This is a genomic window from Serratia sp. LACPHL-BACT-2024-00286 (assembly GCF_043109535.1).
Taxonomy (GTDB): domain Bacteria; phylum Pseudomonadota; class Gammaproteobacteria; order Enterobacterales; family Enterobacteriaceae; genus Serratia; species Serratia sarumanii.
The window spans coordinates 1-110,118 of sequence record NZ_JBICNA010000011.1; the positions used below are offsets into that span (position 1 = coordinate 1).

General features: G+C 58.2%; 102 protein-coding genes, 2 tRNA genes and 2 pseudogenes. 65 read left to right on the forward strand and 41 right to left on the reverse strand.

The window, feature by feature from the left end:
• The first annotated feature begins 32 nt into the window (after positions 1 to 32).
• From ACF8MC_RS23475 to ACF8MC_RS23540, 14 genes are all read left to right on the forward strand, one after another.
• Positions 33 to 359 (forward strand): head-tail connector protein, encoded by a 327-nt coding sequence (locus ACF8MC_RS23475; protein WP_164034066.1) that lies wholly within the window; start codon positions 33 to 35, stop codon positions 357 to 359.
• Positions 356 to 694 carry a phage head closure protein gene (locus ACF8MC_RS23480; RefSeq protein WP_048796895.1) on the forward strand — a complete coding sequence of 113 codons (339 nt, stop codon included), beginning with the start codon at positions 356 to 358 and terminating at the stop codon, positions 692 to 694. Before ACF8MC_RS23475 ends, ACF8MC_RS23480 begins: the two co-directional genes overlap by 4 nt.
• The gene (locus ACF8MC_RS23485; RefSeq protein WP_048796894.1) at positions 681 to 1,070 is read left to right on the forward strand and encodes a hypothetical protein; all 390 of its coding nucleotides are present in this window, start codon (positions 681 to 683) and stop codon (positions 1,068 to 1,070) included. The genes ACF8MC_RS23480 and ACF8MC_RS23485 overlap by 14 nt, the downstream gene beginning before the upstream one ends.
• Positions 1,067 to 1,471 (forward strand): HK97-gp10 family putative phage morphogenesis protein, encoded by a 405-nt coding sequence (locus ACF8MC_RS23490; RefSeq protein ID WP_164034064.1) that lies wholly within the window; start codon positions 1,067 to 1,069, stop codon positions 1,469 to 1,471. The genes ACF8MC_RS23485 and ACF8MC_RS23490 overlap by 4 nt, the downstream gene beginning before the upstream one ends.
• A gap of 34 nt (positions 1,472 to 1,505) precedes the next feature.
• The gene (locus ACF8MC_RS23495) at positions 1,506 to 1,961 is read left to right on the forward strand and encodes a hypothetical protein (protein ID WP_033655098.1); all 456 of its coding nucleotides are present in this window, start codon (positions 1,506 to 1,508) and stop codon (positions 1,959 to 1,961) included.
• Positions 1,962 to 1,966: 5 nt separating this feature from the next.
• Complete coding sequence (locus ACF8MC_RS23500) at positions 1,967 to 2,221, forward strand: immunoglobulin domain-containing protein (protein WP_239510634.1); 255 nt, start codon at positions 1,967 to 1,969, stop codon at positions 2,219 to 2,221.
• Positions 2,222 to 2,230: 9 nt separating this feature from the next.
• A complete protein-coding gene (locus tag ACF8MC_RS23505; RefSeq protein WP_049272273.1) occupies positions 2,231 to 2,590 on the forward strand; it encodes a hypothetical protein in 360 nt (119 codons plus the stop codon).
• Between the two features lie 232 nt (positions 2,591 to 2,822).
• Positions 2,823 to 5,771 (forward strand): phage tail tape measure protein, encoded by a 2,949-nt coding sequence (locus tag ACF8MC_RS23510; protein ID WP_164034061.1) that lies wholly within the window; start codon positions 2,823 to 2,825, stop codon positions 5,769 to 5,771.
• A complete protein-coding gene (locus ACF8MC_RS23515) occupies positions 5,771 to 6,109 on the forward strand; it encodes a phage tail protein (protein WP_106046313.1) in 339 nt (112 codons plus the stop codon). The genes ACF8MC_RS23510 and ACF8MC_RS23515 overlap by 1 nt, the downstream gene beginning before the upstream one ends.
• 9 nt (positions 6,110 to 6,118) lie before the next feature.
• Complete coding sequence (locus ACF8MC_RS23520) at positions 6,119 to 6,871, forward strand: phage minor tail protein L (RefSeq protein WP_171404673.1); 753 nt, start codon at positions 6,119 to 6,121, stop codon at positions 6,869 to 6,871.
• Positions 6,872 to 6,879: 8 nt separating this feature from the next.
• Positions 6,880 to 7,587, forward strand: coding sequence for a C40 family peptidase (locus tag ACF8MC_RS23525; RefSeq protein ID WP_164034059.1), 708 nt, complete (start codon positions 6,880 to 6,882; stop codon positions 7,585 to 7,587).
• 64 nt (positions 7,588 to 7,651) lie between these two features.
• Entirely contained in the window at positions 7,652 to 8,221 is a 570-nt protein-coding gene (locus ACF8MC_RS23530) for a zinc ribbon domain-containing protein (protein WP_164034057.1), read from the forward strand.
• A 58-nt stretch (positions 8,222 to 8,279) separates the two neighbouring features.
• The gene (locus tag ACF8MC_RS23535) at positions 8,280 to 8,894 is read left to right on the forward strand and encodes a tail assembly protein (RefSeq protein WP_164034054.1); all 615 of its coding nucleotides are present in this window, start codon (positions 8,280 to 8,282) and stop codon (positions 8,892 to 8,894) included.
• Positions 8,895 to 8,915: 21 nt separating this feature from the next.
• Positions 8,916 to 9,074, forward strand: a complete 159-nt coding sequence (locus ACF8MC_RS23540; RefSeq protein ID WP_158702818.1) for a hypothetical protein — start codon at positions 8,916 to 8,918, stop codon at positions 9,072 to 9,074.
• Between the two features lie 6 nt (positions 9,075 to 9,080).
• On the opposite strand, the gene ACF8MC_RS23545 is transcribed toward ACF8MC_RS23540, so the two are convergent.
• A complete protein-coding gene (locus ACF8MC_RS23545; protein WP_392424154.1) occupies positions 9,081 to 9,320 on the reverse strand; it encodes a hypothetical protein in 240 nt (79 codons plus the stop codon).
• A 172-nt stretch (positions 9,321 to 9,492) separates the two neighbouring features.
• On the opposite strand from ACF8MC_RS23545, the gene ACF8MC_RS23550 reads away from it, so the two are divergent.
• The 5 genes and pseudogenes from ACF8MC_RS23550 (at position 9,493) to ACF8MC_RS23570 (ending at position 16,034) form a co-directional block, all read left to right on the forward strand.
• On the forward strand, positions 9,493 to 12,699 hold the full coding sequence (locus tag ACF8MC_RS23550; RefSeq protein ID WP_106046309.1) for a host specificity protein J: 3,207 nt from the start codon (positions 9,493 to 9,495) through the stop codon (positions 12,697 to 12,699).
• Position 12,700: 1 nt separating this feature from the next.
• Positions 12,701 to 13,690, forward strand: coding sequence for a DUF6453 family protein (locus ACF8MC_RS23555; protein WP_164034052.1), 990 nt, complete (start codon positions 12,701 to 12,703; stop codon positions 13,688 to 13,690).
• Between the two features lie 49 nt (positions 13,691 to 13,739).
• Positions 13,740 to 14,327 (forward strand): annotated as a pseudogene (locus tag ACF8MC_RS23560) (phage tail protein); the annotation flags it as partial.
• Positions 14,328 to 14,693: 366 nt separating this feature from the next.
• On the forward strand, positions 14,694 to 14,870 hold the full coding sequence (locus tag ACF8MC_RS23565) for a hypothetical protein (protein ID WP_154640823.1): 177 nt from the start codon (positions 14,694 to 14,696) through the stop codon (positions 14,868 to 14,870).
• Between the two features lie 3 nt (positions 14,871 to 14,873).
• Complete coding sequence (locus tag ACF8MC_RS23570; RefSeq protein WP_072271590.1) at positions 14,874 to 16,034, forward strand: prophage tail fiber N-terminal domain-containing protein; 1,161 nt, start codon at positions 14,874 to 14,876, stop codon at positions 16,032 to 16,034.
• Between the two features lie 66 nt (positions 16,035 to 16,100).
• Here the strand turns inward: ACF8MC_RS23570 and ACF8MC_RS23575 are convergent, their stop codons facing one another.
• The 3 genes from ACF8MC_RS23575 to ACF8MC_RS23585 form a co-directional block, all read right to left on the reverse strand.
• Positions 16,101 to 16,340, reverse strand: coding sequence for a hypothetical protein (locus ACF8MC_RS23575; protein ID WP_106046307.1), 240 nt, complete (start codon positions 16,338 to 16,340; stop codon positions 16,101 to 16,103).
• Positions 16,333 to 16,581: a DinI-like family protein gene (locus ACF8MC_RS23580; RefSeq protein WP_106046306.1), complete on the reverse strand. Its 249-nt coding sequence runs from the start codon at positions 16,579 to 16,581 to the stop codon at positions 16,333 to 16,335. Before ACF8MC_RS23580 ends, ACF8MC_RS23575 begins: the two co-directional genes overlap by 8 nt.
• 311 nt (positions 16,582 to 16,892) lie before the next feature.
• A complete protein-coding gene (locus ACF8MC_RS23585) occupies positions 16,893 to 17,081 on the reverse strand; it encodes a DNA polymerase III subunit theta (protein ID WP_033635247.1) in 189 nt (62 codons plus the stop codon).
• A gap of 519 nt (positions 17,082 to 17,600) precedes the next feature.
• Here ACF8MC_RS23585 and ACF8MC_RS23590 point away from each other — a divergent pair.
• Positions 17,601 to 18,710 carry an SDR family oxidoreductase gene (locus ACF8MC_RS23590; RefSeq protein WP_048321809.1) on the forward strand — a complete coding sequence of 370 codons (1,110 nt, stop codon included), beginning with the start codon at positions 17,601 to 17,603 and terminating at the stop codon, positions 18,708 to 18,710.
• A 34-nt stretch (positions 18,711 to 18,744) separates the two neighbouring features.
• Here the strand turns inward: ACF8MC_RS23590 and ACF8MC_RS23595 are convergent, their stop codons facing one another.
• Complete coding sequence (locus ACF8MC_RS23595; RefSeq protein ID WP_004935623.1) at positions 18,745 to 19,491, reverse strand: helix-turn-helix transcriptional regulator; 747 nt, start codon at positions 19,489 to 19,491, stop codon at positions 18,745 to 18,747.
• Between the two features lie 176 nt (positions 19,492 to 19,667).
• Between ACF8MC_RS23595 and ACF8MC_RS23600 the strand changes: the two genes are divergently transcribed.
• The 3 genes from ACF8MC_RS23600 (at position 19,668) to tmaR (ending at position 22,075) form a co-directional block, all read left to right on the forward strand.
• Entirely contained in the window at positions 19,668 to 20,435 is a 768-nt protein-coding gene (locus tag ACF8MC_RS23600; RefSeq protein ID WP_033647986.1) for an N-acetylmuramoyl-L-alanine amidase, read from the forward strand.
• Positions 20,436 to 20,529: 94 nt separating this feature from the next.
• Positions 20,530 to 21,597 carry an FUSC family protein gene (locus ACF8MC_RS23605; RefSeq protein WP_033647985.1) on the forward strand — a complete coding sequence of 356 codons (1,068 nt, stop codon included), beginning with the start codon at positions 20,530 to 20,532 and terminating at the stop codon, positions 21,595 to 21,597.
• A gap of 160 nt (positions 21,598 to 21,757) precedes the next feature.
• A complete protein-coding gene (gene tmaR, locus ACF8MC_RS23610; protein WP_004935612.1) occupies positions 21,758 to 22,075 on the forward strand; it encodes a PTS system regulator TmaR in 318 nt (105 codons plus the stop codon).
• A 158-nt stretch (positions 22,076 to 22,233) separates the two neighbouring features.
• Here the strand turns inward: tmaR and ACF8MC_RS23615 are convergent, their stop codons facing one another.
• Together ACF8MC_RS23615 and ACF8MC_RS23620 are read right to left on the reverse strand one after the other, a co-directional pair.
• Positions 22,234 to 23,022 (reverse strand): ABC transporter substrate-binding protein, encoded by a 789-nt coding sequence (locus ACF8MC_RS23615; protein WP_049195324.1) that lies wholly within the window; start codon positions 23,020 to 23,022, stop codon positions 22,234 to 22,236.
• Between the two features lie 22 nt (positions 23,023 to 23,044).
• Entirely contained in the window at positions 23,045 to 24,226 is a 1,182-nt protein-coding gene (locus ACF8MC_RS23620; RefSeq protein ID WP_164105232.1) for a M20 aminoacylase family protein, read from the reverse strand.
• A gap of 138 nt (positions 24,227 to 24,364) precedes the next feature.
• On the opposite strand from ACF8MC_RS23620, the gene ACF8MC_RS23625 reads away from it, so the two are divergent.
• From ACF8MC_RS23625 to araD, 8 genes are all read left to right on the forward strand, one after another.
• Positions 24,365 to 25,318: a LysR family transcriptional regulator gene (locus ACF8MC_RS23625; RefSeq protein ID WP_164105233.1), complete on the forward strand. Its 954-nt coding sequence runs from the start codon at positions 24,365 to 24,367 to the stop codon at positions 25,316 to 25,318.
• 285 nt (positions 25,319 to 25,603) lie between these two features.
• Positions 25,604 to 26,671, forward strand: coding sequence for a zinc-binding dehydrogenase (locus tag ACF8MC_RS23630; protein WP_033643780.1), 1,068 nt, complete (start codon positions 25,604 to 25,606; stop codon positions 26,669 to 26,671).
• Positions 26,672 to 26,806: 135 nt separating this feature from the next.
• Positions 26,807 to 27,724, forward strand: coding sequence for an ABC transporter substrate-binding protein (locus ACF8MC_RS23635; RefSeq protein ID WP_164096437.1), 918 nt, complete (start codon positions 26,807 to 26,809; stop codon positions 27,722 to 27,724).
• A 54-nt stretch (positions 27,725 to 27,778) separates the two neighbouring features.
• Positions 27,779 to 29,269: a sugar ABC transporter ATP-binding protein gene (locus ACF8MC_RS23640; RefSeq protein WP_164105234.1), complete on the forward strand. Its 1,491-nt coding sequence runs from the start codon at positions 27,779 to 27,781 to the stop codon at positions 29,267 to 29,269.
• The gene (locus tag ACF8MC_RS23645) at positions 29,266 to 30,255 is read left to right on the forward strand and encodes an ABC transporter permease (protein WP_033655114.1); all 990 of its coding nucleotides are present in this window, start codon (positions 29,266 to 29,268) and stop codon (positions 30,253 to 30,255) included. The genes ACF8MC_RS23640 and ACF8MC_RS23645 overlap by 4 nt, the downstream gene beginning before the upstream one ends.
• Before the next feature lie 8 nt (positions 30,256 to 30,263).
• Complete coding sequence (locus ACF8MC_RS23650) at positions 30,264 to 31,751, forward strand: FGGY-family carbohydrate kinase (protein ID WP_164105235.1); 1,488 nt, start codon at positions 30,264 to 30,266, stop codon at positions 31,749 to 31,751.
• A complete protein-coding gene (locus tag ACF8MC_RS23655) occupies positions 31,738 to 32,607 on the forward strand; it encodes an L-ribulose-5-phosphate 3-epimerase (protein WP_060421848.1) in 870 nt (289 codons plus the stop codon). Before ACF8MC_RS23650 ends, ACF8MC_RS23655 begins: the two co-directional genes overlap by 14 nt.
• Entirely contained in the window at positions 32,601 to 33,293 is a 693-nt protein-coding gene (gene araD / locus ACF8MC_RS23660) for an L-ribulose-5-phosphate 4-epimerase (RefSeq protein WP_033632583.1), read from the forward strand. The genes ACF8MC_RS23655 and araD overlap by 7 nt, the downstream gene beginning before the upstream one ends.
• Before the next feature lie 6 nt (positions 33,294 to 33,299).
• Here the strand turns inward: araD and ACF8MC_RS23665 are convergent, their stop codons facing one another.
• Complete coding sequence (locus tag ACF8MC_RS23665) at positions 33,300 to 34,304, reverse strand: LacI family DNA-binding transcriptional regulator (protein WP_060420277.1); 1,005 nt, start codon at positions 34,302 to 34,304, stop codon at positions 33,300 to 33,302.
• Between the two features lie 814 nt (positions 34,305 to 35,118).
• Between ACF8MC_RS23665 and ACF8MC_RS23670 the strand changes: the two genes are divergently transcribed.
• Together ACF8MC_RS23670 and ACF8MC_RS23675 are read left to right on the forward strand one after the other, a co-directional pair.
• A complete protein-coding gene (locus ACF8MC_RS23670; protein ID WP_164104911.1) occupies positions 35,119 to 37,971 on the forward strand; it encodes an archaeal ATPase in 2,853 nt (950 codons plus the stop codon).
• Positions 37,972 to 38,003: 32 nt separating this feature from the next.
• The gene (locus ACF8MC_RS23675; RefSeq protein ID WP_164104910.1) at positions 38,004 to 40,403 is read left to right on the forward strand and encodes an adenosine deaminase; all 2,400 of its coding nucleotides are present in this window, start codon (positions 38,004 to 38,006) and stop codon (positions 40,401 to 40,403) included.
• Between the two features lie 567 nt (positions 40,404 to 40,970).
• Here ACF8MC_RS23675 and ACF8MC_RS23680 read toward each other — a convergent pair.
• Positions 40,971 to 41,864, reverse strand: a complete 894-nt coding sequence (locus ACF8MC_RS23680; RefSeq protein ID WP_164104909.1) for a LysR family transcriptional regulator — start codon at positions 41,862 to 41,864, stop codon at positions 40,971 to 40,973.
• Between the two features lie 107 nt (positions 41,865 to 41,971).
• Between ACF8MC_RS23680 and ACF8MC_RS23685 the strand changes: the two genes are divergently transcribed.
• Positions 41,972 to 43,279: a serine hydrolase gene (locus ACF8MC_RS23685; protein ID WP_164104908.1), complete on the forward strand. Its 1,308-nt coding sequence runs from the start codon at positions 41,972 to 41,974 to the stop codon at positions 43,277 to 43,279.
• Positions 43,280 to 43,428: 149 nt separating this feature from the next.
• On the opposite strand, the gene ACF8MC_RS23690 is transcribed toward ACF8MC_RS23685, so the two are convergent.
• From ACF8MC_RS23690 to ACF8MC_RS23725, 8 genes are all read right to left on the reverse strand, one after another.
• Positions 43,429 to 43,971, reverse strand: coding sequence for a DUF3916 domain-containing protein (locus ACF8MC_RS23690; protein WP_164104907.1), 543 nt, complete (start codon positions 43,969 to 43,971; stop codon positions 43,429 to 43,431).
• 157 nt (positions 43,972 to 44,128) lie between these two features.
• A complete protein-coding gene (lptG, locus tag ACF8MC_RS23695; protein WP_164104906.1) occupies positions 44,129 to 45,208 on the reverse strand; it encodes an LPS export ABC transporter permease LptG in 1,080 nt (359 codons plus the stop codon).
• A complete protein-coding gene (lptF, locus tag ACF8MC_RS23700; RefSeq protein ID WP_033647969.1) occupies positions 45,205 to 46,275 on the reverse strand; it encodes an LPS export ABC transporter permease LptF in 1,071 nt (356 codons plus the stop codon). Before lptF ends, lptG begins: the two co-directional genes overlap by 4 nt.
• 28 nt (positions 46,276 to 46,303) lie before the next feature.
• The gene (locus ACF8MC_RS23705; protein ID WP_164104905.1) at positions 46,304 to 46,870 is read right to left on the reverse strand and encodes a YtfJ family protein; all 567 of its coding nucleotides are present in this window, start codon (positions 46,868 to 46,870) and stop codon (positions 46,304 to 46,306) included.
• Between the two features lie 20 nt (positions 46,871 to 46,890).
• A complete protein-coding gene (locus tag ACF8MC_RS23710; protein WP_164104904.1) occupies positions 46,891 to 47,760 on the reverse strand; it encodes a hypothetical protein in 870 nt (289 codons plus the stop codon).
• A complete protein-coding gene (locus ACF8MC_RS23715; RefSeq protein ID WP_164104903.1) occupies positions 47,757 to 49,094 on the reverse strand; it encodes a lipopolysaccharide biosynthesis protein in 1,338 nt (445 codons plus the stop codon). Before ACF8MC_RS23715 ends, ACF8MC_RS23710 begins: the two co-directional genes overlap by 4 nt.
• 72 nt (positions 49,095 to 49,166) lie before the next feature.
• Positions 49,167 to 49,961, reverse strand: coding sequence for a hypothetical protein (locus tag ACF8MC_RS23720; RefSeq protein ID WP_074025802.1), 795 nt, complete (start codon positions 49,959 to 49,961; stop codon positions 49,167 to 49,169).
• Between the two features lie 30 nt (positions 49,962 to 49,991).
• Positions 49,992 to 50,717 carry a hypothetical protein gene (locus ACF8MC_RS23725; RefSeq protein WP_126191971.1) on the reverse strand — a complete coding sequence of 242 codons (726 nt, stop codon included), beginning with the start codon at positions 50,715 to 50,717 and terminating at the stop codon, positions 49,992 to 49,994.
• A 371-nt stretch (positions 50,718 to 51,088) separates the two neighbouring features.
• On the opposite strand from ACF8MC_RS23725, the gene ACF8MC_RS23730 reads away from it, so the two are divergent.
• Positions 51,089 to 51,820: a thymidylate kinase gene (locus ACF8MC_RS23730; protein ID WP_164104902.1), complete on the forward strand. Its 732-nt coding sequence runs from the start codon at positions 51,089 to 51,091 to the stop codon at positions 51,818 to 51,820.
• A gap of 69 nt (positions 51,821 to 51,889) precedes the next feature.
• Here ACF8MC_RS23730 and ACF8MC_RS23735 read toward each other — a convergent pair whose 3' ends face one another.
• From ACF8MC_RS23735 to ACF8MC_RS23750, 4 genes are read right to left on the reverse strand one after another with little or no spacing between them, the layout of a single operon-like run.
• Positions 51,890 to 53,062: a serine palmitoyltransferase gene (locus ACF8MC_RS23735; protein WP_004935542.1), complete on the reverse strand. Its 1,173-nt coding sequence runs from the start codon at positions 53,060 to 53,062 to the stop codon at positions 51,890 to 51,892.
• Positions 53,049 to 53,309, reverse strand: coding sequence for an acyl carrier protein (locus ACF8MC_RS23740; protein ID WP_015378483.1), 261 nt, complete (start codon positions 53,307 to 53,309; stop codon positions 53,049 to 53,051). Before ACF8MC_RS23740 ends, ACF8MC_RS23735 begins: the two co-directional genes overlap by 14 nt.
• Positions 53,310 to 53,340: 31 nt before the next feature.
• Positions 53,341 to 54,255, reverse strand: coding sequence for an NAD(P)-dependent oxidoreductase (locus tag ACF8MC_RS23745; RefSeq protein WP_164104901.1), 915 nt, complete (start codon positions 54,253 to 54,255; stop codon positions 53,341 to 53,343).
• Positions 54,252 to 55,991, reverse strand: a complete 1,740-nt coding sequence (locus ACF8MC_RS23750; protein ID WP_033655213.1) for a fatty acyl-AMP ligase — start codon at positions 55,989 to 55,991, stop codon at positions 54,252 to 54,254. Before ACF8MC_RS23750 ends, ACF8MC_RS23745 begins: the two co-directional genes overlap by 4 nt.
• 737 nt (positions 55,992 to 56,728) lie before the next feature.
• On the opposite strand from ACF8MC_RS23750, the gene ACF8MC_RS23755 reads away from it, so the two are divergent.
• From ACF8MC_RS23755 to ACF8MC_RS23765, 3 genes are all read left to right on the forward strand, one after another.
• The gene (locus ACF8MC_RS23755) at positions 56,729 to 57,853 is read left to right on the forward strand and encodes a hypothetical protein (protein ID WP_039565146.1); all 1,125 of its coding nucleotides are present in this window, start codon (positions 56,729 to 56,731) and stop codon (positions 57,851 to 57,853) included.
• Positions 57,854 to 58,072: 219 nt separating this feature from the next.
• Positions 58,073 to 58,438 carry a diacylglycerol kinase gene (locus ACF8MC_RS23760; protein ID WP_164104900.1) on the forward strand — a complete coding sequence of 122 codons (366 nt, stop codon included), beginning with the start codon at positions 58,073 to 58,075 and terminating at the stop codon, positions 58,436 to 58,438.
• A gap of 92 nt (positions 58,439 to 58,530) precedes the next feature.
• Positions 58,531 to 59,430 carry a LysR family transcriptional regulator gene (locus tag ACF8MC_RS23765; RefSeq protein WP_060436491.1) on the forward strand — a complete coding sequence of 300 codons (900 nt, stop codon included), beginning with the start codon at positions 58,531 to 58,533 and terminating at the stop codon, positions 59,428 to 59,430.
• On the opposite strand, the gene ACF8MC_RS23770 is transcribed toward ACF8MC_RS23765, so the two are convergent.
• Both ACF8MC_RS23770 and ACF8MC_RS23775 read right to left on the reverse strand, forming a co-directional pair.
• Positions 59,405 to 60,211: a substrate-binding domain-containing protein gene (locus tag ACF8MC_RS23770; RefSeq protein WP_164104899.1), complete on the reverse strand. Its 807-nt coding sequence runs from the start codon at positions 60,209 to 60,211 to the stop codon at positions 59,405 to 59,407. The two genes, ACF8MC_RS23765 and ACF8MC_RS23770, sit on opposite strands and share 26 nt — an antisense overlap.
• 27 nt (positions 60,212 to 60,238) lie before the next feature.
• Complete coding sequence (locus tag ACF8MC_RS23775) at positions 60,239 to 61,534, reverse strand: MFS transporter (RefSeq protein ID WP_103829662.1); 1,296 nt, start codon at positions 61,532 to 61,534, stop codon at positions 60,239 to 60,241.
• Positions 61,535 to 62,029: 495 nt separating this feature from the next.
• On the opposite strand from ACF8MC_RS23775, the gene ACF8MC_RS23780 reads away from it, so the two are divergent.
• Together ACF8MC_RS23780 and ACF8MC_RS23785 are read left to right on the forward strand one after the other, a co-directional pair.
• Positions 62,030 to 62,332 (forward strand): XRE family transcriptional regulator, encoded by a 303-nt coding sequence (locus ACF8MC_RS23780; RefSeq protein WP_033635213.1) that lies wholly within the window; start codon positions 62,030 to 62,032, stop codon positions 62,330 to 62,332.
• A gap of 407 nt (positions 62,333 to 62,739) precedes the next feature.
• Complete coding sequence (locus ACF8MC_RS23785) at positions 62,740 to 63,948, forward strand: aldose 1-epimerase family protein (protein ID WP_164104898.1); 1,209 nt, start codon at positions 62,740 to 62,742, stop codon at positions 63,946 to 63,948.
• A 136-nt stretch (positions 63,949 to 64,084) separates the two neighbouring features.
• On the opposite strand, the gene ACF8MC_RS23790 is transcribed toward ACF8MC_RS23785, so the two are convergent.
• Complete coding sequence (locus ACF8MC_RS23790; protein WP_033655219.1) at positions 64,085 to 64,981, reverse strand: LysR family transcriptional regulator; 897 nt, start codon at positions 64,979 to 64,981, stop codon at positions 64,085 to 64,087.
• Between the two features lie 138 nt (positions 64,982 to 65,119).
• Here ACF8MC_RS23790 and ACF8MC_RS23795 point away from each other — a divergent pair, with 138 nt between their 5' ends.
• The 3 genes from ACF8MC_RS23795 to ACF8MC_RS23805 are packed head-to-tail and all read left to right on the forward strand — an operon-like array spanning position 65,120 to position 67,626.
• Positions 65,120 to 66,040 (forward strand): alpha/beta hydrolase, encoded by a 921-nt coding sequence (locus ACF8MC_RS23795; protein ID WP_164104897.1) that lies wholly within the window; start codon positions 65,120 to 65,122, stop codon positions 66,038 to 66,040.
• A complete protein-coding gene (locus tag ACF8MC_RS23800; RefSeq protein ID WP_164104896.1) occupies positions 66,040 to 66,975 on the forward strand; it encodes an alpha/beta hydrolase in 936 nt (311 codons plus the stop codon). The genes ACF8MC_RS23795 and ACF8MC_RS23800 overlap by 1 nt, the downstream gene beginning before the upstream one ends.
• A gap of 15 nt (positions 66,976 to 66,990) precedes the next feature.
• Positions 66,991 to 67,626: an SDR family oxidoreductase gene (locus ACF8MC_RS23805; RefSeq protein ID WP_033655222.1), complete on the forward strand. Its 636-nt coding sequence runs from the start codon at positions 66,991 to 66,993 to the stop codon at positions 67,624 to 67,626.
• A gap of 122 nt (positions 67,627 to 67,748) precedes the next feature.
• On the opposite strand, the gene ACF8MC_RS23810 is transcribed toward ACF8MC_RS23805, so the two are convergent.
• Positions 67,749 to 67,824: transfer RNA gene (locus ACF8MC_RS23810), tRNA-Asn, on the reverse strand.
• A 455-nt stretch (positions 67,825 to 68,279) separates the two neighbouring features.
• Here ACF8MC_RS23810 and ACF8MC_RS23815 point away from each other — a divergent pair.
• The 5 genes from ACF8MC_RS23815 to ACF8MC_RS23835 all read left to right on the forward strand — a co-directional run bounded on the left by ACF8MC_RS23815 (position 68,280) and on the right by ACF8MC_RS23835 (position 73,320).
• Complete coding sequence (locus tag ACF8MC_RS23815; protein WP_033647954.1) at positions 68,280 to 69,398, forward strand: branched-chain amino acid ABC transporter substrate-binding protein; 1,119 nt, start codon at positions 68,280 to 68,282, stop codon at positions 69,396 to 69,398.
• A gap of 125 nt (positions 69,399 to 69,523) precedes the next feature.
• Positions 69,524 to 70,438: a branched-chain amino acid ABC transporter permease gene (locus ACF8MC_RS23820; protein ID WP_004928592.1), complete on the forward strand. Its 915-nt coding sequence runs from the start codon at positions 69,524 to 69,526 to the stop codon at positions 70,436 to 70,438.
• A gap of 10 nt (positions 70,439 to 70,448) precedes the next feature.
• Positions 70,449 to 71,735 carry a high-affinity branched-chain amino acid ABC transporter permease LivM gene (gene livM / locus ACF8MC_RS23825; protein WP_033635210.1) on the forward strand — a complete coding sequence of 429 codons (1,287 nt, stop codon included), beginning with the start codon at positions 70,449 to 70,451 and terminating at the stop codon, positions 71,733 to 71,735.
• The gene (locus tag ACF8MC_RS23830) at positions 71,732 to 72,607 is read left to right on the forward strand and encodes an ABC transporter ATP-binding protein (RefSeq protein ID WP_033635209.1); all 876 of its coding nucleotides are present in this window, start codon (positions 71,732 to 71,734) and stop codon (positions 72,605 to 72,607) included. Before livM ends, ACF8MC_RS23830 begins: the two co-directional genes overlap by 4 nt.
• Positions 72,604 to 73,320 (forward strand): ABC transporter ATP-binding protein, encoded by a 717-nt coding sequence (locus ACF8MC_RS23835; protein WP_033647952.1) that lies wholly within the window; start codon positions 72,604 to 72,606, stop codon positions 73,318 to 73,320. Before ACF8MC_RS23830 ends, ACF8MC_RS23835 begins: the two co-directional genes overlap by 4 nt.
• Positions 73,321 to 73,350: 30 nt before the next feature.
• Here ACF8MC_RS23835 and ACF8MC_RS23840 read toward each other — a convergent pair whose 3' ends face one another.
• Positions 73,351 to 73,773, reverse strand: coding sequence for a helix-turn-helix domain-containing protein (locus ACF8MC_RS23840; RefSeq protein ID WP_048321785.1), 423 nt, complete (start codon positions 73,771 to 73,773; stop codon positions 73,351 to 73,353).
• Between the two features lie 86 nt (positions 73,774 to 73,859).
• Between ACF8MC_RS23840 and ACF8MC_RS23845 the strand changes: the two genes are divergently transcribed.
• Entirely contained in the window at positions 73,860 to 74,807 is a 948-nt protein-coding gene (locus tag ACF8MC_RS23845) for an aromatic alcohol reductase (protein WP_079656627.1), read from the forward strand.
• A 17-nt stretch (positions 74,808 to 74,824) separates the two neighbouring features.
• On the opposite strand, the gene ACF8MC_RS23850 is transcribed toward ACF8MC_RS23845, so the two are convergent.
• Complete coding sequence (locus tag ACF8MC_RS23850; RefSeq protein ID WP_049195254.1) at positions 74,825 to 75,511, reverse strand: aspartyl/asparaginyl beta-hydroxylase domain-containing protein; 687 nt, start codon at positions 75,509 to 75,511, stop codon at positions 74,825 to 74,827.
• A 268-nt stretch (positions 75,512 to 75,779) separates the two neighbouring features.
• Between ACF8MC_RS23850 and ACF8MC_RS23855 the strand changes: the two genes are divergently transcribed.
• From ACF8MC_RS23855 to ACF8MC_RS23880, 6 genes are all read left to right on the forward strand, one after another.
• Positions 75,780 to 76,970 carry a sugar transporter gene (locus tag ACF8MC_RS23855; RefSeq protein WP_353038201.1) on the forward strand — a complete coding sequence of 397 codons (1,191 nt, stop codon included), beginning with the start codon at positions 75,780 to 75,782 and terminating at the stop codon, positions 76,968 to 76,970.
• A 171-nt stretch (positions 76,971 to 77,141) separates the two neighbouring features.
• Entirely contained in the window at positions 77,142 to 78,539 is a 1,398-nt protein-coding gene (locus ACF8MC_RS23860; RefSeq protein WP_077791429.1) for an MFS transporter, read from the forward strand.
• Positions 78,540 to 78,681: 142 nt separating this feature from the next.
• Complete coding sequence (locus ACF8MC_RS23865; protein ID WP_043147685.1) at positions 78,682 to 79,512, forward strand: alpha/beta fold hydrolase; 831 nt, start codon at positions 78,682 to 78,684, stop codon at positions 79,510 to 79,512.
• Positions 79,513 to 79,521: 9 nt separating this feature from the next.
• The gene (locus tag ACF8MC_RS23870; RefSeq protein ID WP_164104895.1) at positions 79,522 to 79,947 is read left to right on the forward strand and encodes a DoxX family protein; all 426 of its coding nucleotides are present in this window, start codon (positions 79,522 to 79,524) and stop codon (positions 79,945 to 79,947) included.
• Entirely contained in the window at positions 79,940 to 81,550 is a 1,611-nt protein-coding gene (locus ACF8MC_RS23875; RefSeq protein WP_048321783.1) for an MFS transporter, read from the forward strand. Before ACF8MC_RS23870 ends, ACF8MC_RS23875 begins: the two co-directional genes overlap by 8 nt.
• Before the next feature lie 96 nt (positions 81,551 to 81,646).
• Positions 81,647 to 82,699, forward strand: coding sequence for a nitronate monooxygenase family protein (locus ACF8MC_RS23880; RefSeq protein WP_164104894.1), 1,053 nt, complete (start codon positions 81,647 to 81,649; stop codon positions 82,697 to 82,699).
• 167 nt (positions 82,700 to 82,866) lie between these two features.
• Here ACF8MC_RS23880 and ACF8MC_RS23885 read toward each other — a convergent pair whose 3' ends face one another.
• The 8 genes from ACF8MC_RS23885 to ACF8MC_RS23920 form a co-directional block, all read right to left on the reverse strand.
• Positions 82,867 to 83,142 carry a hypothetical protein gene (locus ACF8MC_RS23885; protein ID WP_071796825.1) on the reverse strand — a complete coding sequence of 92 codons (276 nt, stop codon included), beginning with the start codon at positions 83,140 to 83,142 and terminating at the stop codon, positions 82,867 to 82,869.
• 15 nt (positions 83,143 to 83,157) lie between these two features.
• The gene (locus tag ACF8MC_RS23890) at positions 83,158 to 85,242 is read right to left on the reverse strand and encodes an S-type pyocin domain-containing protein (protein WP_239506336.1); all 2,085 of its coding nucleotides are present in this window, start codon (positions 85,240 to 85,242) and stop codon (positions 83,158 to 83,160) included.
• Between the two features lie 242 nt (positions 85,243 to 85,484).
• Positions 85,485 to 86,624 carry a tail fiber domain-containing protein gene (locus ACF8MC_RS23895; RefSeq protein ID WP_060388025.1) on the reverse strand — a complete coding sequence of 380 codons (1,140 nt, stop codon included), beginning with the start codon at positions 86,622 to 86,624 and terminating at the stop codon, positions 85,485 to 85,487.
• Between the two features lie 416 nt (positions 86,625 to 87,040).
• Positions 87,041 to 88,423, reverse strand: a complete 1,383-nt coding sequence (locus ACF8MC_RS23900) for a serralysin family metalloprotease (protein WP_033654938.1) — start codon at positions 88,421 to 88,423, stop codon at positions 87,041 to 87,043.
• 500 nt (positions 88,424 to 88,923) lie between these two features.
• Positions 88,924 to 90,213, reverse strand: coding sequence for an alginate export family protein (locus tag ACF8MC_RS23905; RefSeq protein WP_128884820.1), 1,290 nt, complete (start codon positions 90,211 to 90,213; stop codon positions 88,924 to 88,926).
• A gap of 41 nt (positions 90,214 to 90,254) precedes the next feature.
• On the reverse strand, positions 90,255 to 91,052 hold the full coding sequence (locus ACF8MC_RS23910) for a glyoxalase (protein ID WP_108658206.1): 798 nt from the start codon (positions 91,050 to 91,052) through the stop codon (positions 90,255 to 90,257).
• Between the two features lie 630 nt (positions 91,053 to 91,682).
• Complete coding sequence (katG, locus tag ACF8MC_RS23915) at positions 91,683 to 93,878, reverse strand: catalase/peroxidase HPI (protein ID WP_039565197.1); 2,196 nt, start codon at positions 93,876 to 93,878, stop codon at positions 91,683 to 91,685.
• Between the two features lie 259 nt (positions 93,879 to 94,137).
• The gene (locus tag ACF8MC_RS23920; protein ID WP_164104893.1) at positions 94,138 to 95,541 is read right to left on the reverse strand and encodes a coniferyl aldehyde dehydrogenase; all 1,404 of its coding nucleotides are present in this window, start codon (positions 95,539 to 95,541) and stop codon (positions 94,138 to 94,140) included.
• 220 nt (positions 95,542 to 95,761) lie between these two features.
• On the opposite strand from ACF8MC_RS23920, the gene ACF8MC_RS23925 reads away from it, so the two are divergent.
• Positions 95,762 to 96,592 (forward strand): alpha/beta fold hydrolase, encoded by an 831-nt coding sequence (locus ACF8MC_RS23925; RefSeq protein ID WP_043147674.1) that lies wholly within the window; start codon positions 95,762 to 95,764, stop codon positions 96,590 to 96,592.
• A 67-nt stretch (positions 96,593 to 96,659) separates the two neighbouring features.
• On the opposite strand, the gene ACF8MC_RS23930 is transcribed toward ACF8MC_RS23925, so the two are convergent.
• Both ACF8MC_RS23930 and amiA read right to left on the reverse strand, forming a co-directional pair.
• The gene (locus ACF8MC_RS23930) at positions 96,660 to 97,712 is read right to left on the reverse strand and encodes a porin (protein WP_164037818.1); all 1,053 of its coding nucleotides are present in this window, start codon (positions 97,710 to 97,712) and stop codon (positions 96,660 to 96,662) included.
• A gap of 54 nt (positions 97,713 to 97,766) precedes the next feature.
• Complete coding sequence (amiA, locus tag ACF8MC_RS23935; RefSeq protein ID WP_060430595.1) at positions 97,767 to 98,597, reverse strand: N-acetylmuramoyl-L-alanine amidase AmiA; 831 nt, start codon at positions 98,595 to 98,597, stop codon at positions 97,767 to 97,769.
• 334 nt (positions 98,598 to 98,931) lie between these two features.
• Here amiA and ACF8MC_RS23940 point away from each other — a divergent pair, with 334 nt between their 5' ends.
• The 7 genes from ACF8MC_RS23940 (at position 98,932) to ACF8MC_RS23970 (ending at position 105,349) form a co-directional block, all read left to right on the forward strand.
• The gene (locus tag ACF8MC_RS23940; protein ID WP_033654931.1) at positions 98,932 to 100,302 is read left to right on the forward strand and encodes an MFS transporter; all 1,371 of its coding nucleotides are present in this window, start codon (positions 98,932 to 98,934) and stop codon (positions 100,300 to 100,302) included.
• Positions 100,303 to 100,318: 16 nt separating this feature from the next.
• Positions 100,319 to 100,717, forward strand: a complete 399-nt coding sequence (locus ACF8MC_RS23945) for a hypothetical protein (RefSeq protein ID WP_223182167.1) — start codon at positions 100,319 to 100,321, stop codon at positions 100,715 to 100,717.
• 46 nt (positions 100,718 to 100,763) lie between these two features.
• Positions 100,764 to 101,840, forward strand: coding sequence for an ABC transporter substrate-binding protein (locus ACF8MC_RS23950; RefSeq protein ID WP_202637324.1), 1,077 nt, complete (start codon positions 100,764 to 100,766; stop codon positions 101,838 to 101,840).
• Positions 101,841 to 101,903: 63 nt separating this feature from the next.
• A complete protein-coding gene (locus ACF8MC_RS23955; protein WP_225369036.1) occupies positions 101,904 to 102,893 on the forward strand; it encodes an iron ABC transporter permease in 990 nt (329 codons plus the stop codon).
• A complete protein-coding gene (locus ACF8MC_RS23960; protein WP_101427126.1) occupies positions 102,880 to 103,647 on the forward strand; it encodes an ABC transporter ATP-binding protein in 768 nt (255 codons plus the stop codon). The genes ACF8MC_RS23955 and ACF8MC_RS23960 overlap by 14 nt, the downstream gene beginning before the upstream one ends.
• A 101-nt stretch (positions 103,648 to 103,748) precedes the next feature.
• On the forward strand, positions 103,749 to 104,624 hold the full coding sequence (hchA, locus tag ACF8MC_RS23965; protein ID WP_164104892.1) for a glyoxalase III HchA: 876 nt from the start codon (positions 103,749 to 103,751) through the stop codon (positions 104,622 to 104,624).
• Entirely contained in the window at positions 104,621 to 105,349 is a 729-nt protein-coding gene (locus tag ACF8MC_RS23970) for a PA1136 family autoinducer-binding transcriptional regulator (protein WP_033647935.1), read from the forward strand. The genes hchA and ACF8MC_RS23970 overlap by 4 nt, the downstream gene beginning before the upstream one ends.
• On the opposite strand, the gene ACF8MC_RS23975 is transcribed toward ACF8MC_RS23970, so the two are convergent.
• Positions 105,346 to 106,236 (reverse strand): LysR substrate-binding domain-containing protein, encoded by an 891-nt coding sequence (locus ACF8MC_RS23975; RefSeq protein WP_164104891.1) that lies wholly within the window; start codon positions 106,234 to 106,236, stop codon positions 105,346 to 105,348. The genes ACF8MC_RS23970 and ACF8MC_RS23975 overlap by 4 nt on opposite strands.
• A gap of 129 nt (positions 106,237 to 106,365) precedes the next feature.
• Between ACF8MC_RS23975 and ACF8MC_RS23980 the strand changes: the two genes are divergently transcribed.
• Positions 106,366 to 106,938, forward strand: coding sequence for a hypothetical protein (locus tag ACF8MC_RS23980; RefSeq protein ID WP_041035859.1), 573 nt, complete (start codon positions 106,366 to 106,368; stop codon positions 106,936 to 106,938).
• A 149-nt stretch (positions 106,939 to 107,087) separates the two neighbouring features.
• On the opposite strand, the gene ACF8MC_RS23985 is transcribed toward ACF8MC_RS23980, so the two are convergent.
• Positions 107,088 to 108,008, reverse strand: coding sequence for an AraC family transcriptional regulator (locus ACF8MC_RS23985; RefSeq protein ID WP_041035858.1), 921 nt, complete (start codon positions 108,006 to 108,008; stop codon positions 107,088 to 107,090).
• A gap of 105 nt (positions 108,009 to 108,113) precedes the next feature.
• On the opposite strand from ACF8MC_RS23985, the gene ACF8MC_RS23990 reads away from it, so the two are divergent.
• Positions 108,114 to 108,947, forward strand: coding sequence for an oxidoreductase (locus tag ACF8MC_RS23990; RefSeq protein ID WP_164104914.1), 834 nt, complete (start codon positions 108,114 to 108,116; stop codon positions 108,945 to 108,947).
• A 96-nt stretch (positions 108,948 to 109,043) separates the two neighbouring features.
• Here ACF8MC_RS23990 and ACF8MC_RS23995 read toward each other — a convergent pair.
• Positions 109,044 to 109,119 (reverse strand) — tRNA-Asn (locus ACF8MC_RS23995).
• A gap of 114 nt (positions 109,120 to 109,233) precedes the next feature.
• A pseudogene (gene lacZ / locus ACF8MC_RS24000) lies at positions 109,234 to 110,118 on the reverse strand (beta-galactosidase); the annotation flags it as partial.

A 110,118-nucleotide genomic window follows, 5' to 3' on the forward strand; every position in this document is an offset into this window, starting at 1 on the left:
GCGGCCAAGAAATCCAAAAAGTAAGGTGAGCCATGTTGGAACTGAAATTGGTGAAGGAGCATTGCCGCCTGGAGCCTGATTTCAATGCGGATGACAGCCTGATCGGCGTCTATATCGGTGCCGCGAAAAAGCATGTTGAGATGTATACCCGCCGCACCCTATACGCCAGCGAATCCGACTCCGGATACGCTGCCGATGAAGATCACCTGCTGCTGGATGATGATGTGCGCACGGTAATGCTGCTTTGTATCGGGCATTGGTACGCGAACCGCGAGGCCGCGATTGTTGGCATGTCGGCATCAAAATTGCCGCTGGCTGTTGAGTCTTTACTCCAACCCTATCGGATTTACGGCTTATGAAATCATTACGCGCAGGTTCGCTGGAGTTTCGCATCAAGCTTCTTCGCCCCGTTACGGTTCGTGATGAGCAGACCGGCGCACCGGTCAAATCCTTTGAATTTGTCGCTGAGGTCTGGGCGGATGCGGAGCCGATCTCCAACCGAAAAATTCGCACGGGTGAACAGGGGCAGGTAGTGGAAACCATGCTGTTCACATTGCGGCCACGGGATGAAATTACCGTTGATTGGCAGGTGGTATTTCAGCAGCGAACTTTTACCGTTCGTGCGCCTGACCGTTCACAGCGAGACCGGCTGTTAATTACGGCGGAGGCTGATATTCGTCATGATCGAGTATGAAATCAAAGCGGCACTGGAGGCACTAACGAGCCTGCCAGCGTATCCGCTGCTGTTGCCTGACCCGGAACAGGAAGGCGTGACGTATCAGAAGATCAGCAACCCGAAAGTTGATACCGGGCTAGCCAGCACGGCACTGATTCAGGGGCGTTTTCAGGTCGCGCTTTATGTCATCGACGATTACGCGCGCCTCATTGAACTGGATAAGGCTATCTGCGCCGCCTGGGAGAGCATTCAGCACGGGCATATTGGGCGCTGGCCCGTGCAGACGGTAACACGCGGCACGATGCAACAGGGAGCAACCACCCTCACCAACAACAGCGTTCAGTACCGGCTGGTGCGTGATTACGTCATCTGTTACCCGGAGGATGCCACATGATCAGCATAAACGTTACGGGCCTTGATTCTCTGGAGCGCCAGCTAAAGGCGATGGGGGATGAAGCGGTCAAGGTATTACGAGGTGCCGGGCGAGCGGCGCTGGAGCCGGTGCTGGAAGACATGAAACAGCATGCCGGTTTTGATGAGAGTAGCACCGGGCCGCACATGCGGGACGACATAAAAATCCGCAGTACGAGCCGCATGAACGATCCCCGCTATTTGACGGTAATGACATTCAAGGTCGGCCCGAGCAAGAAGCATCACATGAAGGCGCTGGCGCAGGAGTTCGGCACGGTTAAGCAGGTTGCCGCACCGTTTATCCGCCCGGCGCTGGATTACCACAAAACCCAAGTATTACGCATCCTGGCGGCAGAACTCCGCTACGGCATCGAAAACCGGTAGCGACCGCTGCCACAATCATTAAGTGAGGGAAATTATGGCTGATAAAACGTCGCCAGAGTACGCCATGCTTCCGGCTGGCACGGTTGTTAAGTGGGGCGCTGTCGGCGCAGCACCGACGGCCATGAAGGCGCTGGTTAACTGTAAGGCTGTGGGCGAGATGGGGCAGACCGGCAGTTTTGTCGATTGCACGACCCTTATCGACACCACAAAGCAATTTATCTCCGACCTGCCGGAAGGCGCGGAGAAGTCGATCGGGTTTATTGACGATCCATCCAATACCGATTTTGCGGCGTTCCTGACCGCAGCGGACAACCGTGAAACCGTTCAGTTCTATGTTGAGCTGCCGAACGGCCGCACCTCCACCTCGATCCTCTCGCTGTCCGGCTGGAAGATGAACGAAATCACCGCTCCGGCGAGTGAAGTCATTCAGATCACGGTGCAAGGCAAGCAGAACAGCAACACCTGGGGAGCTGTGGCCCCAAAGGTGTGATCAGCGTGACTACCCAGCCGAAGAGCGCTGATCTGGCAGTCGGGGGTAATTTGTCCCTGACTGTTGCGGCTACCTCCAGTAACGGCAAGCCCGTTAAATACCAATGGCAGAAAAACGGCACTGATATCAGCGGTGCAACCTCTGCCACTTATACCAAAAACTCAGTTGTGGCGGCGGATGCAGGCGTTTATCGCGTGGTGTTGTCTGCCGAGCGGTCAGACACTGTCAACAGCGCAACCGCAACCGTAACTATTAAGTAAGGACATGGCATGACCCAGAAGAAAATCAACCTCAAGACCGCGCTGCTTCAACCCATCAATACGGCGGTGCCGCACACGCTGTTTGGCGTACCGGTACATATTCGCCGCCTAACGGTATGTGAACTGATGGATTACGACGAAGGGCTTGGAAAGGCGCAGGCAGAGAGTGACCAAAAAGCAGCAACACTGCTGGGTGCTCAGTTAATCCTCTCTGCACTGGTTGACGAGCAGGGTAAATCAGTACCTGCGTCTGATTTGCCTTCACCAGCGGAACTGCTGGCCGCTCATGATAACGCGGCGTTGTTTGATGCAATCCGCGCTATCCAGAACCACAGCTACGGCACGCTGGAGGAAGCCGAAAAAAACTGACCCACTCACCGTGGCTATGGCTGATCTATCAGTTGGCCGATCGCTTCGGTGAGCCAGACGTCAGAAAAATTGCAGCCCTCCCGGCCTCCATTATCCAGCACTGGGAGGCATTCTATTCGCTGGTGGATAAGGCAACGTCCGATACTGCTGCCCCGCCCCCTGTCAATCTGTCAGCCCCTGTCGCATCTGATGTTGATGAACAGTGTGCTGCCGTTATGCGAGCGCTCATGTAATGGCCGATGTAGCTACTCTGGCGGTAGCGCTGCACCTGAATTCCGCCAGTTTTAAATCTCAAATTGTCGATTCATTCAGAACGGCAGAAACCGCGTCAAAAAACTTTACCGGCAAGGCGCAGCAGGAAAGCCAGAAAACCACCGAAGCGCTGACCCAGATAGGCAATCAGGCGAAGCGCACCGGTGGTCAGCTTAACTCGTTGAGTGGTGCGCTCAGCGCCAGCCAGGGCGGCTTCGAAGGGCTGCGAAGTGTGATCAGCGGCCTAGCCGGTGGGAGTAACATTGCGGTCAGCACGCTGGCCAATACGTTAATCCCGACGCTCGATCGCACTTTCATCGGCTTTAAGGGACTGACCAGCGGCTGGGAAGCCCAACGCGAAGCGGCGAAGGCTGCTGCCCTTGAGTTTAACAAGGCGGCGCAGGGCCAGATTGAACAGGCGCGATCTGCACGCCAGCAGGCCCAGGCGCAGTTTGACGCGGCTAAGCGTACCCGTGAACAGGCGCAAGCCTCCCGCGAGCAGGCGCAGGAAATGGCGCGCTTCTACGCGGCCAAAAATCAGGAAAACCAGCTCTACGGTCTTTCGGTCAGCTACCAGAAAGAGTATGCCGACATTCACCGCAAGGTGCGCGAGGCTGATCTCGCCGAGGTCAGCGCCAAGGAAAAAATGGCGCAGGCATCGAAAGCGGTACTGGCGGCAGATATTGCCGAAGCCCAGGGCAAAACTAACCTGATTTCTTCCCTGAACCAAATCAGTGTGGCCAACAAGGAAGTTTCCTTTACGGCGCGCGCGGCAGCGGTAAGCACCAACCTGATGAAAAGTGCGTTGGCGCTGCTGGGTGGCCCGGTAGGCTTAAGCATCATGGCGGCGGTTGCCGGTGCTACGGCATTGTATACCGCGTTCCAAAAAGGGGAGGCAGAGACCAAGGCATATACCGCAGCGCTTCAAAAGTCAGGGCTTCAGGCCATTATGACGGTGAATGATCTGCGCATGCTGACGATGACGCTCGGCGGCACAGAGAATGCGGTTAAGGCTGTCACCAGCGCCGCCGGCGCAGGATTCGGTGGCAATATGCTGTCGGACATCGCTGAAACCGGCACCCGGATGAACGAGCTGGGTATGTCATCCGATGATCTTGTTTCGACGCTATCAAGCCTGAGTGGTGAACCTCTAAAGGCAATGGAGGCGTTGACCAATCAGGGCGTTCAGCTCAACACCACGTTTATCGATCATATCGCCACATTGTCCAGGCAGGGCAAAACCAGTGAAGCGACGGCGTTACTTCAGCAGAAATACCTTGATGATGTGAAAGCCAAAGTCACCGAGCAGGAGAACAGCGTCAGCGGCTTGGCGTCTATCTGGAAGTCGCTGAAAAATGAAGTGGCGTCCGCGTTCGATATCATCGGTCAGGCACACATGAAAACCGGCCAGGCGCAGGCACTGGCACAGGGCGTTAAGCTGGATATCAGCAACGATACCGCTATCGAGGTGAAGAAAACCAACGAAGAGCTGTACAAGCGGCGGCAACAGGAACAGGAAGCCGCACGTAAAGAGTTAAAGTTACAGAATGAAGTCTCCGCTGCGATTAAGGCGGGGGCTGATCCTAAAAAGGAACAGGCCCGTCTAACGGGGATTGTAGCGGCTCAGTTTAAGGCCGGAAAGCTGACGGCAGACGAATATGCGCAGGCGTTGAAGGGCATTAACAAGCAATACGGCGAAAAGTCCAAAGGGGCTGCGTATAGCGATAGTGAAGGCGTAAGACGCCTGCAACAGTTGCAGCAACAATCTTCAGTGTTGCGTGCTCAGGTGCAAGATTCCGACAAACTGACAGAATCGCAGAAAAAGCTGGTGGCCTTCGATCAGGAGATTGCAGGGCTTCAGGGTAAGAAGCTGACCGCCGGTCAAAAAAGCCTGTTGTCCATGCAAGACCAGATCAGGGCGCAATTAACCGAGAATGTGGCGCTGGAAAAGGCAAACCGAGAAAGGGAGATTGGCAAAAAACTGTTGGAACAAACCCGTAGCCTGGTGATGGAAACGGCCGCGAAACAGCAGGAGTATGCCAACCGAAATGCTCAGATGACCATGTCCACTGACGCCTACGATCAGATGGTGGCTGAGCAGCAAATCCGGCAGTCGTTCCAGCAACACCGCTTGCAGCTGGACAAGGAAGTGACGGACAAAACGTCCGAGCAGTACATGCAACAGACGGCCATTCTCGCCAGTGAGCAGCAGAGGCAACTTGATATTGTCCGCAATGCTGCGCAGGAAAAAGCAGCTATCGAGGGCGATTACACCGCAGGGCTGAAAAAGGGAATGATGGATTGGTCTGCCAATGCCGGTAACGTTTATGGGCAGGTGAAAGACGCTACCACCCGAACATTTGACGGCATGACCGGTATGTTGGCCAACTTTGTCACCACAGGCAAAGCCAGTTTTAACGACTTCGCCAAGTCTGTCCTGACCGATCTCGCCAGCATGATGATCAAGATGGCGATGTTCAACGCACTGAAAGCCGGAATGAACTTCTTCGCACCCTCCGGCAATGACCCAGGGCAAGTACCGATGTTCGCCAACGCCAAAGGCGGCGTTTATTCGTCGCCGTCACTGAGTGCATACAGCGGGCAGATAGTCAGCAATCCCACCATGTTTGCGTTCGCCAAGGGTGCTGGCCTGATGGGCGAGGCTGGCCCAGAGGCGATCATGCCGCTCAAGCGTGGGGCGGACGGTTCGCTAGGTGTGCGGGCTATTGGTATGCCACAGCAGGCTGCTGCTGTGCCGAACGTCTACATCACCATTGAAGGCGGCGGCAATGTGAATACTCAGGCCGATCAGGGCTGGGAAGAGTTTGGCAAGCAGATGGGCAACATCGCCGCGCAGGAAAGCCAGAAGGTCATCAACCGGAACCTGAAGCCCGGCCAGCCTATCTGGAAAGCAATCAAGGGGATGTAATGGCCATTCAGACATTCAACTATCCGGCGCGCGTCAATGCCGCCGGTGATACCCGGTTTCGTATCAGGAAAGCGCAGTTCGGCGATGGTTATATGCAGGTTTCCGGTGATGGCATCAACCCGATCATTCGCTCATGGGATTTGACCTTTATCGGCAAATACAACTACATCACGCTGATTATCGCCTTTCTTGAAGATCATCAAGGGGTGAAGTCATTCCAATGGACACCTCCGACCAACGTTCCCGGCCTCTATCGCTGCGAGGGCTATAAGCCTGTCGCAATGGGCGGCGATAACTATTCACTGACGGCCACGTTTACCGAGGCCTTCCACGTTTAACCGAGATTAATCATGCTGAATACAGACCTGCAGAAGTTGGAGCCGGGCAACCGCGTTCGCCTTGTTGAAGTGGACGGTACGAAGTTCGGTGCTGATATTCTGCGTTTTCACAGCGACACTCTCCCCTATACGCCGGAGGAACTTGCCGCTGCTGGCGGGGACGAAACGAAACTACCCGCAAAATCGATCTGGTGGCAGGGCAAGGAGTACGGGCCGTGGCCGTTTTCCGTTGAGGGGCTGGAAATATCCTCCGACAGCCAAAGCACGGAGCCGAAATTGACGGTTGCCAATATCAACGGCCTGATCACTGCGCTTTGCCTTCAGTTTGAAGATATGGCACAGGCCAAGGTGCTGATCCACGATACGCTGGTGCATTACCTTGATGCCCGAAATTTTCCAGAAGGGAACCCAACGGCTGACCCGGTGCAGGAAAAGCTACAGGTGTTCTACATCGATCGCAAAGCGACGGAAAGCGATGAAGCGGTGGAGTTCGAACTATCCAGCCCGGCAGACCTGCGGGGATTGCGTATCCCGACCCGCCAAATCCACAGTCTGTGCACCTGGTGTTCGCGTGGATGGTATCGTACCGGCAAGGGCTGCGATTACGCAGGCACGCGATACTTTGACGACAAGGGAAATCCGGTGGATGACCCAAGTAAAGATCGGTGCGGTGGGCTGCTGAGTGATTGCCAAAAACGTTTTGGTGAGACTGAGCCTTTACCGTTCGGCGGCTTCCCAGGCGCAGCGCTGATTAAGCAGTAGGTAGAGTTATGAAAGATAAAACCATAGCGGCCATTATGGCGCATGCCGAGGCTGAGTATCCGCGCGAGTGTTGCGGCCTCGTGGCGCAGAAATCCCGCGTGGAGCGCTATTTCCCGTGCCGCAACCTGGCGGACAACCCCACCGAACAGTTTCACCTGTCGCCAGAGGATTATGTGACCGCTGCCGAGTGGGGGACGATCACAATGATTGTGCACAGCCACCCGGATGCCACCACGCAGCCGAGCGAACTGGACAAGGCGCAGTGTGACGCGATGGAGTTGCCCTGGGTGATTGCAAGCTGGCCTGAGGGTGACTTGCGAACGATCATGCCGCGTGGGGAATTGCCGCTAATTGGTCGGCAGTTCGTGCTGGGGCATACTGACTGCTGGGGGCTGATTATGAGCTATTTCCGGCAGGAGCACGGCATAGCGCTCCAGGATTACCGCGTTGATTATCCGTGGTGGGAGCGGGGCGAAAATCTCTACATGGACAACTGGCACGACTGCGGCTTTCGCGAGTTCGACGGCCCACCGATGCCGGGAGACATGGTGATTATGCAAGTTTCCGCGCCGGTGGCGAACCATGCCGGTATTCTGCTCGAAGACGGTATGCTGTTACACCACATGTACGGCATGCTGAGCCAGCGGGTGCCTTACGGTGGTTATTGGAAAGAAAGAACGATCAAAATTGTTAGGCTCAGGGCGTTAAGGTACTAATTTATTGTTTCTATGGCATCTGCTAACATATCGGTACTTTTTAGTCCGGATAGGTGTTAGTTAAATGAGGAATATTGGTTTCTTAATATTAGCTGTCGGCGTCATATGGGTGCTTGTGGCTTTAAATATTGATACAAGTGTTGCAACCGGATATGGTGGTAGAGTAAATAACATTGGATTGATGGCAAACAAACAAAATCAAATTATTATAGGTGGTATTGTCATAGTTTGTGGTTTGATAATCTCTGTGTTTTGCAAGTCTACCCCTTCATATAAAATAGTCAAATGCCCTTTCTGTGCAGAGGATATTAATCGTGATGCTTTGAAGTGCAAACATTGTGGTAGTGATGTTTCAGAACACTCAAGTAAAAGTGAGTTACCAAAAGCTCATGGGCATAGTGCAAGTGAACTGGTTATTACCAACTCTGATGGAAAGAAGGAGTTGAATCTTTCCGTGGTTTCAGAAATAGCAATGAAAATGCATCTTGAAATGCCAAATAATAAAGCTCTTTCTGTTATGGTAACTAATGCACCAATAATTAGCATGCTCAAGGAAACTATGGATAAGCAGATGGGAATGGATTTTGAATCGCACCTGGAGAGTGAGCTGGTTAGGATAAAGAGTAAAAAATAATATTTTTCTTCTGTTAGAAAAAAAACCTCGTTTTTCGAGGTTTTTTATTGGAGGTAGAATGGGTTTTTTAGAGGTTCCACTAAGAACTATACGATTTCACGGCCCTATGATTAATATGTTCGGTCGCGAATTTAAATATCGGGCGCCAACGGTGCCAAAGGCGATCGATGCGATGAAAAATCTGTTGCCCGGCTTTGAACGCTACATGCTTGAGGCGCATAAGCGTGGCCTGACATTTTCAGTTTTCATCGGTAAGCGCAATGTCGGTCAGGATGAGCTTGAGCTAACCAAAGGTACGGAAGATATTCACCTTGTTCCCGTTGTGATTGGGAGCAAGCGCGCTGGCCTATTCCAAACTATTTTAGGCGTGGCATTAATTGGCGCGGCTATGGCCTTCTCACCCGCTGGCCTTGGTGTTTTTTCGGCAACGGGTGGGTGGGCTTCTATGGCTTATGCAGGTGCAGCAATGGCCATTGGTGGTGTTGTTCAAATGCTCTCCCCGCAAATGGGCGGATTGCGCATGCGCCAAGACCAGGACAACAAACCGAGTTATGCCTTTGGCGGGCCGGTCAACACAACGGCGCAGGGTAATCCTGTTGGTGTGCTATACGGCACACGCGAGATAGGCGGAGCTATTATCTCTGCTGGTATTTACACTGAAGATCAACAGTAAGTCGAGAGGCGGGAGAAAGTTATGGTATTACATCAAAAATCTGAGAAGTTGAAAAAAGAAACTCCTGATGTTAAAAAGGCGGCCCAGGATAAGGCCGCAGGAAAAATCTTCTTTATGCCAATTTCAGGAAGCATCGATAATATTGATGATATTCTCAATAATGTGCTATCGAGCTCCTAATTTTTATTAGCCTTTTGGGAATAAGTTGATGGCTTTTGATTTCGCACTTTCAAGTATATCAATAACTAATGTACTGGGTGATTCTTTTGCGGACTCAAGTTCGATTCTGTGATTGAGATGGTTGATGGCGTGAGTTTTTACGCTCTCAGCCTTTTCTTTTGGTAAAACTGAAATAATACACTCAAGAATAACTATATGGGCGATTAGCTCGGCCTCGTTAGTGCCTTTTCCTTTTTCTAAAGTCATGTGATTCCTTAATCCAGAGTTAATCAGCCATTCCTCTGATTTCAAACGTCCATGCCTCTACATGGGCGGGCTGAGTCACTACAAGATAGTGCCTTAATCTTATCCGTAAATCCTGATATTTGATCAGTGTATTCACTACGCCGCTTATCGCGGCTTTTTTCATTGGTGCAATATGGACAATGTAACGATAAAAGGCCGCAAAGGCGGCGGTGGTGGCGGCCACACGCCGGTAGAATCGCCGGACAGCATTCAGTCGATCGCAAGAGCGAAGATGTTATTTGCCTTGGGTGAGGGCGAGTTTGCCGGTGGGCTGGATGGCACAAACATTTTTGCTGACGGCACCCCTGCACTTAATGCCGATGGCTCTGAAAATTTCCCCGGCTTCCGCTGGGAGTTTCGCCCAGGTACGCAGGCACAGGATTATATTCAGGGTATTCCTGCTGTCGAAAACGAGATCACCGTCGGCACAGAACTGAAAAGCGGCACGCCGTGGGTTCGGTCTGTCTCGAACCTGCAACTTTCCGCTGTGCGTCTGCGCTTTGGCTGGCCGATGCTGCAAAAGCAAGAAGACAACGGCGATGTTAACGGCTACCGCATCGAATACGCCATTGATGTGGCCACCGATGGCGGAAGCTATCAGGAAATGTTAACGGCAGCAATCGACGACAAAACCACCTCGCTGTATGAGCGTTCTCACCGCATCAACTTACCGAAAGCCACTACGGGCTGGCAGGTGCGCGTTCGTCGGTTGACGCCTAACGCCAACAGCGCCCGGATCGCCGATCGTATGAACATCGAGGCGTTGACGGAAATTATCGACGCCAAGTTGCGCTACCCGAACACGGCGCTGCTTTACGTGGAATTCGACTCGAAGCAGTTCCCCAACATCCCGAAGATCAGTTGCGCGCCGCGTGGGCGAGTTATCCGCGTGCCTGACAACTATGACCCGGAGACACGCAGCTATACCGGCGTTTGGACGGGGGGCTTTAAGTGGGCCTACAGCGACAATCCGGCCTGGGTATTCTACGACATTATTCTAGCTGACCGTTTTGGCCTGGGTGATCGCATCGACTCAACCCAGGTATCCGAGTCTGAACTGTACCGCATCGCGCAGTATTGCGATCAACTGGTGCCAGATGGTCGCGGCGGTGATGGCATGGAGCCACGCTTTACCTGCAACGTTTACATTCAATCCCGCGAGGATGCCTGGACGGTGCTGAGCGATCTGGCCGGTATCTTCCGTGGCATGACCTATTGGGGACAAAACCAAATGGTCGCCCTGGCGGATATGCCGCGCGATATGGACTTCACCTATACCCGTGCCAACGTTATCGACGGCAAGTTTACCTATTCGTCTGCCAGCGAGCGCACCCGCTACAGCACCGCAATGGTCAGTTGGTCTGATCCGGCGAACCACTATGCCGATGCGATAGAGGCCGTATTTGATAGCGACCTGGTGCGCCGGTACGACGTGAACCAAACCGAGCTGACGGCGATCGGTTGTACCCGCCAGAGCGAGGCAAACCGCCGGGGCCGCTGGGCATTGCTGACCAACAGCAAAGACCGCACGGTTACTTTCTCTGTTGGCCTCGATGGCATGATCCCCATGCCGGGGCATATCGTCGGCGTGGCCGATCAGATGGTTGCCGGTCGGGTGATCGGTGGGCGTATCAGTGCGGTGGACGGTCGCAAGTTAACACTGGACAGAAAGCCGGGTGCTAAAGTTGGCGACCGCCTGATCGTTAACCTGCCTTCCGGCCGGGCGCAGGCGCGCACCGTGCAGGCGGTGAATGATCGAGTGGTGACCGTTACCACGGCCTATAGCGAGATACCCGTGCCGGAGTCTGCCTGGTCTATCGACGCTGATGATCTGGCTGTTCAGCTCTACCGTGTGGTGGGTATTGCCGATAATGGCGATAACACCTTTACGATTAATGCTACCGAGCATGACCCGAACAAGTACGCCCGCATCGATACCGGCGCGCGCATCGACGATCGCCCGATATCGATTATTCCTCCTGGCGTGCAAGCCCCGCCGAAAAACATCACCATCGACAGCTACTCCTCGGTGAGCCAGGGTATCGCGATTACCACCCTGCGCGCCGCCTGGGGGGCAGTGGATAATGCGATTGCCTATGAGGCGGAATGGCGGAAAGATAATGGTAACTGGGTATCGGTGCCGCGCACATCTGCGTTGGGATTCGAGGTGCCAGGCATTTACGCTGGGCGCTACCTGGTGCGCGTGCGGGCTATCAACGCCAGCGATATATCGTCCGTCTGGGCGACGTCGATGGAAACTTACCTGAAGGGGAAAGAAGGCAAGCCGCCGGTGCCGGTTGGCTTCAAGGCATCGCCTTTGCTCTGGGGTATTCAGCTCGATTGGGGATTCCCTGACGGGGCCGCGGACACGCTGAAAACCGAAATTCAGTATGCAGATAACGCCGCCGGGAATAACGCGATGTTGCTGGCCGATATCCCGTACCCGCTGCACACCCACACCATGACCGGGTTGAAGGCGGGGCAGGAGTTCTGGTTCCGCGCTCGTCTGCAAGACCGAACCGGCAACCAGGGCGACTGGACTGGCTGGATTAAGGGGCAGTCGAACGCTAACGCCGGTGACTACCTGGAGAGCATCGGAGATGGCTTCCTGACCGACAAGGACGGCGACCGCCTCACTGGCGACATTGACACAAACATTGAGGCCATCATCCAGAATGCGTTGGCCAACAACGCGACGGTTGAGCACCAGTGGGCGCAATACGGCACGGTGCGGGCTGATATTCTGGTGGTGAAAACCACAATAGCAGAAGTCGATCGTGCGATGGCCGAACTGTCTACGCAGGTGCAGGCGCAAATTGATGACGTAACAGCGGTACTTGAGGACAAGCTGACGGCAACAGTCGATGCCGACGGCGCAACGGCAATCCACACGCTGAAAGCCGGTGTGAGGGTTAACGGCGTGTTCTACAACGCGGGCATGTCGATCGCCGTGCTGGCAGAAACCGGCAAACCCGTCATCACCCGTATCGGGTTCAACGCCAATCAGTTCGTGTTGATGAGTGGCAGCGGCGACACGCAATACTCGCCGTTTGCTGTGATTAACGGCCAGGTGTTTATAAGCGACGCTTTCATTCAGAACGCCTCTATCACGTCGGCGAAAATTGCGGATGCGGCAATCACAAACGCCAAAATCAGCGGCTTTATTCAGTCCGACAATTTCAGCGCAACCAGAGGCTGGCGGATGGATAAAAGCGGCGCAGGGGCTGGACAAATCCAGATTAACGGCGGCGACGGCAACGGACGCATGGAGATACGCGGCGACCAGATTAATGTTTATGACGCTGGCGGTAATCTGCGGGTGAGAATGGGGAGGTTGTAACGTGGCGTATGGCCTGTGGATGAATGGCAAAGAGCTGGCGGCGGTTAATAGCATTTCACTGTTAGCCAACGATAAAGAACCCTGGGCGGATGGCAATAAACAAAAGATTTATACTCCGCCTGATTACGTCGCTGGGAACCCGGTTTTTCTGGTTGGTCAGACCGGGTATATATTCGGCAGCCAGACAAATCCCCCGTCTTACGGCGGGGTTACTGGATGGCGAACCGATGGGGGTAGGATAATTGTTGATTTTACCAATGCAAATCAGCAGGCGTTCTTTACCGAGTTCAGCATATACCAGGTTCAACCGCCGCAATCAGTTTCCGGCACGTATGGAATAATGATTCAAAACTCGGTGGACTGGATGAGCATTAACAGTTCGTCCAGGCTGGGCTTTGTTGCGTGGAAAGGGGAAGTGACGATTAACGGCAAATGGACATTGCCAGTCGTTCAAAACGATAACACCAAGGTTGTCTTTGCACGGTGCGATGACCCCGGCGTTTCTATTTACCATGCTGTGCAATATAACGAATTAACGGTATCGCGTGATAATGGTTCCGGTGAAGCAGTGTTAACCACAGCCAATGTGAAAGTGGTCATTATGAACAGCGGTTATTACCCACCGACGCCAAGCGGCTACGGAATGGTGATAAAGAACGCTGCCGGTAATAACACATTCACCAGCGATACAGAGCCGTTAGTTTGGGATGGTCGTTCGGTTAATGTCGGCAGGAACCCCGAAGATTTAATCGATACAGGGATAGCCAGGCCAATGATCCCCCTTGCCGTTAATGCGTTTATGCGTGGTGACTCTCAAGGTAGCGGCGGGGTTTATAACTATTACAGCTGCGGCTATCGGTTTAACGGCAGCGCCGTCCAATTCTGGCGCTCTGAATCAGGGAGAAAAATACAGACCCAGTGGAATACGTCAAACCGATGGTACTCGTCACAGATGCCGCTCATGGTGATTAACGCAGACCATTATTTCTAACAACCGGCCACTGAGCCGGTTTTTTTATGCAACGATTTAGGAGAGCATCATGCCCGCAGGCACTCTTACCCTAACGAACAACTCCGCCGTAGTGAAAGGTACGGGGACGGCATTCAATACCGAGCTGAAAGCCGGTGATTTCATCGTGAGCGTTGTCGGCGGCGTCACCTATACGTTACCGGTGAAAACTGTTGATAGCGCCACACAGGCGACGCTGATTAAAACCTATGACGGCCCAACGCAGGCGGGCGCAGCATGGTATGCCGTACCGCGCGACGCGATGAACACCATCACCGCTCAGTTGGCCGCAGAGACGGCGAAAGCCCTGCGCGGACTGAATCTCGATAAAAACAACTGGCAGCAGGTATTCAGCGGCACCGGAAACATTACTGTGACGTTACCTGACGGCAGCACGTTTACCGGCCCTGCATGGAACAGCTTCATATCTGAATTGAATTTGAAGGCGGATAAAACAGAAGTTGATAAAAAAGCAGATAAAACCGCGCTAGATAACAAGGCAGCAAATGGTGACAATAGTGATATTACATCCATCAAAGGACTTAAAACGCCCTTGAGTCTGAGTCAGGGCGGGACGGGTGCTAAAACTCAACTGGATGCCTGTAATAATCTCGGTGTTAAAATAACAAGAATTGGCGATGCCATATTAACGTCGATCGGCGGAAGTATTGTAAAGCAGGAAGGCATTATCGGTGCGCAACAACCGGTTGGCGCATATAACTCGCAGAACATAGGCGGCGTTACCTGGTACACGCATTTCTATTCGTTTAGCCTGCCCGCAGCTTTTCCAAATGCCGTCGTGTCATGTGTTGCAACTCTGGTATCTCCGCGCGGCGACCAACAAGCAGCGGGAACACCGGCATTTATTGCATGCACACGGGATAAGAACGGGGGCGGTGCCTCAAGAGATGCAATAACAGTTTCAATCACAACACCTGTTACGGGGTGGTATCCCTATTTTAATTTTTCAGCGGAGGGATATTAAATGAAATTCTTCTATCAGCCATCGACGAGAGCGCTATTCATTGACGAACTCGGTGATGTTCCAAGTGATACATACCAAATAAGCAAGGAAGATTATTTAAAGATAATTGGCACAGCGATTAGCATTTCAGGTGATAGCGAGCCTGAGTGGTATATTCCTAAACCTATGGAGAAATAAATAATGGTATTAATCAGCGGCGTACTAAAGGGACCTTACGGCGATTCTCGTTCTGGCGTAACGATTACTATGCGATCGATGAAAACTTCTTCCACGGTGTTGAATTTAGCGAAGTCGCAATCTGTCACCGATGATACGGGTCGGTATTTGCTAAATGTTGAGCCAGGAGCCTATGAAGTCATTGTGTCGGTTTATGGTGCACAGCCGGAGCGAGTAGGAACGATAGATGTTTATGTTGATTCACTGCCCGGCACGCTCAATGATTTCCTGCGCCGCCCTGGTGAAGATGACATTACGCCTGAGATTGTGCAAACCGTCGATCGCCTGCGTGCAGAGGCAGCTTTGTCCGCCGACAAATCAGCAGCATCAGCAGCAGCGGCAAAAGTCAGCGAGCAGAGTGCAGCCGAAAATAGCAAAGCCGTTATCGCAGCAGGTTTTGCATCAGCCCCGATTCATACAGCTGATATTTTTTCTACAGATAACAAGTCATGCATTCGTCGGTATACCACTGCGACAGCTAACAGGCCTGGCGGCGCGGCTGGCGGCGTAATGGTTTTACCCGTTGATGGTGGGCCGTCGAGCACTTATTTTGCCGTGTCAGTGACAAACCAAGCGTGGGTTGGTAATTCTACAATAGCAGCCCCATCAAAAGTTGTTTGGTCGTCATTGTGGACTTCAAGCAATACGACCGTTGATGCTAACGGGTTCATCAAAAAGGCTTCCCCGATCGCAAGACTTTGCGGTGAGCCTGAAAAAATGGCGGATGACTATCTAGACGGTTTCATGTTGTCCGGACACGTAGCCGTGAATGGCGAGGCTGTTGGGGTATCAGCTGAGCGCGTTTCAGTCGGCGTTTACAAAGTTACTGGCGCATTAGGTTTTGCGGAGGAGGGCTGGAATATCGAAGTGCCGCAGGACGTGAACGGCAACCGCCTATGCTTTGTCTCAGCTAACACCGGCAAGGATGGCACAATCTATGTGAAGGTCAGCAAGCGCCGCTTTGACATCGACACAGCCGCTATTGTGGCTGGTGAACCGATGGATATCCCGGAAGGACGCTGGATCGATCTTCGCCTGGAAATGCCTGTGAGCGAGGCTGAAGAAGCACCGGAAGCACTCGAGGAAACTGCCGCCCTTGAAAATGTGAACGTTGACCCTATCTAAAATCTGCTGCCCCGTTGCTGGCCTCGTATTGTTCGGACGGTTGAACATCGGCAGGGGCAGCACCTATCACTTGTAAAACACATCAAAATTAAAAGCTATGGCCGCATCAACGGCTTTACCTTGAGTCTGAAACGGCACATCTGATACAAGCGGCCAGCCTCCCTTATGTAAAACATAAAGCCAGTGCTGGCCCTCTTCATCTTCACGGATTGCGAAAAAAGGCGGGCTGTTTTGCTGTGGCTCTGGGTATCTGTCATTCTCATTGAGAACGAAAATCTGTCGCCCGGCGAGTGTAATGCTACCCATAGGTGTCACTTATCAGCCATTGTTCTGACTCTTCAAACATATCTTCAAGAAGCCGATTTAACTTTTCTCTGTCGCTTTTGTTAGCGTCGCTAATGAGTCCGTTCGTTTGCATCGGCTTTACTTTCACCTCTGCATCAGGGAACACCCGATGTACCCGCCTTCTCAGTTCTGCTTTGATTATCTCTGCCGCGTCAGGCAAACCTTTAACATTACGTTGGTCAAAAATCAGCTCTACGAACATCCGCACCTCTGAATAACTGTATGTATATACAGTTATATTGTTCGATGAACTCGTGTACGTCAAGCAATAACCGGTTTCGTGAGGTGAATTGAAGAAAATGGTGTGTACAAAATTGCGTACCAAATGGAATTTATTAAAATAAAAAATCAATAAAATCAATTCATTGATTTGGTTGTTTTGTAATCGTGAATATAAAATGTGGCCGTTGCCTTGCTGCTCAAAATCGCGTCTCTTCAGTGGCGGATACAATATGTTCCTATTGTAACGGCGTAGGGAGCGATGCCAAGCGACGGTTAGCGAAATGCGCGCAATTACGCACGGCGATAGTAATCCAGCCGTTGATGAAAGTAGGGGAGCAGGTGGTCGGGGATCTGTCGTTCCGTTTCCGCCTGGGTCGAGGCGATGCCGTAGCGCTCATTGTAGATCACGCTGATGGCCAGCAAATCGGTTTCTATTTTTTCGCGTTGTGCCTGCGGTAAGCTATCCAGCTTTCGAGCCATCGTTATCTCCCTGTTAACCTTAGGGCATAATAGGATCGTTAGCGGGTCTTGTCCCTACCCATTCCGGGGGGCGCTTGATGCCTGTGAGCTGGGTTGCGTGCAAGGGGGCTGGCTGTGGCGAGCGGCGAGCTCGCTCTCAGGGTGGTGAGCCTGGAAGCGATCCGCCCGGTTATACAGCGAACAGGCGCCGCTTATCACCGCCCCCCAAAACAGGGCGCACAGCAGCAAAACCCCCAACCAGATTTTTTGGTTATAGGTCATAAGTCCTCCACGGACGATAAGAGAAATAACATTGACCGCTAAATTAAATCAGGCGCTACATCAATGGTATTTAAACGGCAGAGATTAATCATAAAATAGATGAGATTCTTTTGTTACTAAATCCACGTTGGATGTATCAAAAGATTCCTTAAGATAATATTAAGAGAAGTGATTTCTGGCGCCGTAATTCTATTTAATATTTGTTTAAATACCCGCAGATACAATCTCCCATATTCAATACCAATGTGGATGACAATTATGAAAACGCTACTGTTGACCGGCGCTACCGGCTTTTTGGGTGGTGCGGTTCTCGAGAAATTATTGATTGAAAATCAGTCTGTTAATTATCTTTTGCTGGTGCGCGCCGACGATGCACAACAAGGGCTGGCCCGTATTCGCGCGAATATGGAAAAGTTTAATATCGACGCGAACCTGCTGTCTAAAATTACGATAGAAAATATATTGTTGGGCGACCTTTCCGAGCCGGCCGACTTTTTAACTGACGCACGTATTAACAAAGTCACGCACGTTATTAACTGCGCGGCCGTTGCTTCATTTGGTAATAACCCGCTCATTTGGAAGGTAAACGTAGAAGGCACTCTGGCCTTTGCCGAAAGAATGGCGCAGGTGCCGGGATTAAAACGTTTCCTGCACGTCGGTACCGCCATGTCCTGTTCGCCGGAGCCGGGTTCGCTGGTGGCGGAGAGCGGCGAGTTTGAGGAAGACGCCGAGCATCTGGTGGAATACACCCGTTCCAAATCCACCATCGAACAGCTGATGCGCCAGCGCTGCCCGCAACTGCCGCTGACCATCGCTCGTCCGTCGATCGTGGTGGGCCACACCCGCCTGGGCTGCCAGCCTTCCAGCAGTATTTTCTGGGTGTTCGGCATGGCGCTGATGCTGCGCAAATTCATGTGCTCGCTGCAGGACAATATCGATGTGATCCCGGCGGACTACTGCGCGGATGCGCTGGTGATGCTGATGAACAGCGAAACGCTGGAGAACGACGTTTATCACATCTCCGCCGGTGAGGAGAGCAGCGTCAGCTTTGCCGAAATCGACCGCGCCATGGCGGCGGCGCTGGAAAAGGCGCCGGTGGGCGATGAGTATGCGCAGGTGACGTATGACGCGCTGGTGAAAATGCGCCGCCAGCTGAAAGACATTTTCGGCCCGTGCAACGAACGGCTGATGCTGAAAGCGATGCGCCTGTACGGATCGTTCGCCATGCTCAACGTGCGTTTCAGCAACGAGAAGATCCTCAAGCTGGGCATGCCGAAACCGCCGCGCTTCACCGACTACATCGCCGGCTGCGTGCAGTCGACCCGCGGGCTGTCTATCCAGCAGCAGATGGTGGTGGACTTCAAATAACCGCCGGGCGCAACGGGCGCCCGAGGTTGCTCCGCTACCAGGACGAAGAGGACCAGAAGACGCGGCCGAGCACCACCAGTTGCTCCTTGCGCTGCTGGTAGCTGAGATGCTCGTCCTGGTACTCTTCCCGGTTGAGGGAGCGGATGACGACGCCGCCGTCCGGCTGCTCGATCAGCACCTTCACCCGCAGCAAATTGCCGTGGCGGATGGCGTAGGTCTTGCCTTCGCGGATGCGCGTATCGTCGGTGTTGATGCCGACCACGTCGCCGTCCTGCAGACGCGGTTCCATGCTGGAGCCGGAGATGCGGATAATGCGCGCGGCGTTGACCGCCACCCCCATCTTGTGCAGGTAGTAACGGCGGAAGATCAGCGAAAACTCCTCGCGATCGACGATTTCGTAGCAGCCGTCGCCGGCGGAAAAATCGATATCCAGCAGCGGGATCTCCACAAACTCTTCCTTGTCTTGTTCGGTATCTTCCCATACCACCGGTTTCAAACGGGCGGGCTGGAAGTCCGACTCCGCTGCCACGTTGTCAAACGGGCGCACCAGCTGCTTTTCGTGAAACACGTCGAACCAGCCCTTGGGCAAATTCAGCCGGGCCTCGATCCGCCTGGCCAGATTGTCGCCAAGATTGCGGGAGGATTTTTCCCCGATGATTTGGCTCAGCGTCGGCGCGGAAGACTCAACCAGCGTGGCGAATTCATTCTGGTTGACGCCTTGCCGGGCGTAGCGGGCCATCAATTCGCGCAGATTGTTGCGCCTGATTTCTTTAGTTTCCATCGTGCCATGATCGCACTCTTTAGCAAAAAGGTAAATAACGGTTTTGCTAAAAAACGCTTGCGCATAATTTAGCAATTAGCTAAAACAAAAAGGGTGAGCCAAAGGTTCACCTGTGCGGGGCGGCCTGTCATGATGAGGGGCCGCTCAGTGAAATCAAGCGAGAGAGGGACTTTACGATGTACAAGATTGATTACAATAGCTACCGATCGGTCGCCAGCTTCGGCCACCGCGTGCGTTTTCTGGTGCTGCACTACACGGCGCAAAACTTCGCCGACTCGGTGAAGTCGTTGACCGGAAAATCGGTCAGCGCACACTATCTGGTGCCGGATCCGACCGAAGCCACCTATCAGGCCGCCGGCTTCAGCGGCGTGCGCATTTTCAACCTGGTGGATGAGAACGAGCGCGCCTGGCATGCCGGCGCCAGCCAGTGGGGCACCCGCAGCAATATCAACGACACCTCGATCGGCATCGAGATCGTCAACCTGGCGAGCGGCGACGGTGGAAACATCACCTTCCCGCCGTTCAACCCGCAGCAGATCGAGGCGGTCACCCAGCTGGCGCAGAACATCCTGCAGCGTTATCCGGACATCTCGCCGGTGAACGTGGTGGCGCACTCCGACATCGCGCCGGGCCGCAAGAGCGATCCGGGCCCGCAGTTCCCGTGGCAGCAGCTGTATCAGGCCGGCGTCGGCGCCTGGTATGACGAAGCGACCAAGCAGCAGCGCCAGCAGGAATACTGCCGCCAGGGCCTGCCGGCGCAGGCCGAGCTGCTGAAACTGTTCGCCCAATACGGCTACGATACCTCGGCGGCGAACACCGCAGAAGGCTATCGCCAGCTGGTGCGCGCGTTCCAGCTGCACTTCCGCCAGCAGAAGTATGACGGCGTGATGGATGTCGAAACCGCCGCCGCTCTGCGCGCGTTGGTCGACAAGTACGCCGCCTGAGCCTGACCGCGAATGGGGGACGCCTCATTCGCCTTTTCCTTGCCGGGCTTCCTCCGCTAAAATAGCGGCCTGGCTGGTCTTTATCGGAGGCATCGTGCGCCTCGATCGAAAAATCTCTTCCCTTGAATTGCTGACCTATCGGCACTATCGCATCGTTCACGGCGTGCGCATTGGGTTGGCGTTTATCCTGACCTTTCTGCTGATCCGCTTGCTGGCGGTGCCCGAAGGCACCTGGCCGCTGATCACCCTGGTGGTGGTGATGGGGCCGATCTCATTTTGGGGCAACGTGCTGCAGCGGGCGCTGCAACGCATTGCCGGCACGGTGTTCGGCGCCGCTTCCGGTTTGATCGCCCTGTATCTGGAACTTTATTCGCTGCCGCTGATGCTGGCTTGGTGCGGCGTGGTGATGTTCGTCTGCGGCTACCTGACGCTGGGCAAACGGCCGTATATGGCGCTGCTGGTGGGGATCACGCTGGCGGTGGTGTGCGGCGCGGGCGCCGGCGACATGCACACCGCGCTGTGGCGCAGCGGCGACGTGATCTTCGGCTCGCTGCTGGCGCTGCTGTTCACCAGCATCTACCCACAGCGCGCCTATATTCTGTGGCGCATGCAGATGGCGGACTGCCTGCAAACCGCCGCCCGCCTCTACGGCGCGTATTTTTCGCCGAACGTTATCGAGCGGCCGCGGTTGGAGCCGCAGCTCAAGGATCTGTTGAATCAGGTGGTGAAGCTGCGCAGCCTGATCGTGCCCGCCAGTAAGGAAACCCGCATCCCCAAAGCGGTGTTCGAGGCGGTGCAAACCCTCAGCCGCAATCTGGTATGCACGCTGGAGCTGATGGCCGACGCCTACTGGGCCTCGCGTGAAACGCACTTCATCATGTTGAACGCCCGCACGCTGCGCAGCACCCAACTGCTGACGCTGAGCTCGCTGGAATCGCTGGCGGTGCTGATGCGCGAAGGGCCGCAGGAACAGCGGCAGGCGGCGGCGGGGCAGCTGGCGGAGATCGCCGGCGAGCTGAAAACGCTGATGCAGGAGGTGAGCCTCGGCCAGCACGGCGAAGCGCCGATTTACGGCTATGTCTGGCTCAGCATGGAGCTGGCGCAGCAGTTGGAAGAGCTGGGGGATCTGCTCCTGGTCTGCACCGCCGCCGGGCGCGAATAAGGGGTCAGATCATGAAGGCGGCGCTTTGGGTTTTGGCCGCCGGGGCAAAGTGGGTAAGATAAGGCAATCACTGTTGTGCCGGACCGCCACAAACCTGTATCTTGGTGCCATGTGGCCGTAAGCAAATGAATCTGTGTATTACTAAAGCAAGGGTATAAAGATGGATAATGCAAATAAGCCGAGTTTCCAGGACGTGCTGGAGTTTGTGCGTATGTTCCGCCGCAAAAACAAACTGCAACGCGAGATCGTCGACAACGAAAAGAAAATTCGTGATAACCAGAAGCGCGTGCTGCTGCTCGACAACCTGAGTGAGTACATCAAGCCCGGCATGAGCATTGAAGACATTCAGGGCATCATCGCCAACATGCGCAGCGACTACGAAGATCGCGTTGATGACTACATCATCAAAAATGCCGATCTGTCCAAAGAACGCCGCGAGCTGTCCAAAAAGCTGAAAGCGATGGGCGAAGTGAAGTAACCCGCTTTAGCGGGCCGGGCGTCCTGCCTGGCCCGCATCCTTATCCCGCCTGATTTTCCGTTCTTGCCGACACTGCCGTTTCCGTTGGGGCGTTCCCCGGCGGCCGAAGGCGCCTCCCCATCCTGCAGGTTCTGCAGGTGACCGCCGGGGAACGCTGGTTACTGCTCCGCACCGTACATGTCGAAGTCGAAATACCTGTCGTTGATTTTCTTGTAAGTGCCGTTGGCGCGGATCGCCTGCAGCGCGGTGTTGAAGGCGTTCAGCAGCGCGGTATCCTCTTTGCGCACTCCGATGCCGTCGCCGACGCCGAAGTATTTGCTGTCGTTCAGTTCGGCGCCGATAAAGGCGAAATCTTTGCCGCCGGGCGTTTTGAAGAACTCGCTGGCGCTGACGCTGGCCAGCAGCGACGCATCCAGACGGCCGTTGGCCAGATCTTCGTTCACCTCCTGCTGGCTTTGGTAGGCGACCACGTTAACGCCGGCCGGGCGCCACAGCGCGTTGGCATAGGCCTCCTGGCTGGAGCCTTGCTGCACGCCGACCGATTTGCCCTTCAGCGAGGCGGCGGTAGGCTGCAGGTTGCTGCCCTTATGCGCCACCAGCCGCGCCGGGGCGTTGGAGACTTTGCTGGAGAAGGCGATCTGCTGCTGGCGCTGCGGCGTGATGGTCATCGACGAGGCGATGGCGTCGAATTTCTTCGCCTGCAGGCCGGGGATCATGCCGTCCCAGCTGCTTTCCACCCACACGCATTTGGCCTGCATCTGGTCGCACAGCGCCTGGGCGATATCGACGCCGAAGCCGGTCAGCTTGCCCTGCGGGTTTTTATATTCCAGCGGCGGAAAGGTGGGATCGATGCCCAGCTTGATCACCTTGCCGCTGAATTCGCCGCTCAGCGCGGGAAAGCTCGCGGCCAGCGGCAGCAGCAACAACAGCCCTTTGATGGTTTTCATGTCATTTCCTCAGCGTTGGCGATTAAACAGTGGGGCAAGCCAAAAAGCGCTCGACCAATTTGACCCAGTAGGTGGCGCCTACCGACAGGTTGTCGTCATTGAAGTCATAGCCGGGGTTGTGCAGGGAATTGCCCGGCGTGGCGGGGCCGTTGCCGATCGAGATGTAGCTGCCTGGGCACTTCTCCAGCATAAAGGCGAAATCTTCGCTGGCGGTGAACGGCCGCAGCGTGGGGATAACCTGGCTCTCTCCGGCCCAGTCCAGCGCCACCGCGCGCGCCAGTTCGGTTTCTGCCGGGTGGTTCACCAGCACCGGGTAGCCGTGCCGGTAGTCGATCTCCGCGCGGGCGCCGAAGCTGGCGGCCTGCGCCGTGACCAGCTCGGTGATGCGCTGTTCCAGCCGCGCGCGCACCACCGCCGTCAGCGCGCGCACGCTGAGCGTCAGGGTGGCGGTCGCCGGGATTACGTTGGCGGCCTGGCCGGCCTGCATCGCTCCCACGGTGACGATCGCCGTTTCCTGCGGATCGATATTGCGCGCCACGATGGTTTGCAGGCTCATGACGATGGCCGCGCAGGCCACCACCGGATCGACGGTGCTCTGCGGCACCGCGCCGTGGCCGCCGTGGCCGTGCAGGGTGATGTGCACCGTATCGGCCGAGCACATCAAGGGGCCGCTGGCGAAGCCCAGGTGGCCGGTGGGGAAGCCGGGCACGTTGTGCATGGCGAACACCGCGTCGCAGGGGAAGCGCTCAAACAGGCCGTCTTCAATCATCACTCTGGCGCCGCCGCCGCCTTCTTCCGCCGGCTGAAAGATCAGGTGCAGCGTGCCGCTGAAGTTGGGCTGCCGCGCCAGACAGCGCGCCGCCGCCAGCAGCATGGCGGTGTGCCCGTCGTGGCCGCAGGCGTGCATCACCCCAGCATGGGTGCTGGCGTGCGGCAAGCCGGTGGTTTCGGCGATCGGCAGGGCGTCCATGTCGGCGCGGATGCCGAGCGATTTTCCCGGCCCGCGCTGCAATGTGGCGACAACGCCGGTTTGTCCTACGCCGCGCGTGACGCGGTAACCCCACTCCTCCAGACGCTGCGCCACCAGATCCGACGTCGCGAACTCCTTAAATCCCAGCTCCGGGTGGGCGTGAATGTGGCGGCGAAGCGCGACCATCTCATCATGAACGGCGGCGATCTCAGGCAGTACGAGTGAAGGGCTCATCACGGTCTCCGGCAAAGGGTCCCGGCCAACGGGCGGGGAATGGGGCAGAGGGGTAGGCATCGAGACTAGCAAACTCCGTTTTTGCCGGGTAGCCGCCGTTCGGTTATGCTGACAACCGATGATTGTCAGGAGGTGAACATGAAACTGCACCAACTGCAGGCGCTGGTGGCCAGCGCCGACAGAGGCAGCATTCGCGCGGCGGCGCGGCATCTGGGGCTGTCGCAGGCGGCGGTGACCCGCGCGCTGCGCGAACTGGAGCAGGAACAGGCGCTGCCGCTGCTGATCCGCACCCCGACCGGGCTGGGCTTTACCCCCTACGGCAAAACCTTGCTGGCGCACGCCCGGCTGGTGCTGAACCAGCTGGAGCAGGCGCAGGGCGAAATGGCGGCGCTGCGCGGGCGCACGGCGGATCTGGTCAAGGCGGCGTTCACCCCCTGGCTGATGCTGACGGTGCTGCCGCCGGCGGTGATGGCGTTTCGCAGCAAGATGCCGGCGGTGCGGCTGGAGCTGTCGGAAAGCCTGATGGCCAACGCCCAGTCGCAGCTGCGCGAGGGCACGATGGATTTCGCCATCACGCCGCTGCCGGCGTCGTCGGCGCCGCAGGAGTTCCACTGCGAGCCGCTGCTGGAGTACGAAACGGCGTACATGGTGCGGCGCGGCCACCCGCTGGCGCACAGTACCTCGCTGCATCAGCTGCTGGAACAGGATTGGGTGATGAGCTATACCCCGGAAAGTTTCGATGCGCTGTTCGACGAGGTGTTTCTTCGCCACGGCGTGCGCCTGCCGCGCCAGCGCATTATCCAGGCGCATTCGTTCGGCATGCTGCAGGCTCTGGTGGAGTTCGCCGAAATGTGTACCTGCTGTCCGCAGCCGATTGCCGCGCTGCCGCAGTTCGCCTCTCGCCTGCAGCCGCTGGCGCTGCGGGAGAGCAGCCGGCCGGTGCAGCTGAATATCGTCACCCGGCGCAACAGCATTCTGAGCGCCGCCGCCCATGCGTTTATCGACACGCTGGTGCGCACCCTGCGCCAGCAGGCGCGATCATCGCGGCCGGAAGATCGCCAGATCTACGATCGCGTGCGCCTGCTGATTTAGCGGATCCCCCCGGATCGCCGATCCCGTAAATGGGATCGCGATCCGCATTTGTAGCATTTTTAGCCGCAATGTTAACGATATGTGATTTCGCTCAAATAATTATTTTTGCAGCTTTGGTTATATGTCGCTCTATGTTCACGTTGTCATTTTGAGTTTTACTGGATGTTTGATGATTAATCTATTGAAATTTATCATTTTATAACGTTTGTTGTTTTTTGTTGGATAAAAATGACAACGTCAACATTAAGAAAATTAAAGCGTTTAACAAGTGTATTGGAGGAAGAGATGAGCCAGTTGCCGGAAAAAATGCGCGCGGTCGTTTGCCACGGCCCGCAGGACTATCGTTTCGAACAGGTGCCCACGCCGTTGCCGAAGGCGCGCGAGCTGGTGATCAAGGTGGAAGGCTGCGGCATCTGCGCCGGCGACTGCAAGTGCAAGAACGGCGCGCAGATGTTTTGGGGGGAGAACCCGTGGGTCAAACCGCCGGTGGTGCCGGGCCACGAGTTCTACGGCCGCATCGCCGCGCTGGGCGAGGGCGCGGAAGGCAAATACCGGCTCGGCGAGCGGGTGATCGCCGAGCAGATCGTGCCGTGCTGGGAGTGCCGCTACTGCAAATCCGGCAGTTACTGGATGTGTGAGACGCATAACATTTACGGTTTCCAAAAAGACGTGGCGGAGGGCGGCATGGCGGAGTACATGCGCTTTTCCGAGAACGCCATCGTGCACAAGATCCCGGAAAGCCTGAGCCATGAAGACGCGGTATTGATTGAACCGATGGCCTGCGCCATCCACACCGTGGCGCGCGGCGACATCCAGCTGGACGACGTGGTGGTGCTGGCCGGCGCCGGGCCGCTCGGGCTGTGTATGGTGCAGGTGGCGCGCCTGAAGACGCCGAAGAAACTGATCGTGATCGACGCCATCGACGAGCGGCTGGCGCTGGCGAAGGAGTTCGGCGCCGACGTGGTGATCAACCCGCTGAAGGAAGACGCCGACCAGATCGTCAAATCGCTGACCGGCGGCTACGGCTGCGACGTCTACATCGAGGCCACCGGCGCGCCGATCGGCGTCACCCAGGGGCTGCAGATGATCCGCAAGCTGGGCCGCTTCGTGGAGTTCAGCGTGTTCGGCAAGGAAACCACCGTCGATTGGTCGATCATCGGCGATCGCAAAGAGCTGGACATTCGCGGCGCGCACCTGGCGCCCTACAGCTACGAAATCGCCATCGATCTGTTCGAGCGCGGGCTGGTGACCTCCAATGGCGTGGTTACCCACAGCTATTCATTGAACGACTGGGACGAAGCCTTCGCCCTGGCGGACTCGACCGACTCCATCAAGGTGATCCTGGTTCCCTGACCCTCCCGCTGTACCGTTGTTGCAGTCACGATCGCTGGCCCGCTCGCAACGGGGGGCCGGCCGGTCGGCCAAACGTAAAGACATGCTGTTGCTCTGATAACCACAACAAGAAGCTTCCCTACAGGAGAATTGGCTATGTTTTCATTATTCAAAAAGACCCTGCCTTTTATCGTCGCCGGTGGAATGTTGGCGGCCAGCCATGGGGCGCTGGCCAAGCAAATCACTATCGGTATGTCGTTCCAGGAAATGAACAACGACTACTTCGTCACCATGAAGCAGGCGCTGGATCAGGCGGCGGCGGATATCGGCGCCAAGGTGTACGTGGCCGATGCGCGCCATGACGTCGCCAAACAGATCGGCGACGTGGAAGACATGCTGCAGAAGAAGGTAGACATCCTGCTGATCAACCCGACCGATTCGGTGGGGGTGCAGTCGGCGGTGATCTCCGCCCACAAGGCCGGCGCGGTGGTGGTGGCGATCGACGCGCAGGCGGAAGGGCCGCTGGATTCGTTCGTCGGCTCGGAGAACTACGACGCCGGCTTCCAGGCGGGCGAGTACCTGGCGAAAGCGCTGGGCGGCAAAGGCAAGGTGGCGATCCTTGACGGCATCCCGGTGGTGCCGATCCTGGAGCGCGTGCGCGGCTTTGAAGCGGCGATGAACAAATACCCCGACATCAAGATCGTCACCAAGCAAAACGGCAAGCAGGAGCGCGACACCGCGCTGACCGTGACCGAAAACATGCTGCAGTCGGCGCCGGATCTGGCGGGCATCTTCAGCGTCAACGACGTCGGTGCGCTCGGCGCCCTGGCGGCGATCGAAAGCAACGGCGCCAAGGTCAAGCTGGTGAGCGTAGACGGCCAGCCGGAAGCCATCAAAGAGATCCTCAAGCCGAACTCGCCGTTTATCGCCACCTCGGCGCAGTTCCCGCGCGACCAGCTGCGCATCGCGCTCGGCATTGCGCTGGCCCGCTACTGGGGCGCCACGGTGCCGAAAACCGTGCCGGTGAAAGTGAAGCTGATCGACCGCAGCAATGCGGCCGGCTTTAGCTGGTAACAGCGGCCAGGTTCGCCCCGCTGCGGCGGGGCGTTCGGCGCGGAGGGCAATGCGGTGACACCTTTACTGGAACTGAAGCGAATAAAGAAGAGCTTTCCCGGCGTGAAGGCGCTGGACGGCATCGATCTGGCCATTCAACGCGGCGAAGTGCACGCCCTGCTGGGCGAAAACGGCGCCGGCAAATCGACGCTGGTGAAAATCATGTGCGGCATCTATCAGCCGGACGAGGGCGATATTTTTATCGACGGCGAGCAGCGCCGCTTTAACAACTATCGCCAGGCGATCGAGGCCGGCGTCGGCATTATTTTTCAGGAATTTTCGTTGATTCCCTACATGAGCGCCATCGACAACATCTTCCTCAACCGGGAGATCAGGAACCGCTGGGGCCTGCTGGATCGGCGGGCGATGCGGCGCAAGGCCGAGGCGATCTTCAAGCGGCTGACGGTGGCTATCGATCTCGATTGCCCGGTGGAGCAGCTGAGCGTGGCGCAGCAGCAGTTCGTTGAGATCGCCAAGGCGCTGTCGCTGGAGGCGCGGGTGCTGGTGCTGGACGAACCGACCGCCACGCTGACGCCGGGCGAGGCCGAGCACCTGTTCAGCGTGATGAACGATCTGCGGCTGCTGGGCGTCGGCATGGTGTTTATCTCGCACCACCTGGACGAGATCTTCACCATCTGCGATCGCATCACCGTGCTGCGCGACGGCACCTACATCGAAACGCTGGCCACCGGCGACACCAACGTGGAAGAGCTGGTGCGGCTGATGGTCGGGCGCAAAATCGAGAACGCCTTCCCGGTGAAACTGCACCCGGTCGATACCGCGACGGTGCTGCTGGAAGCGGAGATCCAGCGCGAGAAGCACGGCGCGACCGACCGCTTCCACCTGCACAAGGGCGAGATCCTCGGCTTCGCCGGGCTGGTGGGATCCGGGCGCACCGAGACCGTCTCGGCGCTGATCGGCGCCAGCCGCTGCCACCGCAAACGCGTCAGCCTCGGCGGCCAACCGGCGGCGCTGCGCTCCCCGGCGCAGGCGCTGGCGCAGGGCATCGGCCTGCTGCCGGAGAGCCGCAAAACCGAGGGCCTGGTGCTGCCGTTCTCGGTGGCGCAGAACATCACCCTCAACCGGCACCACCGGCGCGGCAAGATCTTCGTCAGCGCCCGCAAGGATCGCGACGTGGTGCAGCGGCTGATCCGCGCCGTGGGGGTGAAAACCCCGGACGCCGAGACCGCCGTCAGCACCCTGAGCGGCGGCAACCAGCAGAAGGTGGTGATCGCCCGCTGGCTCAACAACGACTGCAACATCTTGATCTTCGACGAACCGACGCGCGGCATCGACGTGGGCGCCAAGGCCGAGATCTACCAGCTGATGCAGCAACTGACCCAGCAGGGCATCTCCATCATCATGATTTCCTCCGAACTGCCGGAGATCATCGGCGTGTGCGACCGCGTGCTGGTGTTTCGCGGCGGCCACATCGTCGCCGAGCTGACCGGCGACGACATCGAATCCAACCACATCATGCTTCACGCGACCGGGAGTGCCTTATGATCGGAATTGAACAACCCGCCGTGGCGCGCCGCGCCGCCGGCCCCAGCCTCGGCAAGCGCTGGGAAAAACTGCTGCATCACCCGGCGGTCTTGCCGTTTATCGGCTTCGTGATCTTGTTCGTATTGATGAGCCTGCTGAACGACAGCTTCCTCAGCGTCAACAACCTGACCAACGTGGCGCGCCAGGTGTCTATCAATGCCATCATCGCGGTGGGCATGACCTGCGCCATCCTGACCGGCGGCATCGATCTCTCGGTGGGGCCGGTGATGGCGCTGGCCGGTTCGGTCGCCGCCGGGCTGATGCTGGCGGCGGTGCCGATCCCGCTGGCGATGGTGGCGGCGCTGGCGGTCGGCGCGCTGTTCGGCCTGGCCAACGGCGCCTGCATCGCCTATCTGCGCATGCCGCCGATCATCGTCACCCTGGCGTCGATGGGCATCGCCCGCGGCCTGGCGCTGCTCTATACCGGCGGCTACCCGATCTCCGGCCTGCCCGACGTCTTCTCCTTCTTCGGCCGCGGCACGGTGCTGGGCATCCAGGTGCCGATCCTGATCATGCTCGGCGTGTATGTGCTGGCCTGGCTGATGCTCAACCAGCTGCCGTTCGGCCGCTACGTCTATGCGATGGGCGGCAACGAAGAGGCGGCGCGGCTGAGCGGCATCCGCGTGCCGCGCTACAAGATGCTGGTGTACGTGATCAGCGGCCTGACCGCCGCGCTGGCCGGACTGGTGCTGACCTCGCGTCTGATGAGCGGGCAGCCCAACGCCGGCGAAGGCTTCGAGCTGGACGCCATCGCCGCGGTGGTGCTGGGCGGGGCGGCGATCTCCGGCGGGCGCGGCGCCATCGTCGGCACGCTGGTGGGGGCGATGATGCTCGGGGTGCTCAACAACGGCCTCAATCTGATGAACGTGTCGCCGTATATCCAGAACGTGGTGAAGGGCGGCATCATCCTGGCCGCCATCTACCTCAGCTCCGTGCGGCGCAAATAGGAGGCGCGATGGCAGTCTTTCTTGGCATAGACGTCGGCGGCACGGTGATCAAGGCCGGGCTGTACCGGGCAAGCGGCGAAGAGTTGACAGTCGCCGAGCGCGACGGCGCGGCGATTGCCGCCCAGCCGGGCTTCAGCGAACGCAATATGGACGCGCTGTGGGATGACGTTTGCGCGGCGATCCGCCAGACGCTGCACGCGGCGGGGCTGGAGGCCGGGCAGGTGCGCGGCGTCAGCTTCTCGGCGCACGGCAAAGGGCTGTACGCCATCGATCGCCACGGCAAACCGGTCGGCAACGGCATCCTCTCTTCGGACAACCGCGCGGCGGCCACGGTGGCTGAGCTGCGCCGCACCGGCGTGGGCGCGCAGACCTACCCGCGCAGCCTGCAGCCGCTGTGGCCCAGCCACCCGGCGCTGCTGCTGCGCTGGCTGAAGCAGCGGCAACCGGCGCAGTACGCTGCCGTCGATCGCATCCTGATGGCACACGACTACCTGCGCTTTCGCCTCACCGGCGAGGCGGCGGCCGAGGTGACCAACATCTCCGGCAGCAACCTGTTCAATCAGCACAGCGGCGCTTACGATCCGGCGCTGATGGCGGCCTTCGGCATCGAAGAGGCGCAGGAGAAGACCGCGCCGGTGATCGGCTCGGCGCAGCTGGCCGGGCGGGTGACGGCCGCGGCGGCGGCGCAGTGTGGCCTGCGGGCAGGCACCGCGGTGTACGGCGGCCTGTTCGACGTGGTGGGCGCGGCGCTCAGCTCCGGCGTGGCCGACGATCGCACGCTCAGCGCGGTGGCGGGCACCTGGTCGATCGCCACCTGCGTGACCGAGCGCATCATTCCTGCCGACTATCCCTACGCCTGGGGGCGCTACTGCATCGACGGCCGCTATTTCGTGCACGAAGGCAGCCCGACCTCGGCCGGCAACCTGGCCTGGTTTCTGCGCCAGTTCTGCGCCGACGACCGGCAGCGCTACGCGCAGTTCAACGCCTGGGTGGCCGAGCGCAGCGAGCAGCCCAGCGGGCTGCTGTTCCTGCCTTATCTGTATGGCTCCAACCTCGGCGGCAACACGCCGGGCGGGCTGATCGGCCTGAGCGCCCACCACGAGATGGCGGACGTGGTGCAGGCGATCTACCAGGGCATCGTGTTCTCGCACCTGATCCATCAGGAGCGCATGGTGCAGCTGAACCCGCGCATCGAGCGGGTGCGCATGACCGGCGGGCCGACGCAGTCCGAGGTCTGGATGCAGATGTACGCCGACGCCGGCAACCTGCCGCTTGAGGTGGTGGAAACGCGCCAGAGCGGCTGCCGCGCCGCCGCCCTGTGCGCCGCCGTCGGCGCCGGGGAGTACGCCGGGTTCGCCGAAGCGATCGCCGCCGCGCCGCCCAAGCTGCGCTGTTATTATCCCGCGACCGCCGCCCACCGGCGCCTGCGCGCCCAGCAGGCGCGCTATCTGGCGGTCGCCCAGGCTTTGAGTGAGGTGACTGATGCAAACGACTAACGCCGCCTGTCTGGGGCTGTATGAAAAGGCGCTGCCCGCCGATCTGAGCTGGCCGCAGCGGCTGGCCACCGCCGCCGAGCTGGGCTTTGAATTTGTGGAGATGTCGATCGATGAACAGCCGGCGCGCCAGCAGCGGCTGGACTGGGATCGCCGCCAGCGGCTGGCGTTTATCCAGGCGCGGCTCGACAGCGGGGTGAAGGTGCCGAGCCTGTGCCTGTCGGCGCACCGGCGCGATCCGTTCGGCAGCGCCGACGCCGCCACCCGCGAGCGGGCGCGGGTGCTGATGAGCAAGGCGCTGGAACTGGCGACGGATCTCGGCATCCGCAATATCCAGCTGGCGGGCTACGACGTCTATTACGAACCCGCCGATCGCCACAGCCGCGAGCGCTTTATCGAAGGCATGCAGTGGGCGGCGGCGCAGGCCGCCAGGGCGCAGGTGATGCTGTCGGTGGAGGTGATGGACACGCCGTTCATCAACAGCATCAGCAAATGGCGCGACATCGCCCGCCACGTTAACAGCCCGTGGTTCACGGTGTATCCCGATCTCGGCAACCTCAGCGCCTGGGGCAACGACGTCGCCGCCGAGCTGGCGCTGGGCATCGGCAGCATCACCGCCGTGCACCTCAAAGACACCGTCGCGGTGGGGCCGAGCAGCGCCGGGCAGTTTCGCGACGTGCCGTTCGGCGAGGGCTGCGTGGATTTCGCCCACGCCTTTGCCGTGCTCAACGCGCTCGGCTATCGCGGCCCCTACCTGCTGGAGATGTGGGCGCGCGAAGACGGGCAGGACAAGCAACGCATTGCCCAGGCCAAGGCCTGGATCGAACAACAGATGAATGATGGAGGCATCGCATGCTGAACGAACTCAAGCGGCAGGTGCTGGCCGCCAACCTCAGCCTGCCGGCATACGGGCTGGTGACCTTTACCTGGGGCAACGTCTCGGCGATCGACCGCCAGAGCGGGCTGGTGGTGATCAAGCCTTCGGGCATCGCCTACGAGGCGATGACGCTGGAGGATTTGGTGGTGGTGGATCTGGAGGGCAAGGTGCGCGAAGGGCACCGCAAACCCTCATCCGACACCGCCACTCACCTGGCGCTGTACCGCGCCTTCGCCGATATCGGCGGCGTGGTGCACACCCACAGCCGCAACGCCACCATCTGGGCGCAGGCCGGGCAGCCGATCCCGGCGCTGGGCACCACCCACGCCGACTACTTTTACGGCGACATTCCCTGCACCCGGCCGATGAGCGAGGCGGAGATCGCCGGCGATTACGAGGGGGAAACCGGCAAGGTGATTATCGAGACCTTCAATCAGGCGGGGCGCGATCCGCAGCAGGTGCCGGGAGTGCTGGTCTATTCCCACGGCCCGTTTGCCTGGGGCAAGGACGCGGCGGATGCGGTGCACAACGCGGTGGTGCTGGAAGAGGTGGCGATCATGGCGATGGCGACGCGCCAGCTTGCGCCGGCCATCGCCCCGATGCAGCCGGAGCTGCTGGACAAACATTTCCTGCGCAAGCACGGCAAACACGCCTACTACGGGCAATAGCGTCCGTCAGCGATTCAACAGCGAGCCGGTGAAGAATTCTCTGCGCACCGGCAGCTCGCCGCGCGGGCTGTGAATGGCGCTGAACAGCAGCTCCGCGGCGATCTCCCCCAGTTTCTGCGTATCGTGATACACCCCCGGAATATGCAGGCCGTAAGCGCCGGCGCGCGGCGGTTCGTCGATCGAGAAGAACTTCACCTGCTCATAAAGCCCCATCTCGTGGCAGATGGCGATGGCGCCCAGCGTGATGATACCGTTCAGGCCGATGATGTAATCCGGGCGGTTCTCCGGCTGCGCCAGATAGGCGCGCACCTCGCTCTCTTGCGAGGTGAAATCATAGTCGCCGTTGATGATGTGAATCTCACGGCCGCTGCCCTGCAAGGCCGCGACGATGCCGGCGGTGCGCGTTAAGGTAATTTCCGAATCCGCCGGGCCGCCGATAATCAAAAGCTTCTTCTCCGGCTGCTCCGCCAGATAGCGCCCGGCCAGCACGCCAATCTCGCGGTTATCGAGGAACACGCCGCTCAGCTGCTGATCGTAAAGATCGCGGTCGATCAGGATCAGCGGCACGCCGTACACCTCGGCCAGCTCGAGATAGGCGGGGCGGTAGCGCTTGTCGTCGCGCACCGCCGACAGCAGGATGCCGCGTGCCTTGTAGCCGAACAGCGCCTGAATGGCGCGCATTTCCGCCTCTTCGCTGCCGTCGGTGTCGAACAGCATGATCTGGTAGCCCTGCTGGCGCGCAATGCGCGACACCGTCTTGATCAGGCCGGAATAGAACGGGTTGTACATGCTGCTGGTGACGATGCCGATAATCTGGCTGCTGCTGCTTTTCAGCCCCTGCGCGAAGGCGTTGGGTACATAGTTCAGCTCTTTGGCGATGGCGTGAATGCGCTCGCGGGTTTCCGGCTTGACCAGCTCGGGCTTATTGAAGGCGCGGGAAACGGTGATATTGGTCACCCTGGCGCGGCGGGCGATATCCACGATAGTGGCATTGGGATTGGCTTTCGACACCGTCTTTCCTTGCGTTATGCCTCAACAGATCCCTTATTGTAGGGAAAGGGCGGGGGCGGTGCTAGGGGGGAGTTGGGGGTTGGAGCAGCGGAGGGAAAATAATGGAATGAAAATAGAGGTAATAATGTCGTTGGTTTATTAATTGTGAATCGAATCATTTTATATGGCTGTATTTTGTTGGCGGAGAGTTTGGTAAGGTGGTTTACATGGTCGAAGTTAAGTGTCAATGGCGGCTTTGTGCCAGAAGCGGGCATTGGTTGTTCATGTGGATAAATACTAAGAGTTGTTTATTTTCGCCATAAAACAGACTCGCATTGAGCAAATAAACAGGTAACACTTATTTGTTGCTGAATAAGGTAAAGTGAGCTAATTTAGGCACTTAGCGTAGATCAACCTAAAATACATGGCTAGAAAAAAGTAATAATATACCAGCACGGTTTTGGTAACAGGAGCAGTAATTGATTGTTGTTAATATTTATCAATAATTTAACGCTAGTATATTATCGGTTAGAACTAGTGAAGGTGTGCCGCACAACATGAGCATCTAGTGCGTTATCCTCGGTCCCACACTCCGCATAGCAACACCTGCTCGACAAAACGAACCGTTCAGTCGCGAGGATGAGGGCAGTGAATGAGGTGGTCAGTTTTATTAGCGCTCCAGGTAGCTTTGTAGGACGAATCGTGGCGAAGCGCCCCCAACGAACTGATTGAAGCTAAGGGCAATGAGCATTGCATAAATCAACGCAGTGTAAATTTAAAGCACCAGTCTGATGCTCAGGCTGGCAAAAAATCAAAAAAATGGATCGATACGAACATGACAGACAGCGTACAGACTGAAACGACCGAGGGAAAAATCATCATCAACTTGTTTGCGCCCAATCTTCCGGGCAGTACCAAAGAAGATGATCTCATTCAGAAATCTCTGCGTGATCAGTTGGTCGAGAGTATCCGGAACTCGGTTACCTCTCATGACACCGATAAGTCTGCTGGGCTAACACGGTTTATTGATGAGTCCGGTCGTAATGTATTTTTTGTGGATGGTACTCGCGGTGCGGGTAAAACCACTTTTATCAATAGCGTGGTCAAATCTCTGGACAGTGAGAAAGGTGATGTCAATGTCAGCATCAAGTGTTTGCCGACTATCGACCCTACCAAGTTGCCGCGCCATGAACCCATTTTGGTCACTGTGACTGCCCGTCTGAATAAAATGGTGTCCGACAAGTTAAAAGGATGCTGGTCGTCGAATGACCATAAAAAACAAAAAGAACAATGGCAGAATCACCTTGCGCAGCTCCAGCGTGGTTTACATCTGCTCACAGACAACGAATATAAGCCGGAATATTTCAGTGATGCTTTGAAGCTGGATGCCCAGCTTGATTACTCCATTGGTGGCCAGGATTTGTCAGAAATCTTTGATAAGCTGGTTGAAAGTGCATGTGAAATTCTCGGCTGCAAGGCCATTTTGATCTCGTTTGATGATATTGATACTCAGTTTGAAGCGGGCTGGGATGTACTTGAATCTATTCGTAAGTTCTTTAATAGCCAGAAATTGTTGGTGGTGGCGACAGGTGACTTGCGGCTATATTCGCAATTGATTCGCGGTAAGCAATACGAAAATTATAGCAAAACTTTGCTCGATCAGGAAAAAGAGAGCGCCCGCTTAGCCGAGCGGGGTTATATGGTTGAACACCTTGAACAGCAATATTTATTAAAACTTTTTCCGGTACAAAAGCGTATTCAACTGAAAACTATGTTGCAACTGGTCGGCGAAAAGGGAAAAGGCGGTAAAGAGAATATCAAGGTTAAAACTAAGTTTGACATGCAGGATATTGCTGCCATAGATGTCCGGCAAGCGATTGGCGATGCTGTTAGGGAAGGTCTTAATTTGAGAGAGGGCTCTGATGCAGACATGTATGTGAATGAATTGCTGAAGCAGCCAGTGCGGTTGTTGATGCAGGTGCTTCAGGATTTCTACACCAAAAAATATCATGCTACATCGGTAAAACATGATGGTAAACAAGGCAGCAATGAAAGATCTGATGAGTTATCAGTTCCGAATTTACTTAGAAATGCCTTATATGGATCGATGCTAAGCAGCATTTATCGAGCTGGGTTAAATTATGAACAACATCGATTTGGTATGGATTCGCTCTGTAAGGATATATTTACCTATGTAAAGCAGGATCGTGATTTTAATACCGGATTTTATTTGCGGCCTCAGTCTGAAAGTGAAGCATTAAGAAATTGCTCTATTTACTTGGCCTCTCAGGTAAGTGAAAACTGTCAGGGTAGTCTGTCAAAGTTTTTACAGATGCTTTTAGTTGGTTGTGGTTCCGTCAGCATATTCAATCAATTTGTGACCGAGTTAGCACTGGCTGAAAATGATAGAGAAAAATTCGACCAGATCGTTAGTGAATATGTAGCTTATATGTCTGTTGGCAGAATTGAAAGCGCCTCACATTGGGCTAACCGATGTTGTGCGGTGGTTGCAAACAACCCTAATGATGAAAAGGTTGGCGTTTTTCTTGGCATGGTGCAGTTAAATCGTAAATCACGCCAAAAGATGCCCGAGGGTTACAAAAAATTTAACATTGATACTGAGAATGGCTTGGCAAAAGCCGCAATGGCGGCTTCCTTGAGTACGGTAGCTTCAAATAACCTTATGGATTTCAGTAGTGTTTTTAATCTGATTGGTGCTATTGCAGATATCTCTGCATGTCGTCGTGAAAGACCTGCCATTACTAATGCTTTTAATAAAGTTGTAGCTCAGACAACATGTATTGTTCCCCCATGGAGCGAGGCTGCTGCTCGTGCAGAAATGAAAGGCTCAAGTAAAAGGGCGGATAAAGATGCTGCTGTTTTGGATGTTGACCTTGATCCCATGGATGATAACGTAACTGATGACAGTCAACAGAATGACAATCAGCAGGGTGGCACAACGGAATTTTCTGATGCCATTACTAAAGTTGAGCAATGGCTTAATAAAGTAAACGAAATTGAGATTCAAATTCGTCCGTCGGCACTTTTGATTGGTAAAGTATGGACTCGGTTCTATTTCAACCTTAATAATGTGGCTGATCAGCATAAAACCAGGCTCTATAAAGATGCAGAGCATGGAATAATGGCCAGTCAATCAAATGCTGCGAAAATTATGCGTTTTAATGTTTTGGCTTTTCTTCATGCGGTATTGGTTGAAGAGGACTTATATCATTCAGTTAGTAATAGGGAGTATATCGGTGAAGGGTTAAAACTAAATCCAGTCACTTCGGTTGATGAGTTTGAGAAAAAGATAAATGTAATGAATAAAAAATTGAAAGTGGATAAGAAAAAATGGAAAGATACCCATCCATTGTTTTTCTTATTAATTAGCTGTCCAATTCTACATCCGTTCATTTTTCCTGTAGGGGGAGTTAATTGTTCAGCCAAAGCACTGAGCAAGGAAGTAAGTTTCCTTAAACTGATTCGTGAGATTGTTGGCGGCAAATTACTTTCCGAAGAAGAATGGGAGTATTTATCTGAAAATGATAATCGAAAAAGAAGCATTAAACAACAGGCGTCTAAAAACACTATAACATCGCTGAATTCCTCCACAATCGTTGGAGCATCATACGATAAGGCTACACCAGCTAGGAAAACTAAGTTGCCTTCAATAAGTGACAACATATAAAAATAATAATGGCCTTCGTATAAGGATTGGGTATGGAAAGGTTTCTTCTTAACTCGGCATTGCTGTTGGATCGGCTGAGCACCGTCTCGTTGAATGAGATATCACTTGATGACAGGGTGGAGTCATCCGTGTTCCTTACTCAATACGAACAAACGCGTAGTTTGCCTGATCATGTAGCCAAGTCGGCTTGGTCATCCCTGGAACAGCGACTCAAACAGCGAAATATGAAACTTGGTCCAGTAGCGGCCTTGCGCCTAATCGCTGAAAAATTTGTTAAAAACGAGAAAGACGGCCCTAGAACCGATCTTGCTTTGTTCTCGGAATGGCAAACGCTGATGAGCCGAGTGTCGTGCCTGCCAATTATGGCGTGTCATCAGGTCTTTAACTCTGGGCCTGCCAGTCAAGAATATAGTTTTCGCTGGCCTTTATACCCATATCACCCGACGGTTGAGGACTACATTACCCGTGAACGCCTACACGAAACCCACCAACATCTGAATGGCAGTACCAGTGCGGAAGAGTGTTGGCTGGATGCACTCAAGCACCCAGAAGTGAGCGTCAGAGATTTTGATAAGGGCTGGGCATCTCAAGAGATGAAACAACTCTGCGCCCAGATTGACCCTTCTCTGACGCCTGAAATTTTCAAGGATCGTTTGCAAATCGCCAGTAATATTCGCGAAATTCTTTGTCGGGTCGCTCAGGGCGTCGAGTTACCAGAGTGGATAGCATCAATGCAGAATCCGCAGCAGCTGGCGGATAGCACAATTCTGCATTATGACCAGGAGTATGGGTTTGCGACGGTTTGGCCAACTGACGACAAATACAGTCAAGAGTCTGAATTTTGCTGGCTAACCGCGTTGTTGGAAAAATGGCGGTATGGTGCGCCCGAAGGGTTGGAACGACTGCTTTGGATTTACCTTCTGATTCAAAATCAGTACCTGACCTTACTGGTTCAGCGAGACGATTTTTTCGGTTTTGATCAGTTCCAGAATTACACCATGACAGAGCTGAGGGAGGAAACCGAGAAATCTTATTTGTCTCGTTTTAAACATGCCCATGGTGCTGGTGTGTATTCTCAGGTGCGTTATCTGGAAGGACGTTTTGCTCCGAAGAGCGACCCTAGCAAAATGCAAAAACTGCTCTTCAGTGTGTTAAGAGGGTATTGGGAATACCTAAGTGCTCATATGTCTCTGGAATGGGTGCATGATAAGCCGCTGAATATGTCGCAAGTGCTCGATAATCTCGAACTGGTTGAACCTCATGGCAAGTGTGCAAAGCTGGCGCTAGTGCCGCACTTTATCAAAAGAAGGCAAAAAAATGGTGAGGTCTATCCTTACGCATTACTATTCAAGGACCTGAAAAATCAGGCTGCTATTCTGATGGACATGCTGAAGTATGAACCCCGCCTGACAAGCTGGATTCGAGGAGTGGATGCCGCAGCTAATGAGATGTACGCGCCACCGGAGTTGTTTGGTCCCTTGTTCCGGGTGCTAGCCAAATCAGGTATTGCTCATTTTACCTATCATGTTGGCGAGGACTTTCCGCATCTTATCAGTGGTATTCGATCCATTGATGATGCCTTAAGGTTTTTGCCATTGCGTAATGGCGACCGTCTTGGTCACTGCACGGCGATTGGCATCACACCTGACATCTGGAAACGCTCTTTGCCATTATCTTTGTCCATGACCAAAGAGACGCGATTGCTCGATTTGGTATTTATTTGGCGGGAACTTCGAAGTCACCCGGAACTGCTGCGTTACGCCAGTGATGCAGCGATTGAAGCTGTTCGTTTGGCCCATAAGGTGTTTTCGCTAGAAGAAGAAGTCTCGATTACCACCCTTGATCAGGTATTTGAAATGCGGGGGGGATTGGCGGAATCGGAAGGCCTACTGGGTGAGCTAGATGGGCCATTAAAACCCAAATCCCTCTGGTTGGAAGAGTACGAGAGCACCAGAGAGTTGGCTAAAATGGCGGGCATGAAAAGGCCGCTGAAGTTGTATAAGCAATGGCTTACATCTGACAATGTACGAAAGCAGCGTGCTGAATATGTTGAAGTTGCCCTGGAATATTTGCCGGATGAAGCGGTTGTTGCATTACAACAAGCTGTAATGGCCAAAATGGCAGACCGAAACATTGCAATAGAATGCCCTCCGACCAGCAATACCCGTATCAGTCAGTATCGAGATGTCAGCGAGCATCATATCTTTCGCTGGATGGGCTTGCCGGGTGAGGCGATTGAAGGTGATGTTCCTATGTCTATTTGTCTTGGATCTGATGATCCGGGGGTCTTCGCTGCGGATTTGAAATCCGAGTTCTATCATCTGTTCGTTGTGTTAACCCGTAAGTTCGGTTTGTCGCCAGCGGAGGCTTTGAGAAAGGTTGCGGAGGTGAATGAGAATGGGCGGATTTATCGTTTTCACGATGTCAGGTAACTCATAGATATCGAGGATTCTGTCGTTGTTCAAGGCCCTCTGGGGTCATTGGTACCCCTCTATACGATACTGTCGCGGAGCAGGGGAAATATGTTTCTCGGTCGGCATTTAACTCCCGATGGCTATTTTGCTTGTTAGTTTGGGAGAGAGTCTTGTCGTCTATGCATATGGCCTTGGGCCTACAGTGCCACGTAGCTAAGGCCCCTAGATTAGGCTATTTATCAATTCTATATATCTTAATGGGTTACAATAGTTAGCGAACAATTAGACGGGCACACCGGATACTCAGAGCGTACAATGAGTTCGGCACATAACAAAACAAGTCAATCGGACTGCTTTGCCGCTCGCTGCTTTAAACGTTAACGTCCGCAAATTGCTCAAAGCCGCCCCTCAAATGCCGCCTATCAAAGCAATAAACCATAGCCAGCAGCGCTGGAGTGATGGTGGTGAGGGGCTCTCATTGGATGAAAACAGCGAGCCCCGCTTAAGAACAATCGAAAAGTAACGCGGACGATGAACTCTACGATCGACTACCGGTAACACCACCACTAATTTAGTAGCGATTTTTCACCCCCCAACCCCTCTCCACAACCCCGGCAACAACCCCAACGTCTCTTCAATCAGCGCCCGTCGGTCATTGCCCGGCTTCCAGATGGTCACTATGGTTTGGCTGATTCCCTGGCTGCCGACTTCGGTGCGCAGCGTGTTGACGTTTTTCCACTGTTCGGCATGCATATGTGTCGGCAAGAATCCCCAGCCGCAGCCCTGTTCGAGCAGGGCGCGCAGCATTTCCAGCTCGTTGGTGAAGATAGTATGCCCGGAAATTTGCAGGCGGCGCGCCACGGGTTCGTCAGAATCCGGGTGCATGATCACCTGCGGCGTGAGCGAGAGTTCCAGCAGCGAAAGCGGCTGTTCCGCGCCGGGGAAAAGCGCTTCGGCGGCGTAAAAATCCATCTCTATCGCCCCTAAGGCGCGCCATTCCATGGCGTCGCCCACGCTGCGGTTGCGCGCCTGGCAGATGCCCAGATCGGCCTGGCCGTTTGCCAGCAGGCTTTCTGCTTCTTCGCGTGAGGCGTTAATCAGGCTCAGGCGCGTGTTGCGCTGGGCCATGGCGGCAATCAGCGCCTGCAGTAGCGCGCGGGGTGTGAAGGGATCGTAAACCAGCGAGATTTCCTGCGCCGCGCTCTTGGGCAGGTCTTTGGCAAATGCCTCAAACGCTTTCACCTGGCGCATCAGCAGGTGCGCCTGGCGCTGCAGCTGTTCGCCCTCCGGCGTCAGGTGCAGGCTGCGCCCCTCGCGCAGGAACAGCGCATAGCCCAAACCATCCTCGAGAAAATCAATCAAATCGCGCAGCGTCGTGCGGTCTTTGCCCAGCTTGAGCGCGGCTTTCGCCAGGCTGCCGTGCTCGGCCACGGCGGTGAAGGCTTCCAGTTGGGCAAAGGAATAAATCAGGCTCGGCACGCGGTTCTCCCGTCGATTTTGCGGGGGATTTTCCCCCATCAGGCGTTTTTTATTATAGGCCGCGTTTTTTTAAGCTGAACGCCTTCCTGAGCTAAGCGAGAAAAAATATGAAAAGCAAAGTGTTTAACCGCAGCCTGCTGGCGGGCGTTGTCATCAGTCTCTGCAGCGGCCTGTTGGCGCCCGCCGCGCTGGCCGCCTGTGCGGGCACCGAACTCAGCGCCTGTCCCGCGCCTTTCGATGCGCAATTGCCGGACACGCACAAGATGCTCACCTGGAGCCAGAGCGATCGGGTGATCGGTTTTCGTAACGACTACCGCAACTATGCGGGGGATGTATTTCACCATGGCAACGCCACGCCGCTGCTTACTGCCGCTAAACAGCTAACCGATGCTAGTTATCGGGTGAATGGCAAAACCTACCACCTGCAGGATTACCTGCAGCGCCAGAACGTCAGCGGCATGCTGGTATTGAAAGACGGCAAAATCGCCTGGAAATACCTGGGGCAGGGTAATACCGACGCTACCCTGTGGACATCGCGCTCCGTGGGCAAATCCGTGGTCGCCACGCTGGTGGGCGTGGCGATTAAACAGGGCAAGATCCACTCACTCGACGATCTTATCACGCAATACGAACCCGATCTGAAAGGCACCGCGTGGGACGGCGTGACCCTCAGGCAGCTGATCACCCACACCTCCGGCGTGGCGTGGAATGAGGATTACACCAACCCGAAATCGGACTTCGCGCAGCTGACCGAGTGTGAAGCCAGGCCCGGCACCTACGCCTGCGTGCGCAAGCTGGTAGCCGGTTTGCAGCGTGCGCATCCGGCCGGGCAGAACTGGTCTTACTCCTCCGGCGGCGCGTGGCTGCTGGGCGACGTGCTGGAGCGCGCTACCGGCATGCCGCTGGCGGCTTATCTGGAACAAAGCATCTGGCAGCCGTACGGCATGGCGAGCGACGGCGTGTGGCATGCCTACGCCAAAGGCCAGCACGACGTGGGCGCGCATGGGTTCAACGCCACGCTGGAAGACTGGGGGCGCTTCGGCGAATTCATTCTGCATAACGGGACGCTGCCGAACGGCAAACAGATCTTGCCGGCTGATTGGGTAGCCCAGTCGTCCAACTGGACTCGGGCGGCGGGTTCGGTATCAGCGGCGCATCCTAACGGTATTTACGGCTTCCAATGGTGGAACAACGAAGTGCCGGTGGATGCGATCAACGTAGAACCTGCCCCGCAGGCATCCCTCAAGCATTCCCTGTGGGCGCTGGGGATCTTCGGCCAGATGATTATGGTCAATCAGGCAGAGAATCTGGTGATCGTCCAGTGGTCCACCTGGCCGCAGGCGGAACCTTCTTTTAGTGCCCAACCGCTGGAGGCATCGCTAATGTTTAGCGCGATAGCGAAGGAGTTGCGTTAATGTCGATAAGCCCATCTTTGCAGATGGGCTTATCTGAATGCTGCTGGCCATCACTCAGTTTTGCTTATTCTTTAGCTCCACCGATCAAAACTTTAAACTAAACATATCCCTGACTCATTTATTAAAACAGGGGAGAGTGAATGCCTGAATTATTGTGGTTGACCATAATGCCAGCGTTCGCCAGTAAACCACTCATCAGGGTTATCTCCGCCATGATATTCAATTGCAACGCCTAACTCTTGCACGCCAGCTGGAAGAATAAGCCCCCATTCCTTAGCAAGGCTGCGTTCTTTTAAAATTATCGATGAGCCATTGTCAGAACTGCCTTCTGAAACAAAACCCTGAAAATATTCATCTGAATGGTACAAACAAATTTCGCTGGTAAACATGTCCGGGAGGCAGATGACGGCAGTAATTCGCGGGTTGTCGTCGCAATCTGCTGTTGCGAGCATCAAATTAGCACAGGCATTTATCAAGGCCTGCGCACAGTCAGCCTTAATTTTTTTGTTACTGTGCTTTCCTTCAACCAGGTTGATTTCTACAGGTATTTTGTAATTCCAGTAATGACTGTCCTCAGAAAAGTCAGCTCGTGCTGGATCATGGAAGGTTTCAGACCAACGCTTAAGTGCCTTCATACGGCGGGGAATGTTTCTTGTTTTTGTGCGGCAATCTCTGTTTAAGCGTCTACTCATGTGCTGCAATTTCCCTGTCTACTCATGAATTTACGCCATCGTCTCATACTTGGTGTGCTTCTGTTTCAGATTTCTTAACCCCATGTAGTTACACTGTTTTCAACCAGCCGCCCTGCTTAATGTCAGCTCAGGTCGCTCTATCTAGCTCCCGGGCTAACTAACCCCGCCGATCAAACCGATAAACCAGCACTAACGCCAGCGCCAGAAGTAAAAGCGGCGGGGCGAGGGCGGTGAAGGGCGCGTTGAGGGCGAACAGCAACCCCAGGTTGAGGGCGATCTGGTAAGCGATGTAGGTCAGCAGCCCGACGATCACGCCAAGCGCTAACCGGCTGCCCATGCCGGGGGCGCGCGGGGCGGTAAAGGTAAACGGGATGGCCAGCAAAATCATCGCCAGCACCAGCAGGGGCTGGCCGAGTTTTTTCCACAGCGCCAGGCGGTATTCGGTGCTGGGCTGCCCCGAGCCCTGCAGGTAATCGATATAGCGCTCCAGCTGTTGCAGCGAGAAGCTGCCCGCCGGCAGGGTCAGCTCTTTCAGGCTCGGCACGGTGAACAGCGATCGCCACGGCAGGCTGCTATGCCGCTCAATCGTCTCTTTTCTGCCTTGCCAGCTTTTCAGCATCACGTTGTGCAGCAGCCAGTTGCCGTCGGCGGCGGTGCTGGCGCTGTCGGCGTAAATGTAAGATTCCAGCGCGCGGTTGGCCTGATAACGGAAGATCTCAATGCCGTGGGGCTGGTCGTTCTCATCGACGGTTTTGACCGTTACAAATTCGTTGCCGCGCCGCGCCCACAGCGGGTTCACGGTGACGTCGTTATCGTTCGACTGCGCCAGGGCGTTGTTCTTCATCTGCAGCGCGCGTTGCTGCAGCGGCGAGGCCGCCCATTCATCGAGGGCGCCGAGCGACAGGTTCATCAGCAGCCCGGCGGCGAGCATCACCAGCGCGATGCGGAATATCGACATCCCGGCGGAGCGGATCGCGGTCAGCTCCAGGGTTTTAGACAGCTGCCCCAGCCCGACGATGCCGCCGAGCAGCGCGATAAACGGCCCCAGATCGACCAGGCTGCGCGGCAGGGTCAGCACGGTCACCAGCAGCGCCTGCTGCCAGCGGTAGCCGCCCGGGGTCACGTCCTCCAGCTCGTTGATCAGCGTAAAGGTGGTGAACAGCGGGATGAGCAGCCCGGCCGCGGCGGCGAAGCCGATGAACACGTTGCGGATCAGGTAACGGCTAAAAATAGTCATCGGGAGGGTTTCCGCAGCAGGGATAAGTCGCGCGCCAGCAGCAGGGCTATGCCGGCAGCCATCGCCAGTGGCACCAGCCAAACGCCGGGGATCGTCGGCACAGAGCCGTTGGCGACCAGCGTGCGGCAAATGTTGCCGCCATAGAAAATCACGGTAAACAGCACCGTCAGGGGCAGCAGCGCGGCGTAGCGCCCCTGCCGCGGCTTGATGCGGCTAAAGGGGATCGCCAGCAGCACCATCAGCACGGTGGTCAGCCCGCGGCTTTCGCGCCATTGCAGTTCGGCGGCGTCACCCGGATCGGCGGAGCGCGCCAGCTCCGCCGGCGAGGCCGACTTGTGCCGGCTCTCGGCGCTGGGCACGAACGGTTTGAGCGCGATGTCGAAGTTGTCGTAGTTCTGCCCGTTGTCGTCGGTGCCCTGGCGATCCAGCACATAGGCGGTGCCGGTTTTCAGCCGCACGGCGGGGCTGGCGGGGGAGGCGTCGAGCACCTCTACCGACTGCGCGCGGTACAGGTTGGTATGATGGCCGCCGCGCACATAAATCAGGGCGTCCGTCAGGTGGTTGGCCGTTTTGTCGACGTGGTTGGCGAGGATCATGCGGCCGTTGCCGCTGACGTTGAATTTGTCGGCCTGCAGGTGGCTCACGTCCAGCACCGACTGCGACTCTTGCTGCAGCTGATAAATATTGGCGTACGCCCAGGGCCTGCCATACAGCGACAGCAGCGTGACCGCTATCGCCAGCGGCACGGCCAGTATCAGCACCGCCTTGTACAGCCGCAGCGGGCTGGCGCCGGCGGCCAGCATGGCGGTGATCTCCGCATCGCTGTACAGCTGGCTCAGCGCCACCGCCACCGAGACATACAGCGCGACGGGCAATATCATCTCCAGCGCGATCAGCGACTTATAGAACACCACGTCGGCCACCACCCGCAGCGCCAGCGTGCCGTTGGCGGCGTCGGTCAGGTAGCGCTGGGCGGAGTAGCTGGCGAACATGAAGATCAAAAAACCGGCGATCATCATCACCAGGCGGCGGATCTCAACCGTGATGTAGCGTTCAATCAAAGACATGCGTCATCGGCTCCCGGCGGCGTGCGCTTCATGGCGTCTCCTGCGCGATCAGCGCGCGCAGCAGGGCGATCACCTGGTCAACTTCCTGCGGGGTGAGTGCGCCGTCCTTCGCCCACTGCACGCGCCCGGCCTTGTCCAGCACCACGATGGTGGAGCTCTCCTCAGGCAGCCGCCAGACCATGCGCCCCAGCCCGTCGCTGTCGACGATGAACTGCGCCCAGGGGTAATTCCGCTTGTTTTTCTCAATTTTGCCGCGCACGAAAAAGCCGGAGCCCGGGATCGCGTCGTCGGTGTTGACGATGGTGGTGGGCTGGAAGCGATCGCCCGGCAGGTTCGCGTCCTTGACGGCGTTGATCAGCAGCGAGTTCTTCTTCTTGGCGGAGGTGCGCCCGGCGATGTATTGGATCACCCGCACTTTGCCCACCAGTTTTGCGCTGTTCCATGGCCGGTAGCTGAAATCGCCGTTGCGCAGCAGCAGTTCGCCGCGATCGGCGATGGCGATTGGCGCCACCGGCCGGCCCAGCACGAAGTTATGCGCGGATGCCGCCAGCGGCGACAGCAGCAGCGTGAAGATCAGCAAGCGACGCAACGTCATCATGGCTCCTTGCAACGCGCTTATCTGCCCGCCGCGACGGCCGGCGGGGAAAACGACAGCGGAAAGCGCGCCAGCAGCAGCTCCAGGCGCTGGCGAATGTCGATATCCAGGATCGCCGGCCGATCGTAGATATCGCCGCCGGCCAGTTTGTCCGCCACCATCACGTCGTGCCGGTCGCCCATCAGGCCGTTAATCGCCGCCAGGAAGCGCGAGATCTGCCGGGCTTCGCGATTGTCGGGGTCGATCGATCTCAGCGTGTCGTAAAACGACACCTGGCGGCTGACGATTTTGCGCACGTTGTGGAACTGGTGCCCGGTCAGCGCCGGGCTGGCGATCAGCGTCTGCAGCTGGCGCATTTGCTCCTGGCGGTAGGCGATAAAGCCCTGTGCGCTTTCCAGCCGGGTGTGGCGCAGCGCATAGCGCACATATGACCATACCGGCTTGCTGAGCAGCAGCCGCAGCAGGTTGCCGTACAGCGTCAGGCTCTTCTGGTTGCCGTTGCGAAACGCGTCCTGAAAATGGCCGAGCACCACGGTGGTGGTGTGGAACAGGCGGTTGGCGCGGTGGGGCGCGCCGTACAGCTGCTGGGCGAAGCGCAGGTGCTTGTAGCGGGCGCGGATATATTTGTAGCGCATGCGGGTGGGCGCCGCCAACTGCGGGTCTTGCAGGAAACCGTTCACCAGTTGCAGCAGCTCGCGGCGGGAAAAGCCGTCTTCCCAAAACTGCAGGCACAGCGCGTAGTTGTCCCGGATGCTCTCGGGGGAGCATTCCAGATCGATCTGCTGCGGCAGGCTGATATTCGCCTCAACCAGGTCGTCTTCTTCCACCGCGACAAACAGCGCCTGGGTGGTTTCGGCGGAGAACTTCTTCCAATTATCGTGAGCGGTCATTGATTACTCTCTTTGGGCGCATTCAGCCCCAACATAAAGCGATTGCGGTAGGCGCCGATCGTCGGTATCAGGGATAACAGAACGTCTAAACATTGCCCCAGTAAATAAGCGAAGGCGGCGCCCTGCACGCCGAAGGCATACGCCATCGACACCAGCAGCGCAATGTAGGCCGCCGAGGCCGTCGCCTGCGCGATCAGGAAAGCGCGCTGCTTGCCTGCCATAAACAGTAAGGATTCCTGCGGGAAGCCCATCATGGAGACGATGATCGCGCCCAGCATGATTTGAATCAGGTCATAGGCTTCCAGGTATTGCTGCCCGAACACCGCGGAAATGAGCGGCTTGCCCACCAGCAGCATCAACACCGCGACGGCCAGGCCGATGCCGCCGGCCAGCAGCGAGGAGCGCAGGCCCAGCAGCCACGGGGTCTTGGTGCGCGGATCCAGGCGCATGATCTCCGGATAGAAGCTTTTCTCCAGCAGCTTGGCTGGGGTGCCCGTCGCATCGAAGAAGGTCATGGCGATCTTGAACAGCCCGGCGGCGGCCGGCCCGAGCACCACGCCCACCAGCACGGTGGTGCAGGAGTTGCGCGCGGCCCAGATGGTGTGGGCGATGTTGGTGGTCCAGACGAAGTTCCAGGCGCCCTCGATGCGGCGCGCGACGTTGAACAGGCGCGGCCTCAGCGCGCCGTGGATATCGCGGCGGCGCAGTTCGCGCGCGGTGAACCACCAGAACAGCGTGCCGCCGATCAGGTTAGAGGCGTACCAGGTGACGATAAAGCCGGGGAATCCCAGATCGAAATAATAGGAGATGACGCTGCCCACCGCCTGCAGGAACGGCTTGATCGCCTGCTGGATGGCGATGAGATCGAAGCGGTTGAAGGCGCGCAGCACGCCGGTCGGCGTGGACGAGGTCATCGACGGGATCAGGGTGCAGTACAGCATGGCGAGCCAGAAGCTTTCGCTGTCCAGCCCCAGGGCGTGGGACAAGAACGGCAGCATGACCATGCCGCCCAGCACGGCGATGACGCCGCTGGCGATATCCAGCCCGAAGGAGAAGGCGACGACGTCGCGGAAGCGCCCGGTGTTTTGATGCTCCAGCGCCGGGGTGCCGAATTGCACCACAAACTGCCAGGTCTGGAATTTGATGAAATCGCTGACCGCTTTGGTGTAGGCCTGGATCACCACCAGCACGCCGAACATTTCAGGCGACATGCCTTTACCGGCGCAGGAGAGCGCCAGCAGGCCGAGCAGCGCGCTGGCCACGCTGCCGGAGCCTAAGTAGGCGGCATTACGTAAAATGGAGCGAAACGCGCCATCGGAAAACCACCGTTTCATAACCCAAACCAGCCGTTATCGTTGTTTTGCTGCATCTTGTGTTCCGCTGTCATGCGCTTGCCCTGTATGCGTTTAATAAACCTGAGTTTCTTCGCCGGCGTTTTCGCCGGGTTGCCCGATGTCGCTCTGTGGGCGCTTCGCGGGGTTCACCACGGCGGAAATGGCGTTGAGCGCGTTGCTCAGCACCTCGTCGTAAGGGGCTCTGGCGTCCAGCTCGATGATGCGCGCGCCGTTGTACTGCAGGCGCACCATGGCGGAAATCTTGTCTTTCAGCTCTTCATAGCTGTGATCGGGCTTGCGGGAAAACGCCGTATCGACGTCGATATCGAGGCGAATGATCAGCTCCGGCCGATAGACGGCCATGCGTTGATATAAACGGCGTTCGCGCGCTGCCAGGCGGCTCAATAGCCAGCCTTTTGCGCGTTCCACGCCGATGCCGGGCCCGTCGTAGTAAAAACCTGAAATTTCCGCCTGCGGGTAGCGATCGCTGATCACCAGCATGCCGCTCTGCGCCAGCCGCCGCACCTTGCGCAGGTTGGATGCGCGCCACAGCGAAAAGCCGTACATGATCAGCGCCGCCCACAGCGCCGGCGGCCTGTTGCTCATGCGCTGGGTTTTATCGGATTTGGCCGCCAGGCGCCGTTCCAGCCATACGCCGATGAACGGCAACTTCTTGATTTTGTCGCCGTCTTCGCCGGAGATCAGCCCCAAATAGCGCCGCTCCGTGGGGCGATGTTGCTGCAGGTTCTTGACCAGATCGGCGGTCAGCGTGGACTTGCCGGTGCCGTCGCTGCCCACCACGGCAATCAGCCCGGTGATGCAGGCGGAAGAGGTATTCTGTTCGGCGGTGAGTTTATTTTTTTTCATCTGTTTCGGTACGAAAAGGTTATTTGGCGGCTAGGCATTGGCGGCCCTCAGCGATATTTTAACGGCGCGCAGAGACTCGTCGAAAATACGGTTGGCCGGCTCGCGGCCGTCTAAATCCAATATGTTAGCGCCGTTAAACGTCAGGTGCGGGATGACGGCGATCTTTTCGCGCAACGCCGCCAGCGAGTGATCGGGTTTGCGTGAATAGGCCGTTTGTTCGTCAATATCCAGCCGAATTAATAATAAGGGCTGATAAGACGCCATCCATTGGTAGAGGTTTTGTTCGCGCTTTCTCAGCCAGCGGATCCAGCGATTGCCGCCGGCGGTTTTCGCCAGCTGCGGGCCATCGAAACGAAACCCCGCCACTTCGGCCTGCGGATAACGATCGGTGATCAGCAATGCGCCGCTGCGGCTTTTCTTCAGCATGCGACGGAATTTATAAACGCGCCAATAGGAGAGTAAAAAAATCACCAGCGCCGTGGCATTATCCGGCGGCGTGGAAGGGCGCTCATGCACGCGCTGCGACTTCTTCAATAAATAACGCCCGAAAGGGGCGCCAATAATCGGCAGCGAACTGATCCATTCGCCGATACGCCCGGAGGACTGGCCGAGATAAAGCAGTTCGGCAGGTTCTTGTGGCGATAAGGCGTTGACCAGGCTGGCGGCTAACGTGGATTTTCCCGAGCCGTCACAGCCGGTTATCGCTATTACGCGCACGGGCGAGCGATCAGATGAAGGTCTTATCTGCTGACTCACAATAATTGATCCAATGCGAAAAAAACTATTGTATTCCAATACGCCTTGGGTTCAAGATATTTATTGTGCTTTGCCGCGATAAAATAATGAGATGGGTATTCTTGTTCGTTATTTGAATTGATATTTATGGCGTTCGTTCTTGTTATTTTGTGCTAATTGTTGGTGCGTGGGCCGGTTTCGCTTTTTATGTTAATTTCCGGCCGGGCTAACGGCGAAAAAAGAGTAGGGCTTTTCAATTTTCGCTTAATGTTTTGTGCTTTTTGGCGTCGCATTACGGAAAATTTTTCCACGCGGCCGCCACGGCAATGATAAGCGGTAGTTCGCTTCAAATATGGCACGCCGTTTCTGGTGTATTGAAAGAGAGTCTTATTATGAGTGCAAAATTTCCGCCGCTGATTGCGGTTATCGGCAGCGACGGATCGGGTAAGTCCACCGTTTGTGAACATCTGATCGCGTATATGAAACATTATGGCCCGGCGGTGCAGGTGCATCTGGGCAAACAGGCGGGCAACGTCGGCCGCGCGGCGGCGAAGTTGCCGCTGCTCGGGCGCTCGGTGGGCAAGGCTATCGAGAGCAATACCAAAAAAGTCAAAACGAAAAAATCCCGCATTGGCCTGCTGCCGTCGGCGGTGATCATCGCTTTCGTGGGGCGGCGGCTGCTGCGGTTTCGCCGCATGCTGGCGTATCGGCGGCAAGGGTTCATCGTGTTGACCGACCGTTTTCCGCAGGCGCAGATCCCCGGCGCTTACGACGGCACGGTTTTTCCCGTCGACGTTGAAGGGAGCCGGTTTGTCCGTTGGCTGGCGGCGCGCGAGCGGGCGGCGTTCCAATGGATGGCGGGGCAAAAACCGGATCTGGTGCTCAAGCTGAATGTCAGTCTGGCGGTGGCCTGCGCGCGCAAACCCGATCATCGCAAAGCGGCGCTGGAGAAGAAGATCGCCGTCACGCCGTTATTGACGTTCGAAGGCGCCGACATCGTGGATCTCGATGCCGATCGGCCGATCAAGGAGGTGCTTTCGGCGGCGGAAAAAGCCATCGCGGAATTTATGGCGGCGCAGGGTTATCGCTATTCCGCTGATGAAGTATCAACGGCTGCGCACTGAGGCGCGCATCGGTTCGGCAGGGCGGCGATGCCATTTTCGGCACCGCCGCCGCGGCCGAGAGGGAAGGCTTTATTTTTTCAGCGCCGCAAAGGCGCGCACGATGGTGTCTATTTCTTCATCGCTGTGCGCGGCATTGACGCTGCAGCGCAGCAGGGTAACGCCCGCCGGCGCGGCCGGTGGCAGCACCAGGTTTACATACACGCCGTGGGCGATCAGCTCGCGCCAGAAACGCAGCCCTTCTTCCTTCGAACCGATCATCACCGGCACCACCGGGCTGATGCGCGGCCCCAGGGTATACCCCAGCTCGGCGAGGCCGTGGTACAGGCGGTGCGCGTTGCTCCACAGCTTTTCCCGCAGTTCGGGATGGCGCGCGATTTTTTGCAGCGCCGTGCGCACCGACGCGATGCTCGACGGCGACGGCGACGCGGTAAAGATATACGGCCGGCTGCTGTAGCGCAGCACGTCCATCCCCTTGCCGCCGACGGCGAAACCGCCGATCGAAGCCAGGCTTTTGCTGAAGGTGCCCAGGATGATATCCACGTCTTGCTCGACGCCCAGCGCTTCGGCCAGGCCGCGGCCGTGCTCGCCCATCACGCCGAAGGAGTGCGCTTCGTCGACCAGCAGATACCCGCCGAGCCGACGCTTGATGTCGACGATTTCCACCAGCGGGGCGACGTCGCCCAGCATGCTGTAGATGCCTTCCACGATAATGATCGCCTCGCGCGCACGCTCGCCCAGGCGCACCATGCGGCGCTCCAGATCGGCGGCGTCATTGTGGCGGAAGCGAATAATCTCCGCGCCGCCGAGGGCGCAGGCGTCGTAAATGCTCGCGTGGCTGTCCGCGTCGATCAATACCACGGCGCCCGGTCCCGCCAGCGTGCTGATGACGCCCAGGTTGGCGGTGTAGCCGGTGGAGAACACGATGGCGCTGGGGCGATCGAAGAATTCCGCCAGCTCCCGTTCCAGCGTCAGGTGCGATCCGTAGCTGCCGTTCGCCATGCGCGAGCCGGTGGTGCCGGTGCCGAGCGCGGCCAGGGCCGCCTGACCGGCGGCGATCGCCTGCGCATCGAACGTCAGGCCAAGGTAATTATTGGTGCCGGCGAGGACAATCTTTTGATCGCCGATGCGGCCCTGGGTGGCGGAATACACTTCGTCGATACAGGTGCCGAACGGATTCAGACCGGACGTTTGAAATTGTTCGCGGTCATTGGCGAGGCGCGCAAACTTATCATACAGTCCCATGGTTTTTCTCCAGATAAGGGCGCAGCGCGTCAAGCAGTTGCTCAGGCGTTCTGACATCAAGCAATATATTGATAGGAATGGAGATATCTAATTCATCTTCCAACATCATCAGCAGATCCAGGACTCTGATGGATTCCAGGCCAAGATCATTGACGAGATCGCTATCAGGTTTTATTTCCACTCCGCCTTCGACGATACCTTGCAAACACGTCAGGATATAATCCATTACAGCATCGCGATTTAGCATAAGAACGTTGACACACCTCTATTTGGAATAATTAAAACAGCCCTTCGCGCAGCGCGCGCTCCAAACTTACCTGTGGAAACCAATTAATCTGTTGCGACAGCGCGTGATTACTGGCGGACCAGTCGTGATGGGTTAATTCGCGTATTTTGCTGCGCGTCAGCATCGGCTCCTGTTTTACCAGGCGGTTCCACACCACGCTGATATCCGCCAGGGCTTTCAGCAGCGGCAGCGGAATGCCCACCAGGCGCACCGGCCCGTGACGCACGGCGGCGCCGATGTCCCGCAGGCGCAGCCAGTTATAGCCTTCGACCACACCGTCGCACAGTTCGTAAATATTTGGCTGTGCGGGTTCGGCCTGCACCCATTGGCTGACCGCCTTGGCCAAATCGCTCACGTGCAGAAAAGAGAGCCTGGCGTCAGGCGCGCCCAGCCGGGGCAGCACGCCGCGCAGCAGGCCGTTGAACAGCGGTTTCAGCTCTTTATCGCCGGGCCCGTAAACCGCCGTCGGGCGGAAAATCCCCAGCGCAATATCGCCCGTGGCGGCGATGAGTTGCTGCTCGGCGGCCTGTTTCGAATGGGCGTACCACGACAGCGCCGGATGGCGGGCCGCCAGCGACGACATGAACAGGAAGCGACGGCAGCGGCCGTTCTGTTTGGCCGCCTGCATCAGGTTCAGGCTGCCGGTCACGTTGCAGCGGGTGAACACCGCTTCCGCATGCCCGCGCACCTGGCCCGCACAGTGCACGACGCACTCCGCGCCGCGCACCAGCTCGGTGAGCGAGGGCCGATCCTCCAGCGCGCCGGGGATCCACTGCAGGTTGTCGGCGGCGGCTTTTCCCGCGCGCCGCGTCAGGGCGCGCACGTTAAACCCTTGCGCCAGCAGTTCCTGGACGATGTGCCGGCCGATAAAACCGGTCGCGCCCGTCACTGCCACCGTGCCGCTCATTGCGCGAAACCGGCCAACTGCGGCATGTGCGGGTAGAGCGAGGCGCTCAGCCAGCGTTTTTTGGCCTCCGCGCGCGCGGGTTTGCCCGACGATGTGCGGGGAATGCTGTGCGGCGGCAGCAGCTCGATGTCCACCGCGATGCCGAACTCGCTTTGAATGCGCGCGCTCAGCGAACGCACGATTTGTTCCCGGCGTTCTTCCGAGCTGACTCGGCACTGGATTTGCAAAATGATCCTGGCCGCTTCGTCGTGCTCTTCGGTTACGAAGGCGATCGCATCGCCGGAACGGATTTCCGGTTCGGATTCCGCGACGTACTCGATATCCTGCGGCCAGATATTGCGGCCGCGAATGATGATCAAATCCTTCTTGCGGCCGGTGACGTACAGATAGCCGTCCAGCAGGTAGCCCAGATCGCCGGTATCCATCCAGCCGGTCACCTGAATTTGCTGCTGGGACTCGTCGTCGCAGAAATAGCCGTTCATCAGGCTGGGGCCGGAGATCGTGATATGGCCGACCTGGCGTTCCGGCAGCGGTTGCCCGGTTTCGCTGCGGATCTCGATGCGGTGGCCGGGCAGCGCTCGGCCGCAGTTGACGAAGGTCGAGACGGCGCGGGTTTTCTTGCCGGGCGCGACCGCTTTACCCTCGTACTCCAAAATATCGCGGTCGACCGCGTTGGTTTGCGGGCCGGAGCAAGGGTCGGAAAAGCTCACCGCCAGGGTGTTCTCGGCCAGGCCGTAGCACGGCATGAAGGCTTTGCTGTCGAAGTTGATGCTGCTGAAGTGTTCGCCGAACTGGCCGAGCAGCTCGGCCGGGATCGGCTCGGCGCCCACGCCCGCGACCCGCCAGCTGGAAAGATCCAGATCGGCCAGCTCTTTGGCGTTGCTGCGGCGCAGGCACAGATCGTAGCCGAACGGCGGGGCGACGGACACCGTACCGCGATTCTTGGCAATCAGTTTCAGCCACTGCATCGGGCGCATGGCGAAATCTTGCGTGCGCAGATAATCGACGGACAGCTGGGTCGCCACCGGCGTCAGCAGGAAACCGACCAGGCCCATATCGTGATAGAAGGGCAGCCACGAAACGCAGCGGTCGCCCGCGCGCAGCTTGATCCCGTCGCGACTGATCGCGTTCAGGTTCGCCATCGCCGCCCGCTGGGTAATGATCACGCCGCGCGGAAAGCGGGTGCTGCCCGAGGTGTATTGGAGATAGGCGATATCGTCGGGCGAAGGCGCCGGCAAGGCGATCTCCGGCTCCGGCAAGGCGTTAAAGTCCGCGTCGCTGAGGATGTGCAGCGCCGAGGTGTTTTCCGTGGCCGACGCGATCAGCGGCGTCCACTCTTCGCTGCTGACGATCGCCGCGGGGTTGCAGCTGGCGATCAGCCCTTTCAGCTTGGCGGTGTAGGAGTCGCGCTGGCCCACGCCCATCGGGATCGCCAGCGGCACCGCCACCAGGCCGGCGTATTGGCAAGCGAAAAAGGCTTCGACGAATCCCGCGCTGGTTTCGGCGATCAGCGCCACGCGATCGCCTTTCTTGAGTTTCAGGGACAATAAACGCCGCGCGCCCGAGATCGCTTTTTGCTGCAGCGTGCGATATTCGAGAACGGTCACGAGTTGATTGCGACGGTCGTAAAAATTCATTCCCGTATTGCCCAGCGCCGCGTAATCCAACGCGTCCACTAAAGTGGGGAAGTCCGCATAGCGCATAGGAAGAGAATGAACGGAACTTGTTTCAGACATAGACAAACTTAGCCATAGATTAAAAATCACCAAAAGAGAAAATCACTCTTGGCGAGGTAATTGATGTTTTACTATGAATAGGTTTTGAATAAGTTTGTTATTCAACCATCTTCATTCCGCGAACAGCGTATATTGCCGTGCTTGAGGGCACGCCGGTTATTAACCGGGCAGAGCGTGAGTAGCCCGTGTTGTCAGCCTTGAGCGGCACCCTGGCGATATACGTGAGACTATTGTAATATCCGGGCTGCGCCGTTCTTTAGCCTGTCTCTTTCGGGCAGGAAATAACTGTCGGCTCATAGGTTATGACCTCATGCATGGCTATCTTGGAACTTAAACACTTCCTAAACAGTATGCCGCAAGAAATCCAAAAGTGAACGATTCATTTAAGGCTAATCTTAAAAAGAGCATTAAGTGGTAAAGATGGCGGCACACCTCCTGATTAAAGTCGGTACACTAAAAGCGGCGAGTTTCTTTTGCCGTAACAGCACGAAATAATAAAAGAGCACCATTAGCGTAGCCTGGCTGCGCCGCTTTCTGTTTCCTTTTTTTATCAATTACGGACATCACAGGGTGAATGTCGGGCGCAATAATGCGCTGTTTCACAGGGGGTATTATTCGGTTTTTCTTATCATTGAACCGGAGGCAATACACAATCCAATAAATGAGAACAGCATAAAAAATGCTAAAGGCGTTGTCGCGTGCTTATTTAATTATTTTATTAAAACGTAAGGCTATTTATGATCCGTGTTGAGAAAGTTCTGAGTAAACGCGAACTTAAAGAATTTATTGCTTTCCCCTCGCAACTGTTTCGCGATGATCCGAACTGGATTGAGCCGCTGCATGTAGAGCGCGAAGAGCATCTGTCAAAGAAGAATCCCGGCACCGACCACATTGAATGGCAGGCATGGGTGGCCAAAAAACAGGGCAAAGTCGTTGGGCGCATCACGGCGCAAATCGATGCTCTGCACCGGGAGTTGCATGGCGAGGATACCGGCCACTTCGGCATGATTGACGCCGTTGACGATCCCGCCGTTTTCAGCACCTTATTCACGGTGGCGGAGGAGTGGCTGAGGTCGAAAGGCGCGCGCAAAATCACCGGGCCGTTCAGCCTCAATATCAATCAGGAAAGCGGCCTGTTGGTCGAGGGGTTCGATACGCCGCCTTCCGCCCTGATGACACACGCGAAGCCCTACTATGCGGCGCAAATAGCGCAGCAGGGCTACAGCGAAGGGATTGATTTGCTTGCCTATTGGATGAAAAGAACCGACCTGCATTTTTCGCCGTCGTTAACCCGGATGATGGATCAGGTGCGCAAAAAGGTGACCGTTCGCCGCCTCAACCGCAAGCGCTTTCGCGAGGAGATGCAGGTGCTGCGCGAGGTGTTCAACTCCGGATGGCAGCATAACTGGGGGTTTGTCCCGTTCACCGAGCACGAGTTCGCCACCATGGGGGATCAGCTGAAGTTCCTGGTGCCCGACGATATGATCCATATCGCCGAGGTGGATGGCGCCCCCTGCGCCTTTATCGTCGGTCTGCCGAACATCAACGAAGCGATTGCCGATCTGCAGGGGCGGTTATTGCCGCTTGGCTGGGCGAAGCTCTTGTGGCGGCTGAAAGTCAGCGGCGTGCGCACTGCGCGCGTGCCGTTGATGGGCGTGCGCCAGGAATATCAATTCAGCCGCATCGGGCCGATTATTGCGTTGCTGCTGATTGAGGCGCTGCGCGAGCCTTTCGCCAAGCGCAATATCGACGCGCTGGAAATGTCGTGGATCCTGGAAACCAATACCGGCATGCGGACGATTTTAGAACGCATCGGCGCGGTTCCCTATAAGCGCTACCGCTTATACGAGAAAACGCTTTAACCGGCTGATAACGCATCGCCTTTTCACGTTCTCAGAATAATAACCGCGCCGGGGCATTTTCGGGCGGTGCCGTTTCAGGGGCAGGGTGACGGCGCGTGAGTGCATGCATCGCCTCCGGGAAGAGAACGGTTAAGGCCTTTAATTAATAAACTCGAGATAAATTCACGCCGCGTGATTTATTCGCGAGTGATTGTGGCAGTATTGACGAGAGCTGATTGCATGCCTGTGGAAAAGAAAAAAGGAATAAGCCGATTAATCTACAGCATAAGGAATTCCTGGGCCGGATTTATTGACGCCGTGCTTACCGAAGATGCGTTTCGCCAATTATTGGTTATTAACGCCATTTTACTGGTTGTTACATTTGGTTTAGATATTACAAATATAGAACGGCTGTTATTAATCGCCTGCAGTTTTCTGCTATTGGTGGTTGAGCTGCTTAATACGGCGATTGAAACCGTGGTCGATCGCATTTCGCTGGAATTACATCCGTTATCCAAACGCGCTAAAGATCTGGGCGGCGCTGCGCAGCTGGTGGCGGTGGTGATGACTATCATTATTTGGGGAATGGTGCTGCTGGGGCGATAAGGGCTTGGGTGGCTCAATTGCCAGGCCGGTTGCCGTGGCGCTCTAAGCGGTTATCATCGATGTTTTGCGTTCAGCAAGGAGAGTCGGCCGCTATGCCCGTGAATTTTGATCTCAACGATCTTTATGCCTTCCGCGCGCTGGTGGAGTACGGCAATTTTCGGCTGGCCGCGGAGTCCATCTGCCTGTCGCAGTCGGCCCTGAGCCGCAGGATTGAGAAGCTGGAAAACGCGCTGGGCAGCAAACTGTTCGATCGTACTACCCGGCGCGTGACGCTGACGCTGTACGGGCAGGCGTTTGCCGAGCGTTCGGATCAGCTGCTGATGAATGTCGAAGCGGTGTTGGCCGATATCGATAAGGTCAGCCAGGAGCGTACCGGGCTGGTCACCGTCGCCACGGTGCCGTCGGCGGCCTACTATTTCATGCCCGACGTGATACGCCGTTTCCGGCTTCGCTATCCGCGCGTGCGCGTCAAGCTGATCGACGGCAGCGCGGGCAATGTGATTGAGGCGGTCACCGGCGGCCAGGCTGACTTCGGCATCTGCTTTGCCGGGCGGCTGCAGCCTAACCTTGAATTTGTGCCGTTGGTGGGGGACGTTTACGTGGCCGCCTGCCGGCGCGACCATCCGCTCGCCGCTAAAAAGAGCCTCACCTGGCGGGAATTTTATCAGCAGGATTACGTGTCGCTGGATAAAACCTCCGGCAATCGCAATCTGCTCGATCAGCGCCTGGAACACCTCGTGCCGGAGCGCCCCAGCGTATGCGAAACTCGCCATGTGACGACCATGCTGGGCATGGTTGAGGCGGGCATCGGCATTGCCGCCGTGCCCGCCATGTCGATGCCCGCTTCAGAGCATTCGGTGTTGACGTCGGTGCCGCTGGTCGATCCGGTGGTGAAACGCAGCGTGGGCCTGATCCGGCGCGGCGGCCGCATGCAGTCTTTCGTCGCCGCCGAGTTGGAAAAGCTGATTACTGAACGGTATCACTCTGCCTGACCGGCTGCTGCGCCGGCACGCTTCGCATGCCGGTCGCGCGAATGGTCGGCTGTGCCTGAGAGGAGGCGAGGAACTCCAGCAGCGCTTTGCCTTCGCGGCGATGTTCCGCCTTGGCCGTTACCGCGCCGGCGAAGCGGGTGATGTACTGCACGTTTTCCGGCAGTTCGCCGATAAAGGTGACGCCCGCCACGGGCAGCAATTCGCTGACCTGCTGGAAGCCCAACGCGTATTTCCCCTGCGCCACTTCAGAGGCCACCGGAATGCGCTCAACCATGTGCGCTTTTCCTTTCACCTGTTCCTCGATGCCCAGCTTTTTGAACAGTTGGCCGCTGACGTAGCGGCCGCTGGCGCTGTCGGAATAGGCGAAAGAGTCGGCTTGCAGCAAGGCATTGCGCAGCTCGGCATCCGTTTTTATCGCCGGCTTGGGCGCGCCCTGTTTCACCACCATGCCGATCGGCGAATCGGCCAGCTCTACGCGCGAACCCGGCTGGATCCAGCCGCCTTTGTCCAGTTGGGTCAGCGCGTCGCCCACCATGATCACCACATCGGCTTGCTCTCCGCGCGCCAGCCGCGCGGGGATCGCCTGCGGCGTTTTCCCCATGGAAGGGCCGGACACCAGAATGATTTTGTCGCCGCTTTGGGCTTCATATTCCGGGGCCAGTTTCTCCAGCGCGGCCTTGAAGCCGCCGGAGATCATCACGGTCACGTCTTTGGCCAGCGCCGCGGTGCTGAAGGAGGCGCACACCAGCGCGGCGAGGATCGAACGAGTGAGTTTTTGCATGGCATGATTCCTTATGGCGATGGCGCGTTAGCGCGCGGTTTGCAGCGGCATGGCGATGCGGCGATACAGATACAGCGTCGCCAGCAAGGCGCACAGCGCGGCGAAGCTCATCCAGTAGCCCGGTGAGGCCTTATCGCCGGTGTATTCGATCAACGCGGTGGAGATCACCGGCGTAAAGCCGCCGAACACCGCCGTCGCCAGGCTGTAGGCCAGCGAGAAGCCGGCCACCCGCACTTCCGTTGGCATGATCTCAGTTAAGGCCGGGATCATGGCGCCGTTGTAGAGGCCGTAAATGAAGGACAGCCACAGCAGCACGGCCAGCATCATGCTGAAGCTGGGGGCGGCGGCGAGCAGGCTCAGCGCCGGGTAGGCGGTGGCCAGCGTCAGCAGCGTCATGGCGACCAGCACCGGCTTGCGGCCGAAGCGATCCGACAGCGCGCCGCCGATGGGCAGCCAGATGAAGTTGGAGATCGCCACCAGCAGGGTGACCAGCAAACTGTCGGAGGCGCTGAGCAACAGCACCTTTTTGCCGAAGGTTGGCGCATACACGGTGATCAGGTAAAACGCGGTGGTGGTCATAGCGACCATCAGCATGCCGGCGATCACCACCGGCCAGTTTTTCAGCAGGGTTTTAAACACGTCGCGCATCGCCAGGTGGTGGCGGCGGGCGGTAAATTCCTGCGTCTCTTCCAGCTTGCGGCGCAGCAAGAAGATGAAGGGAACAATCAGGCAGCCGAACAGGAAAGGCAGGCGCCAGCCCCATTCGCGAATGGCGCTTTCTTCCAGCGCCGCATTGAGCGCGAAGCCCATGGCCGCCGCCACCATGATCGCCACCTGCTGGCTGCCGGACTGCCAACTGGTGTAGAAGCCCTTACGGCCCGGCGTGGCGATTTCGGCCAGATAGACAGACACGCCGCCCAGCTCCGCGCCCGCCGAGAAGCCTTGCAACAGGCGCCCGCACAGCACCAGCAGCGGCGCCCAAAGCCCGATGCTCTGGTAAGAGGGGATCAATACGATCAGGAAGGTGCCCGCGGCCATGATCGACAGGGTGACGATCAGCCCTTTGCGGCGGCCGACTTTATCGATGTAGGCGCCCAACACGATAGCGCCAATGGGGCGCATCAGAAAACCGGCGCCGAATACCGCGAAGGTCATCATCAGCGAGGCGAACTCGCTGCTGGCCGGGAAAAAGGTGTGTGCGATGTAGGTGGCGTAAAAGCCGAACAGAAAGAAGTCGAACTGTTCCAGAAAGTTGCCGGAGGTGACGCGCAGGATCGCGCCGGCTTTGGCCCGGGTGGTCATGGGTGAGGTAGAGGAATGCATCTTTATCTCCAGTTTGCTATTGGCGCCTGACGCCGCGCCTGTTGCTGAAGACTCGCTCAGGAAAATAAACTAAATAAGCGCAATAAACGCATGGCGCGATGCGTTTGGCGCATCAATCGCCGTTAACAATGTTGCCTAACCTGATGTAACGTGGCGTTAACAAACTTATCGCTCACCGCCCGCTGCGCAGAGCGCCGAAAACGTTATGCGCATTTTGTGACAGGGTTCATAAAGGGGCGGCGGGGAAACGCCCCGTGCCTCTGACCGATTGTCCGTTACCGCTCGTAAAAAGGTGAATGCCTCGCACGGTATGGGCAAAAACACCTGAATACGCGTTTAGCATCGCGGCAAGGGCTGGCCACCTATGCGTCCCTCTTTTATAGCTTTATATCTATATAGTCATTAGGCTATAGTGCAGGGCACCCCGTATGAGAAATAAAGCATCGAATGCGTTCGATAACGGGCTGAACACATTAAACGAGAAGGAGTGACGCGATGGGCAGAACGCTGGAACAGCTTATTGCGGATGAAAAGCCCGAGGTCGTGGCCAAAGCGCAAGCGCTGGCGGCGGACATCATGCTGAACATCCACCTTGCCGAGCTGCGCGAGAAGGTGCAGAAAACGCAGGTTGAAATGGCGCAGGCGCTGGGTATCCGGCAACCGACCGTTGCCGTGATGGAAAAACCGGGCCGCGATCTGAAACTGTCTTCGCTAAAACGCTATGTTGAGGCGGCCGGCGGCAAGCTGCGCCTGGATGTTGAACTGCCGGACGGCTCTCACTACGAATTTGTGCTGTAAGCGCTAGCGGCAAAAAAGCAAAAAGCCCGCTCGGGTTTCCCTGAGCGGGCTGTTCGCAATATGGCGCCTCCGATATCAGGAGGCAGCCGTGAAAGCAAAGAGGCTCAAGGCGAGCTGGCTGGATGGGCGCTGCCGTTTGAGCCAGATAGCGTTAACAAGCCACCCGCCGTACCTTCGCGATAAACCCTCCCCTGCTCAAAGCTGAAACGATACGACTTATGTTGATGAATCGCTCATTTAGCGTGCAATGGCTCAACGTGTTTCATTAAAACTGCGAACAAATTCGTATTTCTATCGCACTATTTATTCAAATATTCACCCGGTGAAGTTCATCACATTTCTTTAACCTGCTTAACAGTAGATTTTTCTCGTGAGTAAAAAATCGATTCAGCTAAAGGGGAAGGGAAATGAAGAAAACGTGGGTTATGGCGGTGTTTTCGGCTCTGATTTCAGGGCAGGCGGCGGCGCAGAGTTGGGTGCTGACCAGCGCTGAAGATGGCGTGGAGAAAGGAAACTGGAAGATTTCGAGTGAGGCGCTGAAGGTTAAGGATAAAACGTTCAGCATTGAGCAGAAAGTGTTGCACGGCGGCAAGCAGGAAGGCAGCAAAGTCGTGATTATCCGCAGCGAGGATGGCCTGACCATCACGCTGAGTCCCACGCGCGGCATGAACCTCCTGCGGGCGGAAGGATTTGGCGCGAAGATGGGATGGGATTCCCCGGTCAAAGAGGTGGTCAACCCCACCTTTATCAACCTGGAAAGCCGCAATGGGCTCGGCTGGCTGGAAGGTTTCAATGAGATGATGGTGCGCTGCGGCTATGAGTGGACCGGTCATCCGGTGACCGAAGGAGGGCAGATTTACACCTTGCACGGTAAAGCGGGCAATACGCCGGCCTCACTGGTTGAGGTCGAGGTAGCGGATACGGCGCCGTATGAAATTCGTATTCGCGGCCTGATCAAAGAGAGCACATTCAAAAAAGCCGATCTGCAAACCCTGACCGAACTGCGCTACGTACCCGGCAGCAACAGTTTCAGCCTGCATGATGTGTTAACCAACCGGGCGGATTATCCCCACGACTACCAGATTATCTACCACAGCAATTTCGGCGCGCCGATTCTGGAAAATGGCGCCCGCTTCCTGGCGCCGATGGCCAGCATCAGCCCGTTTAACGACTATGCCAAAGCCGGGTTGAAGACCTGGGGAACCTATGCCGGCCCCACCAAAGGGTTCGATGAAATGGTCTTTAACATTAAGCCATTATCGGATCCGAATCATCAGACACTGGCGGCGCTGGTCAATCACGCGGGCGACAAAGGGGTGGCGATTCAGTTCGATACCCGCCAATTGCCCGTCCTGACGCTGTGGAAGAATACCGATACGTTAAAACAGGGATATGTGACGGGGATTGAGCCGGGCACCAGCTATGCCTACCCGGTCACCATCGAGCGCGAACAAAAACGCGTTAAGCAATTGCAGCCTGGCGCCAGTGCGCAGTTTGATCTGACCTATACCTTGCTGCACAGCAAAGCGCAGGTGGCGGATCTGGAGAAGAAGATTGCTGATATTCAGGGTAAGGTAAAAATTGATGAAAATGCCGCGCCGATAGCCAAAGAGTAACGTTGCCTGTCGACGCATTTAGCGTGAAAGCAAAAAGCCCGCTCGGGTTTCCCTGAGCGGGCTTTTCTAAATATGGCTCTTCTGATGTCGGTGTGCTGTCAGAGCGAATTCTGGCGGCAGAACGCAACTTCGGGGTTTATGTTCCATTAAACTTCAGCACATCAATGAGCAGGGAAAAGGCAGAGCCTGGGTGTTTGCGATGCGGGTAGTAAAGGTGATATCCCGGTAAATCCGGGGTGAACTTATCCAGCACGCGGACGAGCTTTTTTTCATCAATGGCGGCCTGTACCTGATCGTAGGGTAGGTAGGCCAGGCCGTGCCCGTCGATAGCGGCATCCAGGATCAGGTCGATGGTGTTTAACAAGAGTTGGCCTTCCATGCGAACCCGGACTTCACGCCCGCCGCGGATGAGTCTCCAGCGGTTGGCGGTGCCCGATGTGGGAAGATAGAGGTTAATTGCCTGATGGTCGACCAGGTGCGCCACCGATGTCGGGGTGCCTCGTCGGGCAAGATAATCAGGCGCGCTAACGATCGCCATCGGAATGTCAGGCCCAATACGCACGGCAATCATATCTTTATCCATCTCTCCCCCCAGACGGACGCCGGCATCGAAACGCTCGGCGACCACATCGCTCAGGCCGTAATCGATGACGAGCTGTACGTCAATTTCAGGGTGGGATTTCAACAGCGTGCGCATGGCCGGCAGCAACAGCGTTTTTGCCGCATGTTCAACCGTGGTAATGCGTATCGTACCGGATGGCCGATCGCGCAGGTCGCCCAGCGAGGTCATGACCGCATCTAAATCATGCAGCATAGGGCCAAGGGTCGATAAGAGTTGCTCTCCGGCCTCGGTGGGGACCACGCTGCGCGTGGTGCGCGTCAGCAGACGAAACCCCAGCCGTTCTTCAATGCGCCGGACTATCTGGCTTAACGCCGACTGCGCCATGCCCAGGCGGGCGGCGGCCCGGGTGAAGCTGCGTTCCTCCGCGACCACGACGAATGCCACCAGATCGGCTATCTCATCACGTTTCATCTCTGTTTCACGCTCAGTTGATTAATCATTTAAATGATAGGTTCAATCATGATTTTGGGTCTAATCATCTGAATGTTCAATATCTATAGTGATAACACCAAACGTTGCAGTTAACCGATAGCCCCTACGAGGAACCGGATGATGAACCAGAAAATCAGCTTCACTAATAGCAATAACCCGATGATTGATCTCTCTGCCGTGCTCTACTTCCCGCCGGCATTCGACGCGAGCCGCCAGTATCCGGCCATCGTCGTTTCTCACCCGGGCGGCGGCGTGAAAGAACAAACCGCCGGCACCTACGCCGCAAAACTGGCAGAGCAGGGTTTTGTGACCGTAGCCTACGATGCCTCTTACCAGGGGGAAAGCGGCGGCGTCCCCCGTCAGTTGGAAAACCCCTATATCCGTACCGAAGACGTCAGCGCGGTGATTGACTACCTGACCACGTTGCCTTATGTCGAGAATGCGCGCATTGGCGCAATGGGGATTTGCGCCGGCGCGGGCTATACCGCCAACGCCGCGATCCAGGATCGCCGCATTAAGGCGATCGGCACCGTCAGCGCCGTCAATATCGGCTCGATGTTTCGCAACGGGTGGGAAAACAATGTGAAGTCCATTGATGCGCTGCCGTATGTTGAGGCCGGCTCCAACGCCCGTACCGGCGATATCAACAGCGGTGAACATGCCACCATGCCGCTGGCGCCTATGAAAGAATCCGATGCGCCGAACGAAGAGCTGCGCCAGGCCTGGGAGTATTACCACACTCCGCGCGCGCAATATCCGACGGCGCCTGGCTATGCGACACTTCGCAGTCTCAACCAGATCATTACCTACGACGCCTACCACATGGCTGAAGTGTATCTGGCCCAGCCGATGCAGATCGTGGCGGGTAGCGTGGCGGGCAGTAAATGGATGAGCGATGACTTATACGATCGTGCATCAAGCAATGATAAGCGCTACCACATCGTCGAAGGCGCTAACCATATGGATCTGTATGACGGCAAAGCCTATGTCGCCGAAGCCGTTTCCGTCCTGGCACCGTTCTTTGAGGAGACGCTGTAATGAAAAACGTCCGCATCCAAAATGCAGATATGGCCTGGCACATCGCCGCCAACATTCAGCTGCCGCTGGGGTTTGATGAATCTAGACGTTACCCGACGGTGGTCAGCGTCCATCCTTTCGGCAGCTGTAAGGAACAGACCTCCGGCAATGTTTATGGCAAAGCGCTGGCGGAGCAGGGGTACGTCGTTATCGCCTATGACGCCAGTTTTCAGGGCAGATCCGGCGGAGCGCCGCGCTGGATAGAAGATCCGGCTCAGCGCGTAGAGGACATCAGCCGCGTCATCGACTACGCCGTCACCTTGCCGTATGTCGATGCGGATCGTATCGGCGTGCTGGGCATTTGCGGCGGTGGCGGCTATGCCGTCAATGCCACCCTGACGGAGAAACGCATCAAAGCCGTGGTGAGCATCACTGGCGTTAATATTGGGCGACTCTTCCGCGAGGGCTTCAGCAGTTACGATCCGCTAGCGGCGCTGAACGCGATGGCTGCGCAGCGCACCCTTGAAGCGCGCGGCGGTGAGCTCCAGGTGAACGAATTGCTGCCCGCCAGCCCGGAGGCGGCAACTGCCCACGGGCTCACAGAGCGCGATGTTTTTGAAGCGACGGACTATTACAAGACCGCGCGCGGTCAGCAGCCGGGCGGGGCAACGCGCATGCTGTTCTCGCACGCGCAAAAAACGCTGGCCTGGGATGCCTTCGCGTTTACCGAGGTGCTGCTGACTCAGCCGGTGATGGTGGTGGTGGGTGAGAAAGTCGGCGCCTTTGGCGCCTATCGCGATGGTATGGAAGTCTATGGACGCGCAACGGCTTCAGCACATCGCGAGCTGGTGTCGTTAGCGGACTTTTCACATTACGAGCTGTATGACAAACCGGAAGCCGTTCGCAAAGCGCTGGACAAGGTGTTGCCGTTTTTCGCCGCGCACCTGGGCGAATAATCGATGGAGAAGACCATGAAGAATGTCCTGATCCTTGGCGCAGGCGGTCAAATCGCCTGTCATGTTATCGAACGGTTGGCGGATGAACCGGCAGTCGTGCAAACGTTGTTCGCTCGCCGGCCGGAAAAAATCCATTCGCATCCGACCAACGCGCGGATCTTTATCGGCGATGTATTGAACCGATCCGCTTTGGAACAAGCGATACAGGGCCAGGATCTGGTGTATGCCAACCTGACGGGGGAGGATCTGGATGCGCAGGCTGAGGCGGTGATTGCCGCCATGCAGGCCTGCGGCGTCAAACGCCTGATCTTTGTTCTTTCGCTGGGGATTTACGATGAAGTCCCGGGAAAATTCGGTGAATGGAATCGTACGATTATTGGTGAACCCCTCAAGCCATTCCGGCGGGCGGCTGACGCCATTGAAGCCTCGGGGCTGAATTACACCATTCTGCGCCCGGCCTGGTTAACGGATGAAGACAAGGTTGATTATGAACTCACTACTCGCGATGAGCCGTTCAAAGGGACGATCGTATCGCGTAAGAGCGTCGCCGCTTTAATTGCCGACATTATTGATGAGCCTGAGAGACACATTGGCGAAAATATCGGTGTTAACCAGCCGGGTACTGACGGTAATAAACCGTACTTTATGTGATTTACTTTAATAGGTTATGGTTGTGTAGCAATGTTCGGATAGCCGCTGGCATCTCCGCCATTGCCCGGAAAACCAAAAGCAAAAAGCCCGCTCGGGTTTCCCTGAGCGGGCTTTTCTATATATGGCTCCTCTGACTGGACTCGAACCAGTGACATACGGATTAACAGTCCGCCGTTCTACCGACTGAACTACAGAGGAATCGTTGGAACGGGGCGAATAATAGCGGGGCGCCTGGGGTTTGTCAAAGCGCTAAACTGCAAAAAAAGCGCGTTTGCTGAGGGAATGAGCACCTTGCGCTGTTTTTCGGCATTTTCCATCGCTATGCGCTGATTTTTGCATCCCAAATCGTTTTGACGTCGCTTGCACAAGCCGTTGCACGGCGATGGTGCAGGGTCACTCTCGCTATCCTGCACCTTCCCTCTTAGCCGTACGGCTTATCCCCCCGCTAATCCCGTCAAACGCCGCGCCGCAACTGATATGTAGGATGAATAAGCAAATAATATGTATTCGTCGTCACAATGGCTGGATTTTTGCTTACCCATTTTTGGGGAATGCGACTGCGCTCTCAAGAAAATTATTTTCCCCGTCTACACATAAAGTGACTGATCCGCGCCCCCGGGCGTTTCGCTACAACAGTGCTGAGGAAGATAACAATGTCATCTAAATTGATAAAAAGTCCGCTCGCTGCTTTGCTCATCGGTTGTTTAGGTACGGCGTTTTCCGCGCAGGCCGATATCGTCATCGGCGTCGCCGGGCCGTTCTCCGGGCCGAACGCCACCTATGGCGATCAGTATTGGCGCGGGGCTTCGCAGGCGGCGGCGGACATCAACGCCGCCGGCGGCATCAAAGGGGAAAAAATCAAGCTGGTGCAGGGGGATGACGCCTGCGAACCGAAACAGGCGGTCGCGGTCGCCAACCGGCTGGTGGATCAGGAAAAGGTCTCGGCGGTGGTCGGCCACTTCTGCTCCTCTTCCACCATGCCCGCCTCCGAGGTGTATGACGAGGCCGGCATCATCGCCATCACCCCCGGCTCCACCAACCCGCAGATCACCGAGCGCGGCATGAAGACCATGTTCCGCATGTGCGGGCGCGACGATCAGCAGGGCGTGATCGCCACCAACTACATGCTGGACACCCTGAAGGCCAAGCGCATCGCGGTGATCCACGATAAAGACACCTATGGCCAGGGGCTGGCGGACGCGGCGAAGGCGGCGATGAACAAGCGCGGGGTTAAGGAAGTGCTGTATGAGGGGCTGTCGCGCGGCGAGAAAGACTTCAACGCGCTGGTGACCAAGATCGCCTCGGTCAAGCCGGACGTGGTCTACTTCGGCGGCTGCCATCCGGAAGCCGGGCCGCTGGTGCGCCAGATGCGCGAGCAGGGCGTGACCGCCAAGTTCTTCTCCGGCGACTGCGTGGTGACCGAAGAACTGGTGACCGCCGCCGGCGGGCCGCAGTACACCAACGGCGTGCTGATGACCTTCGGCAACGATCCGCGTCAGATCCCGGAAGGCAAGGCGGTGATCGCCAAGTTCCGCGCCAGCGGCTTTGAGCCGGAAGGGTACACCCTCTACTCCTACGCCTCGATCCAGGCGATCGCCGCCGCCTTCAACGCCACCGGCGGCAAAGACAGCGCCAAGGCCGCCGAATGGCTGAAGTCGCACGACGTTGACACCGTGATGGGCAAAAAAGCCTGGGACCAGAAGGGCGACCTGAAGGTCTCGGACTACGTGGTCTACCAATGGGATGACAAGGGCAAATATCACCAGCTGTAAACGGCCGAACCTTGAAGTTGTAACCCTATGACCGACGGGCTCGCCGCTCTGGCGAGCCCGTTCCGCGATGACCTTTGGGCCGCGTCGGACTGCGTTGGCGGCCTTACCAGGCGAGACTGCTCATTATGGATGTATTCTTTCTGCAACAGCTGATCAACGGCCTGACCCTCGGTGCGGTGTATGGCCTGATCGCCATCGGCTACACCATGGTTTACGGCATCATCGGCATGATCAACTTCGCCCACGGCGAGGTGTACATGATCTCCGCCTACCTGTGCGCCATCGGTTTGGCGCTGCTGTCGTTCTTCGGGCTGCACTCGTTCCCGCTGCTGATCCTCGGCACGCTGGTGTTCACCATCGTCATCACCGGGGTGTACGGCTGGGTGATCGAGCGCATCGCCTACAAGCCGCTGCGCAACTCCACCCGCCTGGCGCCGCTGATCTCCGCCATCGGCATGTCGTTAATCCTGCAAAACTACGCGCAGATAAGCCAAGGGCCGCGCCAGCAGGGCATCCCAACGCTGCTGAGCGGCGTGTTCCGCCTGGAGTTCGACGGCGGCGTGGTGCAAATCACCTACACCAAAGTGTTTATTCTGGTGGCGTCGCTGCTCGGCATGGCGATCCTCACCTACATCATTCAGCGCACCCGCCTGGGGCGCATCTGCCGCGCCACCCAGCAGGATCGCAAAATGGCTTCGATTCTCGGCATCAATACCGATCGGGTGATCTCGCTGGTGTTCGTGATCGGCGCCGCCATGGCCGGGCTGGCCGGGGTGCTGATCACCATGAACTACGGCACCTTCGATTTTTACGTCGGCTTTATCATCGGCATCAAGGCCTTCACCGCCGCGGTGCTGGGCGGCATCGGCTCGCTGCCGGGCGCCATGCTGGGCGGGCTGCTGCTCGGGGTGGCGGAGGCGCAGTTCGCCGGCATGGTGAACTCGGATTACAAGGACGTGTTCTCCTTCGGGTTGCTGGTGGCGATCCTGATCTTCCGTCCGCAGGGCCTGCTCGGCCGGCCGCTGATCGCCAAGGTTTAAGGAGAACGCCATGTCGCAATCCGTGATCCACGGCGGGCTGGACGTTAAACGCAGCCTGCTGGACGCCGTTTTGGCCGGGCTGATCGCCCTGATCGTGTTCGGGCCGATCGTCGGCATCGTGCTGAACGGCTACAGCTTTAACTTCGAACCGCACCGGCTGGTGTGGATTATCATCGCGGTGATGGCCGGGCGGCTGCTGCTGAGCCTGTTCCTGCAAACCGCGCCGGGGCGCAGGGTGCTGGCGCGCTTCGACGGTGGCAACGACGGCGTTTACGTGCGGCCGCTGGGCTATAAATCCAACCTGCGCTGGCTCCTGCCGCTGATGGCGGCGATCGCGCTGCTGTTCCCGTTCGTCGCCACCAAATACCTGCTGACGGTGGCGATCCTCGGCCTGATCTACGTGCTGCTCGGCCTGGGGCTGAATATCGTGGTCGGGCTGGCGGGGCTGCTCGATCTGGGGTACGTGGCGTTTTACGCCATCGGCGCCTACGGGCTGGCGCTGGGCTATCAGTACCTCGGGCTGGGGTTTTGGGCGATGCTGCCGCTGGGGGCGCTGATGGCGGCGCTGGCCGGCGCGCTGCTGGGTTTTCCGGTGCTGCGCATGCACGGCGACTACCTGGCGATCGTCACGCTGGGGTTCGGCGAGATCATCCGGCTGGTGTTGAACAACTGGATGTCGCTCACCGGCGGGCCGAACGGCGTCTCGGTGCCGGCGCCGACGGTGTTCGGCCTGGAGTTCGGCCGCCGCGCCAAAGACGGCGGGGTGCCGATCCACGAGTTTCTCGGCATCGATTACAACCCCAACCTCAAGTTCATTTTCATCTATGCGGTGCTGTTTTTGGTGGTGCTGCTGGTGCTGTACATCAAGCACCGGCTGACGCGCATGCCGATCGGCCGCGCCTGGGAGGCGCTGCGCGAGGATGAGATCGCCTGCCGCTCTCTCGGGCTCAATCACGTGCTGGTGAAGCTGTCGGCCTTTATGCTGGGCGCCTCCACCGCCGGGCTGGCGGGGGTGTTTTTCGCCACCTATCAGGGCTTCGTCAACCCGACCTCGTTCACCTTCTTCGAGTCGGCGCTGATCCTGGCGATCGTGGTGCTGGGCGGCATGGGCTCCACCCTCGGCGTGGTGCTGGCGGCCTTCGTGCTGACGGTGGCGCCGGAGCTGCTGCGCAGCTTCGCCGAATACCGGGTGCTGCTGTTCGGCGTGCTGATGGTGGCGATGATGATCTGGCGGCCGCGTGGGCTGGTGCGCATCAGCCGCGCCAGCTTCGCCGAGCGCAAGGGGGTGGCGCCATGAGCGACGCCATTTTGCGGGTGGAGCACCTGATGATGCGCTTTGGCGGCATCAAGGCGCTGAACGACGTCAATCTGGAGGTGGAGCGCGGCTCCATCACCGCCCTGATCGGCCCCAACGGCGCCGGCAAGACCACGGTGTTCAACTGCCTGACCGGCTTTTACCGCGCCAGCGGCGGCGCGATCCTGCTCAATACCCATAAGCGGCCGACCGACGTGATCCAGGTGCTGGGGCAGAAGTTTCGCGCCGGCGACTGGATACGCCCGAAGCGGCTCGGCTCGCGCCTCTATTACAAGATGTTCGGCGGCACTCATTTGGTCAACCGCGCCGGGCTGGCGCGCACTTTCCAGAATATCCGCCTGTTCCGCGAAATGTCGGTGGTGGAGAACCTGCTGGTGGCGCAGCACATGCAGAGCAACCGCAACCTGATCGCCGGGGTGCTGAATACGCCGGGCTACCGCCGGGCGGAGAGCGCCGCGCTGGATCACGCCTTCTACTGGCTGGAGGTGGTGGATCTGGTGGACTGCGCCAACCGGCTGGCTGGGGAGATGTCCTACGGCCAGCAGCGGCGGCTGGAGATCGCGCGCGCCATGTGCACCGCGCCGGAGATGATCTGCCTCGACGAGCCGGCCGCCGGGCTGAACCCGGTGGAAACGGCCACGCTGAGCCGCATCATCCGTTTCCTGCGCCAGCATCACGGCATCACGGTGCTGCTGATCGAGCATGACATGGGCATGGTGATGGAGATCTCCGATCGGGTGATCGTGCTCGATCACGGCGACGTGATCGCCCGCGGCACGCCGCAGGAGATCCAGCACAATGAGGCGGTGATCGCCGCCTACCTGGGCGCGGACGAAGAGGAGCTGGCGGGATGAGCGAAGCGATGCTGGAATTTCGCGAAGTGGACGTGTTTTACGGGCCGATCCAGGCGCTGCGCAAGGTGTCGCTGCAGGTCAACGCCGGGGAGACGGTGGCGCTGATCGGCGCCAACGGCGCGGGCAAGTCCACGTTGTTGATGTCGATCTTCGGCCAGCCGCGCATCGCCGGCGGGCAGATCCTGTTTGGCGGCGAGGACATCAGCCGCCGCTCCACGCACTACGTGGCGGCCGGCGGCATCGCGCAAGCGCCGGAAGGGCGGCGCATCTTTCCGGACATGAGCGTGGAGGAGAACCTGCTGATGGGCACCATCACCGTCGGCAACCGCTATCTGGCGGAGGATCTGCAGCGCATGTTCGAGCTGTTTCCGCGCCTCAAGGAACGGCGCAACCAGCGAGCGATGACCCTGTCCGGCGGCGAGCAGCAGATGCTGGCGATTGCCCGCGCGCTGATGAGCCGGCCGAAGCTGCTGCTGTTGGACGAGCCGAGTCTGGGGCTGGCGCCGATCGTGGTGCGGCAGATCTTCGGCGTGCTGCGCGAACTGACCCGCAGCGGCATGACGCTGTTTCTGGTGGAGCAGAACGCCAACCACGCGCTGAAGCTGTCCGATCGCGGCTATGTGATGGTCAACGGCCAGATCCGCCTCACCGGCAGCGGCCAGGAGCTGTTGAACGATCCGGAGGTGAGAAAGGCCTATCTGGGCGGCGGCTGAACGCCGCCCCACGGGCAGGGAGGCCCGCAGTCATCTCTCGGTGGCGTGACGTTCTTGATCATCGTAGTGCGAGCGGGCCGCCCTGAAGGCATCGGCGGAGGCGATAATCCACGACCAGAGCGGCAGCATGTTGAGCAGCATCTCTTCCCCCGCGTCGGTGATGGTGTAAACCACGCGGGGCAGCTTTTCCTGATAATCGCAGCGCGATATCAACCCGTCCCGCTCGAGATGGCGCAGCGTCCGCGTCAGCATTCTCTGCGTCACGCCCGCTAATTGGCGGCCTATTTCGCCGTGGCGCAGCGGCCCGTGGGTGCCCAGGATATGCAATACCCCCAGCGACCAACGGTTGCCCGCATGCGCGAGGACCTCACGCTTCAACCCTTCATCGTCGTCGCTCAATTCTTCACAGAACGCCTGCGAAAATTGCAACAGCGCTTCCCGATCGCTCGTCATATTCATCTCCAGTATCACGCGTGTACCTAATTGAACCCGTTTTTGTCAGCTGTCAGGATGACGCAGTGTCAAGACAGGAGGCAAGAATGAAATCCACAAATCCATCCATCAATACCGTGCTCATACTCGGCGCCGGTGAACTGGGGCTGCCGGTATTGCGCGCGATGAGCCGGCAGGCCCGGTTACACCACGCTTTAAAAATCAGCGTGCTCCTCCGGCCGGAGGCCGCTCGCGCCGTCACCGGCCCGCATCGGGCGCGGCGGGATGCGCTGGCGCGGCTCGGTATCGCTGTAGTGGAAGGCGATCTGCAGCAAAACAGCGTGGATGAGCTGAGCGCGCTGCTGCGTTGCTTTGATGCGGTGATCAACTGCAGCGGCTTTGTCGGCGGGGCGGGCACGCAGATAAAGATCACCTGGGCCGTTTTGCAGGCGGGCGTGGCGCGTTACTTCCCGTGGCAGTTCGGCGTGGACTACGATGTTGTCGGCACAGGCAGCGGGCAACAGGTGTGGGATGAACAGCTCGAAGTGCGCCATCTGCTGCGTGCGCAGAAGGCGACGGAGTGGGTGATTGTTTCCACGGGTATTTTCACCAGCTACCTGTTTGACTCGGGTTTTGGCGTGGTGGATGCGGCAACCAAAACGGTGCGCGCGCTGGGCGACTGGGGCTACGCGGTGACGCTGACCACCCCCGAGGACATTGGCCGGCTGACGGCCGCGATTTTTTTCCATCGGCCCGCGTTTCGCAACCAGGTGGTCTATATCGCCGGGGACACGCTGACCTACCGCGAGCTTGCCGATGTCATGCAGGCGCACTGGGGCGTAGAGGTCAACAGAGTCCTGTTGGACAAAGAGCGGCTGCAGGAGGAGGTGCGGAACCATCCGCGTGACGTCGGCGCCAAATACCGGCTGGCTTTCGCCCGGCCCGACGGCGTGGCCTGGGATAAGGCGAAAACCTTCAATGCACGCCAGGGCATAACCACCACCACCACCGAGCAGTGGCTGGCGCAGCAATGCCCGACCTCTCAGGACGGTTAAGCGCCTGAGCGCCGCAGTCAGAACTGGCGCTGCATCCAGCGCACGTTCAGCCGCACCAGGGCGATGATGGCGCTGGAGAGCAGCCGCAGCCCGCCGGGCATGTCGCGGCGGCGGATGTCCAGCAGCAGCACGGTGCGCACCTGCGGGCTGTCGTTCCACACTTCGTGTTCGAAGGTGTCATCCCACAGCATGAACTCCCCCTCGTGCAGCCGGTATTCGCGGCCGTCCACTTTCAGCACCGCCGCCGGCGCGCCGTCGGCGCGTTTGGGCATGTCCAGCACCAGATAGCCGCGCAGAATGCCGCGAAACGGTCCGCGGTGGGGCGGCACCTGCTTGCCGGGCGCCAGGAAGGAGAGCGAGGCGGACAGCACGTCCGGGGACGAAGCGATTAACGCCGCCAGCGTCGGGCAGCGCGCCAGGTTGCGGGCGATCGGCTGGCCGTAGGCCTTCATGATGAACATGCGCCAGTCGCGCGCGTCGTTGGCGGAAATCGACGCCTGCTGGATCATGATCTCGTGAAAGCGGGGAATATTGTGCAGATCGTGGGCGACGGTCAGCGCCTCTTCGCGGATCTGCCGCCACTGGGCGGTGAAACGTTCGGCGTCGGGGAACAGCGCGGCGCTGTCGAGCACCGGCTTGCCCTGAATGCGGCGATCGTAAACATTGCGCAATGCGAGCACGGACCAATCATAAATCGCGGACATAATGACCTCGCCTCAGAAAACGCCAAATGGACACTGCGCGCGGTTCTTCGGCGCGGCGCGTCGTCTGCGGCGGCCGGAGGGGAAGAGCGGCAGGAAAAATTGGTACGCTTCAATAGATTAGCACAGCATTTGTGCAACCGTGTGTCTGCGAATGTGTCGAAATGCGGCGAAAAAAACCACACAATTAAAGTGTGACGCGTATCGCATTTAGCGGGCCGGTTGGTTAAAATATCGCTACTTGCCCGCACCTGTCCGGATTTTGTTTACCATGGAACACGCTGCCGTTTCGCGCTCAACCGCCTGGTTGCGCGTGGTTATCCTCGCCGTCTCGGCCTTTATCTTCAACACCACCGAATTTATTCCGGTCGGTCTGCTGAGCGACATCGCCGCCAGCTTCTCGATGCAAACCGAACAGGTGGGCCTGATCATCACCATCTACGCCTGGATCGTCGCCGCCGCCTCATTGGCGTGCATGCTGCTGACCAGCAAAATCGAGCGCCGCAAGCTGCTGATCGGCGTGTTCATGCTGTTTATCGCCAGCCACGTGCTGACCGCCGTGGCCTGGAACTACACCACGCTGGTCATCTCGCGTGCCGGCGTGGCGCTGGCGCACTCGGTGTTCTGGTCGATCACCGCTTCGCTGGCGATCCGCGTGGCGCCGCCGGGCAAGAAAGCCCAGGCGTTGAGCCTGCTGGCGGGCGGCACCGCGCTGGCGATGGTGCTCGGGCTGCCGCTCGGGCGGGTGGTGGGGCAGCTGCTCGGCTGGCGCATGACCTTTATCGGCATCGCGGTGTGCGCCACCCTGGCGCTGGTGCTGCTGTGGCGCCTGCTGCCGGTGCTGAAAAGCGAGCACTCCGGTTCGCTGGCCAGCGTGCCGCTGCTGTTCAAACGCCCGGCGCTGCTGGCGCTGTACATGCTGACCGTCATCGTGGTGACGGCGCACTTCACCGCCTACAGCTACATCGAGCCGTTTATCCAGACCGTGGCCGGGCTGTCGGAGAACTTCACCACGCTGATGCTGCTGCTGTTCGGCGCCGCCGGCATCGTCGGCAGCCTGCTGTTCAGCCGCTACAGCGAGCGTTTTCCTTCCGGCTTCTTTATCGGCGCCATCGCGCTGCTGGCCTTGAGCCTGCTGCTGTTGTTGCCGGCCGCCGGCAGCGAAAGCCACCTGACGGTGCTGTGCATCTTCTGGGGCATGGCGATCATGGCCATCGGCCTGTCTATGCAGGCCAAAGTGCTGAGCCTGGCGCCGGACGCCACCGACGTGGCGATGGCGATCTTCTCCGGCCTGTACAACTTCGGCATCGGCAGCGGCGCGCTGCTGGGCAACCAGGTGAGCCTGCATCTGGGCATGGGCAACATCGGTTTCGTCGCCGCGCCGCTGGCGCTGATCGCCCTCGGCTGGTGCCTGCTGAGCTTCTACCGCAGCGAACGGCTGCAGCAGCACCCCAGCCGTTAAGCCACCGATTCGGGATGCCGCTACGGCATCCCGCGTTGCATTTTCCTGCTATAAAACAGGCTGCTGCAGCGTTTTATGCTTAACTTTTTTTCATAGTCTGCTAATTAAAAATTTAACTCCGACGCCGCTTCGCTAGCATAGAAAGTCATCAAAAATGTTAATGCGAGGTTAATGGTGAGTGACTCTGTAGCGGCGTCGCCGATCCATGCGCGGGATTTGGCGGCCAGAATCGACGCCTTGCCCGCGTCGGCCGGCCTGTGGCGCTTTATCATTCTGCTGTCGCTGGGCGGCTTTTTCGAACTCTACGATCTTTTCCAGACCGGTTATATCAGCACCGGCCTTATCGCCGACGGCATTTTCCACACCGGCGCGCAGGGCGTCTTCGGCGTGTCGGACCAGGCGGCCTTCGCCTCCGCCACCTTTCTTGGCCTGTTCGTCGGCGCCAGCCTGCTGAGCCCGTACGCCGATCGCTTCGGCCGCCGCGCCACCTTCATGTTCGCCCTGATCTGGTATGGCGCCTTCTCGCTGCTGCTGGCGTTTCAACAGCAGGCGGAGTGGGTGATCTTTCTGCGCTTTCTGGTGGGCGTCGGGCTCGGCATCGAGCTGGTGACCATCGATACCTACCTGACGGAGTGGGTGCCCGCGCATCTGCGCACCCGGGCTTTCGCCTTCGCGTTCTTCGTGCAGTTCCTGTCGGTGCCGGCGGTGGCGCTGATGTCCTGGTGGCTGGTGCCGCAGACGATTTGGGGCCTGAGCGGCTGGCGCTACGTAGTGATCGCCGGCGCGCTGGCCTCGCTGGTGATCTGGCTGGTGCGCAAAGGGCTGCCGGAGTCGCCGCGCTGGCTGGTGCAGCAGCGGCGCTATGCGCAGGCCCGGCAGGTGATGCGGGATATGGAACGGCGCTGCGGCGTGGCGGCCGCGGACTTCCCGTCGCGCCCGGTTGACAATGCCGAGGGGGCGCCGCTGCGCGGCCGCTTTCGCGACATCTGGGCGCCGCAGTATCGCGATCGCACGCTGATGCTGGTGGTGATGAATTTCTTTCAGGCCATCGGCTTCTTCGGCTTCGGCAACTGGCTGCCGGCGCTGCTGTCGGGCAAGGGCGCATCGGTCACCCACAGCCTGCTGTACGCTTTCTTCATTACGCTGGCCTACCCGCTGGGCTCGCTGCTGTGCAGCTTCTACGCCGACAAGATGGAGAATAAGTGGCAGATCGTGTTGTCTTGCCTGGTGACGGTGGTCTTCGGCTCGCTGTTCGCGCTGCAGAACAACCCGCTGTGGCTGATCCTGTGCGGCTTCTTCATCACCTGGTCCAACGCCTGGCTGACCTACAGCTACCACTCCTATCAATCCGAGATCTTCCCGACCCATATCCGCGCCCGCGCCGTCGGTTTCTGCTACTCCTTCAGCCGCCTGTCGACGGTATTCAGCAGCATTATCATCGGCATTATCCTGCAGTACGGCGGCTCGCTGGGGGTGATCGCGTTTATCGTTGCCAGCATGCTGATCGTGATGCTGGTGATCGGGCTGTTCGGCCCGAAAACGCGCGGTATCGATCTGGAAAACATCTGACGTTTTGCGCCGGCGGCGACGCCGGCCTCTTCAGCAAAAAAACTCGCGATCATGCGAAAATTATTCCGTTATCACTGCCTTTGCGCCTGCCGTACTGTTACCCGGTACAAAATCCAATTCAATACCGAGCGGGGAACACGTCATGAGCATCCTCACCGCGCCCGATGGCGCGCGCATTTTCTATAAGGATTGGGGCCGCGGCCAGCCGATCCTGTTCTCCCACGGTTGGCCGCTGTCCGCCGATGCCTGGGACAACCAGCTGCTGTTTTTCGGCCAGAGCGGATTCCGCGTGATCGCCCACGATCGCCGCGGCCACGGCCGTTCGGATCAGACCTGGCACGGCAACGACATCAACCAATACGCCGACGATCTGGCCCTGCTGATCGAAACGCTGGATCTGCGCGATCTGATCCTGGTCGGCCACGCCATCGGCGGCGGCGAAGTGGCGCGCTACATCGGCCGCCACGGCAGCGATCGGGTGGCGAAGGTGGTGCTGGTGGGCGCCGTGCCGCCGCTGATGCTGCAAACGCCGGTCAACCCGGAAGGCACACCGATGGCGGCCTTCGACGGCATTCGCAGCGGCGTGGCGGGCAACCGCTCGCAGTTCTTCAAAGATCTGGCGGTGCCGTTCTACGGTCTCCACTGCGACGAGGTGGAGAGCAATGCGGGGCTGATCGACCACTTCTGGCTGATGGGCATGCAGGGCGGCATGAAAGGGCAGTACGACGGCGTGAGCGCGTTCTCCGAAGTGGACTTCACCGCCGATCTGCTGGCGATCGACAGGCCGACGCTGCTGGTGCATGGCGACGCCGATCGGATCGTGCCGATCGGCGCCTCGGCGCTGAAAGCCGCTAAGCTTATGCAACAGGCGGAGCTGAACGTATACGCCGACGGCGCTCACGGCTTGGCGCAGGTCGATCCCGATCGCTTCAACGCCGATCTGCTGGCCTTTATCCAGAATTCGCCGTTCTAAGGGGGCGCGATGAACCTGACTGCTATCGCCGCCCGCTGCGCGCAGCGGCTGCATGCGCCCGCGGTGCGCTGGCTGCTGCTGCTCGCCATTTGCGCCGCCTACATTCAGGGCGGATTGGTCAAGGCGCTGAACGTCGAAGGCGCCATCGCCGAGATGACCCACTTCGGCCTGCAGCCGGCGGCGCTGTTCGCCGTGCTGGTTACGCTGCTGGAACTGGCGGCGTCGGCGCTGATCCTGAGCGGCTTTTACCGCTGGCTCGGCGCGTTGGCGCTGGCCGGTTTCACCCTGATGGCGACGCTGATGGCCAATCCGTTCTGGCAGTTCGACGGGGCGGAACGCGGCCAGATGATGAACGGATTTTTTGAACACCTTGGGCTGTCCGGCGCGCTGTTGCTGGTGGCATTTAACGATTTGAAGGAGCGAACGGATGGCTGAACAGGCGGACAACAAGGCGGCGGCGGGCGGCTTCGCGCCGCTGAAAATCCCCTTATTTGCGGTGCTGTGGGGCGCCACGGTGCTCGGCAACGTCGGCAGCTTTATGCGCGACGTCGCCAGCTCGTGGCTGATTACCGATCTGTCGAGTAACCCTTCGGCGGTGGCGCTGATGCAGACCGCCGCCACGCTGCCGGTGTTCCTGCTGGCGATCCCGGCCGGGGTACTGTCGGACATCCTCGATCGACGGCGCTTTCTGATCTTCGTGCAAATTTTGCTGGCCTGCGTCAGCGGCAGCCTGCTGGTGCTGTCGCAGACCGGTGCGTTGACGGTGGAATACCTGCTGGCGCTGACCTTCGTCGGCGGCATCGGCGCGGCACTGATGGGGCCGACCTGGCAGGCGATCGTTCCGGAGCTGGTGCCGCGCGCCGAGCTGAAAAACGCCGTGGCGCTGAACTCGCTGGGCATCAACATCGCCCGCTCCATCGGCCCGGCGGCCGGCGGGCTGCTGCTGGCCAGCTTCGGCGCCGGCGCGGCCTACGGCGCGGACGTGATGAGCTATGTGCTGGTGATCGCGGCGCTGCTGTGGTGGAAGCGGCCGAAGGCCGAGGACAGCGGCCTGTCGGAACACTTCTTCGGCGCCTTCCGCGCCGGCCTGCGCTATGCCCGTTCCAGCCGCGAGCTGCACGTGGTGCTGCTGCGGGCGGCGGTGTTCTTCGCCTTCTCCAGCTCGGTTTGGGCGCTGCTGCCGCTGGTGGCGCGCCGCATGCTGGGCGGCAGCGCCGGTTTTTACGGCGTTCTGCTGGGGGCGGTAGGCGCCGGGGCGATCCTCGGCGCGATCGTGTTGCCGCGCCTGCGCCAGCGGCTGAATGCCGACGGGCTGGTGTTGCTGGCGGCGGTGCTGACCGCCGTGGTGATGGCGGCCCTGTCGCTGGCGCCGCCGCAGTGGCTGGCGGTGGTGCTGCTGTTGGTGCTGGGCGCCGGCTGGATTATCGCGCTGACCACGCTCAACGGCGCGGCGCAGGGCGTGCTGCCCAACTGGGTGCGCGGCCGCGGCCTGGCCATCTACCTGATGGTGTTCAACGGCGCGATGGCGGCGGGCAGCCTGTTGTGGGGGCTGGTGGCGCAGGAGCTGGGCGTGGCCGCCACGCTGCTGGTCGGCGGCGTCGGCCTGCTGGCGGCGGGGCTGCTGTTCCACCGCCTGCGGCTGCCGACCGGCGAGGCCGATCTGCAGCCGTCGAACCATTGGCCGGAGCCGCTGGTCAACACGCCGGTCGAGAACGATCGCGGCCCGGTGATGATTCAGGTGGAGTACCGCATCCGCGAACAGGATCGGCCGCAGTTCTTGCGCACGCTGCTGATGCTGGAGCGGGCACGCCGCCGCGACGGCGCTTACGCCTGGGGCATCACCGAGCACACCGGCGATCCGGAATGCATCATGGAGTGGTTCCTGGTGGAGTCCTGGGCGGAGCACCTGCGGCAGCACCAGCGGGTGTCGCACGCCGACGCCGATCTGCAGCAGGCGGCGCTGCGCTTCCATATCGGGCCGGAGAAACCGGTGGTGCATCACTTCCTGTCGCTCGACCGGCATCAGGTGAAGCATTAACTGCACGGCCAGGCGGTGAGAAGGTGCTATGCTTTTGGTCGGTTCGGCGGCGCGGCCGCCGTAAGACGAATGTAGTCAGCACAGGGAGACACATTGATGACGGCACCTTCTGCTTTTGCCCGCGAGCTTGGGCTGCGCTATCCGATCGTTCAGGGGCCGATGAACGGCGCGTCGCCGCCGGCGTTGGCGGTGGCGGTGAGCAACGCCGGGGCGCTGGGCTCGTGCGCGGCGGCGCTGTTTTCACCGGCGGTGATCCTCGAACGGGTGCAGCAGATCCGCGCGCAGACCGCCGCGCCGTTCAACATCAACCTGTTTCTGCTCGATGAGCAGCACCCGGATCTTGCCGAGCTCAAGCGCGCCCAGCACCTGCTGCGGCCGTTCCGCGAAGCGCTGGGGCTGAGCGAGCCGCCGATCCCCACCCAATTCGCCGAAAACAACCGTGACCAGATCGCGGCCTTGCTGGAGGCGGCGCCGCCGGTGGCCAGCTTCACCTTCGGCGTGCTGCCGCGCGCCACGGTCACGCAGTTCAAGAAGGCCGGCTCGCGGGTGATCGGCACCGCCACCACGGTGGCGGAAGCCCGCGCCTGGGAAGAGGCGGGCGCCGACTTCGTTTGCGTCTCTGGCTCGGAGGCGGGCGGCCACCGCCCGACCTTCCTCGGCGATATCGAGCAATCCTGCGTCGGCCTGATGGCCCTGCTGCCGCAGGTGGTGGCGGCGGTGAAGATCCCGGTGATCGCCGCGGGCGGTATCATGAACGGGCGCGGCATCGCGGCTGCGCGCTTGCTGGGCGCGCAGGCGGCGCAGCTGGGCACCGCGTTTCTGTGCAGCCCGGAGTCGGGCATCGCCGAAGCCTGGCGGGCGGCGCTGAGCAACGCCGGTGATGACAGCACGCGCCTGACGCGCGCCTTCAGCGGCCGCCCGGCGCGCGGCATCGTCAATGATTTCATGCGGCAGATGCGCGCGGAAGAGGCGCAGATCCTGCCTTATCCGGTGCAGAATGCGCTCACCGGCGATATCCGCCAGGCGGCGGCCAAGGCCGGGCGCGGAGAGTTTATGTCGCTGTGGGCCGGGCAGGGCGTGGGCCTGGCGCGGCCGATGTCGGCGGCGGAGCTGGTCGCCACCCTGGCGGCGGAGCTGGAAGCGGTGTGAGCTCGTCTGCGCGATTTGGGGGGAGCAACGGAGCCAAAACCGTTGTTTTCTGCCCCAGGGCTGGACTGAAAACCAATCTGGCGTGGAATTAGCCATCAACGAAAACGTCCAACAAACTCTCGTTTGTTGGACGCTGCTTAAAACGCACTTATGGAAGGCACTGGTAATTACTCAATACCGTATTTTTTCTCGGTTACGAATGCGGGTTCTTTCCAGTTTGGACCTCTTTTATAGCCACCTTTTCCATTAGATGATACATCCCCTTTTTCTCGCATGCTTTTCACTAATGAAATCAGTTCAATGTTTGATATACGTTTATTACCATACATAGTGCAATACCCATCTAATTGAGGATGAGATATCCCGTTTTCTTTTCGTCCCGACAAGAATAAAACTATGTCTCGGATTTGTTCATTTTCAAACATAGGTTTAAAATCAATCATATATAACCTCCGGATTTATTCATCACCAGCTTTTAATGCTTCTGGTGTATATAACAGAGAGCGATCGCTACTTAATTTGTAATCTTCCAACGTCGCCGTATGAGTGTTATTCCATGTAGCACCATCGTCATCAGGTGATATTCCATCAGGAACACCAACTGCTCTATAACGCTCCAATTCCCTGATTTCGTGGGTGTAAAAACGCTTGTCGGTATCGGTGGGCTGTACTTCTCCCTTCAGGATATTTTCCAGGCGGTCAATCATCACCTTGTTATCGGGAGATTCGCCAAACCGCCCGGTATGCAGCTTCACTTTGTCCACGCCGGCGCGGTCAATGGTGGCGGTTTTCCAGTCCAGATTCTGAATTGGGCCACCGGCCTTGTCCGTGTTGTAGTCGCGACCACTGTATTGCCCTTTAGCGTTGGTTTCACCATAGATACCACTGAGCATGACATAGACAGGCTCAACACCGGTTCCCGTTGCATCAGGCTGCCAGTAGATAAAATCCTGCAGTGGCATGTCATCTGCAGGGAACGTCGTCGTGACGATACTGTCGGCCTGCTTTATCTCCGTACCGGTATGCACCGGCGTTACCGGCGCTGCAGACGCAGGATTGCCGGTATGCCACGGACCCGACGGGGCGGTGCCCGGGTTTATCAAAATGGTTCGCCCCGGCGCACCGGCAACCGCCGGCAAGGTTATCCGGTCCAGGCCGGTTTTTTCATCGCGAACCGGCCGATACACCGGCACGGTAGCGGAGACGCCCCCCGTTCCTGTTTTGACCAGTATTACCTCTTGCTGACCGCTATTCCCTCTGCGAATAAACCCGCGCACCGGTAAATCGACCGTGGTCATTTCCGGCTGAATCGGTGTTTTCCCTGCGGCAACCAGGCTGGCCGGAACGGTAAACATCTGTGTTAAATCACGACCCAGCAATTTATCAATATCGCTCTGACTTTCACCGGCTTTCCCCGGCCAGAATCCGACAACGAAGGCGCCGACTGCCGGAGCTACCGCACTGAGCGTGGTAACCCGGGAAACTTCGACGGCGCCGCGCCACACTCCACCGGATACCCAGCCGGCCAGCTCACTGGCGCTGGTCATCACGCTGTTGATCCATGTTGATAATTGTACCATACCGCCCGCGCGGTTGAGCACCATGACCCCGGCCGTGGCCATCGCGGCATTGGCCGCTTTTATCATGCCGGGTGTATAGACCGGGGCGTCCAGTACGCCGGCTTTGGCGAACAGCGCTTTCCGAGCTGCTTCAGCCTTGCGGGCTTCTTCAGCTCGACGGACTTCCTCTGCCTTACGGGCCTCTTCGGCTTTGCGGGCTTCTTCCGCTCGACGGGCTTCCTCTGCCTTGCGAGCTTCCTCAGCTTTGCGGACTTCCTCTTCCTTCTCACGCTGTTCATTTTCTAAATGTTCAATATTTTGTTTGGCTGTGTCAATTTCTGACTGTATTCTCTTCTCTTCTTCCAGTTTTTTACCCATTTCCTTTCTGTTTAATGATTGCTGCTCCCTAACCCAGGAGGTGGGCTTTTCTCTAGAGAAGAACCAGTCTTCATTATTCAGCTTTAAATATTCCTGATGTACTTTTCGTTTATTAGCTTCATTTCGAAGAATGGTAAGGCGTTCTTTACTTACCTTTAACTTGCTAATAATTACTTTTAGGTTTGCTTTCTCGAACTCAGTCAGTTGACTACTTTCAGCTTTCTTGCTTAATGCGTCAATATCCTTTTGAATTTCTTTAATTTGGTTGTCAATTTCATTTGCTTTATTAGCTGCAAACTGAATGGCTGTATCTGAATCCTCACGGTAACTCTCTTTTGCTTCATTACTGAATGGCGTGATATCATCATCTTCAGGAGCAAAAGCACTTATCGGTTTATTAATATCGGAAATTTTTTGATCCCAGATATGGGTAATATTACTCAATTCCTTCTGTCTATCAGGTAAACCCTCGCCAACCCATGCTTCTACAACCATATTGCTATCTGATAAGTCAAACCCTCGTTGCCAACCATGTCCATTCCAGTTGTATCCCATTGAAGTCATTACATCGCGTTCATACTGCGTTATATCTTCATATCGTGTCATAATCCGATCCCTCTTCAAATAGAACGATGTAATCGACGCGCTGCCGAGCTGCGAATAACGCAGACATTATCGAACCGGGAAGCAGCTTCTACATTTACACCGCTTTGACGCTCCCTTCCTTTACCATCACCGTAATTAAATCCATTCATAATTGAGTTCCTTTCCGTCATCGTGTTGCAAGCGTGGTACTCGCCTGTAAAGGCGCTGAGAGGTATTCAGTGCTAACGGCCCAATATTGTTAATCAGGCGCGCTCAATGCCTTTTTCCAAGGCAACCAGTCGTCTTTCAAAAGCCTCTCGTTCTGCTTCGCGCAGTGAGCGTTCTTCCTTAAGCGCTTCAACCAGCAACGCGACTACGCCGTTGATATTGATGCTGCGGGCGTCTTTCAGCACGCTGCCGTCATTGAGTTTCAGCTCGGTCTGGGTCACGGATTGGGGGAGAATTTCTTCCACTTCTTGTGCAATCACGCCGGCTTCCGGTACGCCCTGTTTGAGGTAGGTGTAGCCGCCGATGTTGGCCAGCTTGTCCAGGGCGCCGTCGATTGGGGTTATTTCCGTTTTCATACGGACGTCAGAGCTGATGTTCCACCCGCCGCCGGTGACGGCATAGCCGTCTTCTTTGAAAACGAACCAGCTATTTTTATTGCCGTCACTCACGTTAATGACCAGCTCGTTGTACTTCACATGGTCGTGGTGATAAATTTTTACGTGTTTATTACCTGGATTAGGTAAATAAAGCCCGTTGGTAAGGGATTCCTGCGATTTATCGACATTCTCAGGCGGGCTTGCAGTGAACCAGCCGTGAGCGTTGCGCTTGGTCAGTTGTCCAACAGACAGCTCGGCATTGGGTTTGACCCGGAGTTCATTCCAGTTTCCCTGCCAGTCGCGGTAAGAGAGCAGGCCATAATCCTCTTTGCCGGCGACCACGCGTGACCCCATCAGCATGGTCGTGGTGATATTACCGCTGGTAAATTTGGTATGTATAGTTGCCGCATTATAGACCTGCCCGTTGATAAGCGGAGCCGGGCCGGTGGTCGCAGTGGAGATGTCCGCATTATGCGAAACCATCGCCCCGCCGGAGATATCTACGCCGTTGCGCAGAGCAACCCGACCGGAAGCCAGATTGAACGAGAAGGGGCGCAGCGTGTTCCACTGCCCGTCCTGTGCCTGTCCGGTTGGTGTGGTCAGGGCATAAAAATCCTTGCCGTCGTTACGCAACATTACGCCGGTGTTGCCGTTGGCCAGTCGAAAGCCGTTGGCAGATTTTGAGACGATTTCACCGTCGCTGACGACCCGTTTGCGCAGTGTAGTCAGCGACTTTAGTTCGGTGATGTCGTCGTTGACGCCACTCTGTACCTGGGCATTTTTCTTTTGTTCAGCCATGATAATTCCTCAGTTTATTAATAAGTTCCTGCCATGGAAATGGCACATGGTAACGCTTTACAGACAGTTAACGACGCTGCGCATTTAAGACGAAGATGGTTAAAAATTACGAAAACTGTATGCATGAACAGTAGGTTATGAGCATCAGGAATAGATATCAAATGATAATGACTATCATTTGCTGTGTGATGGATGAGACAAGAAAGAAGAACGGATGATTTCTGGCGATGACGTAATAACTTATTGATTTATAGAATAATAGTCATTTAAATTGACTGCTTAAGTGCGTTTATTGTTCCGTTGCTCCTCACACCCATTTACTGCTTTGGTGATGTGGGAACCGCGCAAAAAACGCCATCGGAGGCCTGCGAAGAGATAAACAGTCCGGCGTTCGCGCCGGACTGCGGGTTTCTTGGCTAGACGAGAATATCGGCGGAAGCGTCGACCTGCCCCACGATTTTAACCAGGAAATCAGGCTGGTTATGGCCGGAGAGATTGATCGCCAGATCGGTGACATTCTGCTGCGAGTCATAATTCAGCGCCGCTTCATACAGCGAGCCGCTTAAATTATCGACGAAGTGCAACTCGCCCCCCTCGGCCTTAACCGTCTGGTTGAGCCACGACAGATCGATTTTATCCACCGCCGTTTGGAAATCACGGATCCAGTCCGGCGCGGCGGCCTGGCTGTCGTCGGCTGCGCTGAAGACGAAGGTGTCGGCGCCTGCATTGCCCCAGAGCTGATCGGCGCCGTCGGCACCGTAAATGATATCGTTGCCTGCGCCGCCTTTGAGCGTATTGTTCAGTGCGTTGCCCACTAAGATATCGGCGCCGCTGCCGCCGATGATATTTTCAATCTGCGCGCCATAGGCGATGGCGATATTCGCCTTCAATCCGCCCACATCTGAGAATGAGCCTTCGTTAATGTTGATGCGCTGATCTTGGCTGTAGCCTGAAAAATCCAGCGTGTCGTTGCCGCCGGCATCCCAGATAGCCGCCACGATTTTGTCCGTGGACGCCTTAACGCTCAAAAAGTCTCGATCCGTATTCGAGTTGAAACCATAGGTGGTATCACCGGTGCGCGTGGTGGTGTTCGCGCCGTACAGCTTCTGAATGGCGGTAATATCATCCAGCTGCGGCCCCGAGGGCCATACGCCTTTATAGTCGGCGCCGGTGTTTTGTTCACTAAAATAGCTCATCAAAGAATATTGATGGTCGTCCTCATAATATTTCGCCGAGTTGGTGTAGGTGGGGTAAGTCGCGTTGGAGGCATCATAGTTTCCGGGGTGGGAGAGCCCGAGCGCATGCCCTATTTCGTGGGTCAGCGTATCCCTGGCATAGTTATTGGTCTGCGGATTCGAAGCGTCGTAGCCTTTGTTGCCGCTGATCCAGATGGTGCTTTTCAGGTCGTTTTGCGTACTTTCATAGGAGGTGTAATTGCCTCCGCTGGCCGCCTTATAAAAACCAAACTTTATATCAGCGCTTTTGGCATCGGTGCCTTTGACCTCGGTGAAGGCGATATTGGCCACGTCTGACCAGGACTGCAATGAAAGCTTGGTTTGAGCCTGTTGGGCGGCGGTAAGCTGTGCGGATCCTGGCTTATCGCTGTCGGTATACACGGGGAAAGAGTAGGTTATTGTTGCCGCATGGTCAGTCACGCCTTTGCCATTGGCGGAATAATGGCTCCTCAGCAACAGATCTGAAACGTCTTCCGTGGCGTATGAAGGCTTGCTGCTTCCCTCGCGATCGCCTCTTTCATAATCGGTTAAATAATCTGAGATTTTATCGGTAGCTAATGACATATCAAACTCCTTTGGACGTTGACAATATTGCACTTAACGCTCTATATGCTCGTACACAGGTTTGAAAATAGGGGGGGTTATTGGGTTATCATTGGCTTGCCTCCTTGTTTGGCTTGAATATCGCACTCAAGCGGGGTATGTCCTTATCATTAATCACGGTGAGGAATTAATGGCGCGCAATGGTTGGCTGAAAGCAGTATAGGCATAATTATTTTATTAATGAGTTATTCTTATATGAATCTTTTACATAAGATATGTGTAAAAGGCGCACTTAAATAACCAGGTGGAATTAAATCTTTATTTAATATTACTCTGTAATTGGCTCGTGGAGTTTACCTAACTGATTTATCTTTTTGCTTTTCATTAATTTTCATCTGTAAATGGCGGCGAGTAGCCACCATTGCCGCAATGCATATAGGCGGCTATACGCCGGCGAACGTCATTAATTGAGTAAGGGATTATTAAGGGCGCCCGCGTACACCGATTAACTTGCCTGATAATTAAAAACTGTAGGTGCCCTGCGCCAGGATGAAGTTCATGTTTTTCAGCCCGGCATGCTGCTGCAGGCTGTGGCCGACGTCGAAGTAGACATAGGCCACCTTGAACTGAAGATCGCTGCGCGGCGTCCAGATGGTTTCGACCTGATACTGGTTGCCGATAAAGCGCGAGCCTTGCGCGCTGCCCTTCACCGGGCGCATCGGCCCGAGGTAGAAGGCATCCTCGCGGCGTTGCCGCCACAACGCGTCCCAGCTGAAGTCGATGGCCAGGGTTTGCCACGGCGTAATCGTGACCGAAGGATGAATTGCGATCAGGTTAGCCGGCGCCACCAGCCCGTTTTCGGTCAGGTAGGGCAGCTTGGGGTACATGGCGTTAAAGGTATTGAGCTGCCCATCGTGACCGTTTTTATCGCCGCTGGCGATGCCAATCTTGCCGCCAAAGCGCGGCTGCCAGCGCCAGTCGCTCATCCTATACCCGGCGTGCGCCGACGCCGACCAGGCGCGGATGTCGCGCTGTTCTGCGCTGCCGAACTGCCAGGCGGCTTCATTATCCCAGTCGAACCCCTGCGCTGCGCCGAAAATGCGCGCGCCGACGGTATAGCGCCGTTCTTGCCCGCTGAGCTGCGCGTAGTGGGCGTCGTTATCCTCAAAGCCAAAGGTGTAGAGATCGAGCGAGGACGCCAGCGCTGCCAGCGGCGTGGTGCCGTACAGCCCCCACACCTTTTGGCTGTTGTCGGTATCGTCGTCGAAACTGCCGGTTTTGAGGGTGACGGGGTGGCCGATAAAGGCGTCTAGGCGGTTTTTATCCTTGGCCCAGCTGGCGCGGATGGCGTCGAAAGAACGACGCACGTTGGGGCCGTCGCGGGTGCCCATCAGGTGCAGCGAACCCAGCGCAATCTCCTGGCGGCCGGCCCGCAGGGTGCCGAGGCCGTAGGCGGTGGGCAGTTTTAAGTCCACATAGCCCTGGCCGAGATAGGCATGATCTTCGTCGGTCGGCTTGCGCCCGCGATCGCGCGGCGTGGCCAGTGACGATCCCAACTGGAGATAGGCGCCAAAGTCGTCGCCATAGTCGAGGCGCGCGCCAATCAGCAGGCGCTGCATGAAGGTGTCGTCGCGTCCGCCGCTCAGATCGCGTTGATCCGTCCATTCATAGCGCTCGCGCAGTGAACCGTCGAAAGACAGGGTGGCCGCATCGCCCAACGGGATGTTTTTCCAGGGGGAAGCGGCGGGTTCCGCCGCCAGGGCGGGGAGCGAGGAGAACAGCAACAGTGCGGGAAGCGTGCGTTTCATCATGGATATCCGAAGAAAAAAGCGCGCCGCAGCGCGCCTTGGGTTTATTTAGCCGTCTGGTGGATTTCGGCGATGTAGCCGCCGGGGAAACGCACCAGCGCCGAGGCGCGGCGCTCCGCCGCCGTCGAGCGCCACAGCACCTGCGCGCCGCTGGCCGTCGCTTTGGCCAGCGTGGCCGGCAGATCGTCGACGCCATAGCCGGTGCGCTCATGGCCGAACGGATAAGGCAGATGCCCGTCGGTGACGAAAATGCGCGTTTTGCCGAAGCGCGAGTCCAGTTCGATCTGGCGGATCTTGCCGTTGTCGCTGCGGCCGATCGCCGTATCGCTGACCTGTTCGTCGCTCACCACCGTGGCGTGCGAGAACGCCTGGTAGCTTTTCAGGAAATCGTCGACGCGGTAGGCGGAGAGATACAGGCGGTTTTCCGGCACGCTCAGCAGCGGCTTGTAGTTGGGCGCCTTGGTGTGCCAATAGAGCTGCATGTTGACGCCGCCGGGCCACTGGATCACCGCGTCGCGGCCAATCGGATCGTCGAAAGGCGCAACCTGCACATCGGCGCCGGCGGCTCTGGCCTGGCGGATGGCGGCGTCCATATCCCTGACCAGAAAACCGTTGCGCTCGGTGCCGAACGGGTGTGGGATCGGCGTTTTGAAATCGAACACCGAGAAGCTGCCGGCCGGCGTCAGTATCAGCTGGGAGTAGGTTTCGCTCGGCGTGGGCGTGACGTTGACCAGCACGCGTTCGGTGCTGGTGCCGCCGAAGGTTTTCAGGATGCTGTCGACAAAGGCATCCATTTTTCCGCGTTCGACGTAGACATGGGTGGTGTCATATTGCGGCCCCACGGCAAGAGACGCCGTATCGGCCGCCCATGATACGGCAGGGAGCAGCAGCGCAAGGGCTGATATCCTCAGCCGACGAGAAGAAATACCGATAATATGTTGCATGATGACCTCAAGGTAGCGGTTATTTTCCTGAGTGAAGCGTGATTTCCTATGAGCTTTCCCGTCGGCTGAAAAATAAAAACTAAAAACGCAATGCGCGTCGTGAAACATTAAATAAGGGCGAAATTCTGGCGCCTAAGCGAATATCGCGCAGGTGCAGAACCTCTCTTTTTATTGGCATAAAAACGGTGGGGTGCCTTTGCCGGCTAAGCCCGCTGTCGCTAAGGAACGGCGAGGGTCATAAGGCCCGCCTCGCCGCGCGCTGAGGCGAATCGAGGATAATCCATAACGGTGTTCTCCTGGATGGGATATATCGCATTAGCCAGCTGAGTTTACGGTCTTCATTGCCGTCTAAATATAAATACAGCATTAAAAGAATTGTCGCCCATCAAATTTTTATATGACTTGTTGAGTAAATACGAATAAGCGGAAAATAAAATATAACGGCGCGTGCTAAGGCCGGCGTTGAGCGGAGGCGGTGTTGATCTCGGGAGGAAAAACGGCCTGCCGAAGCAGGCCGTTGGGGGATATTTACGCCAGATCGAAACGATCGAGGTTCATCACTTTGTTCCAGGCGGCGACGAAGTCGTGGGCGAACTTCTCCTGCGCGTCGGCGCTGCCGTAGACTTCGGCCAGCGCGCGCAGCTGCGCGTGTGAACCGAACACCAGATCGACGCGGGTGCCGGTCCATTTGACCGCGCCGCTGCGGCGATCGCGCCCTTCGAACAGGCCGTCCTCACCCACCGGGTGCCAGGTGGTGCCCATGTCGAGCAGGTTGACGAAGAAGTCGTTGGTCAGCGCCTGCGGCCGCTGGGTGAATACGCCGTGCGGCGTGCCGCCGACGTTGGCACCGAGTACCCGCAGCCCGCCGACCAGCACCGTCATTTCCGGCGCGGTCAGGGTCAGCAGCTGCGCCTTGTCGACCAGCAGCGTCTCGGCCGGCACGCGGTATTTGCCCTTCAGGAAGTTGCGGAAACCGTCGGCGAGCGGCTCCATCGCCTCGAAGGAGTCCACGTCGGTCTGCTCCTGCGAAGCGTCCATGCGGCCCGGCGCGAACGGCACCGTCAGGGCCAAACCGGCGTTCTTCGCCGCCTGTTCCACGCCCGCCGCGCCGGCCAGCACGATCAGATCCGCCAGCGAGACGCGCTTGCCGCCGGCCTGCGCATCATTGAAGGCGCGTTGGATGCTCTCCAGCTTGGCCAGCGTCGCGGCGAGCTGCGCAGGTTGGTTGACCGCCCAGTCTTTTTGCGGCGCCAGGCGAATGCGCGCACCGTTGGCGCCGCCGCGTTTGTCGGAACCGCGGAAGCTCGAAGCGGAAGCCCAGGCGGTGGAGACCAGTGCCGATACCGGCAGACCGGAAGCCAGCACGGCGTTTTTCAGCGCGGCGATGTCCTGCTCGTCGATCAGCGGATGATCGACCGCCGGGATCGGATCCTGCCAAATCAGCTCTTCCTGCGGCACTTCCGGGCCGAGGTAGCGAGGGCGCGGCCCCATATCGCGGTGGGTCAGCTTGAACCAGGCGCGGGCGAAGGCGTCGGCCAACTCTTCCGGATGCTCATAGAAGCGGCGCGAAATCTTCTCGTAGGCCGGATCGAAGCGCAGCGAAAGGTCGGTGGTCAGCATGGTCGGGCGGCGTTTCTTGTTCGGATCGAAGGCGTCGGGAATGGTTTCACCGATGTCTTTCGCCACCCACTGGTGCGCGCCGGCCGGGCTTTGGCTCAGTTCCCATTCGTATTCGAACAGGTGGCGGAAGAAATCGTGGTTCCACTGGGTTGGGGTGGTGGTCCAGGTGACTTCCAGGCCGCTGGTGATGGCGTCTTTGCCGACGCCGGTGCCGAAGGTGCTGTGCCAGCCGAGGCCCTGCGACTCCAGCCCGGCCGCTTCCGGATCGGCGCCGACGTTAGACGCCGGACCGGCGCCGTGGGTCTTGCCGAAGGTGTGGCCGCCGGCGATCAGCGCCACGGTTTCTTCGTCGTTCATCGCCATGCGGGCGAAGGTTTCACGGATGTCGCGCGCGGCGGCCACCGGATCGGGATTGCCGTCCGGGCCTTCCGGGTTGACGTAGATCAGGCCCATCTGCACCGCCGCCAGCGGGTTCTCCAGGTCGCGGTCGCCCGAGTAGCGGCTGTTTGGCCCGCCGCTCAGCTCCAGCCAGATCTTCTCCGAGCCCCAGTAGACGTCGTCCGGCTCCCAGGTGTCGGCACGGCCGCCGGCGTAGCCGAAGGTTTTGAAGCCCATCGATTCCAGCGCCACGTTGCCGGTCAGGATAATCAGGTCGGCCCAGGAGATGTTGCGGCCGTATTTCTGTTTGATCGGCCACAGCAGGCGGCGCGCCTTGTCGAGGCTGACGTTGTCCGGCCAGCTGTTGAGCGGGGCGAATCGCTGCTGGCCTTCGCCCGCGCCGCCGCGGCCGTCGCCGATGCGGTAGGTGCCGGCGCTGTGCCAGGCCATGCGGATGAACAGGCCGCCGTAGTGGCCGAAGTCCGCCGGCCACCATTCCTGCGAGTCGGTCATCAGGGCGTGCAGATCCTGTTTGACCGCCGCCAGATCGAGACTGTTGAAGGCATCGGCGTAGTTGAAGTCTTTATCCATCGGATCGGACAGGGGGGAGTGCTGATGCAGCGGTTTCAGGCTGAGCTGATTGGGCCACCAATCCTGATTGGTGGGGCCGTTCTGCGGTGCGGGCTGCTTGCCGCCCGAAAACGGGCATTTGCTTTCAGTTGTCATAATGCGCTCTCTGCTTCCGTAAGGGTGCTCCAGCCGCCGGGCGTGGAGCGGTTAACAAGGCATGCGGGTAAGGCTTGCGTCGGGTGTTGCGCTAAATAACTGAACTCAATGGAATCACATCGCCCCGGCCGCTAACGGGCAAAGGGCGACTCATGGCTAAGCTTAGTCAGCGGCGGCGGAGAGATAAAATAGGAATGATTGAATACTGTGATAGCTTGCGGCGATTCATGGCTGTGTTATTGATAGTCAGCGCGGCGCTCTATCGGCGCCGCAGCATCACCTTGAGCACCGCGTCTGCCAGCCTGCCGAACGGCGCGCGCAGCAGATCGGTGAAGCGCCAGCGGCTTTGGATAAAGACGCCCTTGGCATGGCTCAGCGCCCGGAATCCTTCGATGCCGTGACAGGCCCCCATGCCGCTGGGGCCGATGCCGCCGAACGGCAGATCGTCCTGGGCAAAGTGCAGCAGGGTGGCGTTGACGCTGACGTTGCCGGAGGTGGTGCGTGCCAGCAGCCTGTCCTGCAGCGCGCCGCCTGGGCCAAAGTAGTACAGCGCCAGCGGGCGCGGCCCGGCGTTGATAACGTCGATCGTTTCGTCGAAGGCGGCGTAGGTGCGCACCGGCAGCAGCGGCCCGAAGATCTCCTCTTGCATGATCCGGCTGTCGTCGGGGGCGCCGACGATCAGCGTGGGGGCGAGGGTTTTCGGCCGTTCCGCCGCCGAGTCCGGGCGGTGGCCCACCGGAACGATCCGCGCACCCCGCGCCTGGGCGTCGGTGAGCAGGTCCTGCAAACGGTGGTAGTGCCTGTCGTTGATGATGGCGCCGTAGTCATGGCTCGTCGGCCCGTCGGGGTAAAACGCTTTGACCGCCGCGTCGTAGAGCGCAATGAAGTTTTCCACATCGTCCTGATGGATCAGCAGGAAATCGGGCGCGATGCAGGTTTGGCCCGCGTTCGACAGCTTGCCGAATGCCACGCTCTTGACGGTTCTGGCGTTAACCGCGCCGGGCGCCACCACGGCGGGGCTTTTGCCGCCCAGCTCGAGCGTCAAGGGCACCAGATTTTTACCGGCCGCCTGCATGACCTTACGGCCGATCGCCGTGCTGCCGGTGAACACCAGGTGATCGAACGCCAGCTCGCTGAACCCGGCCCCGACGTCCGGCCCGCCGGTCACCACCGCGACCTCATCGGCGGGAAACAGCGCCGCCAGCATCGTTTCGATAAGCTGGCTGGTGTGCGGCGTGAGCTCCGAAGGTTTCAGCATCACGCGGTTGCCGGCGGCCAGGGCGGTGGCCAGCGGGATGAAGGTCAACGAAAACGGGTAGTTCCACGGCGCCATGATGCCAATTACGCCCTTGGGTTGATACTGCACGTAGGCGCGCCCGGCCTGATACGGCAGGGCTACGTGGCGGCGTTCCGGCTGCATGAAGCGCTTCAGATTGCGCAGCAGGTAATCGATCGCCTGCACGGTGACCAGAATCTCCAGGATGTCGGTTTCGTAAGGCGAGCGGTGGCCGAAGTCTGCGCTGACGGCCGCCGTCAGCGCGTCGCGCTGGGCCAAAATGGCGCTCCGCAGGCGGCGCAGGGCGGCCTTGCGCTGAGCGATCGTCGGTGCGCCGTCGCGCAGGAAGGCATGACGTTGGGCGGCAAGCCGTTGCTCCATCGTCATGAGGATGTCATCTCCCTGCACTTGAATTCTCCTGATGCCGAGTGAAAGCGGGAATGCGGTTTGCCGAATCGTGTTTGACCTTAAAGTGAACTTTAAACCTATACTCGTTAAACGATCAACGCAAGATCGTCGGCCAACCGGGATGAGGGAGCCAGAGATCCCGGCGCCGCGCGCAGTATAAACCTTCTTTTTTAACCAAAGTGTAAATGGGAGAAACGACATGGGTTACGTAACGACCAGCGATGGCGTCGAGATTTTCTACAAGGATTGGGGCCCCAAAAACGGCAAGGTTATCTATTTTCACCACGGCTGGCCGCTGTCCAGCGATGACTGGGATGCCCAGATGCTGTTCTTCGTGAACAAAGGGTTCCGCGTGGTTGCGCACGATCGCCGCGGCCACGGCCGCTCCAGCCAGGTGTGGGAAGGGCACGACATGGACCACTACGCCGATGACGTCGCCGCGGTGGTAAAACACCTGGGCGTGCAGGGCGCGATGCACGTGGGCCACTCGACGGGCGGCGGCGAGGTGGTGCGCTATATCGTGCGCCACGGCGAGGACAAGGTATCCAAAGCGGTGCTGATCAGCGCGGTGCCGCCGCTGATGGTGAAAACCGACGCCAATCCGCAGGGCACCCCCAAAGCGGTGTTCGATGATTTCCAGGCGCAGCTGGCCGCCAACCGGGCGCAGTTCTATTACGACGTGCCCGCCGGCCCGTTCTACGGCTATAACCGCCCGGGCGCCAAACCGTCGGAGGCGATTATCTGGAACTGGTGGCGCCAGGGCATGATGGGCGGCGCCAAGGCGCACTACGACGGCATCGTCGCCTTCTCGCAGACCGATTTCACCGAAGATCTCAAGAAGATCGCCATTCCGGTGCTGGTGATCCACGGCGACGACGATCAGGTGGTGCCTTATCAGGATTCCGGCGTGCTGTCGGCCAAGCTGGTGCAGAACGGCACGCTCAATACCTATAAGGGCGCGCCGCACGGCATCCCGACCACCCATGCCGATCAGGTCAACGCCGATCTGCTGGCGTTCGTGAACAGCTAAAGACTCAACGCGTCGCGAGCCTCGCCCTTCACCGGGCGGGGCTTTTTATTGGCTGCGGGAGAGCGGATCACCAATGATAGCTGATGCCCATATCGAGCTTGTCCGACGCATCGACGCCGGGCGTGTGCTGCGAAAGGTTATTGAATTCATAGTTAATAAACACCTGCATATTGCTGTTGAGCAACCAGGTGACCCCCAGCTCCTCATAGTTCAATAAGTCCATGTTCCGGCCTGCCCGGGTCTGTATCAAACGGGTATAGCCGATGTTGGGTTGGATGTGGTCCGTCAGCCGATATTTGGCGAGCGCTTCATAACTTGACGCCGAACCGCGGTTAGCGGTTTGTTGCGGGCTGATGGCGTTGTCGCTTTGGGTGAACACGGCCGCAAGATAGATTTTTTTCGACGCATAGAGAACCCCTTCGGCCAGCGTATCGATGCGCCGGCGATAGCCGGCGGCGCGTTGTTGCCGCTGCGTGGTTTGAGACGCCGAGGCGGCGGCGATGAGGCTGAGCGTCGGCGTCAGCGCATAACGGAAGGAGAGGCCGAATCCGTTGCCGTTTTGTTTGCCCGGCGTTTGCCGGTCGTCGCCGTCTTTGAACTGATATTGCAACGCGAGTGCGGCGCGCCGCTGAAACAGGCTGAAGGGGCGGCGGTAAGTGAGCAGGTTACGCGCCCGGCCGCGCATAAAATTGTCGATGTAGTTGTAGGCCATCTCTCTAAACAGCGGAGAGCGATCGGTCAGGGCGGTCACATCATAGAGCACGCCCCAATTGCGGCCGATATCGAGGCTGCCGAAGGTTGCGTTTTGCACCCCAATATAGGCGAGTCGGGTGCTGTTGCGAGTCGCGTCGGCGAAGCTGACGGTATATTCCCAGTGGGCGTAGGCCCGCCAGCGCGGCGCGATCTTTTTTTTGCTTATCAGACCGAAATAGAGGTAGCTGCGGTCGCCGTCGTCGCGCGCGTTTTGGCCGCTGTAGCGTCTGGCGATAATCGTGCCGTAGAAATTCAGGCTGTTTTGCTGCGACCCCGTCAACGACACGGCGAAGGCGCCGCGTGGTAATAGGGCCAGCAGGGGGAAAAGCATGCCCGCCGAAAAATAACGCGGATTGCATTTTATCATGATGACACCATCCCTGTGCGCGGCAAGCCCGTGAGCTTGCCGCCTCGGCGAAGCTTAAGCGTGCGTTTCGCGTTTAAAGTAGCTGACGATCCCCTGAGCGATCGCCGTGGCAATTTTATTTCGGAATGCGGGGGTGCCGAGCAGCCTTTCTTCCTCAGGGTTGGTGATGAAAGAGGTTTCCACCAACACGGAAGGAATATACGGGGATTTTAAGACCACGAAGGCCGCCTGTTCGGTATTTTTGGCATGCAGATGATGAATGGGCGCAATATGTTGAATCAGGTGCGAGCCCAGCGTCAGGCTTTCTTTGATCGTTTCCGTCTGTTCCAAATCAAACAGTATCTTCTGCAAATAGCGGTCTTTCTTGATGACGTTAGGGCCGGCGAGATCGTCCGCCGCGTTTTCACTGTTCGATAAGTATTTCGCCATCGCGCTGCTGGCGCCTTTATTGGAAAGCGCAAAGACCGAAGCGCCGCAGGCGCTGGGGCAGGTAAAACCGTCGGCGTGGATGGACATGAAAAGATCCGCACCGTGCCGGTGCGCGATCTCCACCCGATCGTAAAGGGGAATAAAAACGTCGCTGTCGCGCGTCAGGCGGGCATCGATGCCGTGTCGATCGAGCTGTGCACGCACATTTTTGGCGATCGCCAGAACGACATGTTTTTCCAGCGAACCGGTGTGGCCAATGGCACCGGAGTCGATGCCGCCATGACCGGGATCCAACATGACCAGGAATCTTTTTCGCGCCCCCTGAGGTTTGGGGCGCGGCAGGCCGTGGGCGTGAGCCAGCGGGGAAGCGGCGCCGTTCAGCGCCAGGGCCGCCAGCCCTGCCAACATCATTCTGCGGCGAGATAACCGGGTGTTCAAAAGGTCCGTCTTAGCCATAAGGTTAACCAGCATAAAAGGAAAGGGTGTTTTTGTTATAACATAACAATTTCACGCGCCAGTGGGGTTGTCTGTTAGCGGCTGTTACTTTTAATGTCATTCCTTAAATTCACTGGTTTTTTATACTGCATTTATTTTGTTTATTGAGTGTTCGTATTGCTATTTATTTGTTTTTTATTTGTTAATTCTTATTTTGACACACTATTTAATCTAATATTTCAAATGAGATTTATTCTCCTCTTTAATTGATATGTTATAACGTAATTACTAAAACGGATAAAAAACGGGGTCTTTGCCGCCGGCATGAAGTCACTCACGTTTTTGGAGCGTTAACATGACTTTTAAACACCAGGAAAAAGAGACATTAAATATATTCGCCGTTCTCGCCGTCTCGTTAAGCACGGTAATCGCCATGCTCGACAGTACCATCGCCAACGTGGCGCTGCCGGTGATCGCCAAAGATTTCGGCGTTTCCGAATCGGCCTCCATCATGATTATTAATGCCTACCAGTTTGCCGTCGTCGCCTCTTTGATGCCCTTCGCGGCGCTGGGCCGCGCGGTGGGCAATAAAAAAATCTTTATGGCCGGGGTGGTGCTGTTCGCTTTTTCATCCCTGGGCTGCGCGCTGTCCACGACGCTGGAGATGCTGACGGCATTCAGGGTGATACAGGGCTTCGGCGCGGCGGCGGTGCTCAGCGTCAATGCGGCGCTGATCAAGGAGATATACCCGGAAAGGCTGCTTGGGCGCGGTCTGGGCATAAACGTGATGGTGGTGTCGGTTTCCGCCGCCGCCGGGCCATCCATCGCCTCGGCGATACTTTCTCAAACGAGCTGGAACTGGCTGTTTACCATTAATGTTCCCATCGCTTGCCTGTCGCTGCTGCTGAGCGTGATATTCCTGGGTTCCCGCGAGCGGCGCAGCGTTGGGTTCGACAGCGGGGGCGCCCTGTTGGTGTTTGTGCTGTTTATCGCTTTCTCGCTCAGCACCATGAGCATGACCACTCACCATCTGCCGGCGGCGGCGCTGAGCTTTGCGGTATTCGCCGGGCTGGCCGGGTTGCTGTACATCAATCAAAAAAGAAAGGCCGACGCCGCGCTGATCCCGATCGCGATGCTGCATAACCCGACGCTGTCATTGTCTTTGCTGATGTCGATGCTGTCCTACAGCACCCAGCTTTTGGCCTATGTTTCGCTGCCTTTTTATTTTCACAACGTCCTGCAAAGAAACGTGGTGGAAATCGGTCTGTTGCTGACCGCCTGGCCGCTGGCCACCATGGCGTCTTCGCTAATTTCCGGCGATTTGGCCAAGAAGTACGATCCCAATCTTGTTGCCCTCTCGGGCCTCGCCTGTCTGCTGGCAGGCATGCTGCTGATGGCCAATCTGCCGAGCGATCCGTCGAATGGGGCGATCGTATGGCGCGTGGCGCTGTGCGGCATCGGTTTCGGCCTGTTTCAATCACCGAACAACCTGTTGATCATGACGTCGGTCTCCCATGAAAACAGCAGCATCGCCAGCGGCCTGTTGGGCAGTTCCCGGCTGATTGGGCAAATCGTCGGTTCGGCGTTGGTGGCGATTTTCTTCAACATGCGGGGCGCGCAAGCGACGAACATCAGTTTAATGGCGGGGGCGGCATTCTCGTTCCTTTCTCTGGTCGTGAGCTATATGCGCTTCAAGTCCGCCGTTACGTTAAAAACCAGCAAATAGAAGCACGAGGTTTCCCATGCGATTTATCCCATTAGTGCCGTTGGTTATCGGGATGGCGGCGTTTTCCCTTGCCGGCTGCACGACCTACCACGACGTGGCGTTGCAACAAAAAGAGACGGGGCTCAATAGCCAATATTACCTGCTGCAGCCGCCGGTCTATGTCGGCGACCAGCTGAAATATGGTCTGAAGGACGGCAGCGGCGGCGAGTTGACGGTGGCGAAGGTTGAACCGAAAGACCTGGTCGCCGACAGCGGAAAAATCATTCCCCTGTCGCAGCTCTCTTTCCTGCAACGAAAAGACCTTTCCACAGGAAAAACCGCCGCGTTGGTCGGCGGCGGCGCGGTCGCCACCACGGCAATCGTCTTTGTGGCCGGGATAACCATCATGGCCGCCGGCATCGCCGCGTCGGCCTAACGCAGCCCATCGCCGCACGCCGCCGAGCGTGCGCACAGGAGGCACCATGTGCGTCACAGTGAAATTTATCGCCACCGCGCTGCTGGCAATATTCGCCTTGCCGACGGCGCCTTGCGCCAGCGGCAGTCAGCCGGCGGCGGCCGAACGGCCGCAGAGCGCAGCGGTGCAAAAGTTGCCTGGCCACTATCAGCGGATCGTCATCACCGGCAACTGCCCCTTCGGCGTGATCCTGGCGAACGAGGCGGCCTACCGGCACGTCGTCGGCGTGGGGCCCTGGGCGTTCATGCATGCCGATATGCATGTGTTGAAGGACATGAAGCCTGACATCGGCAGGATCACCTCCGCCTTCATCAATAAGGACTACCGGGTCAACATGGAGTCGTTAATGAATCTACGGCCCGACATTATTTATTACTACGGCAAAAGCCAGGACGATCGGCTGGAAAGGGCGGGCGTGATGACCGTCGATCTGGATGCCGGCGGGAAGACAAAGTACCAACCGATGGTCACCCAGATGTATTGGGAAAATACCTTCGCCGACACGCTCGGCCTGCCGCGCACGCACAAATTCAAAGACGCCTGGGAAAAGACCCTGAAGCAGATCCGCCCCTATGCCGCAGCCATCCGCGCGCAGCACGTCAGGGCGTTGTATCTCGAAGAAAGCGACGGCAGGCAGCTGAAGGTGAGCGGCCCGCATACCTACGGCGACACCTACCTGAAAATGGCCGGCATGGACAACGTCGCAGGGGATTTGCCGGTGAAAGGGGATGCCGGCAGGTACATCAACGTTTCGATGGAGCAGATCATGGCCTGGGACCCGGATGTGATTTTCGTGGTTTTCGGCAGCGCCAAAGCGCTGCTGCACGGGGGGATCCCCGGCCAGGCCTGGGAGACGCTCAGGGCGGTAAAAAACGGCAAGGTTTTCTCGACGCCGGTGGGCATTCATAACTGGGGGGGCCTGTCGGCGGAAACGTCACTGCTGCCGCTGTTTATGATCAACCGCTATGCCCCTGAAGACATTAGCGACAAGACGCTGCGGGAGGAGACGCGCCGCTATTATCAGACGATGTTCTCCTATGCGATCCCGGACCGTTTGTTGGATGAGGTGCTGGCACAGCGCTAGCACCACGGTTGAATTGCGTTAGTGGGTTGGAGGAGCTTGGGGATGCCGGGCAGAGGAAAATATATGGCGATCATGGTAGGGCTGTTTTTAGCCTTGTGTGTGGTTGCCGTCGCATCACTGTTTGCCGGCCGTTACGCCTTGTCGGCCCATGACGTGCTGCAGATTTTATGGCAGGGGAACATGCCGGGGGAAAACCAGGCCCACTATTCGGTGATTTTTAACCTGCGTGCGCCGCGGGTGGTGGCGGTGATGCTGGTGGGCGGCGGGTTGGCGGTCGCCGGCGCGACCTTTCAGGCGGTGCTGAAAAACGCGTTAGCCAGCCCGGACGTGCTGGGCACGTCTTCCGCCTCCGCCTTTGGCGCCGCGCTGGGCATTTTATTGAGTTTGCCTTTTGCCCTGAGTTCCCTGCTGTCGTTTCTTTTCGGCGTGGTGAGTTTGTTGCTGGTGCTTGGCATTTGCCGCCTGAAACGCCGGCAGGATGCGCTGACGACGATCCTGTCCGGCATGATTATCGCGTCGGTGTTTATCGCGTTTGTCTCGGCCATCAAATATGTCGCCGATCCGCAGGATACCTTGCCCGCCATCGTCTTCTGGCTGATGGGCAGCTTCGCTTCGGTGGCGAAAGCGCAGGTCTATTGGCTGATCCCGCTGTTTGCGGCGTGTTACCTGACTATCTACCGGCTCAGGTGGAACATGAACATTCTCTCGCTGGGGGACGACGAGGCGCGCATTGCCGGCCTGAATCCGCCCCGGCTGAAGATCCTATTGCTGATCGCCGCCTCTCTGCTGGTTTCCGCTTCCGTGAGCTTGGCCGGCGTGGTGGGGTGGGTTGGCTTGGTGATCCCCCATTTGGTGCGAAGCGTGCTGGGATATAACCACGGCCGTCTGATCCCAGCATCGGCGCTCGGCGGCGCGTTGTTTTTGCTGGTTATCGACAATATTGCGAGAGGCGCCACCTATACGGAAATTCCAATCGGTATCCTGACCGCGCTGATCGGCGCGCCGCTTTTCGCGGTGCTTTTTATTCTGGGGAATCGATATGATCACCGCTAGCCGGCTAGCCTTTGGTTTCAAGGGGCGGGAGCCCATTTTCGACAACGTCAGCTTCGAGCTTAAGCGCGGCGAGATCCTCAGCGTGCTGGGCCCGAACGGCGCCGGCAAAACGACGCTGCTGAGAAATATTGCGGGCCTGTGTCGGCCCAGCGCCGGCAGGTGCGAGATCGGCCGCGTCGATAATCGAGAGGCGCGCCTGGCCTACGTGCCGCAGGCGAAGGTGCCACATTTTTCCTATGGCGTACTCGATTTTGTCACTTTCGGCTGCGCCCGCCAGGCGGGATGGTTCGCCGGGCCGCGGCGGCAAGATTTCACCAGGGCGCAGGCGGTGTTGCACGCGCTGGAGATCGCGCCGCTGGCGCAGAAAAATATCAACCAGATCAGCGGCGGTGAACTGCAGATGTGTTATTTCGCCAAGGCGCTGGTGGCAGATCCCGACGTCATGATCCTCGACGAACCGGAATCGAATCTGGATTTTTACAATCAGGCCAAAATGATCGAAATGCTGTGGCGCCTCGCCAAAGAGCGGCAGATGACGATCGTGCTGAATACGCATTTCCTCAATTACGCCGAACGCATCTCCGACAAGTGTTTACTGATGGCAAAACGGCAGTCGCTGTTTGGCGTTAAAAGCGCAGTGCTGCAGGAAGATATCCTGGAGCGCTATTTCCGGGTGCCGGTCAGAAAATGCTGCTATGAACACCAGGGCGCCAGCGAAGAAACCTTTATTATCGCTCTACGCAATCTCGCCTGAGTTTCGGCTGCAAGGATTGCTTGAGGGATATCCCTCATTGCGGCCCCGCCGGCGGTTATTTAAGCTGAAAGGGCAACGTAACGGTGAATATGGAGATAATCATGACTGATTCAGTGTCCAACGATCGTAATCCCACCCCGGATGTGGCGGAAGACAACGCGTTCTTCCCATCACCTTACTCCCTCAGCCAGTACACCTCGTCCAAAACCGACTTCGCGGGCGCCAGCTACCCGAACGCCTATCGCGGCGGCAAGTGGAAGGTGCTGATGATCGCCTCGCAGGAGCGCTACCTGCTGATGCATAACGGCAAGTTCTTCTCCACCGGCAATCACCCGGTCGAGATGCTGTTGCCGATGCATCACCTGGATCTGGCCGGTTTCGAGATCGACATCGCCACGCCGTCCGGCGATCCGGTGAAGCTGGAGATGTGGGCGTTCCCGCAGGAAGACGACGCGGTCAAGGCCACCTACGAGAAGTACCGCAGCCAGCTCAAGCAGCCGAAAAAGCTGACGGAGGTGGTGAAGGATCTGGATGGCGGCAACTACCTCGGCGTTTTCATCCCCGGCGGCCACGGCGTGCTCAACGGTATCCCGTTCAGCGAAGAGGTGAAAAAGACCCTGCACTGGGCGCACGACAACGATCGCTACGTGATTTCGCTGTGCCACGGGCCGGCCGGTTTGCTGGCGGCGGGCATCGGCGAGAGCAAAGAGGATTTCCTCTATCGTGGCTATGAAATGTGCGTGTTCCCGGACTCGCTCGATACCGGCGCCAACATCGACATCGGCTACATCCCCGGCCCGATGCCCTGGCTGGTGGGCGAGCGCTTGCGCGAGCGGGGCGTGAAGATCGTTAACGCCGACATCACCGGCAAGGTGCATAAAGATCGGCGCCTGCTGACCGGCGACAGCCCGCTGGCTTCCAACAACCTCGGCAAGCTGGCGGCAGAGACGCTGCTGGCCGACGTCGCCGCGCGATGAGCGACGAGATCGCGCAGCGCGCTTTCCAGACGGCGCTGGCGATGGACCACGAGCGAACCCTGTCCGCCATTCAGGGGCGGGTTCGTGCCTTTGCCGCGCCGTTCGGCTTCGATCGCTTTGTGCTGTTTTCCGCTTCCGCTGCGGCGGAGGCGGGGATCGAGCATATCTATTGGGTCGAGGGCGACTGGTTCGGCGACGGCGAGGCGGTCGATGCGTTGACCTATGTGCGGCACTGCCCGGTGACCCGGCATATGCTGCGGGTCAGCGAGCCGTTCTTCTGGACCAAGACCCGGGCGCAGCAGGGCGAGCGCTACCGGATTGTACGCACGCCGCGTGGCGCCGGCCTGCACGGCGTGCAGATCCCGGTGTTCGGCCCGGCCGGTTTGGAGGGCGCCGTCAGCCTGGGGGGCGATCGCATCGACGCCTCGCCGCCGGTGCGGCTGGCGCTGGTGCTGGTGGGCACGGCGGCCTTTCAGGCGGCGCGGCGGCTGTTCGCACCGGCGGCCGGCGAGGGGGAGAGCAGGCTGTCGGCGCGTGAGCGCGAGGTGCTGAGCTGGACCGCCATCGGCCGGCGGCAGGCGGATATCGCCGCGATGCTCGGCCTGTCTGAGCGCACGGTGGAAAACCACCTGCGGCGCATTCGCCAACGCCTTGGTGCCGCCACCACCGCGCAGGCCATCAGCGTGGCGATCCGCCTGGGGGAAATCGCCCCCGAGCGCCGTTAGCCCACCGCCATTTGCCGCAGCAACCACTCGCGCAGCGCAATGATATCGGGGCGCTGCGCGGTCTCTTCGGTGGTCACCAGGTAATAGTTGGCGCCGGGTAACGAAATCTCGAACGGCGCGGCCAGCACGCCGCGCTGCAACAAATCGCGCGCCAGCAGCCGGCTGGCGATCACCACCCCCTGGCCCGCCACCGCCGCCTGCAGCGCGTGCGTCTCGTCGCTGAAGGTCAACCCGGCTTCCACGTTCAACCCTTCCGGCCCGTAGCGCCGCCGCCAGTTTTCCCAGGTCGGCGCGTCGGCAGGCACCTGCCGATGTTCCACGTGGAACAGCGTTACCCGCCGCAAATCCTCGCTGCGCTCCAGCGCCAGCGCCGGGCTGGCCACCACGATAAAGCGGTCCTCATGCAGCAGGGTGCAGTGCAGGTCGCTTTCCGGCGTTTCTCGGTAGCGAATGGCGACGTCCACGGTGCGCTGGTTGAGATCGACGCGCTCGACGCTGGTGTGCAGGCGCAGATCGATGGCGGGAAACTCCGCCTTGAAATCCGCCAGCCGCGGCACCAGCCAGTGGGTGAGAAAATTGGAGGTGGTGGTGACGGTCAGCGCCGGCGGCTGTTGGGCGCGGGTGATTTGGGCGATGGACTGCTCCAGCGCGGCAAAGGCGCGCTGGGTGCCGGCATACAGGATCTCGCCGATCTCGGTCAGGCTGACGCCCTGCGCGCTGCGCTCGCACACCCGGCATGCCAGCACCGACTCCAGCAGCTTAATCTGGTGGCTGACAGCCGTCGCGCTGACGCCCAGCTCCTCGGCGGCCAGTTTGAAGCTGCGGCAGCCGGCCACGGCGTGGAAGGCGCGCAGCGCGCCCAGCGGCGGCAAACGGGGTTTTCTCATGGCTGAGTTATTCTCATCTAAGGCTGAAAACTATGAGTTTGTCTGACCGATTATACAAGAGATAGGCTACTGACATGTGAACAGGGAAATGAATTTATTTCATCATTTCCACCATGTCGGGAGTTAACGATGAGCATATATGTCAACAACGGCGCCCTGGGCGCCATGGAACACACGGGAACGGCGGCGAGCGGTCTGGCGCTCAGCGTGCCGGTCGCGGCAGGCGCTTTGCTGCTGAAGACCGAAAGCCTGCTGGGCATCGGCGCAGCGCTGATGCTGCTAACGGCATTGGCGCTGGCGTTTCTCGGCGGCGCCGCGCTGGCCCGCTGGCAGCCGCTGCGGAAGCGGCCTGCGCTGGCTATGCTCCGCTACGGTTTTTTGCTGGCGGCGGCGGGGTGGCTATTGACGCTGCTGATGCTGTTCGGCGGCCATGATTGGCCGGCCCTGCTGGCGGGCATCGCCCTCGGCGGCCTGGGGCAGGGCGTGGCTTACCGCACGGCGGTGGGGGAGAAAACGGCGTTCGCTGTGGCGTGCAGGCTGGCGACGGTGGTGAGCATCGTGGCCGTGGTGGTTGCCGCGTTGCTGATTCAAACCTACGCCGCGCCGGGCGTGAGAGGAAGCTGTTTCGCGCTGGCGCTGCTGGTCGATTTGGCGCTGTTGGGGGCGTTGATGGCTCGGGTAGCGGAGCGGGATAGAGGTTGAAACATTGCAGAGGGTTAAAGGCCTGCTTGGGGACGGGGCGGGCTTTTTGGTGTTTGCGGAGATTGTTGAGTAGGTGATCCGACGGTTGGTTTTGTGGCATAAACGGACGCTACCTACCTCAAGGTAGCGTTTGCCATACCGAACAAGCCTTAGTGCGACGAAACAAATACCGAGGCAGGCTGCGCGGGCGGAATGGCGAAGTGACGCTGCATGCGTTTTATCTCCTCTGCCGGTGGCAGGCCAAACAGACGTTTGAATTCGCGATTAAATTGCGATGGGCTTTCATAGCCAACGGCGTAACTCGCGGCGGCGGCGGTGATTTGTTGGCGCACCATCAGCATCCGTGCCTGGTGCAGGCGTACCGATTTCACATACTGCATCGGCGGCATCTTCGTTATCGCTTTGAAATGGCTATGAAAGGTCGGCACGCTCATGCCGGCCTTCATCGCCAGCTGCGTCAGCGTTAGCGGCTCCGCGTAAGCGGCATGGATGTGCTGCAGCGCTTTACCGATTTTGCCAAACTGGCCCTGCAAGGCCAGCGCGGCACGCATGGCGTTGCCCTGTGCGCCTGTCAGCACGCGGAAATAAAGCTCACGCAGCCGCGTCGGGCCGAGGATCGCCGCTTCTAGCGGGTCAGCCAGGACTTCAAGTAAGCGAAGAACGGCCATTTTTACCCTGTCGTCCATGGGGCTCGACATCATGCTTTGCGGCGCGACGGGAGGGTGCGGGGCGCCATGCTGTTCAATCTGCAACATCAGTTCAGCGGCAAGCTGAAAATCCAGATGCATATAAATCGCCAGCAGCGGATGTGCTGCCGACGCATCGGTTTCCATCACAAACGGCACCGGCACCGAAACCGCCAGGTAGTGCTGCTCATCATATAAATAGGTCTGCTGGCCGAAATAGCCGCGTTTGCTGCCCTGACAGACAATCACGATCCCCGGATCGTAAAGCACCGGCGTTCTGGCAAGCGGGCGATCGGATCGCAAAATTCGCACATCAGGTAGGGCAGTGAGGTTGTATCCCTCTTGCACCGCAAGTCTATTCATCAGGGCAATCATGTCGTACATCCCACCACCTCATAAAATCAGGCAAGAAAAAGAGAAGATACGGCCTAAAAATGCGGCAGTACAGAGAATACCATGCAACCTTCATGGTTCATGGGAGTTCTTTTTATGGCATCTGCAAAAACGATTTTAATCACCGGCGTCAGCAGTGGCTTTGGCCAGGCGCTGGCGCGGGAAGCCCTCGCCGTAGGGCATCGGGTTGTAGGGACGATGCGCAACAGCGAAGCACTGCAGGCATTCGGCGCGCTCGATACGCAGCGGGCTTTTGGCTATCTGCTTGATGTCACGGACGTTGAACGTATTGATGAGGTGGTTGGAGAGATAGAGTCCGCCGTCGGCCCGATAGATGTGCTGGTGAACAATGCCGGTTACGGCCATGAAGGCATACTGGAAGAATCCCCGCTTGCAGAGCTGCGCCGCCAGTTTGACGTCAATGTGTTTGGCGCGGTGGCGATGATCAAAGCCGTGCTGCCGGGCATGCGCCAGCGCCGTCGCGGCCACATTATTAATATCACCTCAATGGGCAGCTTCATTACCTTACCTGGTATCAGCTATTACTGCGGCAGCAAATTTGCGCTGGAAGGGATATCAGAAACGTTAAGCAAAGAGCTTGTCCCGTTCAACATACACGTGACCGCAGTAGCGCCCGGCTCGTTTCGGACGGACTGGGCCGGGCGCTCAATGGTACGCAGCCCTCGCCGTCTCCCGGACTATGACGCGTTATTTGAACCTGTTCGTCAGGCGCGTCAGGAAAAAAGCGGCAAGCAACTGGGCGATCCGGTTAAGGCGGCTCACGCCATGCTGGCATTGATCGAGAGCCGGAATCCACCCACGCATCTGTTGTTAGGCAGTGACGCATTAAGTTTGGTGCGGCAAAAGCTCGAGGCGTTAGGCAAGGAAATTGAACAATGGGAGAAACTTACCCGTTCAACGGATGGCTGACCGGTTTCGGGTAGGGAGTGTGCAGGGGATCACCGATTATGACCGCCCAACAGCAAAAAGCCCGCTCGGGTTTCCCTGAGCGGGCTTCTCTAAATATGGCTCCTCTGACTGGACTCGAACCAGTGACATACGGATTAACAGTCCGCCGTTCTACCGACTGAACTACAGAGGAATCGTTGGAACGGGGCGAATAATAGCGAGGCGCCGTCGGCATGTCAAAGGCGGATTACACATTCTGTGACTGTTTGCTTACAGAATGCGCAACCCGTTGAGTTTTTTGGCAGATTTAGCTCTCGGGCGTCCGCTGCAGGCGCAGCTGATAACGGTAAACGCCGGCGGTGAGCAGGTAATCCCGGTGCACGCTCGGGCTCCAGGAGTCGTCGCCGCCCACCCCCATGTGGAAGCCGTCGAGATGCAGCCAGGTGCCTGCTTCCGGCTGCAGCAGATGCTGGTGGCTGCAGGCCATCAGCTGTGGCAGGCCGTAGCGGCTGAGCGAGAAGTGGAAGCGGCCGTCGATGTGCCAGCCGCCGTAGCGCAGGCTGCGGGTGTCGCAGCGCAGGCCATTCTCGCCGGGGAAAATATACGGCGTGTGCAGATCCGCCAGCGGCAGGCGCCAGCGCCCGTGCTGCGCGGCCAGGCGGCGATCCGGGTAGTTCTCGTGCGGGCCCAGGCCCAGCCCCAGCCATTCCACCTGCGGTTGCACCGTTGCCAGTTGGCAGTGCAGGCCGATGCGCGCCGGCGGCGGCAGAGTATCGGCCACCTCGACTTCCACGTTCACGCTCACCGCGCCCAGCGCGTCGAATAGCCACTGCTTGCGGCTAATCAGCAAAATCTGCCCGTCCACGCCGAACTGGTGTTCGCTCACCACCTGCACGCCGTTTTGCAGCGCATCGGCCTGCAGCCGCGTGCAGCGTTCCTCCAGCCGATACAGGCCCGCCAGCTTCCAGCGTTCGACCCAGGCGTTGGGATCGATACGGTCCGCCTCGCTGACGCCGATGTCGTTATCGATCGGCGCGCGCGCAAAACTGTCGCGCAGCGGCGTCAGCAGCTGCGGCTGCTCATTCTGCCACCACTGCGTCAGGTGGCCGCTGCTGCGCTCGAAGCGCCAGCGCTGGTCGCCGTGGGTGAGGGTCAGCCCCTGATCGTCCTCAATCAGCGTGGGCGGCACGCC

What these genes read in the sequence shown, in the direction of transcription:
- ACF8MC_RS23770 (WP_164104899.1), bottom strand. Translation starts at nt 60,211, where the DNA reads ATGCAAAAACTCACTCGTTCGATCCTCGCCGCGCTGGTGTGCGCCTCC.
- ACF8MC_RS23655 (WP_060421848.1), top strand. Translation starts at nt 31,738, where the DNA reads ATGCAAACGACTAACGCCGCCTGTCTGGGGCTGTATGAAAAGGCGCTG.
- ACF8MC_RS23720 (WP_074025802.1), bottom strand. Translation starts at nt 49,961, where the DNA reads ATGAAAAAAAATAAACTCACCGCCGAACAGAATACCTCTTCCGCCTGC.
- ACF8MC_RS23835 (WP_033647952.1), top strand. Translation starts at nt 72,604, where the DNA reads ATGAGCGAAGCGATGCTGGAATTTCGCGAAGTGGACGTGTTTTACGGG.
- ACF8MC_RS23865 (WP_043147685.1), top strand. Translation starts at nt 78,682, where the DNA reads ATGAGCATCCTCACCGCGCCCGATGGCGCGCGCATTTTCTATAAGGAT.
- ACF8MC_RS23525 (WP_164034059.1), top strand. Translation starts at nt 6,880, where the DNA reads ATGAAAGATAAAACCATAGCGGCCATTATGGCGCATGCCGAGGCTGAG.
- ACF8MC_RS23880 (WP_164104894.1), top strand. Translation starts at nt 81,647, where the DNA reads ATGACGGCACCTTCTGCTTTTGCCCGCGAGCTTGGGCTGCGCTATCCG.
- ACF8MC_RS23730 (WP_164104902.1), top strand. Translation starts at nt 51,089, where the DNA reads ATGAGTGCAAAATTTCCGCCGCTGATTGCGGTTATCGGCAGCGACGGA.
- ACF8MC_RS23885 (WP_071796825.1), bottom strand. Translation starts at nt 83,142, where the DNA reads ATGATTGATTTTAAACCTATGTTTGAAAATGAACAAATCCGAGACATA.
- ACF8MC_RS23940 (WP_033654931.1), top strand. Translation starts at nt 98,932, where the DNA reads ATGACTTTTAAACACCAGGAAAAAGAGACATTAAATATATTCGCCGTT.
- ACF8MC_RS23625 (WP_164105233.1), top strand. Translation starts at nt 24,365, where the DNA reads ATGAAACTGCACCAACTGCAGGCGCTGGTGGCCAGCGCCGACAGAGGC.
- ACF8MC_RS23475 (WP_164034066.1), top strand. Translation starts at nt 33, where the DNA reads ATGTTGGAACTGAAATTGGTGAAGGAGCATTGCCGCCTGGAGCCTGAT.
- ACF8MC_RS23580 (WP_106046306.1), bottom strand. Translation starts at nt 16,581, where the DNA reads ATGTTCGTAGAGCTGATTTTTGACCAACGTAATGTTAAAGGTTTGCCT.
- ACF8MC_RS23650 (WP_164105235.1), top strand. Translation starts at nt 30,264, where the DNA reads ATGGCAGTCTTTCTTGGCATAGACGTCGGCGGCACGGTGATCAAGGCC.
- ACF8MC_RS23575 (WP_106046307.1), bottom strand. Translation starts at nt 16,340, where the DNA reads ATGGGTAGCATTACACTCGCCGGGCGACAGATTTTCGTTCTCAATGAG.
- ACF8MC_RS23805 (WP_033655222.1), top strand. Translation starts at nt 66,991, where the DNA reads ATGAAGAATGTCCTGATCCTTGGCGCAGGCGGTCAAATCGCCTGTCAT.
- ACF8MC_RS23930 (WP_164037818.1), bottom strand. Translation starts at nt 97,712, where the DNA reads ATGATAAAATGCAATCCGCGTTATTTTTCGGCGGGCATGCTTTTCCCC.
- ACF8MC_RS23710 (WP_164104904.1), bottom strand. Translation starts at nt 47,760, where the DNA reads ATGACCGCTCACGATAATTGGAAGAAGTTCTCCGCCGAAACCACCCAG.
- ACF8MC_RS23955 (WP_225369036.1), top strand. Translation starts at nt 101,904, where the DNA reads ATGGCGATCATGGTAGGGCTGTTTTTAGCCTTGTGTGTGGTTGCCGTC.
- hchA (WP_164104892.1), top strand. Translation starts at nt 103,749, where the DNA reads ATGACTGATTCAGTGTCCAACGATCGTAATCCCACCCCGGATGTGGCG.
- ACF8MC_RS23860 (WP_077791429.1), top strand. Translation starts at nt 77,142, where the DNA reads ATGGTGAGTGACTCTGTAGCGGCGTCGCCGATCCATGCGCGGGATTTG.
- ACF8MC_RS23850 (WP_049195254.1), bottom strand. Translation starts at nt 75,511, where the DNA reads ATGTCCGCGATTTATGATTGGTCCGTGCTCGCATTGCGCAATGTTTAC.
- katG (WP_039565197.1), bottom strand. Translation starts at nt 93,878, where the DNA reads ATGACAACTGAAAGCAAATGCCCGTTTTCGGGCGGCAAGCAGCCCGCA.
- ACF8MC_RS23595 (WP_004935623.1), bottom strand. Translation starts at nt 19,491, where the DNA reads ATGGAAACTAAAGAAATCAGGCGCAACAATCTGCGCGAATTGATGGCC.
- ACF8MC_RS23490 (WP_164034064.1), top strand. Translation starts at nt 1,067, where the DNA reads ATGATCAGCATAAACGTTACGGGCCTTGATTCTCTGGAGCGCCAGCTA.
- lptF (WP_033647969.1), bottom strand. Translation starts at nt 46,275, where the DNA reads ATGTCTTTGATTGAACGCTACATCACGGTTGAGATCCGCCGCCTGGTG.
- ACF8MC_RS23620 (WP_164105232.1), bottom strand. Translation starts at nt 24,226, where the DNA reads ATGAGCCCTTCACTCGTACTGCCTGAGATCGCCGCCGTTCATGATGAG.
- ACF8MC_RS23945 (WP_223182167.1), top strand. Translation starts at nt 100,319, where the DNA reads ATGCGATTTATCCCATTAGTGCCGTTGGTTATCGGGATGGCGGCGTTT.
- ACF8MC_RS23840 (WP_048321785.1), bottom strand. Translation starts at nt 73,773, where the DNA reads ATGACGAGCGATCGGGAAGCGCTGTTGCAATTTTCGCAGGCGTTCTGT.
- ACF8MC_RS23895 (WP_060388025.1), bottom strand. Translation starts at nt 86,624, where the DNA reads ATGGCTGAACAAAAGAAAAATGCCCAGGTACAGAGTGGCGTCAACGAC.
- ACF8MC_RS23975 (WP_164104891.1), bottom strand. Translation starts at nt 106,236, where the DNA reads ATGAGAAAACCCCGTTTGCCGCCGCTGGGCGCGCTGCGCGCCTTCCAC.
- ACF8MC_RS23545 (WP_392424154.1), bottom strand. Translation starts at nt 9,320, where the DNA reads ATGACTTTAGAAAAAGGAAAAGGCACTAACGAGGCCGAGCTAATCGCC.
- ACF8MC_RS23900 (WP_033654938.1), bottom strand. Translation starts at nt 88,423, where the DNA reads ATGTCATTAGCTACCGATAAAATCTCAGATTATTTAACCGATTATGAA.
- ACF8MC_RS23990 (WP_164104914.1), top strand. Translation starts at nt 108,114, where the DNA reads ATGGCATCTGCAAAAACGATTTTAATCACCGGCGTCAGCAGTGGCTTT.
- ACF8MC_RS23565 (WP_154640823.1), top strand. Translation starts at nt 14,694, where the DNA reads ATGAAATTCTTCTATCAGCCATCGACGAGAGCGCTATTCATTGACGAA.
- ACF8MC_RS23600 (WP_033647986.1), top strand. Translation starts at nt 19,668, where the DNA reads ATGTACAAGATTGATTACAATAGCTACCGATCGGTCGCCAGCTTCGGC.
- ACF8MC_RS23485 (WP_048796894.1), top strand. Translation starts at nt 681, where the DNA reads ATGATCGAGTATGAAATCAAAGCGGCACTGGAGGCACTAACGAGCCTG.
- ACF8MC_RS23815 (WP_033647954.1), top strand. Translation starts at nt 68,280, where the DNA reads ATGTCATCTAAATTGATAAAAAGTCCGCTCGCTGCTTTGCTCATCGGT.
- ACF8MC_RS23690 (WP_164104907.1), bottom strand. Translation starts at nt 43,971, where the DNA reads ATGAGTAGACGCTTAAACAGAGATTGCCGCACAAAAACAAGAAACATT.
- ACF8MC_RS23800 (WP_164104896.1), top strand. Translation starts at nt 66,040, where the DNA reads ATGAAAAACGTCCGCATCCAAAATGCAGATATGGCCTGGCACATCGCC.
- araD (WP_033632583.1), top strand. Translation starts at nt 32,601, where the DNA reads ATGCTGAACGAACTCAAGCGGCAGGTGCTGGCCGCCAACCTCAGCCTG.
- ACF8MC_RS23635 (WP_164096437.1), top strand. Translation starts at nt 26,807, where the DNA reads ATGTTTTCATTATTCAAAAAGACCCTGCCTTTTATCGTCGCCGGTGGA.
- ACF8MC_RS23795 (WP_164104897.1), top strand. Translation starts at nt 65,120, where the DNA reads ATGATGAACCAGAAAATCAGCTTCACTAATAGCAATAACCCGATGATT.
- ACF8MC_RS23970 (WP_033647935.1), top strand. Translation starts at nt 104,621, where the DNA reads ATGAGCGACGAGATCGCGCAGCGCGCTTTCCAGACGGCGCTGGCGATG.
- ACF8MC_RS23530 (WP_164034057.1), top strand. Translation starts at nt 7,652, where the DNA reads ATGAGGAATATTGGTTTCTTAATATTAGCTGTCGGCGTCATATGGGTG.
- ACF8MC_RS23790 (WP_033655219.1), bottom strand. Translation starts at nt 64,981, where the DNA reads ATGAAACGTGATGAGATAGCCGATCTGGTGGCATTCGTCGTGGTCGCG.
- ACF8MC_RS23670 (WP_164104911.1), top strand. Translation starts at nt 35,119, where the DNA reads ATGACAGACAGCGTACAGACTGAAACGACCGAGGGAAAAATCATCATC.
- ACF8MC_RS23685 (WP_164104908.1), top strand. Translation starts at nt 41,972, where the DNA reads ATGAAAAGCAAAGTGTTTAACCGCAGCCTGCTGGCGGGCGTTGTCATC.
- ACF8MC_RS23585 (WP_033635247.1), bottom strand. Translation starts at nt 17,081, where the DNA reads ATGGCTCGAAAGCTGGATAGCTTACCGCAGGCACAACGCGAAAAAATA.
- ACF8MC_RS23705 (WP_164104905.1), bottom strand. Translation starts at nt 46,870, where the DNA reads ATGACGTTGCGTCGCTTGCTGATCTTCACGCTGCTGCTGTCGCCGCTG.
- ACF8MC_RS23830 (WP_033635209.1), top strand. Translation starts at nt 71,732, where the DNA reads ATGAGCGACGCCATTTTGCGGGTGGAGCACCTGATGATGCGCTTTGGC.
- ACF8MC_RS23750 (WP_033655213.1), bottom strand. Translation starts at nt 55,991, where the DNA reads ATGTCTGAAACAAGTTCCGTTCATTCTCTTCCTATGCGCTATGCGGAC.
- ACF8MC_RS23775 (WP_103829662.1), bottom strand. Translation starts at nt 61,534, where the DNA reads ATGCATTCCTCTACCTCACCCATGACCACCCGGGCCAAAGCCGGCGCG.
- tmaR (WP_004935612.1), top strand. Translation starts at nt 21,758, where the DNA reads ATGGATAATGCAAATAAGCCGAGTTTCCAGGACGTGCTGGAGTTTGTG.
- ACF8MC_RS23615 (WP_049195324.1), bottom strand. Translation starts at nt 23,022, where the DNA reads ATGAAAACCATCAAAGGGCTGTTGTTGCTGCTGCCGCTGGCCGCGAGC.
- ACF8MC_RS23735 (WP_004935542.1), bottom strand. Translation starts at nt 53,062, where the DNA reads ATGGGACTGTATGATAAGTTTGCGCGCCTCGCCAATGACCGCGAACAA.
- ACF8MC_RS23535 (WP_164034054.1), top strand. Translation starts at nt 8,280, where the DNA reads ATGGGTTTTTTAGAGGTTCCACTAAGAACTATACGATTTCACGGCCCT.
- ACF8MC_RS23510 (WP_164034061.1), top strand. Translation starts at nt 2,823, where the DNA reads ATGGCCGATGTAGCTACTCTGGCGGTAGCGCTGCACCTGAATTCCGCC.
- ACF8MC_RS23980 (WP_041035859.1), top strand. Translation starts at nt 106,366, where the DNA reads ATGAGCATATATGTCAACAACGGCGCCCTGGGCGCCATGGAACACACG.
- ACF8MC_RS23985 (WP_041035858.1), bottom strand. Translation starts at nt 108,008, where the DNA reads ATGTACGACATGATTGCCCTGATGAATAGACTTGCGGTGCAAGAGGGA.
- ACF8MC_RS23745 (WP_164104901.1), bottom strand. Translation starts at nt 54,255, where the DNA reads ATGAGCGGCACGGTGGCAGTGACGGGCGCGACCGGTTTTATCGGCCGG.
- amiA (WP_060430595.1), bottom strand. Translation starts at nt 98,597, where the DNA reads ATGGCTAAGACGGACCTTTTGAACACCCGGTTATCTCGCCGCAGAATG.
- ACF8MC_RS23960 (WP_101427126.1), top strand. Translation starts at nt 102,880, where the DNA reads ATGATCACCGCTAGCCGGCTAGCCTTTGGTTTCAAGGGGCGGGAGCCC.
- ACF8MC_RS23495 (WP_033655098.1), top strand. Translation starts at nt 1,506, where the DNA reads ATGGCTGATAAAACGTCGCCAGAGTACGCCATGCTTCCGGCTGGCACG.
- ACF8MC_RS23550 (WP_106046309.1), top strand. Translation starts at nt 9,493, where the DNA reads ATGGACAATGTAACGATAAAAGGCCGCAAAGGCGGCGGTGGTGGCGGC.
- ACF8MC_RS23855 (WP_353038201.1), top strand. Translation starts at nt 75,780, where the DNA reads ATGGAACACGCTGCCGTTTCGCGCTCAACCGCCTGGTTGCGCGTGGTT.
- ACF8MC_RS23755 (WP_039565146.1), top strand. Translation starts at nt 56,729, where the DNA reads ATGATCCGTGTTGAGAAAGTTCTGAGTAAACGCGAACTTAAAGAATTT.
- ACF8MC_RS23845 (WP_079656627.1), top strand. Translation starts at nt 73,860, where the DNA reads ATGAAATCCACAAATCCATCCATCAATACCGTGCTCATACTCGGCGCC.
- ACF8MC_RS23870 (WP_164104895.1), top strand. Translation starts at nt 79,522, where the DNA reads ATGAACCTGACTGCTATCGCCGCCCGCTGCGCGCAGCGGCTGCATGCG.
- ACF8MC_RS23875 (WP_048321783.1), top strand. Translation starts at nt 79,940, where the DNA reads ATGGCTGAACAGGCGGACAACAAGGCGGCGGCGGGCGGCTTCGCGCCG.
- ACF8MC_RS23630 (WP_033643780.1), top strand. Translation starts at nt 25,604, where the DNA reads ATGAGCCAGTTGCCGGAAAAAATGCGCGCGGTCGTTTGCCACGGCCCG.
- ACF8MC_RS23715 (WP_164104903.1), bottom strand. Translation starts at nt 49,094, where the DNA reads ATGAAACGGTGGTTTTCCGATGGCGCGTTTCGCTCCATTTTACGTAAT.
- ACF8MC_RS23590 (WP_048321809.1), top strand. Translation starts at nt 17,601, where the DNA reads ATGAAAACGCTACTGTTGACCGGCGCTACCGGCTTTTTGGGTGGTGCG.
- ACF8MC_RS23760 (WP_164104900.1), top strand. Translation starts at nt 58,073, where the DNA reads ATGCCTGTGGAAAAGAAAAAAGGAATAAGCCGATTAATCTACAGCATA.
- ACF8MC_RS23480 (WP_048796895.1), top strand. Translation starts at nt 356, where the DNA reads ATGAAATCATTACGCGCAGGTTCGCTGGAGTTTCGCATCAAGCTTCTT.
- ACF8MC_RS23785 (WP_164104898.1), top strand. Translation starts at nt 62,740, where the DNA reads ATGAAGAAAACGTGGGTTATGGCGGTGTTTTCGGCTCTGATTTCAGGG.
- ACF8MC_RS23920 (WP_164104893.1), bottom strand. Translation starts at nt 95,541, where the DNA reads ATGACGATGGAGCAACGGCTTGCCGCCCAACGTCATGCCTTCCTGCGC.
- ACF8MC_RS23905 (WP_128884820.1), bottom strand. Translation starts at nt 90,213, where the DNA reads ATGATGAAACGCACGCTTCCCGCACTGTTGCTGTTCTCCTCGCTCCCC.
- ACF8MC_RS23570 (WP_072271590.1), top strand. Translation starts at nt 14,874, where the DNA reads ATGGTATTAATCAGCGGCGTACTAAAGGGACCTTACGGCGATTCTCGT.
- livM (WP_033635210.1), top strand. Translation starts at nt 70,449, where the DNA reads ATGTCGCAATCCGTGATCCACGGCGGGCTGGACGTTAAACGCAGCCTG.
- ACF8MC_RS23765 (WP_060436491.1), top strand. Translation starts at nt 58,531, where the DNA reads ATGCCCGTGAATTTTGATCTCAACGATCTTTATGCCTTCCGCGCGCTG.
- ACF8MC_RS23675 (WP_164104910.1), top strand. Translation starts at nt 38,004, where the DNA reads ATGGAAAGGTTTCTTCTTAACTCGGCATTGCTGTTGGATCGGCTGAGC.
- ACF8MC_RS23515 (WP_106046313.1), top strand. Translation starts at nt 5,771, where the DNA reads ATGGCCATTCAGACATTCAACTATCCGGCGCGCGTCAATGCCGCCGGT.
- ACF8MC_RS23505 (WP_049272273.1), top strand. Translation starts at nt 2,231, where the DNA reads ATGACCCAGAAGAAAATCAACCTCAAGACCGCGCTGCTTCAACCCATC.
- ACF8MC_RS23540 (WP_158702818.1), top strand. Translation starts at nt 8,916, where the DNA reads ATGGTATTACATCAAAAATCTGAGAAGTTGAAAAAAGAAACTCCTGAT.
- ACF8MC_RS23645 (WP_033655114.1), top strand. Translation starts at nt 29,266, where the DNA reads ATGATCGGAATTGAACAACCCGCCGTGGCGCGCCGCGCCGCCGGCCCC.
- ACF8MC_RS23820 (WP_004928592.1), top strand. Translation starts at nt 69,524, where the DNA reads ATGGATGTATTCTTTCTGCAACAGCTGATCAACGGCCTGACCCTCGGT.
- ACF8MC_RS23890 (WP_239506336.1), bottom strand. Translation starts at nt 85,242, where the DNA reads ATGACACGATATGAAGATATAACGCAGTATGAACGCGATGTAATGACT.
- ACF8MC_RS23780 (WP_033635213.1), top strand. Translation starts at nt 62,030, where the DNA reads ATGGGCAGAACGCTGGAACAGCTTATTGCGGATGAAAAGCCCGAGGTC.
- ACF8MC_RS23950 (WP_202637324.1), top strand. Translation starts at nt 100,764, where the DNA reads ATGTGCGTCACAGTGAAATTTATCGCCACCGCGCTGCTGGCAATATTC.
- lptG (WP_164104906.1), bottom strand. Translation starts at nt 45,208, where the DNA reads ATGACTATTTTTAGCCGTTACCTGATCCGCAACGTGTTCATCGGCTTC.
- ACF8MC_RS23925 (WP_043147674.1), top strand. Translation starts at nt 95,762, where the DNA reads ATGGGTTACGTAACGACCAGCGATGGCGTCGAGATTTTCTACAAGGAT.
- ACF8MC_RS23740 (WP_015378483.1), bottom strand. Translation starts at nt 53,309, where the DNA reads ATGCTAAATCGCGATGCTGTAATGGATTATATCCTGACGTGTTTGCAA.